This window comes from Methanosarcina sp. 2.H.T.1A.6, from assembly GCF_000979455.1.
GTDB lineage: Archaea > Halobacteriota > Methanosarcinia > Methanosarcinales > Methanosarcinaceae > Methanosarcina.
Map to the genome: position 1 here is coordinate 57,672 of NZ_JJOY01000044.1, position 103,412 is coordinate 161,083.

The following is a 103,412-nucleotide window of genomic DNA, read 5'->3' on the forward strand; positions in this document are numbered from 1 at the left end:
CATGAAATATTTCAATGACAGTTCTAGGAAATTAGCATGCTACCAGAATTTTTAATTTTTTCAAAAAACTCACCTCTGCATGAATAGCTCAGAAGCCCGTCTAAAGTCCACAGAGAGCTGTTCTTTTTCCTTCGGCTTATCCCGGTTTATGGTCTGATTTCTTAAAGGTCATCTGGAGAGCTCCAGAAAAACCGCTTAAGGAAACGGTAATGTATGAGACCTACAGCGAAAATAGGTAGTGAAACTAAAAAAAGGAAATATATCGTACTGTAGATTGTATTGAATAGAGGTGTAAATTTGGGAAACAGATATCAGATAACAGATTTTGAAACATAGAAAAGAAAAGAGTATTGTCAAATATACAGGAGTGTGGTGCAGCTCCAATATTGTGTGAGTTTTGAACTTGATGTGACAAATTTTAAAAAGCATGTTAAATAAAATAACTGGCCATTTACGATGGCGTTTATATTTGCTGTTACAAAATGTGCAAATGAAATCAAGGAGTCTCGATATCGTTTTCTTGATGGTGAAGTTGTGTTATATGAATCCATTGACACGTCATTTACATATCTGGATAAAGAAACAAAATTATTTAAGGTAGTAAATGTACTCATGTAGGATACGATTGAGAAGTTTGTACAACTGGCAATCGTAACGGCAGAAAATCAAAAAGAACCTTTTACAGAGCCTGTAGAAAACGATGTATATCAATTCTCTGCCTTGCCGTGGATAACATTTACGCATATTTCGCACACGGATTTCGGAAACAGGGAAAAAGCGCAGCCCATATTTGATTGGGGAAAATATCATGAAAGAGAAGACAAATTAATGATGCCATTTGCAGTCCAGGTTCATCATGCATTTGTTGGCGGTATTCATATTGGCAAACTTGCGGATAAGCTTCAGAGATACCTGGATGAAGTGTAGATAATACGCATGATGGAAGGATCAGTAGTTCACTAATCATTCTTTTTCTTAAAGTTGTGTCTTCAGAATACATAGGTTTTACCTTAAAACCTGTGTATTCTTACTCCATAAAAATTAATTCTCCGAACCCACAAAGGAAATTTAAAAAAATTCTTATTTTCATGCCAACCAGATAATGTCGTACGAAAAATTTCAATCAAAACTTACATTTTTGAGTTTTGTATAGAAAGTCGGAATGATTAATAAGAGTGCAAGTTATGGGATATTATATAGAGAATTTTTCTATTAAATATTTTAAATGTTGTTGAGAAATTAATTGCTGAACAATATTCAAAAACGAGATATTTAGGGGTTGCAAACATGCCTGGACTTGAGTCCGGGGTATAGTGAATACAAACTTATAGTGAATACAAATTAGAAGTGGTATTCTTGAAAGAAGTTAAGAAAATAATTAGGAATATTTCACTAATTATATTGGCATTTTTAATTTGTTCAACTTTTATGCTAATTGCTCTAACTTATCCGAATTACCACGAGACGATGACGGAAGCACAAAAGCAATTGCTTGCGAACAGTAATATTTTAAAAACAGAATATGGGGATATTGAGTATTCTGTAGAGGGAGAAGGGACGCCTGTATTATTGCTACATGGCGCGGGAGGCGGCTATGATCAGGGACTCTGGGCGGGCAAAGTATTTTTCGGGGACGGGTATAAATTCGTCTCGGTTTCACGATATGGTTATCTTCGATCATCCATTCCGGATAATGCTTCAATTGAATCGCAAGCTGCTGCGTATGAAGCTCTTCTGGATAATTTAAGCATAGATAAAATAACTGTTGTTGGCGTATCCGCTGGAGGTCCGTCAGCCACTCAGTTTGCAAACGACTATCCTGACAGATGCTCAGCATTGATATTGATTTCTGCTGTAAGTATGGGCCCGGCACCAGGTGACCAGGATCCTTTTTATGTTAGTATTATTCACACTATCCAGCAATCTGATTATGCATACTGGCTCGTCACAAGATTTTTTCAATCTACAATTCTGGACCTTATGGGAATTCCAACACAGGTGTACGAAGCATTTAATCCGGAACAGAAAGAACTGGCACAGGAAATGCTTGATATAATGCATCCGATGTCTCAAAGGTATAAAGGCACCATAAACGATGAAAAAATGATTGAATTTTATACCGTACCTGCAAGCAATCTTCGTGCACCAACATTAATTATCCACGCTAAAGATGATGCGCTGGTAAGTTACAAACATGCGGAAAATGCTCACAGTAAGATAAACCAGTCGCAACTGGTCTTATATGATACCGGAGGTCATGGAATGTTATCTCAAATGAACGGGACGAGAGTGCTTATGAAAGAATTTCTAAATGAATCCACCTATTAAACCGTGTGGAATTGAACATTCAACTAACCTATTTCCAAAGGCTGTTGGGGCTTGACAGGCTGAGATATGGGAGGATCTCCTTAAGTTGCACTATGGGATTATCTCAGAAAGCCAGATGTAAACAAATATAGCTAAAGATTTTAATTTTGATGTGAAAGTGGAGTAATTTATATTATCAGTCATTGCAGAGACGGATTTATTTTGGAAGGGAGGAGAAAACGACAATGGACATTTCTATCAGATTAGAAGAAGAAAAGGACTTCAAAAGTGTAGAATACATGACAAGAGAAGCATTCTGGGATTTATACAAACCAGGATGTGATGAACATCTTGTACTGCATAAAATAAGAAAAGTACCTGCCTTTGTAAAAGAATTGGGTTTTGTTGCATGTGATAAGGATACGATCGTCGGCAATATTATCTATTCAAGAGCTAAGGTCCTGAATGAGGAAAATAAAGAATTCGAAGTTTTATGTATGGGCCCATTAACAGTATTACCATCATATCAAAAGCAGGGGATCGGTTCTTTATTAATGAATCATTCTATCGAAAAGGCAAGGCAGCTGGGATATAAGGGTATAATTATTTTTGGAAATCCCGACTATTATCATCGTTTTGGTTTTGTCAATGCTAAAGAATATAATATCCGGACATCCTGGGGCGATAATTTAGATCCATTTATGGCATTAGAACTCTACGATGGCAGCTTGAGGGGCATTTCAGGAAAATTTTATGAGGATGAGGTTTTTAAAATAGAAAATGAGGAGCTGGAGGATTTTGAAAAGCAATTTCCCTACAAAGAGAAGCATGTTACAGACACTCAATTAAAACTATAAATAAAGAAGGAACGCCATGAATTAATTTTATGAGAAACTTATGGCAGGCCCGGAGCAGGCCCAGCGGCAAAAAAGTAGAGAAAATTCTTTGCTAAATATTATGGAGTAAAAATCAAATGATCAAAAAGGTTGCAAATTTTATAATATCATTTGTTATTACAACTATTATTTTATTAGTATATTTTTATCTTGCACATGGTTTGCCTGTCGCTCAAGAACTGGAAAAAACGAATATCGTATCTGTGCAAATTGTGCAAGGAAACGAAACCATTAATCTTACTGGCGATGAAGATCTTGAGAAAGCTGTCAATGTTGTAAAAGTATTAAATTTTCGATTTGGAGAAGCTAATGGCGGACCTGCAGATACGACATGTACATTTTATCAGAGAGATGGTTCCAAAATAGAAATCGGAGCAAACAATGATACCATTTTTAAGAATGGCAAGCAGTATGTTGGTGTGAATGATTCATGTCGATTTTTTGGGAACTTAATTCAAGGTTTTTTTTTCTCGGAAACACTGCAGGATGGAAAACTGTATAATTAACGAATAAGCTTATCCCAAAACTTGATTTAACCGCATTACTTTTGGAGTGGGTTCATTATAACGAAAATCCCCATGCCATCAACCGTTTTTTAATTTCCCTTAATTCATCATCCTGAAAGGTGAGGCCCTGATAATGACGCAGAGAATTAAGGAAAACGGAATGAATTTTGAATGGAAAGTACCTACTGCCATTTTGTACGGTTCGGACGATAATCTATCTGAATGGGAAGAAATTTCAGCATTTGCAGCAAGATATCAAGCAACAGTTAAAGTTCTCGAGCATGGAGAGCATTACTTCCATACGGAAGAACAATTGCAGATGTTTGATATATGGACGGATGAAAATCTGCTGTGAAGTACGTAGAAAATGAGCAAATCCTCCATTAAGGAGATAGTAGAAGGAAACAAGACTTCCGGACCTACAATTATTATATGAAAAAACCTATGCTATTTCTATGTCAAGGAAGCTACAAGATTCTGCTTTTCGCTTATTGAAGAAAGCATCCGACGAAATCGATAAAGAACGATATAAAAAAGCCTTTGAAAACCTTGATGAGGTCGAAAAGATTGCAGAAGAGGTAAAGGACCCTGAGATTTCATACCATCTCCTGTTTTTTAAAGGTTTTGCAAAATACAAAATTGACGAACTCGAAGAGTCGCTTGCACTTTTCGGAAAGGCGCTGGAAATTAGCTGGGAGTTCTTTTCAAAAGAACCGGAAAAAGAAGATTACCAGTCCTTTATAGGAGACACGATTGGAAGTATTGGAGATATACTTTCGAAGTTTGAAGATCCCGAAAAAGCAAAAGAATACATCTATCAGATGAAAGGAATATTTGAAAAAGCGGTCCTGGGCTTTGAGAAATTATTGAAATCAGATCCCGAAAATCCAGATTACCTGGAAGAGTTCCTGAAAACGATCGAAAACATAGGGCTCTGTTTTGAAGCCGGAGAATTAATCGAAGACTCAGTCCCACTTTTCGATAAAAGATATGATGTCATTGAGAAATTGCTCAAAAGTGAAACGGAAATGTCCGAACACCTCAGCAGCCTTGATGATTCGCTTATGAACTTTGGAAGGATCTGCGATGAAGAGGGATATTTAAAAGAGGCAAAGCACGTTTATGACCGGGCAATAGAGATTTACGGAAAAGTCCTCGATAAAGACCCTGAAAATTCCGAAACCAAAGTTTACCTGAGCTACACATACCGTTACCTTGCCGCTCTGTATTCGGACCTGGAAAATCTCGAAAAGGCAGAGGAATGCTATAAAGAAGCATTGTGCCTGCTGGAAAGTGAGATAGAAGAGGAGCCTGAAATCATTGAAATTTCTGAAAATATTCCAGTTTCCAAAAATATTCCGTTTTCTATGGCCCTTGCAGATATGTACAAAGACACAGGTTTAATATTTTCAGATACGGAAGATGCCACAAAAGCCAGGGACTACTATACGAAAGCAAGGGAAACTTTCCGGGGGCTGATGGATAAATACCCGGACCTGCTTGGAGACGATGAAAACCTTGCCAGGGCTTTAGATGAACTTGCAGAGCTGTTTTCGGAGATCGGAGACCTCGAAAATGCAGAAACCTGCTATAAGGATGAACTGCAGGTCTATGAAAACCTGCTGCAAAAAGAACCTGAAAACTCTGAATACTCCCTGAAGCTTTCCGATGTATACAGGGAACTTGGAGACATTTTTGCGGAAGAGGACGGGATTGAAAAGGCAAGAGCTTATTATGAGAAGGAAATCGAAATATACGAAACCCTTCACCCCACGGACGCCGATAAGCTCATGTTAGAAGCTAATAAGGCTGATACCTGGAATCAGATCGGGAATCTCTATGCAGAAGAGGAGCCTGAAATTGCAATGCATTACCACGAAAGGGCTCTCCCCGTATTTGAAGAAGCCTTCGAATCCGATCCCGAGAACGAGTTTTTCCATGAGGGGCTTCTTGAAACCCTGACCGGTCTGGGACTGCTGTTCAAAAACAGTCGAGAATTCGGAAAAGCAATCCTTGAGTATGAAAGGGTCCTGGAAGTCCAGAAACAGCTCCTTGAACTGATGCCTTCGGAAAGCTGCCATATGGGCCATGAACATGAACATGAACATGAACATGAACATGAACATGAACATGAACATGACCTGGATATGGAAACTACATACTTTGAACTTGGAGTTCTGCATTCCGAAATTGGAGACGAGGAAAAAGCCAGCGGCTACCACAGGCAGGCTCTTGAAAGATTTGATCAGATAATTGCCGAACAGTTTGAGGACCCGGAACTCATAATCCTTACATCAAGTAAGGCATTCTTTTTAGGAATGACCCTCCTTGAAAAACTGGAGTCCGAAAATAAAGACTCAAGCATTGCCAGAAAATACTATGAACTTGCCCTCAGAACCATTGAAAAATTATATGAAGCCTACCCGATGAACCTGAAGCTTCAGGAAATGCTTGCCAGTTTTGCCGAACAAATCGGGGACATATACAGGGATGCCGATAAACTGGAAGAAACAATCCCGGAATATGAATATGCATACAGAAGCCTCGAAATCCTGTCAGAAAAAGACCCTGAAAACCCCCTGCACCTCCATCATATGCTTGGAGCTCTGAATAATATCGGGATCGGATATTCGGTTACGGATCAGCAGGAAAAAGGAAAAGAGTGCTTTGAAAAAGCCCTTGCCCTTAACGAAAGCCTGGCAAAATCCGACCCTGAAGACCTTGATCCCCTGAAAAGAAATATTATGCTTTTCAGCAACTACGCAAATCTCCTTGAAGAACTGGGGGATTCCGAAACTGCAAAAGAATACCATAAAAAAGCTGAAGAGATCGACGCAAACCTGGCTGAAGAAGACCCGGAATGGGTTTCCCCACTTGAAGACATCTGATGTCGAAACCAGAGAAATCTGCGGGCACTCGCTGCCCCATCCTATTTTTTTGATCAACCTCTGAAAAGAGCCGGGCTGTGCTGCAGGCGGTAAAGGACGGGCTTATTCCTGATGAATGGCTGGAAAGCTGTCACAGGTTAACCGAAGAGCTCGTATTCCATTCCAAAAAATCAAAAATAGGACTGAAACGGCTTGAAAAGGAGAGATACAGGGAAATAGCGGTAACCATTAAGAAATACAGGAAATTTACGGGAAAGCCGTAAGATGAAGCGCATTTTGAACTGTATTTTTATGCAGGCAAGGTTCATCAGGAATTCATCAGTTATTCTAAGGAACGATCACAAAATAATGTAGGCATATTATTTGCAAAGTAAAATCTTAGTTGATGACAATGATCTTGAAAATCAATACATTCAATCGAAACTATACATCGGTTGTAGGTCTGTGACAGCTCCCAAGTCTTATTTATTGACGGTCAAGTCTACCTTCGTGCACTCCACATTCACTCATTTTGATTCTTAAGTTTCAAGAAAGATCCGAGTCTTTCAGTCCCCTTTTATTATTCATCTGAATGTCTCCCTCTGAACGAAATAATACGAAGCGTATATATACTTCTTAATTTTATTGAAAGATAATTATTACTTCTCCTTCTTGTGTGCAACTCAATACACTCAGAGTTGCTTTGAAATATATATTGAAGTCAAAAATATTTTATGACAGTGAAGGGTTCTTATGGAAACTGGGTGGTTTGTAACTGCTAATGACATTAAACAATGGACTGAAACAAATAAACGTCAAGCTGAAGGATTATTGCCTGAATTGGTTCGCAGATTGATTCTAGCAAGTTGCAAACCAGATCATTTGCATTTTCCATCAGGAGACAGTATAGCTATTGGAGGATGGGATGGCACTCTAGAAGTTGATGAGGGGAATGAATTTGTTCCTTCTGGCTTTTCTGTTTGGGAATTTGGAACTAATGGAAGTATTAATAACAAATTTGAGAGTGATTATCAGAAACGATCTGATGATCCAGGCGACATAAGCCTTTCTGAAACCGCTTTTGTTTTTGTTACATCCAGAATTTGGAAAGATAAAGACAAAAAATGTTCAGAAAAAAATAAAGAAAACGTTTGGGAACAAGTTAGGGGAATTAATGCTGACGATCTGGAAAACTGGCTTCAGCAGTGTCCAAGTGTTCATCGATGGTTTGCCAGCCTTATTGGAAAACGAACAGGTGCCATATGGGATATTGAACAGGCATGGGAATCATGGGCCTGTGGTACTTCTATTAAAGCAACTTTTGAGCTTGTATTAAATGGACGTTCAGAACAATCAGAACATTTATTAAATAAATTAACGGGCTCCTCATTATTGATTTCTGTTAAGGCGGATTCGGAAAACGAGGCTTATGCATTCACACTTGCAACTATAGTAAAGAATGAAGATTTAGCTCCTAGGGCGCTAATTGTTAAAGATCGGATTTCATGGAATTTTTTGTTAGAAACTCAAAATTCCTTGATATTTGTTCCTCAGGGATTCACTCCAGAAAATATTGGGTACGCAAAGCAAAAAGGACACTTCGTTGTTATTCCAGTTGATTCAAGTTCACCACGAATGACTTCTAATGAAATCAACTTGGGGAAAATGTTACGAGATGATAGGATTATAGCTTTGCAGTCAATGGGAATTAGTAAAGACCAAGCAGAAAAAATATACTCTGATACTCGGGGCTTTATGGGACCAATTCGCCGACATGGAATACTCGGTCCTCATGAATGTATGATTCCAAAATGGGTTGATCACTTTGATCCAAAAGTACTGGTTGCCATTTTGATGATGACTAAATGGGATACTCGGAAATCAAAAGATAAGGAAGCCATTTCAATATTGGCCGATACTCCTTATGATCAACTTGAAAGTAAATTATACGAACTTACTTCCTTTGAAGATACTCCTGTACGCCTTATTGGAAGTTATTGGCAGGTTATTTCAAAAAACGATCTCTGGTCACTAATTGCTCGTAAAATCAATCGTCAAAGCATTGATCGGCTAGAAAACGTCGTTTTTGATGTTTTAGGTGAATCAGATCCTTCTTTTGATTTGCCGCCTGAAGATAGATGGCTGGGAAGTATAAAAAATGCAGTTCCAGAATATTCGGAAGAGTTAAAGTTCGGACTTGCTGATACTTTGGCATTGTTTTCAGCATTTGGAGACGATGAATGTCAGAATATGGGTGAAATTAAACTTACTGATCAAGTGACTTACTGGGTAAGAGAATTGTTGACTAAGGACATCTCTGCTCGAGGCTGGTATTCTATTGGAAGAAATTTAGTTCCTTTAGCCGAAGCAGCCCCTGACAGTTTTTTAAAATCGCTAGAAAGTAGCATGGAAGGAAGTGATCCATCCATTGGTCCGTTATTCATAGAACAGGGAGTATTTTGTGGATGTCCTTATTCGAATCTTCAGTGGGCTCTTGAAACAATATCTTGGAATTTAAACTATTTGCCTCGAGTATCTCTATCTCTAGCAAGACTTTCAGAAATTTATCCTGGTGAGAGACATAGTAATGGTCCATTAAATTCTCTAAAAGAAATTTATTTAGGGTGGATAAATAATACCTCTGCAACACATGAAAACCGCCTGCAGATCATTGATACCGTTTTGATCAAATATTATCCAGAAGTGACATGGAAACTTCTGATTTCTCTTTTACCAGAGGACCATGGAGGTTTTTCTTCTTCTATTAATAAACCAAATTATCATAATTGGGCAGAGACTCTTAAAAAAGGAGTGATCAACAAAGATTATTATCAATATGTCAATTGTGTAGCAGATAAACTCATTGATTTAGTGGATCATGATCCAAAAACAAGATGGCTTGAGTTAGTTAAAAATGTAACTAGATTGCCGAAAAAATCTTTTTACACATTCATTGATAAACTGTTGACAGTCAAAAGTAATGAGTTGGACGATAACGTAAAACTGGAGATCGCAAACGAACTCAGATCTATCATTTCTAGGCATAAAGAATTTAAGGGCAGAGAATGGGCTCTCCCTGAGGAGGCCACTTGTAAGCTTGAAGAGGCTTTTGATTACATTGTTCCAGATGATTTAATACTAAAAAACAAGTATCTTTTCGATGAGTATACTCCAGAATTCATTAATCCGATAATTAGACTAAAAACCAATCATCAAGATCATGAAGAAATAATAGAAAATTATCGGAAGGATGCATTGCTGAAAATATATCAAATGAAAGAAATAGATGGAATAAAGAAATTAACTAGAGAATGTAATTTTCCTACAATAGTAGGTACTGTCATAGCCAAATCCGAGTTCAAAAGTAAGATTGAATCGGAATTGTTGAATTGGTTAGAAAGCGATGAAGAAAACTTAATAATTGCTTCACAATCTTTTATTTTTTGGTGTGCCATCGTTGATGAAAGTTGGGTAAATTTGGTATCCAATCAGTGCAGTTATAGGAACAAAGATTGGATAGTTAACTTTCTGTTAGGTTTACCCTTTGGCAAAAATACTTTTGAAATATTAAATCGGATGGACAAAGAAATTACAGAAGCTTATTGGAAAAAAGTTAATCGTTACTATTTAAGAGAGAACGATATGGAAATGATCAATTGGGTAGCAGACCAGTTGCTAATAAACGAAAGACCTTTAAATGCACTTGATGCTACGCATGTTTTTTACGGTTCAAGTCATGATGTGTCTTTAGATTGTAGTTTGCTAGTCAGTATTCTTAAAAAAACAGCATTTACTAGTTATTCAAATAGTGAGAAATCAACCATAAAAACTGAACTAATATCAGCTGTTCAAACTCAAGATTATAATATCCTTAGTGCTATTGAATATATACAAGAACAAGGACAACTGTCAAGAGAAGAGGTAGCTCTCATTGAGTGGATTTACCTACCACTTTTAAAATACAATAGCCTGAAGTCAGTTAAACCATTATATCTAGAAAAAGAAATCTTGAGCAATCCAGAATTTTTTGTACAGACTCTTTCTCTAGTTTTTAAGCCTAATAATGAGGGAGATCTCACAGCTACCTCTAAAAAGATTAGGGCAGAAAATGCTTGGCTATTATTGAGTATGATTTCAGAAATACCAGGTCAACAAGAAAATTCAATTAGTGCTGAAAAACTCAGAGAATGGATATATAAAGCTAGAAATAAACTAGAAAAGCTAGATATTCTAAAAATTGGAGATAGTCAGATCGGTACAATTCTATCAAATTCGCCGGTCGGCACTGACGGAATTTGGCCTCATGAAGTTGTAAGAGATCTTATTGAAGAGTTAAGAAATCCTGCGTTAGAGCATGCGTTAGAGATTGGAAAGTGGAATTCGAGAGGTGCAACAACACGATTACCCTTTGATGGTGGTAAACAAGAACGAGATCTTGCCAAAGAGTATCATGACTATGCAGAAAAGCTTGCTCTACAATGGCCTAGAACATCAGAAGTTCTGCGGAGTTTGGAAAGATCATATGGACGTCATGCTGATAAAGAAGACTGGGATGTTGAATTGCTAGAATAATCATCAAATAACTTTGTGAATTGAAATATTGGATGGGGCAGCATTTGTCTACTTTCCCGGACAGCGTAACACCTAAAAATGAGAAAGACTTTCTTGACTGCATAGAACGGGTAAGAGTAATAATTCGATTCTTTTTCATACGGAGGGATTTGAACGGCAAGCAAAGTCTATTTTGCAGACCTGAGGGCACAAAACCCCCGGGATAACAAAATAAGTAAGATACAGAGGCTTTTTGACGCTGCAGGTTTTGTAGAACTTTTAGGGGTAGACGACCTGACAGCAATCAAGATCCATTTTGGGGAATACGGAAACGACGGGTATATCAACCCGGTCTTTGTCCGGCAGGTGGTTGAAAAGATCCGGGCAGCCGGGGCAAAACCTTTTGTTACGGACACAAATACCCTTTATTCCGGGAGCCGGCATAATGCAGTCGACCACCTGACGACAGCCATTGAGCACGGTTTTGATTATTCGGTCATCCGGGCTCCTCTCATAATCTCGGACGGGCTCAGGAGCCAGAACGTCGCAGAGGTCGAGATAAGGCAGAAGCACTTCAAGACCGTGAAAATCGGATCTGACATCGTTGCAGCCGACTCTATGATCGTGATGTCTCACTTCAAGGGGCACATCGTAGCAGGGTTCGGGGGTGCGATCAAGAACCTGGCAATGGGCTGTGCACCTGCAGCAGGCAAAAAGGACCAGCACTACCCCACAAGCCCCCACGTTGTTGAAGCAAAGTGTATCGGCTGCGGGAAATGCGTGGAAATCTGCCCTGTGGGAGCTGCATCCCTTGAAGGGGATGTCTCCAGGATCGAACCCGGCATATGCATCAGCTGCGGGCAGTGCATGGAAGTCTGCCCCGAAAGCGCCATCGACCTTAATTGGGAGCAGGACATCCCCGAATTCCTGGAGTGCCTGACCGAATACGCATACGGCGCCGTAAAAGGAAAAGAGGGCAGGGTAGGCTATATCAATTTTCTGCTCAAAATCACCCCGGACTGCGACTGTGTGCCCTGGAGCGACGCCCCAATCGTGCCTGACATTGGAATCCTTGCATCAACCGATCCCGTGGCCCTGGACCAGGCAAGCTACGACCTTGTGAACAGGCAGAAAGGGCTTGTAGGCTCTTCTTTGCACTGCAACCATGAAGCTGGGGCTGACAAGTTCAAAGGGGCCTGGCCTAAAGTCGACGGCATCCACCAGCTTGAATATGCTGAAAAAATAGGATTTGGGAGCAGGGATTACGAGCTTGTTGAGATATGAGTTAAACAATTTTTGAGTAACTCTTTCTCATTATTTTTTTAATTTTTTGTCTTATTTAATTTTTTGTCTTATTTAATTTTTTTGTCTTTTTTAATTTTTGTGCTTTAAGGGAAGCATTTAGGGAATCATAACTCAACAGGTCACGTGAAACATTGCAATTACCCTGCCTTTGTCTTTGTTCCAGAGTTTGATTGCTTTCGGCGTGGGAAGGAGTTTTACCTTGCAGTCTTTTTTCCTGAAATAGTTCTTTGCTTTTTTCGAAAGCTCTACATAGCCGGTCTGTCCAGTCCCCATGATGAGCTTCTCTGCCCCCTTTTCGTAAATATATTTCGCTTCGGCAAGCGAGATTTTATGGGATGTCCCGTAGAGTTTTTTTGAGAGCTTTTTCCTGCGCTTTTCGACCTGTCCGTCCAGGCGAATTAGGATGTCGTGCCCGAAGGTCTTTCTTTTGACCGTAATCGAACCGAACATTGTGGAATTTATCTCTGGTTTCATGATAATCCTCTTTCAAAACAAAAAGATCTGCTCCGGACACCGAAACAAGGGCCTCTGCAGGAAGAGAAGACGGCAGGTAATATTGTGTATGAGACCACAGGCTTATTACCCTGCAGGAAACAAATGCACAGCACAAACAGGACACAATATTGTTACATCCATTTTGTTACGCCCATTTTCATAATCCCATAGTCTGGAACAGGGGGTTCCGTATAATGATTCAAGAAGCCATGTTTTACGAAAAGCTTGCCGAAAACAAAGTCCGCTGCAGCCTCTGTGCCCACCGCTGCAAAATCAACCCCGGAAAGCGGGGGATCTGCGGAGTAAGGGAAAACTGTGAGGGAACGCTCTTTTCCCTAGTTTACGGAGCAGTTGCAAGCGATTCAGTTGCACACATCGAACAAAAGCCTCTTTACCACTATTACCCCGGCTCCGTCGCCTATTCCATCGGGACCATAGGCTGCAACTTCAGGTGCAGGCACTGCCAGAACTGGACGCTTTCCCGGGCTTCTCCGGAAGATGCTGACCTGGGGACTCTCAGCCCCTCCCAGCTTATTAACCAGGCTAAAATGGCGGGTTGCCAGTCAGTCTCCTGGACCTATAACGAGCCCACCGTCTGGTATGAGTATACTTACGACGGGGCAAAACTTGCAAGGGAAGCAGGTATCGGGACAAGCTATGTGACAAACGGATACATTACCCCCGAAGCCCTTGAGCAGATCGCCCCTTACCTTGACGCCTTCAGCGTGGACATCAAGGCTTTTTCCGAAGAGTTCTACCATGACGTTGCCAGTGCAAAACTGACTCCTGTACTCGAAGCTACCCTACTTGCAAAGAAACTCGGAATCCATGTGGAGGTCGTAAACCTGGTCATCCCCAACCACAACGATTCTCCTGAAGAAATCAGGGAACTTTCCCGCTGGGTTTACGAAAATCTAGGGAGGAATACCCCTCTTCACTTCAACCGCTTCCACCCTTACTACGAGATGAAGGACCTGCCTCCAACGCCAGTGGAAACGCTGGACAGGGCACGCTCGATTGCAATTGAGGAAGGGATGCGTTTTGTGTATGTGGGCAATGTACCCGGACACCCCCATGAGAATACTTACTGTCCCGAATGCGGGACCTTGCTGATTACAAGGGGGTTTTTTGAGGTACAGGAATACAACCTCACCTCAGAGAAGGCCTGCCCGAAATGTGGGGAGAAGATTCCTATTGTGGGTGAGTATGCCGGAAACAGGAACCATATTCCGGATGTAGAAAAGGAACCATATTCAGAATATAGAAAATAGGAACCATATTCCGGATACAGAAAACAGGTGAGTTAAGAATATCTTTTTAAGATCAAGTTTAGTTGACTTATCCTCAAATCTATTTTTTAAAAAGATACATATAGAAGATTCCTCCAGTTAATATATGATATAATATTACCCAATTTTACTGGAGATGAATGTGAGTGACCATCTGGGAATACGATGTTAAAGAGATTAGGTTCAGTGAGTGGTCAAAGACAAAAGAAGACCTTAACCACTTTGGGGTTGAAGGCTGGGAACTGATCAAGTTTTCAAACGAGATCGATGAAAATGGCATGATTACAGCTGTTTTCAAAAGACCGGTTGATTACGTTGATGCAGCCTTCTAAAACTCTTTTTTTCTTCTCATCAAAAATTCTGAAGATTTACTCTTTTACTCTTAGGACTTACGCACTTGAAAAACAAAATCAAGCACATAATACGTTGTGATTAGAGGTGTGTTTTATACAGTTGAAGGTTTAATGCTATTGATTCTCAATTTAACCGCGTAAGTCCTAACTCTTTTACTCTTTCGTACCCATTTCCGGTTTTCCGTAAAAGCTTCAATTACCTTCTGACTCAGGTAATTGTAGTATGTTAAAAAGAATTTGATTTTCAGCATTCAGTTATTTATTTTCAGTTCTTATTTTGAGAAAACGAGAGTAAGAAAAGATATTTTTCAGGTGAGGGCCATCTTTCAATCAAACTTACTCTTATTTTACTTCTTATTCAATTTTCATCTATTATTCTTTTTTCTTCCATCTCACCGTTTTCAGCTACTTTCACGTTTCTTCACGTTAGGCTTAAAGTTCTTCAATTACTATTTCTTCCTCAAGGCTTGCATTTTCTAGCAGGTCCTCGAGTTCGGCCATATCAGAGTCAAGTTCCTGTATCTCAGCCTGGGAAAGTCCCATTTCCGATTCTTCTGACATCCCATTCCCTGCCTCGGCAACATTCGGGGCTGTTTCCTCCACTACAGTTGCATCGTTTCCGACGCAACCGGATCCTGCAAGCCAGACAATTAAAGCTGACAGTACAAGCAGGTGAGCGAATTTGACCATTTTCTGCCTCCTTAATTCTCCAATCTATCCTCAGAGAAGTTTTAGGTTCTGTTCCCTGAGCCAATGTCTATTCTCCTTTCGGAGAGGCTTTGTCCCGTTTACAGGAGTGCCATTTATACAGATAAATTATTATTAGTATTGTTTATACTTGTGGTATTATTAAGTTTGGTTTCGGTGCTATTTTCGACTCCAATATTGTTAACTTCTTCAAAGTTATGTTCTTTCAGTTCGTCGAAAATTACTCTGAGTATCTGATTTGCCTTATTGACATTATTAAGAGATTCACGCAGATAGTTGTTTGCCACTTCCAGTTTTTCCCGGGTAGCGTTCTCATCTTCATAAATAGAATCTGCAGCTTCTTTTTTATCCTGAGCAGCTTTTAGATATAAATTATAACTGGTAAGCCTTGTCTCAAGATCCGCTGTTTTAACACCAGTCTCGTTCAGGCTCTCAATTTCAGTCCCGAGTTTTTTTGAGAGATTCCCGGATTTGTCAAGGAATTCCCCTATTTTATGGCTAACCGTTTGTCCTGCGCCTGCCAGGCTGGTCTTCTGCGCATTATTCCATATTCCACGCACGGACCTGACCGTAACTACAAATTCTTGCTGGCTGGAAGCAGTTGCAACTTCGGCCTTTTCAGCCTCAAGCAGTTTTATAGTTTCATCTATGGCAACGATTCGTTCTTCAATTCCATTGCCATTTGAGTGCTGCATGTTGGTTTTTACGTTTTCCAGGTGGGCTATCATATAACTAATACTTGAGTTAAGGTAGAGTCCTGTGGCATTTACAGCTTCTTCAGAATTGGGATCAAGTTTTCCTGCTCGAATTTGATTTCTTACCTTAAGGAAGTCCCCTTTTGCTTCCCGGTATTCGTTCTTCTGTAGCTGGAGCTCTTCATGTATCTGTTTTCTTTCAAGTTTATACGCAGAAATCTTATCTTGGTTCTGTGTTCTGACTCTGTCTTGATCCTGCATATTTTCAGGATCGGAATTCTCGGCGCCGTTAGCATCCTCTATACTATCTTTTTCGTTATTTTCTGAACCTTTATTGCCATTGGCATCCACTATACTATCTTTTTCGTTATTTTCTGAACCTGTATTGCCGTTAGCATCCTCTATACTATCTTTTTCGTTATTTTCTGGACCTGTATTGCCATTGGCGTCCTCTACACTGTCTTTTTCGTTATTTTCTGAACCTGTATTGCCATTGGCATCCTCTACACTATATTTATCTCTATTTCCTGAATCCGTTTCTGAACCTGTAGTACTCTCGCCTGTATACTGGATCCCACTTCCATGCTCTGACAAATCCTTGGTAGCAAGTGATCCTCCAGGCAGTACACAGAATAATATTAATATAAATGTAATATAAGCCAGATATCGAACAATTCTTGATTTTTTCATCTGACTGCCTCCTTTGGCAAGTTAAGATACTGTCATATTAGGATAGGGAGATATAAGCATACTTTTCGGAATAAGACTGATTAATAACCATATATAGGCTTCCAAGCTTGATAGGATCTTTATTTTCTTGATAAAACTTTAATTTGCCTTCAGTACGTTTTAACTTCTTACAAGGAAAAGTAAAAGATTTATGCTAAAAACCCATTTAAAGCTTCGTGAATTTTAGAAAGCTCTGCAAAATCGCTTGCGTATTCATTTTCCTAATGTGTTTTCAGGGGAACGCACTTGCGGCGACTATTCACGGGACCGTGTATGAGTGGTACAGCTTCAAACCCCTCGAAAACTCAATAGTTGAGATCAACTCTACTCCGGAGCAGTCCTTTGTTGCAACGGATGCTGAATACTCTTTTAACCTTACTCCAGGAACCTACTTGATAACAGCCAATTATTTTGAAGAGGATACTATAGTTTATACAACTGAAGAAGAAGTTATAGTTTCCGACGAAGGGGAATTCGTTCATGATCTTCTACTTTTCCCTACTTATCAGGAAGATCTTCTTGACCAGGGGGACTTCGAAAATGTTGACCTGGATTTTGAGGAGGCAGAGCCCCAATCTCCGGCAAGTTCGCAAAATAAGGTTAGCTCACAAAATATGGTTTTAACTTTTGCTTTACTTGCAATCTGTATCCTGCTATTGGCTGGTTATTTCGTGAAAAAGGAAAAAAGAAACCCTCCTGAAAAGACAGCAGGCTCCCTGGGGAAAATGGGACATCTAAATGCATCAGGACTAAATGCATCAGAACTAAATGCATCAGAACTAAATGCATCAGAACTAAATGCATCAGAACCTGAAAATTTAACAATAAAGGTAGAGACCTCGGAACATGCAAAACCCAATAAAACAGGTTCTATTGAAGTTTCAGAAACCGACCATGAGCTTCCCGCATCTCTTAAAGTTGAAGAATGGACTGGAAACATATCTGAGACAGAGATGCCTGTGCAGCAAACTGTAAAGCTGGCAGAAGATTCAAAGGTATCTATTAATCCCTCGGAAGAGGAATTTGATTCATTTAGTCCCGGTGTGGAAATCCCTGAAGCAACTCTCCCTGATGATCTGAAAGAGATTATGAGTCTGATTCGAGCTAATGGAAACCGAATTACTCAGAGAGAACTTCGTAAAAAGTCTCCGTATTCGGAATCCAAAGTAAGCCTTATGCTTTCGGATCTTGAAGAACGCGGATTGGTTGAAAAGTTCAAAAGGGGTAGAGGAAACATTATCCGAATTCCTGATGGAGAGATTATCAAGCAGGGATCCCAGAGCAAGAAGGAGTCAGGAGGAAACGGTACTTTATAAGTAAATGACTCTTTTCGTCACATCTTTTGAAAAACCATCAATAGCAAACCCCGTAAATAGCAAACTATATAACTGAATTCATCTACTAAGCAGCAGGAAATATTAATAAAAGTTTGAAAGATCTGGCACATGATATTCCTTGATACCCTTTTTGCTTATTTATACATGATTACCTTCTACATTCAATGGAATGCCATTGAATGTAAACTGTATTATCATGGTAAAAATCAGGGCAAATATCTCTCAAAGATAAGGCTGACGGAAATTTAGTGTCAGGATAAATATCTTAAGGATCAGAATGCAGAATTACGGAATGTCAGAATAAAGAATTACAGAATAGAAGTAACGAATTATAAAATCATAACACATGAATTAAATTCATAATATAGGATTCACCAGCAGACAGGTTAGTAACAAGTTATGAAATCAGCTTTAAACAGTATAAATTGAGCCGATGTCCATATGCTGATATATTAGTATAACCTTGACAGTGAGCTGACTGAATTAGATTACTGGATATTAAATTTAATACATTTATTAAATTGATATATTTATTTATTTGATATATTATTACTTAGACTTCATATCTAATTATTATAAATTGCATGAGGGACAGTATGCGAGTTTCCATGGACATTGAATTAAAAGATGTGCCCGGGCAGATGCTTTTAGCCCTCCAGCCTCTTTCGGAATTTAAGGCTAACCTGATAACTGTTTTACACCACCACCAGAAGCGGACCCCCAGAAAAACAGTTCCTGTACAGCTTGTACTTGAGATAAAGCCTGAGAACATCGGAGCAATAAAAGCAAAGCTTGAGGAAAACGGGATAAAAGTCGTAAGGGTTGGAGAACACCGTTTCAGAGAGAGCATAAATGTGGTCCTTATAGGGCACGTGGTCCATACAGGGATCCAGGATACGATTGATGAGATTGACAAGACAGGGTTTGCGGAGGTAGTTGACATCTCGCTATCCATGCCGGGTATTAATCTGCTTTCTTCAGCTCTGATCAGAATCGATGCTGTGGGTAAAGAGGATCTGCAAAAGGCGCTTGATATCCTTAAAAAAGTCTCGGTAAAAAAAGACCTGCTTATGGTTCTTCCAATAGACATCCATGCCTGAAAAAACATAGGAGATTTGAAAACATGAAAACAGTGCGCTGCTCTATTCTGGGATTTGGTGCAATTGGACAGGGTGTAGCCGAGGTACTCCTTATGAAAAAAGAGTATCTGGAAAGTATCGGGCTGGAAGTTCTGGTGGTTGCGGTTGTGGATTCTAAAGGGGCTACTGTTAACCCCGAAGGAGTGGATCTGGCCGACTGCCTTGCCCGCAAGAGGACAGGGGGCACGGTTGCCATAGATAAGCTCACAGGTGTTGAGGTTATAAGGTCCGTAGACCATGAGCTGGTAATCGAAACCACTCCTACAAATATTGTCACTGGAGGAGCAGGTCTTCAGAACATGATTGCAGCTTTCGAGACCGGCAAAGATGTTATTACCTCCAATAAAGGACCTCTTACCCTGAAGTACAGAGAACTGATGGAAGCTGCGAAAGCAGCCGGATCAAACTTCAGGTTCGAAGCTACAGTCGGCGGCTCCATGCCCATTATTAACCTGGCAAATGAAGTCCTTGCTGGAAATAAACTCCGAAGCATCAAAGGAATTCTTAACGGGACCTGTAACTATATCCTCACCAGAATGCTCGAGGAAAGGGCAAGTTATAAAGATATTCTTGCCGAGTCCATGGAACTCGGAATTGCCGAAACCGATCCGACATATGACGTTGAAGGAATTGATACGGCCTGCAAACTGGTAATTCTTGCCAATTCAATTTTCGGGCTTGATGCGACATACAGGGACGTTGAAGTTACAGGAATCACGAAGATCACGCCTGAGGCCCTGGAAATGGCTTATGAAAGAGGGCATGTGATAAAGCTTATAGGAGAGGTCAGCAGGGAAAGAATACATGTTGCTCCCAGGCTTGTGCCTATCAACCATCCACTCGCTGTAAAAGGCACCCTTAATGTGGCTTCTATAGACACTGAGCTTGCAGGAGAAATTACGGTTACAGGCAAAGGCGCAGGTCCGATCGAAACAGCAAGCGCAGTTCTCAGTGACCTGGTTGCAATTTACGGAAATCGATAAGTACTGGAAATATCGGCCTTCAGAGACCAGAATCTGAAAAAACATAAAACGAAAAAGCTGCGTGGACCATGACAAGCTTCAGGGAATTTGCAGAAACCTGCCAGACGATTGAAAAAATATCGAGCACTATAGAAACTACAAATAAGGTTGCTGACCTTCTCAAAAAGGTTGACGTCGAAGAGTTGCCTCTTGCAACTCACTTTATTATGAGTGAGGTTTTTCCTGCCTGGAGTGGGGAGCAGCTCGGGATTGGCACAAGCCTGCTTTATGTTTCCCTTTCCAAAGCCTCAGGCATGTCTGTACAAAGTATAGAATCTCTTATCCGGACCACTGGAGACATCGGGGATACCGCACTTCTCATCCTTAAAGAAAAACGAAAGAATCAGGTTACATTTTCTTCGTTTCTTGAAGAGCAGCCAGAGCTTTCAATAACTGAGGTTTACCAGCGTTTCAAAACCGCATCAGAAGCTTCCGGCAAAGGTTCACAGGACGTTAAGGTCAGAAACCTTCAGTTTCTATTTACTTCATCAACCCCGAGGGAAGCAAAATACATCTCCAGGCTTGCACTTGAGGAACTCCGCATAGGAGTAGGGGAAGGAGTTGTAAGGGATGCCATTGCAAAAGCCTTTTCCGTCCCTGCAGATGTAGCAGAACATGCCTTTATGGTCACAAACGACCTCGGGATAGTGGCTGCAACTGCCAAGAAAGGTGGGATAGAAGCCCTCGAAAGTCTCGGGATTGAGATTAACCGTCCCATAAAGATGATGCTTTCGCAGATCAGCCCTGATATAGATGCAGATATCAGGGATATGAAGGAAGCTGCAATTGAGTGGAAATTCGACGGGGCAAGAGTCCAGATCCACAAGAGTGGTAATTCGGTTACTCTTTTTTCCCGAAAGCTTGAAAACGTCACAAATTCCCTCCCTGACCTTGTCGAAATAGTCCGGAAACATGTAAAGGCTGAATCCGCAATCCTTGATGGGGAAGCCGTTGCGGTAGACGAAAATGGGAGGCCTAAAGCCTTTCAGGAGATCCTTAAGCGTTTCCGACGCAAGTACGATGTTGAAGAAAAAATGCTCGGAATTCCTATCCAGCTCAACCTCTTTGACATCATGTACCTGAACGGCAGAACCCTGATTGATCTCCCTCTTGTTGAGCGGCGAAAAGCGCTTGAATCCTGCGTGGAGAGCTCCGTTGAGGACTCAAAATCCATCTGCGTGGACGAGCAGGTGATAACCGGAGACCTCGAGGTTGTGGAAAAGATCTACAGGGAAGCCTTAAGAGCCGGGCACGAAGGCGTCATGGTCAAAAATCCGAACTCATTATATTCCCCCGGCAAGCGCGGTAAAAACTGGCTGAAGAAAAAACCCCTTATGGAAACCCTTGACCTTGTGATCGTGGGGGCAGAATGGGGTTTTGGGCGCAGGGCAAACCTGATAGGCTCGTATTCAGTTGCCTGCTACGATCCCGAGACTTTACGCTTCCTGCAGGTCGGCAAGGTGGGTACGGGTCTTACCGATGAGCAGCTCAAAGAACTTACAGAGATGCTCTCAGGGCTAATGGAAAGCGGAGAAGCCGGAGGGGTATTTGCCATAAGGCCAAAGGTTGTTCTGGAAATCGCCTTTGAGGAAATCCAGAAAAGCCCCAACTACGACTCGGGCTTTGCACTTCGTTTTCCCCGCTTCATCCGTATCCGGGATGATAAAGACCCCGAAGAAGCAGATACAATCCAGCGGATCGGGCGCGTCTACAGCCAGCAGCTGAAAAGGCTCTGAAAGGCTTATCTCCACTATATTTTGAAAGATTAGTTAGAGTAAGCAAAATAATTGAGTAAAAACAGAACGGGTAAAACAGAACTGTTTAAAATATACTGTTAAAAATAATGTGGCCTGTTTAAGGATGGATCAAACATACTTGAACAGGTCGTCCCTTTTCATTTCGTGCAGCCTATCCCGGAGAAGTCCCTTTAAGGCTTTCAAATCTCCTTTTTTAGCACTTATAGGAGCGATGATATGCTTCCAGTTCTGCCATGGAGGCTCAAGTCCGAGACGAATTGAAACCTCGTCAAGGAGATAGTCATATTCGTCTGCTTTTACTTTGTCCATCTTGTTTGTAGCAACGATTGTGTCAATCCCGATTTCCCTCATGAAATCAAACATTTCAACGTCGATAGGAATCTGGTTCCTTGAATCCCAGCGGTCGACTACTTCCGGGAAAGCCGGGCCGTCTATTACAAGGACCCCGAGTTTGATCCTTTCAGCATTCTTTTCGATATAGCGTACTGTCTGGTCTTTTACAATATCCTGTTTCCGGTCTTTCACTCCGCTCATGAAGCCGAAGCCCGGCATATCCGTGATAAGAAGGTCTGATGCCTGGGCGTGTATGGGACGCAGGGTAACGCCTGGACGTCTCCCAACCCTTACTTTTGCTCCGAAGATCTCCCTGAGAAGGGAGGACTTGCCCACATTTGAGCGCCCTACAAAGATAATCTCAATATTTACGCCGTTTTCAGCTGCAGTCTTGCTGGTTTCCATTTTATTTTACCTCATTTGCTTCCCCGAGTCTGGCATCGAAAGCCCGGAGGAAAACCTCCAGCGAATCTTCGGGGATGCGCGCTCCTGCTGCAACAGGGTGCCCGCCGCCGCTTCCTCCAAACTTAGGTGCAACCGAGCGAAGGATACGATTTACATCCACATTTCCGCGGGAACGTATGCTAAGATCATACACACCTTTTCTCTCACGGTACTCGGCTGCAATTCCCACTTCTCTCTGGCCATAGGAGGCTGCATAGATCGCTGCCTTTGAAATAGAGTTATTCGTATTTACAATATACGCACTGTTTTTCAGGACTTCCACGTTTTCTTTAACAAAAAGCCGGGTTTTCTCTTCATTAATTGCAGCTTCCCTGGCAAGCTCGAGCAGGTCAGGTATATTTGAAGGAATTACGTCCCTTGATAGGGGTTCAAGCAGGGTTCTTTTAAACTCGTATTCTTTTCCTTTCTGGAGTATTGCCTGGATCAGGGCTCCAGCCTGGAAATAGAGGCTTCTTTTGTCCCAGTCTCTTACCCAGTTCTTTATGCAGGGCGTGTTGTCACAGAAATCTCCTATAGCCCCGTAGATTGCTACTCTCCGCATTTCCGGGCTCAGGAGTTCTTCAAAGACCCGGTAGGTAAGCTCTGAGGCACATACTCCCGTATCGTGATAAAACCAGTCTTCTTTTCTGCACTTTTCCGGAAGGGGATGGTGATCTATGTAGTACAGGTTACATTCTTCCGCAAGTTTCTCAAGTGTTGAGAGGAGTTTAGAGCAGTGTCTTTCCTCGATTGCAATATCGCAGATTATGAGATTCTCAACGTCCTCAATGAGATCTAACGTATCGAGAAGGCTGACCGGACTTGTAAAGTAGACATATGAGTCAGGGTAGGCACTTTTTGCAATTGCCCCCGAACATATCCCGTCAGAGTCTCCGTGGGTCAGGATCAGGGTTTTTGCTTTAGGCTGGTTCTGGAGTTCTTTCATGTTTTGATTCCGTTTTCTTCTTTTAGAAGGTATATTTTTGTTTTGATCTCTTTGTAAGGCATCTGATTTTTGAATTTCATTCTATGGTTTTATGAAAGTTCTACGTTCTAATTGTTAATTTTATCTTTTTATTCTAATGAGGTGGGAGTCCTGATCGACTGGTTGATCTATTTCGTAATCCCTGAGGAAATCTTTCAGTTCTCTCCCCCTGTGCCGCACCGGATCTGGACCAGCCTGCCAGCCAGATAAAAAGTGCCCGACAAAACAACACCGCAATTAAGAGAAACAATACATTGGAGAAATGCCCCGGGGACTGAGAGAATACTTCCCTTAATCCCGGAAACTGATTTTCAATTCACAGATAAATACAAGCGCCTCCGCCAGCTTGTCTGGCGGCCCTGTAAAAAAAGGCAGAAAAAACAGAAAAAGAGACTTAAAAAAGTATTTTTCAGGTAGAATTTGAGTTGTTCTTTTTTGTTGGGTCTACGGTTTCCTCGATATTACGTTTTCCTTGATATTTTTTGCTTGCTGACTTTTATTTTCGATCTTCTTTTCGGGCTTTTTTGCTGGAAAGAACGCTCTTCTGCGTCGAGCGTAACAAGAAAGACATAATAAAGCAAATGACGTAGTATGGATCAGAGATATTTTAACTTGTTCCTCTTGAGTGGAGCCCAGTAGTATAACCCATAGATTAGAACAGCAGCAATATGGCTACAAAGGAAAATGTGTATGGATTGGTTCACAGGGCATATAGTGGGCCATGTGGAGAATTTGAAAGACAAGTAAAAAGGATGCCATGCAAAAAAATTAATGACTGAGGATGCTGGTTTTAGCAGTCAGATAAGTGTAGTGGGCAGGGCGGAAAAGGATGCTCCGGAAAACCCGGAAGCATCCGGAATAATATTTGACTTTTTTAGTCATTCAGTTGCTTCTCTTTCTCAGGAGCCCTGTTCCCGCCAGAAGCCCTGTTACAGCAAGTATGGAGCCGAAGCCAGGAGTATCTCCATAATCTTCTTCTGTCCCGCCGGTTTGTGTCTGGCTTGCAGGTTCATTTTTCTCCTGGTTGGATCCTGTTGTCCCTTCCGGCTGTGAGCTGCTTCCTTCAAGGGCCATTGGCGTTCCGACATAAACAACAGGAGTTTCTGAGCTGACTTCTCCAGAATATTTGTCGAGATCGAGGAAAGTTGCTTTGCAGGCAGGAAGCTGGACTTCTCCTTCTTTGTGCATCTGCAGGATGTAAGTGATTGTCTTTGAACTGCCACTTCCAAGTACCTGCTTGAAACTCGTTTCTCCGCTTATTAATTTGGCCTCGGAGGGTACGATGTCGGTTACTGTTACACTTGCATCAACATTTCCAGTGTTCTTTGTAGTGACCGTTACGGTCAGTTCGTCTCCGGGGTTTAGCTGCTGTTTGTCAACCTTTTTCGTAATTTCAATATAGGGCCCGTAAATGTTTATCGTATCCGATTTCTCGGAATCCACTTTTCCGCTCAGTCCGTTTGCAAGGGTAAAAGTAGCTGCGGCTTTCGGAACGGCAAAGCTCCCTGGTCTTTCCGGAATGAGAGTATACTCAAAAACCTTTTCAGCCACTTCTCCGGCTTTCAGGGAAAGTGTCTTTTCAAGGGATACACTTTCTTTAAGGTGCATTCCGGAAACAATCTGATCTTTGAGGTCGATATTGTTTATGTCGCATATACCTGCATTCCGAACAGTGACTGAAACATATACCTGTTCTTCCATATGGCGTTCTTGTGTAGCACTCTTCGAAACGATGAGGTCCCATTTTTTTTCGACTTTTATATTTTTGGAACCTTCGCGTTCATACTTATTGCCCTTAATGTCCTCGCCTGTGGTTTTTGCAGTTATTTTGAAATCTGTGTCTTCCCAGGGAGTGGGCGTTTTCAGTGTGAGAGTAATGGGCTCAACAGTCTCACCTTTAAGTACCTTTGTGTATGTGTATTTTGTTTTTCCATTAAGTACTTCCAGCTCGCCTGTATCAACAGTCAGCACAACGTTTTTAGCCTTTGCTTCCCCGTTATTTTTAACTGTTATGGTTACCTCGATTCTGTCATCCCCTGCAGATTTAGAATCGTATGTATTTTTGTCAGTTTCAATCTTTATGTCAAAACCTGGTTTTCCTCTTACAAGAACATCCAGTTCAGCATATGGATTCCAATTTCCGGTTTTGAATTCCTTTCCATCTTTGGTAAGTATTTCATAATTCGGATTTACACTCTGGGCATAAACCTTTATCTCATCATTATATTCAAATTCCAGACCTGCCGTGAGAGGACATGTCTTTAATTTTTCCCCATCCTTTGAAATCGAAACGAAAACCATCTTGTCTTCGTTGAAATCCTCTGCTTTTATTTCATAGCCGTCTACGGTTATTGTACTTCCCCAAGAAAGTTTTGCCGCATTCTGTTTCTCCACCCACTCCACTTCATCTGCCGCAAAAGCGGCCATTGAGAGGCCGGAGAAGATAAAAACGGCAAGTAATACGATCAGTGCAATCCTTTTAGCCATGGTTACCTTCCTTAATTTTTATGCTGTTTATAGTGGGTCAGGGCAACGGAAACGTACATTTCGCGTTTCAGTGAAATTTGCGGCTTGGTCAATATAGTATAAATACATTTATTTTTATTTTTTAGGTGATATGATACAACAGCCGTATTATATTTATGCGCAGCATAGTCTTCGCCCCCAGCCCACTCCCCCTTAAATAATTAGTTTTAGATCCATATTTTCAATAATAATTAGTTTTAGATCCCTATTTTCAATAATATATTATAAATATGGCTTTTATAAGTTTGTCCATCTCTTCAAAATATCTTAATTAAATCTCTATAAAATATCTTCATATATTCTATTTTAATTTTTGCTAATGATTTAGCAAATTTTGATTGAAAGGGGATCCCCTTTAGAATGAAATCTTTGTTCTGTTGATGAGCCTTTAGTTTATGAATGAAGTTTTAACTCAGGGCTGGGATTAAATGTCATAAACACTTAATCTGAATTCTGGCAATTAGAATTCTGACTGGCGAAAACCAGTACTTTTAATTTTTCCGATTTCCTGAGGTTTTTTTCCATGAAACTTACTGAAATTGTGCATACCCTTGAAGAGATAGCTCCACCTGAGCTTGCTGATGACTTTGATACAGGTAGAATTGGTTTGATCCTTGGTCTTGAGGATGATGTGAACAGGATAGCAGTTGCTCTGGATGCAAACTCCTACGTTCTTAAAAAAGCGGCAGAAATGAGAGCAGACATGCTGATTACTCATCATACCCTTATCTTTCATCCGGTAAATATAATTTCAAAGCCTCTGGCAGCTTCCCTCAGGATTGCTCTTGAAAACGGGATTTCCCTTTACAGCATGCACACTAATTACGACAGAGCTGAAGGAGGAATTAATGATGTTCTTGCAGCCCGCCTGGGGCTCAAAAACATAAGGATTTCAGGAGTCGGCAGGATAGGGGAAATCGAACCGTGTTCCTCAGCTGAACTGGCAGCCCGTGTTTCGGATTGCCTGCAGACCCCCGTAATGTACGCCGGAGAAAAGGATGAAATCAGTAAGGTGATGGTTATAGGGGGCAGCGGCTTTCGGAACGAATATCTTGAACTCGCCAGGGAAAACGGAGTTGATGCCTTTATCTCATCCGAACTTAAGCATGACATCCTCCGGACGTACGAAGATCTCTGCCTGATTGACGCAACCCATTATGCTACGGAGAACCCGGGTATGGAAGCCCTATGTTCCAGGCTGCGCAGGCTTCCTGGAATTGAGGTGGAATTCATTGACCAGCCTTCCGGGATCAGGGCGGTTAACTGCAGGCTTGACAAAAATAAGGTTGCACTCGATATGAACGAAGGAAAGGAGGCCTGTAAACAGGAAGAACCCGGGAAGGAATCTCTTGAATTCATGCTTGAAGAACAGTCAAGAAACCAGATACGTTCAGATTACCGACGCAGCCTTGGAAATGAATATCGCAGAAGATACCTTGAATAAGCTACTTCAATCAATGCTACTTCAATCAATGCTACTTCAATCAATGCTACTTCAACCAATATATCCTGTATATGTTTCAATCATAAATTTCAATGAGGTACCGTATATGGTATCTCAAATACCCCGGGCAATTTATTTCAAACAGATTTTTTTAGGAGCTCATCTGTTTAATACTTAATTTCCGATTTTATGTTTTACTGTTGCCGTATCGGGTTTCTGATTCTATTGCATTCAAATAGTTTTCAAAATGCTTTCTCAAAGTGCCCGTTTCTTTTGTTTCAGGAAGTGAGGACATGATTGCCTCCAGATATCCGTACTCTTTAAGAATGGAAAAAGTTGCAGGAAAATTGATGTCAAAAATCCAGCTAAGGCGAAGAAGTTTTACATCGTTTCTGTTTTTCATATCCCCAATTTTTGCCATTCTGTTATTCAGGATCTCTGATACTATGGGTTCCGAATACCCCTGAGCATCTGGCAGATATAGTTCAAGCGCCGGGTTCCTGCATCCCTCTTCTGCATATTCTTCACTGGCAAGCCTCAGGATGTCAATCTTGTCTGCATCCCTTATCAGCCTGGAGAAAAAATAAAGTTTACTGCAGGTCTCTACATTTTCTGGAATTTCCATCAGGTTGTGATATTCTATAGCTTTCAGGATGAGGTTTTCTTCTTCTCCGGAAAGGCGGGAGAGAACTCTTTCTTTATTCAGAATTTTTACGCCCAGAACCGCATGATTTTCCGATTCTGAATCTCTGAACGTTTTGTATTTAATGAACTGCTCAAACCGACCCAGGTCATGAAACAGGGCTATTGCTTCGGCAAGCATGCATTCCTTTTCGCCGATTTTCGTCGATTTTGCAAGTAAAAGGATATTTTCACAAACTCTTCCAGTGTGTTCGATCTTTAGCTCAAGATTTTCCTGGATGAAAGAGTCGGGAGAAAATAATCTGTTCACATAATCGAGAAACCATCTCCGAAAATAAACCAGGTCTTCTTTCTGCATGCTTCTGCAATAAGAAATGTTGAGGTATATACTTTATGCATATCTTGCAGATTTTGTACTGAAAAGGTTTTTGATTAAATAATAATATTAATTACTCCGGACAATTATGAGATAATTATAGTTTCCTTCAAGATAATAACTTTGCAATTTACCGGAACCCAACCATTACCTGTAAACACCATGACTATGTGCTATAAATTCAACGTTTTCCTGTGAATTGAACAGTTATCTGCAAACCAACCACCCAAAAAAATACGATAATGATATGAGATTTAGCAGTCTTATAAATTAGTAAAAACTGATAATTCTCATATTAAACCGGTAGTCCCCTTTTTAAACTGCATTAATTATATATGGAAGGAGCTCTTCAAATTAAATGAGTATCTACTGGAAAGTTATAGGAAGAAATCCGGTTCCAACTAGGTAAATTTTCTTCGGGGGGAACAAAAGGAATTAATACAGTGACTTTTATCTCTGGATGTTCTCGTTTACATCATTTAGGAAACTACATATCAGAGTGATCTTAGATGATACTGATAGACTGCTTATGAAAATTTTCCACAGGAACTCATTAGAATGAATCGGGGTATTTAATGAGCTCAATTAAAAAAACTTCTTTGATCGTTTGTTCTTTCATTCTTCTGGCCTTTGTTTCATTTTTTACCTCAGGTTTTTTACCTGCAGCGGAAGCAGCTGAAAGCCAGACAAATATTGTAGGAGATAACTTACCTGCTGCTATTCCTACTCTTGAAGAGGTACTTGCGCAGCGTCCGGCTTCTGTAGAAGGCCTGTTAAGTAAAGGCGATGAACTTTATTCTCTCAATAAATATGAGCTTTCCATAGGATGCTTTGAAGATGCACTTGAAATGGACTCTAACTCGTCAATGGCATGGTATGGAAAAGGATGTGCTCTGACTGCGTTGGAGAGATACGAAGAATCAATTGACTGCTACGACAGGGCTATTGAAACCTTCCCGGTTTCTTCCGGGGTCTGGTATGAAAAAGGTAATGATAACCTTCTGACACAAAATTATATCGAAGCTGTCAACTGTTACGAGAAAAGTCTCGCTACGGATAATTATCTTTCCAGAGTCTGGTTCCAGAAAGCCCTTGCTTCTGAGAAACTCAGCCTTGGCCAGGAGGCTTTAGCCTCTTATGAGAGTTCAATTGAACGTGGCTCCAACTCTTCCGAAACTCTGAAAATGCAGGGAAAGGCTTATGCCGGGCTTGAAAAATACGACGAAGCAATGAGCTGTTTTGAAAGAGCTCTTAATATTACTCCTGACGATTTTGACCTCTGGACTCAGAAAGGAATAATGTATGATATGTCCGGGGATTATGAAGCTGCAATACAGTGTTACGATCAGGCTATCTCCCTTAATCCTGACCTTGTGGAGGCCTGGTATAATAAAGGCGTAAACCTTGAGAGGATGGAGATGTATCAGGATGCCCTGACCTGCTATGAATTTGTCCTCCTTTCAGAGCCTGAAAACTTTAGTGCCCTGCAAAAGAAAGGTCTCTGTCTCGAACAGCTTGGTAGAAATGAAGAGGCTCTGCAGTGTTATGACCAGATACTCATTTACAGTCCTGATAACTCTGAAGCCTGGCATAACAAAGGCTCTATACTTGATAAAATGGGAAAGTACGATGATGCAATAGTCTGCTATGATAGAGCTCTTAACCCCAATGCAGGAATTGCGATAGAAGAGGCTGGAGATGCTGTACTCGGAAAGCTTAATGCCTACGACTCTTCACTTGCCAGTTATTCTGAAGTTCCCGAGTTTAAATCTCCTGCAGTTAAAATCTGGTACGATAAAGGGCTGGCTTTTGACAATCTTGAGAACTACGAGTCTGCTCTTGAGTGCTATACTCGGATTCTTGAGGGCGAATCAGGGCATGCAGCGGTCTGGTACCTAAAAGGCCAGGACCTTGACAGACTTAACAGGTATGAAGAAGCCGCTGAATGCTACGATAAAGCCCTTAAACTGGATTCAGGATATGCTAAAGTCTGGTATAGAAAAGGATATGATTCTTCAAAACTTGAACAATACAAAGATGCCGTAAAAAGTTATAATAAAGCCACTGATCTTGATGGAAATTACACACTTGCATGGTACGGCAAAGCTTTTGCCCTGGCAAAAACAGGAGAATATGAAGCTGCTCTTGTGTGCTATGATAAAGTTCTTGCCGTTGCCCCTGATAGTGCTGAAATCTGGTACAACAAAGGTCTTCTCCTTGATCAGCTCGAAAGATACCAGGAAGCTTCAGATTGCTACAGTCAGGCTCTCCAGATAAATTCAGGGTATTCTATTGCCCGTTTCAGATTGAACAAGGATATGGAAGTATTATCCGGAAACTCAACTTCCAGGTCAGTTGAAGGTAATAGTCCGGATGTCAGCCCGCAAAGGGCAATTTCAGGAGGCTTCTGGTCTTACCTTCTGGGCTACAAGTATGTAAGTCCAGAAGAGAGCTCGGACCTTTCAGGGAGCTTTAACACCCTGAGTCCGGAATTCAGTTACGATGCCGCATGGTATGGCAAAGCTTCAACATACAGCAAACTTGAGATGTACGAGGATGCACTTTATGCTTACGAAATGACTCTTAAGATTAATCCTGTACGCACCGAGGCCTGGTATGAGAAAGGCTCTGCCCTTGACAAACTCGGAAGAAGTGAGGAAGCTCTGGAGTGTTACAAAAAAGCCCTTGATATTGACCCTCAGTCGAGCAATGCCTGGTATGGAATAGCTTCTACATCGAGTACCCTTGGAAGATCCGAAGAAGCAGTTGCTTACTACGATCAGTTACTTGCTCTTAATTCCAGTGATCCTGAAGCCCTTCAGGGAAAATCTCTGGCCCTTGTAAGCCTTGGCAGGTACGAAGAAGCAGTTTCCTGTTTCAATCCTCTTCTTGAACTTGAGCCGGAAAATATAGAGGCTCTGGAGGGTCGAGCTTTTGCTTTAGCCAGATCCGGAAGGCAGGAAGCGGCTCTGGAGGATTACGACAGAATCATGCAACTTGACCCTGCCAATTCAAAGGTGCTGGCTGAGAAAGCCTCTTTGTATGAAGAACTTGGCAGGTATGAGGAAGCTGCTTCAACCTATGGGGAGATTCTCCGGATTACGCCCGAAAACAGAGAGATAATGTACCGGCAGGGCAAGGCTCTGGAAGCGATGGGAGATTTCGAAGCCGCAATCGCCTGTTATGATCAGATTCTTAAGCTGGACCCGACAAATGTTGATGCGATTAATAACAAGGGCTTTGTTTTCTCTAAAATGGAGAGATATCAGGAAGCAATTGCCAGCTATGACAAAACCCTTGAGTATGCTCCAGACAATGCTGCAGCCTGGTACTTCAAAGGATGCGCTTATTTCGCAATAAGCAGTAACAATGCTGCCCTTGAATGCTTTAATAAGGTGGTACAATTAAAACCAGACTGCATAACGGCATGGTACAACCAGGGGTATCTATACAATGTAATGGGAGACGTTAATGAGTCAGTCAATTCTTATGACGGTGCTCTTAAAATCAACCCCAATGCACCTTCTGCCCTTTATAACAAGCGTTTTGCCCACTACCGCATAAAGGAATACGAGGAGGCTTCGGTATATAAAGCAAGGCTTGATGCTGTTGACCCTGGCTTTGTGGCAGCCCTTCAGAATAGGGGAACCCGAATCTTCCTTCCCGAAACATACAGAGGCGACCTTAACTATCCGCTGCCTGCAAGATGGTATGGTGAAGAAGAAAATATTTCTGAAAACGTTAGTGTGAACATGACCGAAATTTATCAGCAGTTAAACAACACTTCCTCTGAACAAGGTGGGGAATATGATAACGCTGATGAAACTACTGAAGATTATGATGACACCGGGTACTGGTATATTCCTGAACCTGACGAAGATCAGAAAACTGATAATAGTGAAGACTGGTATGTTCCGGAACCCGATGAGGTTTAAAAGGTTTAAAATAAGGTGAAAAAGAAAGTTTGAAATAAGCTGAAAAGAAAACTTAAAATAAGGTAAAAAAATAATTATTCCGGTATGCATGTAAGGTTTCAGGCATACCGGTAAACTTTTTCTAAAGAAACCAGATCAAAATTATTCCTGTCAGCAGTTTTTTGGTACCTTTTTTGTGTAACTTTAATTCTTTTTGCTGAAGCTGATTTTTCTTCAATTAATGCAACTTGATGGTCTTTGTTGATCGGTTGATCTCATTCTCTAATCTGAGCTCCTCCCCAAAATAAAAGAGTATAATGACCCGTGTGGTCTCAGTATAGTATTCCTCACGGGCGGAGAACTCTTCCTATTTTTATGATGCGGTGGCAAGAGTGGGGTCAATTAAAGTTCTTTAAACAGATACTCCTCACAGATTAATATAGCAATTTTTTTAACAATTGAAGAAGTACTGTCAAACTAGTACACATACAGTAATTTTAAAAAAGGACAGAAGGCGCTTTTGAATTGTACAACCAATCCGAGTTTGGCAACCTCGAAAATTATCTGTTAGAAAAGAAATACAGTGAAAATACCAGCTGTGAACAAAACCCCGATGTTCATATATTTACTGGCACAGTTGAATATAAGAAACACAGGTTCAAGAGTGTTTCTCTTTTTTTAATAAACACTTTTGATGAAAAAATCCTTGAAATAATGAGCAAAATATTAGTATTTCTCTGTATAACCATAGCTCTGGTCACGACAATTAATTTCCTGGATAATGAAACTTTAGACTGGTTTTATATTCTGGGTATAATGGTATCCCTGGTTCCGCTTATTATCTCTTTATGTATACAAAATGTGCTGGAATATCATAAGGACACATTTTGTAGAAAATGTGGGAATAAGCTTGCCTGTGAGGAAATAGGCGAGCCAGTTATGAAGGAAAAAAGCAATTTCGAAGACTATACACTAACAGTTATGAGACACTGGAAGTGCAGGTACTGCGGAAATGTGGATTCAAGGGAAGGACCTGAAAATATCTTTGCCGAAAAAGGAGAAATGTTGCCCGTAATTTACCTGAAAGGTATTGAATGTAAAAAATGCAGTATGATAGGTACAGTTGAAGAATTCAAGAAACCCGATATAAAAGAGATTGGAAATAAGAGGATAATTAGAAGATATTATAAATGTACTCTGTGTGGCCATGAGGATATCAGCGAAATTGAAAAAACGATTAACCATAGCATTTATGCCCACGGTTCATGAAGAGTAAGTTTAAAAGCAGAAAAAGAACCATTTTTACGAGCCTGCCAGATTATATCTCTGTAAAAGCACCGTAATCAAAAATGTAAATAGGAATTGCTGTTTTGCTGCCGGTTGCCCTTTATTATTTAAAAAAGGATTGACATCAATCCTTTCCAACAATTTTCAGGTTGCAGGAAGGATATCAGGCTGTCATGAAAGAGATGCTATAATACTCATTCCCGACTTTTATTTCATAAGCCCCTTTTTCGTCAAGGAAATCAATTGTCCGTCTCCATTCCTCAGGATCCACACTAAAGTACTCTCCGGGGGATTCGACAGCTCTTTTCAATGCAGGATATTCATCCAGTTCCTCTTCTGTCACGATAACAAATTCATCAGGTGCAAATTCCAGTTTTTCGGCTCCCATAACTTTGGAATACTCATGGCTGAGAGCTCCGAGGGCAAAGAAAGCTACGGAGATCAGGAGAAGGGCTGTAAAAGAAACAGCAAATGCTTTCAGGATAAAAACCGAAGACCTTTCCTTTGAAACTAACAGCCCGCCTGCAAAGAGGCCCACATAAATCACGAACATAAGATAAATTGACGTGGGAGGATGAATTCCTCTCAGGGCATACCCACTCAGGAAAAAAGAAAATATCCCTATGAAAAAGAAAAGAAGATATTTAAAATTCATATTTTCCGAATTAGTCATAAATATCCCTATTAAGTAGAAATATGTAGAAGTATTTAATGTTACTTATCTTCTAAAAGCTATAATAATGAAAAAAGAATAAAATTGAAAAAAATTCAGGGTTTAAAATAATAACTAAAAAAATTAAGGCACTTTATTACAAACAAACTTAAGCACATACCTTAAATACAGATATTAAAGCACAGACCTTAAACAAAAACCTAAAGCACAGACCTTAAACAAAAACCTAAAGCACAGACCTTAAACAAAAACCTAAAGCACAGAACCTGAACACAGTTGAACCACAAAAATTAAAGTACATATCTCCAGCCGTCTTTTTTCAGGCTCTTCCTGTGTACTTCATAGCCAGGCATAAGTTCACCTACCAGTTTCCAGAACCGGGATGAGTGATTTTTTTCCTTTACATGGCAGAGTTCATGCACAACCACATACTCAAGCTGTTCGGGCGGAGCCATCATAAGCTGGAAATTAATCCTGAGGATATTGTCTGCAGAGCAGCTTCCCCAACGCCTCTTCTGGTGCTTTACCTTAAAAGTTGGGGGAGCTATTTTCAGTTTTCCCGAATAGTCCTTCAGGAGCCTGTCAACATCTGATTCGGCACAGCCTCGGTAAATATTCCAGACAGCCTTTTTTACGAGTACTGGCTTCAGTTCCTCAGGAACGGTTTCAGGAATAAGGACAGTAAGTTCAGACCCGCTGAAGGAAGCAAGGGATTTTTTGATTCCGTCCACAGGCAGGATTTTCAGAGGATACTCTCTGCCCAGATAGAGATACAGTTCACCGTCAGTATATCGCTTCTCCTGGTTGGGCAGCCTGTTTGCCTCAAACCAGTCAAGCTTTTCCCATACCCAGCCAGCCTTCTTCTCTACCATGTCCCTGATAGCCTCACGGCTTAACCCATTAGGAGCTCGGAACTCCACCTTTAGGTCCGGGCGGACTACGATCGCTGCTTTTCTCCTCTTTTTGCTGTAGACTATTTCGTAGTCGATTGTCCTGCCGCATGCTTTAATGCAATCATTTTTTCTCATAGCCGGTCTCGCACCCGAGTTCTGAATTTCATCCGTGTTTATATTTCACCCTGTTTAAACCTGTCTCTTTAATCAGAAATATTATGATCCGTATAACCATACTCTCTAGTTCCGCCTTTAGGATTTGAAAGAAAAAAGATGGCTGAAAAGTAGCCTCGAGAGGGTAACTGATTTCTTTAAATTTTATTTCAAGTTCCTTTAATTGATTTAATATCTCTGCAAGTATCATACTCGTCTCCTAAATTAGATTATAAGGACTTCAGAGGACTTATTTCAGCTTAAATTGGTTTTTAAGGTGTCTCCGAACAGATGCTTAAGTAGAGGTAAATATAACCAATTATATGTTTGGCATTGAATAAAAAAATACTAACTGAAAAGAAAGAAATTGACTATCATGAAATCCCTTAACCTTTTTTCAAAGCCGGAAAAGGCTTTTTTTCAAATAACTATTTGCCGATTTGTCCAGCATATTTCATTTGAAGCAATTTAATGTTTCAACTATTTTTCATTTTGAAAAAAATGGATGACATTTTTGTGGCTTTCTGTTAAAAGTGAGTGAGAAGATCCATAGGCACATTAAGTACATAGTAATATTTGAAATCATAAGAGTAAGAAAATGAGTAGAAAACCAGTCTCTATGAATCCCCATAAAATGTCAAATATTGATACGGATAGAAACAGATAATCGTACTGAAAACCTAATATTTATGAAAATATTGTCAAATTAAGTAAAATTTTGAGATTTAATTTGAGATCATGTTTGTATCAGGTTAATTTAGTAATACTTTTATATATTTATATGATACTCATATGTGTTGTTAATATCCTTATTCAGATAATCATGTGAGTTAGTAGGTAATTCACAAAAAAGGGTGTTCTGTAATGGAGAAAAAATTATTTGTATTATTTTCTGTTTTCCTGACAGTCCTTATATTAATTTCAGCGGGCTGTATTGGGAAGGACAATGCTCAGGCCGAGACATCGACTGAGAAGGCATTGGCTGAGGAGACACTAACTGAGGAGACGCTGACTGAGAATACTGCTGAAGGATCACAGCATGCGGATGTTGCTTATCTTAGTGGTGGAGATTATGGCTATCCTCAGCCATTTACGATATATCCAAGGGGTCCTGGCTCATCAAAGGTCGGAATGATCTTTGACAGTCTGTTAGAAAGAGATGAAGTCGGCATAATTCCCTGGCTGGCTGAAAGCTGGGATGTCAGTGCAGATGGAACAGAATATACATTTAATCTCCGCAAAGGTGTCACCTGGAGCGATGGGGAACCTTTCACGGCAAATGATGTCAAATTTACTTTCGATTATGAGCAGGAAAATGTACCTATCTCAGGTGGAATTGAGTCAGGGGTTATAGATAATGTCCAGGTTGTGGATCCCAATACCGTCAAATTCGTGCTGGTCCAGCCTGTTTCAACATTCCTTTACAAGCTCACAGGTTTTAATGTCATACCTGAGCATATCTACAAAAATGTCTCGGACCCTTCCAGTTTCCTTGATCCGCAGGCAGTCATCGGTACCGGCCCGTTCCTTCTTGATGAGTACAATAAAGAGCACGGATCATACAGATTTGTAACAAACGATAATTTCTGGGGACCGGAGACTGCTGTTAAGTCCGTAGAATTTATTCCGGTCAGTGATTCATTAATAGCTTTTGAACAGGGGCAACTAGATTTCACAAGTATATCCCCTGATACTCTTGATAGGTTTACATCAGACCCTAATGTAAGAGTAGTCCAGCAGCCGGCTTTCTGGGGTTACCAGTTTTATTTCAACATGAAAGAATGTCCGGAGCTTAATGACAGCAGAATAAGGCAGGCCTTTGCTTATGCCATTGACCGTGAGGAACTGGTGGAAAAGATCGCAAGAGGTGCAGGAAAATCCGGTGAAATGGGCATACTCCCGGAAGATCACATCTGGTATAATCCCAACCAGTCGGAATATAGCTATGATCCAGATACGGCCGGAGCATTGCTTGAAGAGGCCGGCTGGATTGATACGGATGGTGATGGAATACGTGATAAAAACGGGGAAAAACTGTCATATGTATTGTCCCTTGGTAGTGGCGAAGTTCGTATCGGGGAACTCATAAAAGAGAGGCTGAGTGAAGTGGGGGTTGACGTTCAGGTAAAAGCCCTTGAGAGCAAGTCCCGTGATACAAACCTGAAGAACGGAGACTTTGAACTCCTGATAAGCGGCTTTGGAGGCTGGGGACAGGATGCGGATTATCTTCGTACAAGGTACTGTGATACGGATTCACATTCATCAAACAGTGTGTCATCCGGTGCAGCAGTGTATGGTTATCACAATGACAGCCTGAATGCTCTTGGTGCTCAGGAACTGCAGGAACTTGACGATGAGAATCGGAAAGAAATAGTCTACGACATGCAGACCGTGCTTGCAAATGATGTGCCTGCAATCCCGCTCTATTATACTACATCGTATGATGTATGGCGCATTTCAAAATACGATGGCTGGATGAATATGTACGATCATCATGCAAGAACACACAGCATTCTTTCATATCTTGAGAGGGATGGAATTGCAGAAAAAAGATGATATTAATAGCCTGATCGAATGCTGGAAAAAAGCCACGGAAAACGGGCTGATCCATGATGAGGGCAGGATGGCAGATTTCTGGAACAAACGTTCCGATAACTATGCCAATAACATTGAAAAAGATAAAAGAAAGAAAAGAACCGATGAGATTCTCGAATTTCTTGAAGAAGCCGGTTTTAATCCGGAAGGTTCCAGAGTCCTGGATATCGGGTGCGGACCAGGTACCCTTTCTCTTCCTCTTTCAAGGCTCGGAGCAGAGGTGACTGCACTTGATATCTCGTCCGGAATGCTCAACAGGCTGAAAGATGCCGTAAAAAAGGAGTCTCTTCCGGTAGATATCATTGAATGCTCCTGGTGGACGGCAGACATAGATGAGCTTGGATTCCGAAGCGAATTCGACCTTGTGATTGCCTCCATGACCCCCGGGATAAAGGATGTTGAAAACTTTAATATGATGATGGCCTGCTCAAAAAATCTCTGTTATTACAGTAACTTCCTTAGAAGAGTTGAGGATAAGGCGTATCGTGATATCCGGAGTTCGATACTAAGGGAAAAATCCGAGAATAACATGAACGGCATAATTTACCCATTCATGTATCTTTACCTCTCAGGCTATAGTCCCTCACTCAGGATCAACCATTCCGAATGGAAGGAAGAAACAAACTGGAAAGAAGCGGCAGAGCAGGCAATAGAGTTCATTGGAAGAGGCCGGGATTTTGATGAAGAAACAAAGGAACAAATAATGGACTATTATCAGAATGCCTCTCCGGATGAAATCTACCGTTCCGAGTCGGATGTATATACCGGGATGATGGTCTGGGAAGTTAACGGCAGATGATCGGGTGTTAAAGGAGCAGATGATCGGATGGTAAAGGACAGGAATTCGTTTATTTTAAGGTTATTATCGACCCTTTTTGTAATTCTTGCCATAAATTTTTTCCTTCCGAGGATGATGCCCGGAGACCCGTTCTCAACCACTTCAGCAGATGAGGTAGGGGAAGAAATTATCGTAATGACAGAGGAGCAGCGGCTTTATTACCTGAACTATTACGGACTTGACAGGCCACTTCATGAACAGTTTTTAGGGTATATGAAAAATCTGATGAAGGGCGACCTTGGTAGGAGCATTTATTACAAAATGCCTGTCAGGGATGTAATAATGCTCCACCTCCCCTGGACTGTGTTGATTGTCGTTGGTGCAACAATAATCAGTACAATCTCGGGGGTGGTTCTCGGAACTCTTTCGGCAAAGAACCGGAAAAAAGGGAGTGACAGACTTATGATGATGGGTATGATCTCCTTTGCGGAAATTCCCTCATTTCTGCTTGGCCTGATACTCCTTCTGGTTTTTAGTGTGCATCTCAGGCTTTTCCCGCTCGCAGGTGCTGTTACTCCCTTCGCGGACTATAACGGCCCGGCAGAACAGGCATGGGATATCCTGTACCACGCCTCTCTTCCCATTGTGACCCTATCCCTTTCACAGCTTACCGGTGTGTACCTGCTCACCAGAAATACCCTGATTACAGTAACCACTAAGGATTATATCAGGACTGCCCGGGCCAAAGGTCTGGGGGAAAATACTGTATGGATCCGGCATGCTCTCCGAAATGCCCTGCTTCCTGTAGTGACAAGAACAGGTTTTATGATCGGCATAATGATGGGCGGGGTTGTGCTTGTTGAGAGCGTTTTTTCTTATCCCGGCATAGGGATGACACTCCGAAGTGCTGTAGTCGGCCGGGATTATCCTCTTATTCAGGGTATTCTCCTGGTAATTGCAGTCTCCATACTTATCTGCAATCTGCTGGTTGACAAAATATACGGGAAACTTGATCCGAGAGTCGTGATATGATAAAGGATATTGCTGCCTCTGGAAATGCCGGAATACTCTCTTTTATTCAGGCTTTGAATATTAACAGAATTGTCAGCAGTAAGGCCAAGACATTCTCCAGGTTTAGTACTATAGCTAAGCCATTCTCCAGGTTCAGTACTGAAGGTAAAATTGGTGTCCTTGGCATTCTCTGTATCATTTTAATGGCAGTTTTTGCTCCTGTGATAACAATTTGTCCCCCTCAGAAGATCACAGGGGATTCACTTGAGCCACCGGGTCCCGGACACATACTCGGAACCGATGAACTTGGTATGGATATCTGGTCACAGATATGTTACGGTGCAAGAATGAGCCTTACAATAGGGCTTGCAGTAGCCATTTTGTCAGGTTTTGGGGGAGGAGCTGTCGGAATACTTGCCGGGTATATGGGAGGGCACATTGACAAGGCACTGATGAGAATAATCGATGTAACAATGGCTCTCCCGAGTTTTCCTCTTCTGATTGTAATATCTGCTTTTCTCGGACCAAGTATTCTCAACGTAATTTTCATACTTGTTCTTTTCAGCTGGGCAAAACCCGCACGTATTGCACGTTCCCAGACGCTGTCATTAAAGAAGAACAACTATATTATTGCCGCCCGGAATTACGGCGCAAAGCCATTTTACCTGCTCTGGAGGCATATCTTTCCTGAAGTTATGCCTGTTCTGCTTGTGCTTGTCATTGGCATATCTTCACATGCGATCATAGCCGAAGCAGGGCTTGCCTTTCTGGGCCTCGGAGACCCCACTTCCAAGAGCTGGGGGATGATGCTTAATCATGCAACCGGTTTTCGTTCGATATATTTTACACCTTACTGGCAATGGTGGTTATTGCCTCCGTTGTTTATGCTCATTTTCCTCCTGCTCTGTCTTGCTTTCATAAGCAGGGATATGGAACGAATACTTGACCCTAAATTAAAGATAAAGAAAGGTTTCTGATCATGAGTCTGCTTAAAATCAATGATCTGAAATGCCACTATCTGACTGACATTGACACTGTTAAGGCTGTTGACGGCATTTCTTTTGAAATCGAAGATGGAGAAATTCTGGGCATTGTCGGAGAGTCCGGGAGTGGTAAGACCACCGTTGCCCTCGGGATTATGGGGCTTTTGCCGGAAAATACAGCTATTTCCGGTGAAATTCTTTACAGGGATGAGTTAATCTCTTCTTTGCCTGAATCCGGGATGGATCGATTCAGATGGAAGGATATTGCAATAGTTTTTCAGAACAGTCTGGAGGTGCTGAACCCTGTAATGAAAGTAGGCGTCCAGGTAACAGAACCAATGATAAAGCATCTTGACCTCAGCCCTTACAAAGCCCGGAGTAAATGTGCTGACCTGTTCCGGACGGTTGGCCTTGATCCTAAATGGGTGGATTCATATCCGCATCAGCTCTCAGGGGGCATGAGGCAGAGGGTTCTTCTGGCAATGGCTCTTTCATGCGATCCTAAATTACTGATTCTTGATGAAGTTACTTCTGCCCTTGACGCGTTTACCCGAAAGGAGATCAGGGACCTGCTGGTTGACCTTCAGAAAAAGAACGGTTATACGATGTTAATGATCTCTCATGATATCACTTTTGTGTCTTCTGTGGCGTCCAGGATTGCTGTTATGTATTCAGGAAGGGTTGTGGAAACCGGCCCTGTAAGGGATATTCTTGTATCTCCCCGTCACCCCTATACAAGGGGGCTTGTCCATTCGACCCCGGATATTTTCGTATATAAAGATTTATGGGGAATTCCCGGGGACGTGCCGGCAGGAAATGAGTTTAAGGGATGTCCTTTCAGCCCGAGATGTACGCAAAAAATCGATATTTGCAGTAAAGCTTCTCCGGTCCTGATGCCTGTAGGAGGCGGGAGGGAAATTGCGTGCCATAGAGGTGGCATAGCAGGCTTGCTGGAGGCAAAGAACCTGAATTTCAGCTATCGTCTTCCAGATGGAGAATATCTTCAGGCGGTTGATAACGTAAGTCTGGAAGTAAGAGAAGGAGAGGTTCTTGCAATTGTCGGTCAGACCGGTTCGGGCAAGTCAACCCTTGCACATATCCTTGCAAACGTAATAAGGCCCGAATCCGGAGAGGTATTGTTTATGGATGGGAATGTTAGTGGGGGAAACTATGGAAACAGGTTCAATGGCATTCAGATAGTATTCCAGGACCCGTTCAGTTCGACCAGCAACAGGTTTACCGTACTTGATGCAGTCAAAGAGCCTCTTTATATCAATAAGATCGGGTCCAATGGAGACAGGCTGCAAATGGTTAAAAATGCCCTGGAACTTGTTCGTCTTCCCAATACTGATAATTTCCTCCAAAAATATTGCGGTGAACTCAGCGGCGGGCAGAGGCAGAGAGTTGCACTTGCCAGAGCAATGGTTATGGAGCCAAAACTCCTGATTGCCGATGAGATTACTTCGGCCCTGGATGTTTCAACCTCTGCAAATGTATTGCGTCTTTTAAAGGGTCTTCAGAACAGGAGAGGGTTTGCAATGATATATATTTCACATGACCTCTCTCTGACCCTGAAGATTGCTGACAGAATAGCCGTTATGGATTCCGGAAAGATTGTAGAGACTGGCAATTCCCACGATGTGATGCTTTCGCCTTCCGATGAGTATACAAAAAGGCTTGTGGGTTCAAGAATAGGGCTGTGCTGTCATACTCATTAAGCACTACATACCTTATTTATTCAATTTCTAAACTTGCACTGTTTTTTGCTAATGAAAGTGAATTTCTGATAATTGTTCAAAAATCCAGGTTTGAAGGTTTTGTTTAATATGAGTGCAATAATTATTAAAGAGCTGACAAAAAAATTCGGGGAATTTACTGCCGTGGACAGTGTCTCATTTTCGGTTGAGCCTGGAGAGCTTTTCGGGCTTTTAGGCCCTAATGGTGCGGGAAAGACTACTATAATCAATATGCTGACTACTCTTCTTCTTCCTACGGCAGGTGATGCTGAAATCGCAGGATATGATCTTAGACAAGATCCCGGTGAAGTCAGGAATAATATAGGAATAATATTTCAGGACCCTTCACTTGATATAGGGCTTACCGGGAGGGAAAATCTTGAATTTCACGCCATGATGTACAACATCGGTTCAGATGAGCGGAAGAAAAGAATCCGGGAAGTGCTTGATGTTGTGGGCCTGGCTGATAAAGCTGATATTCTTGTTGAAAATTATTCGGGTGGGATGAAGAGGCGGCTTGAAATTGCAAGGGGGCTAATTCATTATCCAAAGGTCTTGTTTCTGGATGAGCCTACGCTCGGGCTTGATGCACAGACCAGGAGATCAATTTGGGACCATATCCGAAACCTTAACAGAAATTACGGGACATCTGTTATTCTGACTACTCATTATATGGAAGAGGCTGATTTCCTCTGTGATCGTATTGCGATAATTGATCATGGAAAGATAATTGCACTTGATACTCCCTCAGGTCTGAAGAACTGCCTTCGGGGTGATTGTGTCAGCCTGACTATTGAGGGGAGGGTTGATCTTATTGCTGCTGCACTTGGGGAGAAAGAATGGGTGAAGGAAATTGTTCCTAAAGGAAAAACGCTTGATGTAATTCTATCGGATTATGAGAAAAATATTCCTGATATTTTTCAGACTGCCAGCAATCTGGGTATTGAGATTAGCTCGATAAATTTCAGCAAGCCAAGTCTTGAAGATGTTTTTATCCGCCTGACAGGTTCAATAATACGAGAACAGGAAGGCAGCAGACAGTCAGTAAGGCGTGATCGGATGAGAAGGAGGATGCTCCGATGATTCAGAGAAAAGTTATATATATTCTCTGGCGGCGTGAGATGATAAAGTATTTCAGGGCAAGATCCAGGATGGCAGGTGCTATTGGCATGCCGGCTTTTATGCTGATCTTTCAGGGTATGGGCTTTAGAAGAGTGGAATTTCCGGGTCTGCCTGAATCGATAGGATATTTTCAGTATCTTGTGCCGGGTATTATTGGGATGACTCTTCTTTTTACGGCTGCTTATGCAGGTATGAGTGTCATAATGGACAAGCAGTTCGGATTTTTAAAAGAGGTTATGGTGACTCCTGCAAGCAGAGTTTCTATTGTTCTTGGGATGATCTCCGGCAGTGCAACCACATCACTCATTCAGGCCCTGATTATTATGATGATGTCTGTATTACTTGGTTTCAGGCTGCCTTTTCTTCCTGCGGTTCTGTCCTCTTTCATGATAATGGTCCTTATATCGATGATCTTTATAAATATAGGATTGATTTTGTCCTCCGTACTGAAGGATTTTCACGGGTTCAGCACGGTTATTAATTTTATTGCATTCCCTCTGTTTCTTTTATCCGGAGCTTTATTTCCTGTTTCAAATTTGCCTGCTTCGATAAGAATTCTGTCTTATTTTGATCCGCTGACATATGGTGTGGATGCTCTGCGGGGAGTATTGATTGGTCATTGTGAATTCTCAATTGTTCTGGACGTATGTATTCTTTTAACACTGTCCGTCCTGATGATCTGCACCAGCAGTTATTTTTTCCGGAGGGCAGAGACGATATAAATGTTAGGACTTAAGCAGTTGAGCAAAATGCAGAGCATGAAACACCAAACTATCTAAAGCATATTATTCATGGAAAGCTCTCAGATACCAGGTTGTACTTCTCAAGTACGTAACTAGAATAAGGAAAACCTGACTGAAAAGAAAAACACTGCCTATTATAAAAACTCCTGAATTAGATTTCTGAAACTTATTTCAAAGTAAGGAAAGACATTATTTTTTAACTAACTATTATATATTTAGGTATTATTTTATATTTAGCAAATAAATCTGATGAATATTTCATGAATATTTCATGAATATTTCATGAAATATTCATGAACCCATTCAAGAACAAAAATCAACAGGAGCTATTCAAATGCAGTACAGCATGGGTATTGACGCAGGCGGGACATACACCGATTCGATCATCATCCGGGATTCCGATGGCAAGGTGATGGACTCGAACAAAGCTCTAACGACCTATCCGGACCTTCTTGCAGGAATTAAAAATTCCATTGATGGGCTGGATGAAAAATACTTAAAAGATGTGAAAATGGTATCAGTCTCTACAACTCTTGCTACAAACACAATTCTTGAACAAAATGGCTATCCTGTAGGTTTAATCCTTGTAGGGGATTACGAGATCCCGGAAAATATGAATGCTGAGTTTTATACCGTGGTAAAAGGAGGGCACGACCACCACGGAGCTGAACTGTTTTCTCTTGATATGGAAGCAGTTGAGGCTTTTGTTGGAAAGGTAAAAGACCAGGTCTCGGCTTTTGCAGTTTCTTCATACTTTAGTATCCGGAACCCTGCACATGAGCTGGCAATCAAAACCCGCATTCAGGAACTTACGGGATTTCCTGTTGTGTGCGGGCACGAGCTTTCCCTTGACCTCGGAGCGTATGAAAGGGGGGTTACAGCTTACCTGAACGCCCAGCTGATCCCTATTGCAAGCCAGTTTATCCGTTCGATCCGGGGAGAGATCAAACGCAGGGGAATGAACTCCAGGCTGCTCATGCTCAAATGCGACGGTTCTGTAGTGGGCATCAATGAAGCCCTTGAAAAGCCCATAGAATCGATCTTTTCAGGTCCTGCCGCAAGCCTTGTAGGGGCAGCCCACCTTTCTGGGCTCGGGACCTGTGCAGTAATAGATGTGGGTGGGACGAGTACGGATGTTTCCATGCTTGAAAACGGGCTTCCCGAACTCTGCTCGGAAGGGGCTGTGGTTGGGGGCTGGCAGACCAAAGTCAAGGCTATCCGTATGGAGACCTCGGCAATGGGAGGGGACAGCCACGTCTGGGTAAAGAGTATGAAAATCAACATAGGTCCAAGGAGAGTAATTCCACTCTGCGTTGCGGCTGTCAAATACCCTGGCTTTCTTGAAGTCCTGAGAAAAGGAAGAATCCCCGGAAACATGCACCTTGAAGAGAATGTGCAACCCACAAAGTTTTTCATAAGGACAGGGGCAGAGGCTTCAAATCTTGGAAGTTTCGAGCAGGAACTATTTGACAGTATAGGAGATACCCCAACCTCCCTTAACGATATCTTCTGGGAGACCCGGAAAACTCTGTCCCCCGGACTGCTTGATTCCCTGATAAGAAAACGCCTTATCCAGGCAATTGGCTTTACCCCGACTGACGCCCTGCATGTGCTTGGAGAATACCGGGGCTGGGATGTGGAAGCCTCAATTGCCGGGGCAAAACTTCTCGAACGCTACACGCAAACAGACTATATTGAACTCTGCAAGCGCATAAAAAGGGATGTTGCAAAAAACATGGTATTAAACCTGATGTCTTTTGTCTTAAAAGACGTCTCCTCCCAGGAAATTGAAAAAATTATTCTTTCCGATAGGTTTGCACAGTTCAGGATGAAGATACCTGTCGTGCTTATAGGAGGGCCTGTAGTCGCCTATACCGAGGAACTAAAACAGATTCTTGATGCTGACATTATAGTCCCTCAGTACTCGGAAGTAGGAAACGCCGTCGGAGCTGTTGTCGGAAAGGGCATAAAAAGGATTGAAATCCTTATCCAGAGTACCTATTCAAAAGATCGAAAAAGACTTGTCCTCCTCTTTTCCCCTAAGGGCAGGGAAACCTTCGGGAGCTATCCGGAAGCCCTGGAATATGCAGAATCTCTCGGAAGAAAACTTGTAATAGAATACATGACCGAGGCTGGTCTTGACAAAGGGCAGGTCCAGATTGAGATGAGTAGAAAAGATATTTCCCTGAGTGAGGCAGGCTCAATGCCCGTAGAATCAAAACTTGTTTTTGTCGGAGTCGGGATGCCGAAAGTCTGAGTTCCGGACAGTCTCCGGAACATTTATATTTTCCCGCAATAATGCAGATATTGTGTCTTGGATTACAGTGATTCAAAAGTAAAGATAAAAAGACAGATGAATAGAAAACTTTGAGTTTGGAACTGTTCTTAATCTCAAGATTTGCTTTTGAGCTCGAAATTTATTCTTTAGCTACCCGTTTACTTCCGGATTCTGATTCTAAGAAATAGTTTCAGGAGGAAACTAACTGGAATTAAGGTATTTCCTTGATTTGAGCAGGAAGCTATGGAATGAAAAATAAATGACTTATGAATTACACAAAAATGACTTACGAATGACTCAGAGATTAAATCATATACGGGATCACAAAATGGCACCTTATGAGTGATCCGTAAATATTAAAAATGTGTAAAAGGAGTTAAAAAATGGCATACAGTCTAGGCATCGATGCAGGCGGGACATATACCGATTCCATATTACTCAGGAACTCGGATGGAAAGGTTGTCGACTCAAACAAGGCACTCACAACATATCCCGACCTTCTTGAAGGAATTACGAATTCTATTGATGGGCTTGACCAGGAAAAGCTGAAGCTTGTGACCATAGTTTCGGTTTCCACAACCCTTGCTACCAATACCATCCTTGAAAAGACAGGATATCCTGTAGGGCTTGTTCTTGTAGGAGATTATGAAATCCCTGCGGATTCTGAAATTGAAAACTGCATAATGGTGCAGGGAGGACACAACAGCTACGGAGATGAGGCCGCAGCCCTCGACATTTCCACAGTTGAAAGCTTTGTACTGAGGCTAAAGGGCAAGGTCTCGGCGTTTGCAGTCTCTTCATATTTCAGCGTCCGCAACCCTGAGCATGAACTGCGCATAAAAGCCCTGATCCAGGAACTTACAGGGCTTCCTGTTGTCTGCGGGCATGAACTTGCCCAGTCCCTGGGAGCCTATGAAAGAGGGGTTACAGCTTACCTGAATGCTCAGCTCCTGCCCGTAGCAGAGGGTTTCCTGAAGACCGTCGTAGGCGAGATAGAAAGGAGAGGGCTTGAATCCAGAATTGCAATGCTCCGCTGTGACGGGTCTGTCGTAAGCATGCACGAAGCCATGAAAAAGCCCATAGAATCGGTCTTTTCCGGGCCTGCTGCAAGTCTTCTTGGGTCTTCCTACCTCTCAGGGCATGAGACCTGTGCTGTTATCGATGTTGGAGGGACAAGCACGGATGTCTCCCTTATCCATAAAGGACTTCCTTACCTCAGTGAAACCGGAGCTATTGTAGGAGGCTGGCAGACAAAAGTAAGGGCACTCAGGATGGAGACCTCGGCAATGGGAGGGGACAGCCATATCTGGGTCCAGGGCAGCAGGACAAACATAGGACCTCGAAGAGTTATTCCGCTCTGCAGGGCTGCTGTCATCTACCCTTCGTTCATGAATACCCTGAAAAAGCGCTGGATTCCTGACAGGCTGAAAATGAATGAGCATATCCAGGCAACAAAATTCTTTGTAAGGACAAAACAAAAAGCTGTTGACCTGAGTCGGGAGGAAGAGGAGCTCCTTGCCCTTATAAGAAATGAACCGCTTTCCCTTAAAGACGTCTACTGGGACAGAAATATCCTTCCTTCTAAAAAAGTAATGGACTCCCTGATCCAGAAGCGGCTTGTCCAGGTTATCGGCTTTACCCCAACTGATGCTTTGCATGTCTTAGGGGAATATGCAGAATGGAATTCCGAAGCCTCGGAAATAGGGGCTACGCTGCTTGCAAATTTCACAGGAACCAGTAGGCAGGAGTTCTGTATAAACGTGAAGCAGCTTTTTGCCAGGAATATGGCAAGAGATCTTCTTTCCTTCCTTATGGAAGGAGTTGACAGGAATGAGATTGAGAAAATGCTCGAAGGCAAATTTTTCTCCCGCTTTAAGGTAGATATTCCTGTAGTACTTCTGGGAGGGCCGGTCAGAGCGTATGTGGATAACCTGAAAAACCTGGTTGATGCCGAAATAATTGTCCCGGAATACTCCGATGTAGGAAATGCGGTGGGAGCTCTTGTGGGAAAAGGGACAAAACGCGTTGAAATCACAGTCCGTACAACTTACAGTGAATCAAAGTATGACCTGAGGACAAAAGGGGTTTTTGTCTACACTCCTGTGGGAAGAAGGCATTTCGTCATAAGAAGTGAGGCTCTCGAGTTCGCTGAGGAGTTCGGAAGAAAGCTTGTTCTTGACTACATGGCTGAATCAGGGCTTTCTCCGGACCAGGTCACAATCACTGTAGAAAAGAAGGACATAAAGGTTCATACAGGCGATATTCCCCTTGAGACCAGGTTTATTTTCGAAGGAACCTCAAACTCAGATGTTTACGAGAAAGCGGTATCCGAGCATAAATAATTTTTTCAAAGTTTTGATGAACCTTAAGGATAGACATGATCTCAGGACTGCAACTCTGCAGAAGTGACTTCCATAGCTGATAATTGGACGTGAAAAGAGGGGAAAGTTCATAAATCTCCTGTACATTTGGAACATGAAATATTGGTTATACGCCTAATCCTGATAGTTCACCTGAAACTGCAGAAAAATTTTAAATCATTTATACATAATTTATTTGTGTATTGGTTGCCCAAACAATGGAAAAATCGCACAACAGATGTATGAAGTATAGATACTTAAAGGAGTTAACATGATCCCTAGAAAAGCATTTTTGACAAAAGGTACCGGGGTCCATAAGGACAGATTAGCATCCTTTGAACTCGCACTGAGGGCTGCAAAAATAGAAAAATACAACTTGGTGAGCGTATCAAGTATTCTGCCTCCCAACTGCAAACTTGTACCTAAAGAAGAAGGCGTCTCAGAATTGAGGCCCGGTGCCATTGTCCATTGTGTTCTTGCGAGGAACGATACTAACGAGCCGCACCGCCTGATGGCATCAGCCATAGGAACTGCTGTACCTGTGAATGAGGATAACTACGGCTATATTTCAGAACACCACTCGTTTGGAGAAGAAGAAGTAATTGCCGGGGAATATGCTGAAGACCTGGCCGCAACGATGCTGGCAACAACTCTCGGCATAGAGTTTGATGCGGAGATGGCCTGGCATGAGAGAGAACAGGTGTACAAGGCAAGCGGACACATTTTTGATACCTTCCATATGTGCCAGACCGCAAAAGGAGACAAGGACGGAAACTGGACTACAGTAGTGGCTGCTATGGTCTTTGTTACAAGTAAATGTTGAAAAACCCACAAGAAGATGAATATTAAAAAAGATGAATATTAAAAGAAATTTAAGAAAATTTAGAAGAAATTAAGGATATAGAGTTAAAAATACTCTGTAGAGTTAAAAATACTCTGTTTTTAAAAAAGGATAAGGGGAAGAAAATCAAAGCTTCCCCGGTCTAAAGGGCATGTAAGGCTGGAAGAATCTTGCCCACATGTCCCTGAAATATTTTTCTGAAGCTCCTGGCCGGATTGGAGTACTGTAACCAATAAGCGCAACACCTGTAAGGATGAAGAGGCACCCCCTCAATTGTGTCTGGCTGCACAGGTTCTCCAAGGAGTATGCAGCAGAAACATATACTGCTCATCGGTTCAAGCATCCGAGAATATAGCTTTAATATAGTGTTCCTTTGCCTCATCAAAACGCTCAAGCTTGAAGAGGAACAGGCTGTAGTTGTAGCGGGTGTTAATGTCTTCGGGATCCAGTTCCAGGGCTTCCCGGTACATGGCCTCAGCCTGCCGGAACATTCCTAGCCGTTTCAACAGGTTGGCGTAGTTGCAGAGCGTAGAGACGTGGCATGGGTCTATTTCAAGGGTCTTTTTGTACTGGATTTCAGCTTCATGATACCGTCCAAGCTCAAAAAGGAGCTGACCGTAATTAGCCCTGGTATCCGCATCCTCGGGTTTCAACTTGAGGATAAGCCTGTACTGCATTGTTGCCTCCTCAGTCCGGCCGGATTCCGAGAGCAGGTTGCCGTAGTTGCAGAGAGCACTTATGTGACCGGGGCTTACCTTCAAAACCTCTTTGTAATGAACTTCCGCTTCCTCAACCTTTCCTTCTTCCTTGAGAAAATTGGCATAATTATAGTTGGCTGACACGTGCTCCGGCACCTGTTCAATCACCTGTACGAACTGTTCTTCTGCCTCCTCTTTCCGCCCCAGTTCGGCAAGGAGGTTGGCATAGTTGCAGCGGGTGTTTGCATTTCCAGGGTCCAGTTCAAGCACTGTCCTGAACTCGCGTTCCGCTTCCTGCAGTTTCCCGAGCTCAAAAAAGAGGTTTCCATAGTTGCAGTGGGTGCTGACATGCCCCGGCTCAAGTTCAAGAGCCCGCTTGTACCGGCTCTCTGCTTCAAGTTTCCGTCCAAGCTCGGCAAGGATAATTCCCTGGTTGCAGAGCGAGTTGACGTGTCCGGGATCAAGCTTCAGGGCTTCATCGAATTCCTGAAGAGCGGTTTCCTTCCACCCTATGAAATAAGCAAGAACTCCCGAAAGGAAATAAGCCTCAACCCGCTGTCCCCCTTCTCCCAGGAGGGCGCAAGCTTTCATGAACACGTATTCTTCCCTGAACATCCCCTTTGAGTCGCATATTTTTGCGATGTTCAGGAGATAATCGGGAGAAATCCCGTTTTTCCTTGAAAACTGGACTGCAAACTCAACTCCTGCACCGGGTTCGTTCTCATTTTTCCTGACCGATTCCACAACATCAAAAACAAGTTTATTGATCATGTCCAGATCCATAAAAATCAATTCTCCCAAAAATAATTCCCAGAGAAAAAGCTTCAGCTTCCTCCTTATTTATCCACGGTTTTCAGCCGATAAATACTTTATTATATAATTCGGACTAAAGGAAAAAGTTTTCAAAAAAGTTGTCCTGAAATGCAGTATATTTTACCGAGAAATCAAAAGAAGAAGAGGGAGAAGACTAGAGAAGTAAAAAAGAAGAATGAGAATAAGTTAAAGAAGAAGTTAAAGAAGAAGTTAAAGAAGAAGTTAAAGAAGAAGTTAAAGAAGAAGTTAAAGAAGAAGTTAAAGAAGAAACTGTTTTTTTAAAAGGATAAGGGGAAGAAGATCAAAGCTTCCTCGGTCTAAGGGGTATTTAAGGCTGGAAGAACCTTGCCCACCTGTCCCTAAAATATTTTTCTGAAGCTCCTTGTCGGATTGGGGCACTGTAACCAATAAGTGCAGCACCTGCAAGGATGAAGAGGCAGCCCCCAATTGTGTTTGGTTGCACAGGCTCTCCAAGGAGCATGCAGCAGAAACAGATACTGCTCACAGGCTCAAGCAGGGAGAGCACAGCTGCAGTTTGTGCTTTTATATGTATCACACCTCTCAGGTACAGAAGGGATGCAAGAGCCGTAGCTATAAAACCTAGAGGTATTAGCAGCTTCAGGTTTACGAGCAGGATTGGCACCGATACAGAGACCCCGAAAGGCAGGAGCAGGATGAGGCTGACTGCTGTTGACCAGAACATCTGCTCGACAGCCGAATAGGTTTCCTTCAAGTAGTTCATGGTCATGATCGAACAGCCGTAAGAAAGCCCGGAAAGCAGCCCAAAAAGGATTCCTGTGATGTAGTTTCCATTTTCGGAACCTGTGCTCCCGTAAATGTTTAAAGGATTGACAGCAAGCAGTATACCCGAGATAGACAGGGTAAGTGCAAGCATATCCCGAAGAGTTATGTGCTCTTTAAGGAGTAAAGGAGAGAGCAGTGTAACATATATTGGTGCTGTGTACAGGAGAAGCACAGCTACAGGAATGCCAGTATGTTTGATTGAGGAGAAGTATGTAAACATCGTTACTGTGTTAAGAACTCCAAGCAAAAGCATATAGAATTTCTTCTGCTTCAGTTCTATTTTCTTTATCCCTCCGGACACTACAAGATACACCAGAATGACCGAAAATCCGAAAAATAGCCGGTAAAACAGGATAGAACCTGCGTTCATATCTCTGATCTCTTTTACAAATATGCCTATCATCCCAAAAAGGATACAGGACGTGATAACTGCTGCAAATGGTTTGTTATTTTCTTTAACTGTTATGGGCATAATTGCCGGAGAGATATTAGAGCCAGGATATATAACTATTTGAAAATAAATAATTATGACAAATTATGAAAAATAAAAGAGTTAAAAGGGGGTTAAAGCAAAAAGCTCAATGAAAACTTAAAAATAATAATATGTGTAAAAGGAATAAATATTCAACTAAAAAAGAAAAACTGTTTTAAACAGGGTTAATAAATTAATTATAATCTTCATTTACTCTACAAAATAAATCATTTCATTGGGGTTGCGGGTCAGTTCGTTGCTTTCTATCCCTGACTGAATAAGTTTCTCGATTCTGTCCCAGGTATTTTTGCGGGTTGTTTTAATCCCCAGTACCCTTGATGTCCGGATAATCAAATCTTCCATAGGGGTTGAGTACTGGTTGTTAAGGACAAAACGGACAGCCTCTTTTATTTCCTCATCGCAGATCCATTCAATCTTTGCATATGCATCAGCATCGCGCCTGCGCAGGAGATATTCAGGTTCCGAGAGCGGCCAGTAAAATTCCCCTTTTGCCAGGATTTTTCCAGAATTTTCAGCCGCTGACATGGAGTCAAGTACTCTCTGTTTGATTTTGCCGAGCATGCGTGAGAGTCCTGTATGGGATTTTATCCTCTGGAGTATTTCCTCTGAGTGAACAGGACCTTCGCATTCCACAATTCTTACAATTGCCTCTTCGATCTGCTCATCGGAAACTTCAGAAAAGTCTCCTGACTGCGGAAGTCTGGAGGAGAGGCAGGTTTTGTAGAGAGGCACAAGAGCCTCCAGAGAATTCCCTTTCCCTGACAGTTTTTCATCTCCGTCTTTCATATTCTCGGGAGCATGAGGTTCGATAATTCCGGGATAGTTAGTCTCAAGCCCTGATTTGATGTCGGTTTTTACCTTCGATTCGGTGTAAGATTCAGCTTTAGCTCCTGTTTCTGTTTCTGTTTCTGGTTCTGGTTCTGGTTCTGGTTCGGGTTCAGGTTCAGAACTCCATTCCGGGTCAGGATAATCATCTTCATCAGGATCTTCAGGTTCAAAGGATCCTCCGGAGCCGTAGATGTAAGCAAACTCATTAATTTTCCTGCCCTTTCGTTTCTTTTCCGGACCTGCACTGAAATCGATCTCCGGGTAAGCCTGAAAGAAGTTTATTCTTTCAGATTCAGGCTCAGGAATGGGATCTGATCCTCCGTCAATATCCGTTTCGAAATTAGAGCGTGGGTCAACACTGAATTTAAGAAGCTTTGATTTCTTTAACCTTCTGACAGGTTCCTTTCTGGAGTTTTCGTCAGCGAGAGTAGCCATGGACTCGGCTTTTAAAGTCATTTCAGGAAGGAAGTCCGGCCCTGAATAGGTTGAGAATCCTCCTTCAAGCGTGGGGAAAGCAACAGTAAAGGATTCTTCATCTTCTGCTTCGTCTTCATATTCCACCTCGTCTTCCAGTTCCTCTTCATCTGCTTCTTTTACTTCCTCTTCGTCTGCTTTTTCTTTTTCTTTTTCTTTTTCTTTTTCTTCTTCTACTTCTTCTTCTTCTTCATATGCCGCTTCAAAGGAAATCTGTTCAATAGATTTCTTATCAGGGGAATCTTCGACCAGGAACTCCATTTCAGATGAGTTTCCCGAACGGTTTTCTGAAAGGAACTCGACTTCAGGGGAAACTTTTGTCGGGGATGCCGTTTCAAAGGGTCTTATTTCAGTCTCGTTAAAGTTTTTTACAGGCTCTTTAAAGGCTTTGCTTTCTAAAGGTGAAAACAGGCTTGCGGCAGGACCGGCATTTACCTCATAAGTTCCGGCTATCTCATAAGTTGTGGCGATCCCATTAGTTTTGGCGGATTTTGCCCAGGCAGGAGGTTCGTTTATTATCACAACTTCGGGTTCAGGTTCGGATTTTGCCTGCAATTTTGCCTGTCTAACAGCTGCCTTTACGGTATCAAGCAGTTTTTCCCTGCAATCTTTCGGATGGAGGTACCAGTCCGTAGACCAGACCCTGTAGATTTTCCAGCCCAGCCCTCCGAGAACCTGCTGGCGCAGGCGGTCGCGATCCCTTGCAACAGGAGAAGAATGGTAGCTTGCCCCATCGCATTCGATCCCGAGCACGTACCTGCCCGGATGGCGGGGATCAGGGACTGCAAGGTCGAGCTTGTACCCGGCACATCCGATCTGCCTGTGCACCTCACACCCGTTTTCGGTCAGGAAATCGGAGACCGCTTCTTCGAAAGGAGATTCAAGCTCCTGCCTGCCGCATAATGGAGCCGGAAGCGTGCCGCTCTCGGCAAACTCAAGGAAGACTTTGAGAGCTTTGAGCCCGAAAGAGGAGTTTTCGTTAAGGGGCAGGTCTCTTGAAGTAAAGTTGGAAAAGACAACGCATTTTTCCCTTGCCCTTGTGATAAGCACATTCAGACGCCGTTCTCCCCCTTCCCGGTTAAGAGGTCCGAAATTAAGGGAAAGTTTCCTGTTATTATCAAAACCGAAACCCACACTCAGCAGAATGACATCCCTCTCGTCGCCCTGGATGGTTTCGAGGTTCTTTACGAAGAAGTGTTCGCCCCTATCATTCTCTGAGTTAAGGTCAACGCCCGGGTTTGCTTTCAGGAGAACTTCGATCTCTTCCTGGATAGCCTCCTGCTGTTTTACATTGAAGGTGCCGACCCCCAGGCTTTTTCCAGGATACTTCTGGAAATGCTCGAACACTGCCCTGGCAACAGCTCTTGCCTCGATCCTGTTGGCTCCACTCTTGCCCCTGTCATAAGCCGCCTCAGGGAGGTGAACGAACTTCAGCCCCAGGCTTTCATCTTTTTGCATGGGGGATGGGTAAACATAGAGGCGGTTGTCGTAAAACTCCTGGTTTGAAATCGCAATCAAGGACTCATGCCTGCTCCTGTAGTGCCAGCGCAGGGTCTTTACCGGGAAGCTGCGCTTGCAGACATTCAGGATGCTTTCCATGTCCCCTGTGGAAGCATAGTCATCAGGCTCGCTTTCAGGAGAATCGACAACAGTATCGAAAAAGTCGGTTGGAGGAAGCTGTTTTGAGTCTCCCATTACCACTGCCTGTTTTCCGCGCAGGAGTGCGCCGACAGCATCTTCCGGCCTGACCTGGCTTGCCTCGTCAAAGATAATCACATCAAACCTTGTACTCCTCGGGTCCAGGTACTGCGCAATGGAAAGCGGGCTCATCAGGAAGCAGGGCTTTATTTTCTGTACAAGGCTGCCCGCCTTTTTCATCAGGGTACGTATGGGCATGTGCCCGCGTTTGCGGTTGAATTCGTTGAGTAGAATTCCGGCTTCGGAAGCTCTTGATGCTCCAGAGATCAGCCTGGGTGCTTCCTCATAAGCAGAACAGACAATTCTCTTCCTGTTCTCAAGCAGGACTTTTTTGTCAAGCTCGGTGAACTTGCTTATCTTGCCTTCATGAAGTTCCCGGATAAAAGCAGAGAGTTCCGGCCTTTCCCTGAAAGCCCTGTGCAGCATGCTTTCGGCATAGTTTCCCTCAAAAGCCGGGATCATGTCCTCTGGCTCTATTTTCCCGGCTTCCAGCTCCTCCATCATAGGGGAAGCAAGCGTTTCAAGGCAAGCCTGCCTGTATCCAAGGTACTGGCTCCAGAACACGAGGGAAGAAGTCTCATCTTTCCATCTGGTTACACGGGACTTTAACTGGCTGAGCTTTACAGCTTCCATATCGTTTCCGAACATTTTCCCGAAATCTGCCCCTACAAGGGAGCCAAGTTTTTCCAGGGAGGAAAGAAAAGCCTGTTTTGCTGCCAGGACTTCATTTATAGCAGACTCAAGGACTGCTGCATCAACCCCGCCTTCTACCAGCCTGAATGACCTGTCAGTTAGAGTACCTTGCTTGATTTGCCTGCGGAAGGAGATCATCCACCTGCAATGTTCTTCCAGGGAGGTGGGGTCGCTTTCAAGGCCCTTCCAGTACTCCCAGAAGAACTTTTTGCCAGGTATCTCAGCGTCCTCAAGCTCCAGCCTGTGCGCCTTGCACTCGGAAACGCAGGCGAGGTCGAGAAGGATTTTGCTGTCTTTTGAAGGCGCCCCTGAGATATAGCACGCTGAAATCTCCTTTTTTAGTTTCCTGTACCTGGAGTTTAAAATACTGAACAGCTTGCCGGATACGTCCTTAAACTCGGAGGTGTCAAGGTCAAAAACCGACGGGTGGAAAGTCCTGTCCACAAAAGTTTTCAGTTCCCTATACTGCCTGATTTTTGAGACCAGGGCTTCAGCTTCGGATATTGAAGCTTCGGAGTCCCATTCAGGGTTCTGGAGTATTTTTTCAGGTAGGGGGTTTGATTTGCTTATAAGTTTTGCAGCTTCGGCTATGCCTATAATATCTTTAAGTGTTTGGGGTTTTGAGGTTGCAGAGAGGTCATTAAGGGTTTTTATTGTCTTCTCAAGGTTTTCAAAAACAGAAGCGCATTCATCTGCAATAGATCCGATTTCCCCCAGGTCAGAAGGCAGCACAAGCCCGGGTTCGCAGCCGTACCAGGGATTTTTCCTGACAGGGCCGAGAGCAGGAAGTACCTGCCCGATTTTTTCCAGAACAGATTCAGCTTCTACCCAGGCTCTGGTTTCCCAGGTATCAGGGTCCTTAAACTTAAAATTGGGTATTTTCAGGCCATTTGACTCAAAGTAAGTCCGGGTCTTTTCCTTTACCCCGTAAAGTGCATAGAGGCTGGGGTAGATATTTCCTGCAGGTTCCCGGAGTGTCTCTGCATACCCGTTGAGTTCCTGTTTAAGCTTTTCAAGTTCGTTAAGATCTCTCTCAGCACTGATAGCAGGAGGAGCAGCCCGGTTAAGGGCTTTTTCCAGTTCTTCAAGCACGGCTTTTTTTCTAGTCTGGTGGCTGTGGACCTCGAGGCAGAGCTCTCCCAAACCCGCATTATCAAGCCTGCTCTTTACAACCTGAAGGGCAGCCATCTTTTCGCTCACAAAGAGCACGCTTTTGCCCTGTGCGAGAAGTTCTGCAATTGTGTTTGCAATCGTCTGGGACTTGCCTGTGCCGGGAGGCCCTTCCACAACAAGGTCTTTTCCGGCTTTCACATCCTCAACGACTGCGATCTGCGAGGAGTCGGCATCCATTATATGGTAGGTATCTTTTGCCGAAAGCTTCAGGTCGACCTCCTCTTCCCGAAAGCCCTGGATCTCGCACTCAGGCTCTTCAGGGTTGAAGACCTTCCGGATCAGGGGGTGCTCTGCAGGAGACATGTCCTCAGGCCAGGTTGCAGGGTCCAGGTCTTTGTACATGACAAATTTCCTGAAGTTGAAAAGGTCAAGGCAGACTTCCGGAATGATCTTCCAGTTCGTTTTATCCCGGATTGCCCCGAGCACTTTCCTGAAGTATTCCTGTATCCCGGAAGCGTCCTCAGGCATTTCAAACTCAGGGACCTCGATCCCGAACTCTTTCATCTTTGCCTGAAGGGTAATGGAGGTAAAAATCTCGTCCCCGGTCCACTGGATGCTGAAGTTCCTGCCTTTTCCCATCCTTTTGAGTTCGACCGGGACCAGGACAAGGGGAGCCCTCGGGTTCTTTACCGAAGACTTGTTCTCACTCCACTGCAGAAAGCCCATTGCAAGATAGAGGACAGGATAGCCCTGCTCTTCAAAAATAGAATTTGCCTGGTTGTAGACGTAAAAAAGTTTCCGATCAAGAGTCTCGCTGTCATCGGGAGTTTCAAGAAAAGGTTCAAAACGAGAGTTATGGGGCTTATTCTTTTCTTCGGAAGTAAGGATTCTTCCTATTGTTTTCAGAAGCTTGCTTTCATTTTCTGCATCATCATCTTCCCCTTCCTCTCCATTTTCGGCCTTCCTGCCTTTTTTGGGCCTGGTTTTTGCTGCCCTGAATTTCATTGATTTTTCCTGGAGAACAAAAAGGTCATAGACCTCCTCCGGGGTTCTGCCCGTAATTGAGATTGTCCTTCTCAGGGAAGGACGGTAATTGAGAAGGTTATTACGAAGGGATAGATCAAGCAAGTTTTGCCTTAGTGTTTCCAGTTCCTTAACTATGTCTACCATAAAATACCACCCACTTTCCGTAGATGTCCGTACAATTTACACAAGTTTTCATGCTATCGTTTTTTGGAACACCCCTGGTTACTCAAACATGTATTTTTGAAATTTTCCTACATTTTCAACCTTTTGCCTTCATTGAAACTTCCGGCAGCCATTTCCCGAAGCTTAAGTTGAGATAAAACTGCAGATTTTTCGGACAATTCTCCAAAAACGATAACAAGAATTATGTTATTTTTTTGAAGACATCTGCGGAAGGTCGAATACCATGTCTGTTTCAAATAAATCAATAAAATATATTTATGATACAGATAAGAACACAGGATATTCTTTACTAAATTTTGTAATGTTTTGCCGGAAAACAAGACTTCAAAACGGGAAGAAATTCTACAAAATGGAAAAAGAATTTCTCTGAAAGTCTCTTCAGGCTCTGAAATAATTCAACTCCGTAAATGTATAACTATTTAATATTAGTTACGGAGTATAAAATGTTATTCTAAGAGGCTGTCTTAATATAAAATAATCCTTCTACCTTGATTATGAACCAGCGTATTTTTAATTCGTCCGCTTGAGCGAACGGAGCTCACTGCTAAAACCCATATATTAGCTCTCTTGAGCGCAGCGAAAAGGGCAGCGTATCTGCAGAGCCGCAACTCTGCTGAAACGGACCGCGTACTGTTGCGATTACATCGCAACTCCCAGTGAATCTTCGATTTACTGTGATCCCAAGACGCAATTCGGGAAATAAAGCCTGTTATTTTGTAGCTTAGTCCTCTTGAGCGGAGCGAAAAGGACTGCGTCCTCCCGAGGCGCAATTCGGGCGAGGCGCAATTCGGGCGAGGCGCAATTCAGGCGAGGCGAATTTTACCTTAGGCCTTGCTTTCTTTTTCCAGGCTCATAAGGAGAGAGCTTGAAAGAATAAGGACGCATCCGAGCAGTGTGGTCCTGGATACCGGGTCGTTTAAGATCAGATAGGCAAAAAAGATAGCACTTACGGGTTCAAGCAGGGAGATTATGCTCGCATTCTGGGCTTTTACATGCTCAAGCCCTGTGAAATAGAGAATGGAGCCAAGGGAGGTTATCATTACCCCGAGGAAGAGAAGGACAGGCAGGTTCTCAAGCAGGGCTGCGGGAGATATTTGCAGCATAAAGGGAAAAAGGATCACAAGGGTCACGCCTGTTGAGATAAAAAGCTGTTCCATGCCTGAATATTCGTCTCTGAGGTAGCGGGAGGTCAGAATAATGCAGGCATAGAAAAAACCTGAGAAAAGCCCCATCAGCACACCATAGAGATATCCTGATCCGGCTTCTGCCGTGCCGGAAACGAGACTCTCCGGACCCACAACCACCACCACACCTATAAGGGAGAGTGCAAGAGCAGCAAGGTTTTTTGTGCTGATTTTTTCTTTAAGGATGACAGGGGCAATCAGCAGGACATAAAGAGGAGCCGTATAAAGCAAAAGTACAGACATCGAGACGTTTGTAAAGTTTACAGCCGTGTAATAGGAAAGCATGACTCCGGCGTGCCAGGCCCCGAGCAACAAAAGGGCTTTTCTTTTTCCTCTCAGCTGTATCCCGGATAGCTGTCCCGTGGCTGCCAGATAAACTGCAAGGGCAAGAAAACCTAAAAGGAGCTGGTAAAAAACAACAGGACCTGCAGCCATGTTTTTTATGTACAGGAAAAATATTCCTGCAAACCCATAGATGACTGATGCGGCAACTACCTGGGCACTTGCTTTTATGTGCTTTGGCTCCATGACCTCTGCAAATAAGGGGGCTGCTTAAATAAGACTTTCCCGAGCAAACTGAAAATATTCCGGGGCATTTCGGATGATCTTCAGAACATGAAGGGAAGACGGCACATGAAGCGAGAAACAGGTACATCATTCCTTAATGCCTCACTATATTCTGGTGTGGTGTATCAGTCTTCCTGCAAGGGATTCGGGTGGAAAAAAACAAAAAAATAATTTTATAATCCATGTTAGATAATATTAAATAATGTCAAAACAAAAATATCAATAGATAGGCGAGTGCGGAAAAAGAATTGCTAGAGGCGTGTTTGGGTTCATTTATCACCATCATTACATTACCCCAAACACGCCCACACCCTTCAATCCGCACACCTCCGTTCAGTGCGCCTTTTTTCTTTTACATCCCTCTTAATTCCTATTTTTTCCTTCTTCCCTTTTCTCTCCTTCGTCCCTTTTCTCTTCTTCTTCCTTTTTCACATCTTCTTCTTTCCTTTTGCCCGATTCTTTCCCTAAAAAACTCGCTCAGCAAACTTTTTTAGCCTCAGGCAAGTAAGAAATTTCATGCTTTAAGAAAGTTCAGGTTGAGGTACCTTATTCTTCACGCCAAGTACCCTTACAACAACCATGCTGATCTCAAAAAAGATTATCATGGGCACTGCAACCATGACCTGACTGAGTACGTCTGGAGGGGTAATTACAGCTCCTATCACCAGGAAGACGATATAAATATGCTTGCGGTAGGTCACAAGGGTACTGTACTGTATAAAGCCGTTCCTTGTCAGGAAGGTGAGTACTATAGGAAGTTCGAATATCAGCCCGAAAAGAGCTGTGCCTGCAGCTGCAAACGAAATGAACTTGAAGATCGAGTAGGTAGCAGTTACCCCTGAACCTGCTGCGTTCAGGTAGAGATAGTCCAGAAAGAGGGGTAGCATGAAGAAATAAGCATACGAAGCCCCGAGGGCAAACATTACGAGAGCAGCCGCGCTCAGGAGTACAAACTGGTTTTTTCCGACCTGTATCGGATTTCTGATCGAAAAACGCCTCGATACAGCCCGGTAAGCATAGAATGCAATCACAGGAATGGCAAAGAGCAGCCCTACTATAAATGAGAGCTTGAGCTTCAGCATCATTACTTCAAGAGGGGATATGTACACCAGCTTTGCACCCTCAGGCAAGAGGTCCTCTTTCATCCTCTCAATCAGTGGACCTGTAAACTGGAAAGAAAGAGCAACGCCTGCAAAAAGGACTGCAGCAACTACAATCAATTTCTTTCGCAGGGTCAGCAGGATTACACTTAAGTTTTCAATTGCTTCAGACATATGGAGTACCTATCCGGCAAATAATATGAACTGGTTATCTTTCAGGAACTGATTATTTCGTTATATGTTTTGTTATGCTTGGGATGGCAAATACAAGATTCCAGATCAAAGCATAATATTTCAAGCTTTGTGTTTTTCGGTATTATATTGTAGCTATAAGGCTACTGTAACTGTAACTGTAACGGATAATGGGGATATCCGAATAAATACTGTAAATATTGATGACGGTAAATATATATCATGGATATATGATTTTAGAGTATCCCTACTTCAGAATATCCAGAGCATGCGGGATATCATCGAGGTCTGGGATATAAGTGTAATCAGATGTTCCGATATTAATATATTTATTAAAATGCAGTGTAAGACAGAGAAAACAGATCGCAAACTCAACAGAAAAACAGATAATAACAGATAAAAACCATGACCTCTCATAATACCGGAAACCAGCTCCCTGATACAGGAAACAAAACTAATGGAAACGCTTGTTCTTCCGGAGTTCCCGGGGATATAGAAGAACCCCTTATGGCTCACCTGTATGAGTTCAGGAACCGGCTTGCTGTAGTCTTTGTCTGGCTCTTTCTGGCTATGCTGGTCGCATACCCCTTCTCTGAAAAAGGGATGATGCTTGTCTGGAAAGAATTCATAAGCCCGGGACTGGATATGGCAGTATATTCGCCTCTTGAATGGATCTTTGCCCGCCTCAAGCTCTGCCTGGTCTTTGCACTTGCAGTATCAATTCCGCAATTATTCTATCAGCTCTACAGGTTTGCAGGGAAAGGGCTTTATCCGCATGAGAAACGCTTTTTCCTGAAAGTTGTCCCTGTATCTTTTCTCCTGTTTATCCTGGGAGCTGCCCTGGGCTATTTCATTGTCCTGCCTGTGATGTTCAGGTACGTTATCTTTTACTCAGGGGATGTGGCTTCAGCCCAGCTTTCCGTGCAAAACACTTTCTCAGCCGTGACAACAATACTTGCAGGCTTCGGAATTGTGTTCCAGGCTCCCCTTCTTGTAATATTTGCCGTGAAAATGGGGCTTGTAAAGTATCAAACCCTCAAGAAACAGCGGATACTGGTTTACAGCGCAATTTTAACGCTATCCCTATTCCTTTCGCCGGACCCGACTTTCATTGCCCAGATATTGGTCGCGCTTCTGCTTGTAGTCCTCTTTGAGTTCAGCCTGCTGCTGGTCAGGTTGTTTTAAGGCGAGTTTGGGAATTTAACGTAATCTGCCAGTCAAAAAAGCATAAATATAAAAAATAAACAGACAGTTGATTCCGCGTAAAACCTGCCTGCCCTGCTTGTTGCAAGAATTTTTATATTTGATCGTCGATAATAGCCGACAATGATAGGTTCCACTGAAGTGCTTGCAATCCTGATCGCTGCGCTTTTTCTCTTTGGGCCAAGGAAGCTCCCCGAACTTGCCCGGTCTCTTGGAAGTGCGGTAGGAGAGTTCAAGAAAGCACAGAGAGCCGCTGAACTGGAGCTCACGACCTTCGATTCATATACCAGGAAACCAGAATATGGGGCCGTTCCCGGGGTAAAAGAGGACGAAAAGGATATAAAAAATGAAGCCCCGAAAACTAAAATCGGGACAGACAAGAGCCTTAAAAATTCACTGGAAGCCAGATCTTCCATTCCAGATATAGAAAATCAAGAAGCTTCCGGTACCAATGGAAAAATCCCGGAATAATAAAGCTTATTGTATATGGGTTCAAAGCTTCAGTTACTGATTATAAACAAAAATAGCATAAGTTCTTAAGAGTTGACATAATAAACAAGTAAATATACAACTAAATAAATAACTAATTTAATAAATAAATACATAAGTAACTAAATAAATATATAAAAATACGACAGATAATAAATATAAAATAAAAGGTTTATATAGTAGAAGTAAATCCTCATTCTCTGCTAAACAGCAGTTTTTCAGAATAATTTTTGTTCTACTAAAAGTATTATAATCTACTTAATTTACTGATAAGCTTAAAAACACCAGAAAAAAGGTAAAGATTCGAGGTATAGATATGGTTGGCATGCCAGGTCCCACAGAACTGATACTTATATTAGCAGTAGTTATGCTCCTGTTTGGGGCAAGTAAACTCCCTGAACTTGCACGGTCCATGGGAAGTTCGGTGGGAGAATTCAAAAAAGCCCAGAAAGAATCCGAACAGAACCTGAAGGATTTTGAGAAATCCTTAAAGGAACCCATAGCTCCAAAGACCAAGGTACAGGAAACTGCTGAGAAGCTCGGGCTTGACATAAAAGGCAAGACTGACGACCAGCTGCTTGAAGAGATCCAGAGATCCGCAGAGAAGCCAAAAGAGGTCTCAGAACCCTGAAAGCGCTCGAAAAATAAAATATTCTTTTTTCATATCATTTCATTTTTTAATTTTATTTCTCGGAATTTCTTTTTATTGTCTTTCTAATTCTGCAGTATCCGTGTTAAAGATCAAAGTTAATCCGGAGGTCCCCTGTGACAGAGTTGATCAGTGAAGTTGACAGAAATGATAACTTTCTCGGACTGCGCCCGAGGGAGGACTTTTACTCGGGAAACCACATCCACAGGGCCTCCCATCTAATCCTGCTGAATACAGAAAACAAAATGCTTATCCAGAAAAGGGCATCTCAAAAGAAATGGTATCCGAACCGTTACACATACTCCGTAAGCGGCACTGTCGCAGACGAGTCCTACGAAGCCTGCATTGCGCGGGAGATGCTTGAGGAAATAGGAATCTCAGTCCCTTTCGGAAAATTGTTCAAAATCCCCTGCATCTTCGAAAACAAAGGAGCCTACCATACGGTATTTTCAGGCAGATGTTCGGAAGAAACAGCAAGCCTTATCCGGCATGACCCTGAGGAAGCCGTTTCCATTGAGTGGGTGGAACTTGAAGACCTGCACAGGGCTGTTAAAATCGAACCTGGCAAATATACGCCTTCCCTGAGGGCAGGGATAATAAAAGTCTTTGAAGAAGGGTACGGAAAATACCTTTTCTGACATTTAAGAGGACTAAAAAAGGACTAAAATTACAATATTTCTGATCCGTACAACCTTATTCGCTTTATCACGTCTTTTTTGTCCCGCTCGACGCAGGAGAGCGGTCTTTCCCAAAAAGACGAAAAGGAAGAAAAAAGGTATAATAAATGCGGTTGAGGGCTCTTTTGAGTTAGAACGAGAACCCGACAGCTCAAATCTGCATAAATTTCGGTCTAAGTTCTCTTTCAAATCTGTTTTTTCTTTCTTTTTTTGTAGAGCCGCCAGACAAGCTGGCGGGGGCGCTTATATTTACCTTGTAAATCGGAAATCGGTTTTTGGAAGTTAAGGAACGTATTCTCTCAGCCCGGGGAGCATTTCTTCAGCATATAGCCCCTCTTAATTGCGGTGCCTATTTTCTCGCTTTTTTCTTGTGAGCAGGCCAGCCATAACCCCCCGCGGAGCAGGGAGAGAAAACCGAAATATTTCATTCGGGATTCCGGAATAGATAAATCAGTTAATCAGGAACCGCTTTCAATATTCATCTTCATTTAATACCTGCTTTGAGCCTGAGTATTCTCCAACTATAGGGATATTCTCCCCGCACACGGGACAGGTCTTTTCAGGAGTGATTTCGTACTTTTCGATATCAAAAAAACCGCGAGAGATCAACACTTTACCGCAGTTCGGGCAGAAGGTATTGTTGTATTCCTGCCCCGGAACATTCCCTACATAAACATACTTCATTCCTTCTTCAGTTGCGATCTTATGGGCGGTCACGAGGGTCTCTACAGGTGTCGGATAGAGGTCCTGCATCTGGTACTGGGGGTGGAAGCGCGTGAAGTGGAGGGGAGTATCAGGCCCGAGGTTTTTGTAGATCCACTTAGAAAGTTCCCGGAGCTCTTCGAGAGAGTCATTGTGTTTCGGGATGATGAGGGTCGTGATTTCCACATGAATCCCGAGCTCCTTTGCAAGGATGGAGGACTCAAGCACTGGAGCCAGTTTTGCGCTGGCAACGTCATGATAGAACTTTTCAGTGAAAGCCTTGATGTCGATGTTGGCAGCATCCAGCCGGGGGGCAATGTGCCTGAGGGCTTCCGGGGTCATGTAGCCGTTGGTCACGTAGACGGTCGCAAGGCCCGCGTCCTTTGCCAGCTTTGCGCTTTCGTATGTATACTCGTGCCAGATCGTGGGCTCGTTATAGGTCCAGGCAACTGACCTCGAACCCGATATAAGCGCCCTTTCCACCAGCTCTTCCGGAAGTATATCTGTTGTGTAAGAGTCTTCTACACAGGTCTGGGAAATGGTCCAGTTCTGGCAGTGTTTGCAGCGGAAGTTGCACCCGACAGTCCCTACCGAGTATACATAGGAACCCGGATAGAAATGATAAAGCGGCTTTTTTTCGATAGGGTCCACAGCTTCGCTGGAAACCGTACCGTAAATAAGAGAATAAAGATTCCCTCCCCTGTTTTCCCGCACCCTGCAAAACCCTCTCTTTCCAGGGGCGATTTTGCACCTGTGGGCGCAGAGCCCGCAATGTACTTTATCAGCTTCGAGTTTCTCGTAGAACATGGCTTCTTTTATCACAACAATCCCCATAGAATGATTGTTTTTTTGGGTAATAACGTTGCCGTTAGAGATTTTATTCAGTCCGGTACGGGAAAAGAGGTAGGCTCTTTGATTTGTTCCAATCAGGATTTTTGAGTTATCCGTTTTTCCTGCCGGAAAATACGTGCTTCATGAAATTAGAAACAGGTTCATTAACAAGTATCCCTAACGGGATTACGGTGTCCATATCAAAAAAGTGTTTTCTTCAAGTTCCATGCTTAAACCGATATCGGCATTTTCAAGCCTGTAAGTAGCCCCCCAGCGGCGGAAAAAAATTGCAGGGGAATTACTGTGCTTACCCTGCAAAATTCAGTCTATTTTCCAGGCAAACACGATCCTTGATCCGTCCTTCATGTCAAGGGCACGGAAGACTTCAAGCCCGTAGCTGCCCAGCATTTCTATATATTCGGTAAAGGGGACGCTGTTTTCGAAACTGTATCCCGACCCTCCTTTTTTTACATCTTCAAAAGTCCAGAGGTTCCAGTCAAGGCTGAGAAGAGGGCTGGATTTCATTTTTTCATCCTGGACCTGCCTGGTCACAAAAACGCCTCCGGGGGTCAGGGCTTCGGAAATCTTAGGGATAAGGGAAGGCACTTTTCCTCCGGGATTAAAGGACGAAAAGATAACGTCGTATCCGCCTCCGATTTCATCATTAAAAAAGTCCCCGGGAATTATATCCACTCTTGAAGCTCCATACTTTTCTATGAAATCTTTTGTCTTTTGCGTAACAGGCGGAAGGTCGAAAACAAAAGCCTGAAGGTTTTCATTCAATTTTGCAAAAGCGATTGCATAGAGTCCGTGTCCTCCCCCGAGGTCAAGCAGCTTTTTGACATTTGTAAAATCCACATTTTCCTGGACAACCCGGACCGTTTCCTGAAGCAGCCCACATCGAGCGTTTTCAGCCATACATTGGACGACCTCCCCGAAAAAAGGCCCTTTCTCGACAATCTCAGGTCCACTCTTCATAATCTGCGGAAGGCGGACCCAGAGTTCAACATTCCTGAGCCTATCGGCGAGGTAATGCTGCTGAGAAAACGGAGAGTTTTCCAGAAGATACGTTGCACTGAGTTCCGAGACCAGGTACACCGCCCCACTATTTTGTTTTCCGGGATCAGGATTTTTGCCCTCAGACCCGTCTTCTGATTCGCCTTCGCTTTTTTCCTTCATCTGCGCATTTTCTTCTTCCTCATGTGCCCCTTCCTCAAACCTATCGAGGAAACCGAGACTGTGGAGGGACTCGCAAAAGTGGGGCATAAGCACAGGATCACAGCCAAGCTTTTTAGCCAGAACTCCTGCTGATAAGGGAACTTTAAGAGCTTCAAACACTCCAAGCTCAAAGGCCGCAGCAATGAGCTTGCACTCTCTCAGACCCTGAACAGAGGAATCAACAAGCTTGAAAAATCGGTCTGAATCTACCACAGGTTTTTGCATTAAGTCAACAGACGTTTCAGTTTGATTTTGAGCTTTACTTTCCATACCATTTCTCCTATTTTCTATACGATTTCTCTTATTCATTACTTCTTCTACACATCTTTCTGGTCCAACAGGACACAATTTACAGTGTATTATAAAGTCGGACAGTTTATAATAATATTTTATATATTATATTAATGTAAAATTAAGCTAAGTAAAATGAATTAAGTAAAAACAGGTAAATCGGGTACGGGGTTACAAATTCTTGCCCCGCACCACTACCTGAAACCGACAATTTTTCCTTCCTCCATGAAAGCGATTTCATCACTCATCCATTCCACTACCTGCATATCGTGGGAGATGAATAGAAAACTGATCCCGTACTCAGTTTGCAGTTTTTTGAGAAGGGAAAGGACCTGGGCCTGGACAAGCGGGTCGAGCATGGAAGTGGGCTCATCCGCAACTATGAATTCCGGTTTCATGCCCAGGACTCTGGCTATTGCAACCCTCTGGAGCTGCCCCCCGCTCAATTCTCCGGGATAGCGGAAAAGCAGTTCCTCACTCAGGGAAACAGCCTCGATAAGCTCCTGTATCCGTCCCCGTTCTTCGTCTCTTTCGCAGAGCCTGTGAAGCCTCAGAGGTTCTGCAATGGCATCATAGACCTTCATCCTCGGGTTCAGGCAGGATTCCGGGTTCTGGAAAATAATCTGCATTTTTGTCCCCAGGTTTTTCAGGGCACTGCCTTTGAAGCCTGAGATGTCCTGTCCATCAAAAAGGACTCTCCCAGCAGTGGGCTCCAACAGCCTCAAAACCGTTCTCCCAAGTGTGGATTTTCCGCAGCCGCTTTTCCCGACAAGTCCCAGGGTTTTCCCTCTCCCGATCTCAAAACTGATTCCATCAACCGCCCTGTGGATCTCTTTTTTGAACAGCCCTGAATAATAGTACTTTTTCAGGCCCTCTACCTTCAACAGTGCCATGTTTACTCCTCCTCACACTTGAGAGCAGACTGCGCATTAAGGAAAGGCTGTGCTGCAGTTTCATTTATCCTGCCCTTTTCAGAGAGAAAGCAACGGGTAAGGCGCTCACCCTCAAACCCCATAAGTGCCGGATGGACCTGTGAACAGGCCTCAAGCCGGAAACTGCAACGCGGATGGTACCTGCAGCCGGAAGGAGGGGAAACAAGGCTCGGAGGTTGCCCTGAAACGGTCCTGAACCCCTTTCCGGGAAGCGAGTGCAGCAGGTCAAGGGTGTAAGGATGTTTGGGGTTAGAAAGGATCTCAGCCACCTTTCCGATTTCAACAATTTCTCCGGCGTACATGACTGCAATTCTGTCCGCGAGCCTGCCGGCAATCTCCAGGTCGTGCGTGATCAGAAGCATGGAAGAATTTTCCTTGCGGACAAGCCCGGCAATCAGTTCCGAAATCTGCAATTTCGTGTCCGTGTCAAGCCCTCTTGTAGGCTCATCTGCGATCAGAAGTCCGGGCCTTAGGGCAAGCCCTATTGCGACCATGACCCTTTGCAGCATCCCGCCGCTAAACTGGTGGGGGTATTCGCACCCCCGGGAAGAGCTTATCCCCACAAGCTCAAGCATCTTTCCAGCTTTCTTTTCGGCTTCCTTTTTTCCCATGCCCTCGTGGTAACGGTAGATTTCTGCAATCTGGCTTCCTGCAGAAAGGACAGGGTTGAGACAGGCTGAAGGGTTCTGGAGCATTATTCCTATTTCCTTTCCCCGAAAGCGCCTCATTTCCTTCTCGGGAAGAGTAAGGAGATCCGTACCTCTGTACACTATTTTTCCTTCCAGGGTTGCTTTACCTGAGAGCAGCCTCAAAATGGCTTTTCCAAGGGTGGTTTTTCCACAGCCTGTTTCCCCGATGAGCCCCAGAATTTCTTCCTCCCTGACTTCAAGGGAGATACCCTGATTGGCTTTTACAATACCTTTTGAGGTTTTGAAAGAGATGTTCAGGTCTTCTATTGAGAGAAGGGGAGAACTCACCTTGCCAGCACCTCCTGATCTGCAGGCTGCCCAAGGCTATCCCTCAAACCGTCTCCTGCAAAATTGAACGCAAAAACTGTGAATATGATCATCAGGCCCGGGAAAAAGGTGAGATGGGAAACTGTACGGAGGAATGGGATCCCGGCTTTGAGCATAGAGCCCCATTCAGGGTCAGGGGCCTGGATCCCGAGCCCGAGAAAACTCAGGGCTGAAGCAAAGATTATAACGTGTGCAATCTCGAGAGTTCCAAGCACGATTACAGGTTCCATGCAGTTCGGGAGGATATGTTTTCGCATAATGTAGAAGCTTGAGGGCCTCAGAGCCCTTGCAGCCTCCACAAAAGCCCTTTTCCTTAGAGACAGCACCTGTCCGCGTACAAGCCTGGCATAAGCAGGCCACTGGGTAAAGGCAAGGGCAAGGACAACACTTGAAAAGCCCGGGCCCAGCAGCCCTGCAATCACAAGGGCAAGGATGATGTTGGGAAAAGCCATTACGATGTCTACTACTCTCATTATTACTTCATCGAGCAAGCCTCCCCTGTACCCGGAAAGCAGTCCCAGAGATGTGCCTGCAACAGACGTTGCTGCAACTACAAGAAGTCCGATTCCGAGAGAAATTCGCGTTCCGTAGATGACCCTTGAAAAAATGCAGCGTCCAAGCTCATCAGTCCCGAAAGGATATTCAGTAGAAGGAAAAAGAAGCCCGCTGTCAAGCCTCTGGGCAAGGGGGTCATGAGGGGCTATCCGGGGGGCAAACAGTGCCAGAATGCAAAGGAAAGCAATAAGCAGGAGGCCTGAGACTGCAAGCCTGTTCTTGCCGAACTCCCCGAAATTCAGCCTTTTTTCAGCCAGGTATGCCTTTTCTGTAATCTCAGTTTTTTCAATAACTTCTGTCATCTTTTAATCACGCCTGTCATATCTTATCCTCGGGTCAAGCACTGCATACAGGATATCGACGGCAAGGCTGGAGAGGGAAAAAAGCACTGCAATAAAAAGAACACAGCCCTGGACCATGGAAAAGTCCATCGCAAAAATCGAGTCAACAAGAAGTTTTCCAATGCCGGGCCAGGAAAAGATGGTTTCTACAACCACGGCTCCTCCAAGAAGGTAGCCGAACTGCATTCCTGCAAATGTGACAACCGGGAGGAAAGCATTTTTCAGAGCGTGCCGGAAAAGGATGGTACGTTCGTCAAAACCTCTGGCGCGTGCAGCCACAATATATTCTTGCCCCAGCACTTCCAGAAGGCTTGCGCGGGTAAGCCTTGCAGTAACCGCAGACATAGATGTGCCAAGGGTAAGGGCAGGAAGAACAATGTGTTTCAGGCTTCCGTAACCGTAACTGGGGAACATGTGGAGGGTCAGGGCAAAAAACCAGATCAGGAGAAGCCCAAGCCAGAAGTTTGGAATAGAAACACCTACCAGAGAAACAAACATGCAACTTTTGTCAAGCAGGGTATTTTTCCGGAGTGCGCCCAGGATCCCCGCAGGCAGGGCGATTAGAAGGGAAATAAGCAGGCTGGCAATTGCAAGTTCTGCAGTTGCAGGCAGTTTCTGGCGGATTTCGGTAAGGACATCTTCTGAGGTCACGAGAGATTTCCCAAGGTCCAGCTGGAGCAGGTGGCCAAGCCATATCATATACTGCACATGCACAGGAGCATCAAACCCTTCCGCCACCCTCAGGGTTTCAACCTGGCTGGCGCTCAGGTCTTCCCCGTACCTTGCCAGGGCGATAACCTCTGCAGGGTCGCCGGGAGCAAGGTACATCGCAGAAAAAGCTACAAGCGTGACTCCCGCGATTACGATGGAAATCATTGCCAGGCGCTTTGCTATGTACTTCCACATGATTCTCTTCCGGGCTTTACGCTTCACTTCCTTTCCGGCTTCACTTCCTTTCCAGGTAGACCCCTGAAAGGTTCAGCCAGGGGTCTTCAGAGCTTATGGTATAGCCTTTTACCGAAGGGCCGGTTGCAACGACCTTTTCCTCATGCATAAGGTAAAAAGCCGGAACTTCTTCTATCACAAATGCCTGCAGGGAATGGTAGATTTCTTCCTGTTTCTGTGTATCAACAGTCATATCGGCTGTATCGACAAGCTGGTCATAGGTCTCATTGTGGTAATGAGAATAAGGGCTTCCGGAACGGTGCACGAAGAAGTGCTTCGGGTAGGGGCCCCAGACGAAATAACCGCTTCTGAGGATCATACCAAAGTCCCCTGTGCTTTCTAGTTTGCTTATGGCTCCCTCGTCAAGTACCTTGATTTCTACATCCATTCCAACTTCCCGAAGGGTCCCCTGCACAACCTGAGCCATAGGGTTATGCCTGGCTGCCCAGACTCCTTTACTCACTATCAGGGACGTATGGAGGGGTTTTCCGTCTTTTTCTGCAATCCCGTCCCCGTTAGAATCTTTCCACCCGGCTTCCTCAAGGAGAGCCCTCGCCTTATCAAGGTCCTGCGTATATGTCTTAAGGTCAGGGTCAGAATACATCATTACAGAGGAATAGGGCCTTCCGCCTGCCGGTTCCCCGATGCCTTCAAGCACTTCGTTTACGAGAGTTTCAGTATCGACTGCATAAGCAACACTCTGGCGTACTCTCGTGTCATTGAAGAGAGATTTGTCGCAGTTGAACTGCAGGAAATCCGTAAAGGTCGTAAGTTTTCTGTGGACCTGGATGCCCTCTTCGGCTTCAAGCCTTTCGACATCGTATTCCGGGACCTTGATGACCATGTCTACCTCACCGGTTTCAAGGGCAATTACCCTGGTAGCCGCCTCCGGGATTACCTTGAAAGTAACCTCATCAAGCAGCGGTTTTTCTCCCCAGTAGGCTTCATTTCTTGTGAGCACGATTTCCTGGTCCTTTGCCTGCGTTTCAAACTTAAACGATCCTGTACCTACCGGTTTGATGAAATTTCCTGCGGCGTCAAGACAGCCCGGTCCCATTACAGGCCAGGCTACATGGGTCAGGTAGAAAGGCAGAGGCATGGGTTTTTTCAGGACGAATTTGACAGTGTGAGTATCGAGAGCTTCCACGCTCTGAACAGGTTTTAAGACTGCCTGCCTTACATAGGACTGGTTGGAATAAGAGAAAACAACCGAATCCGCATCAAAGGGAGTCCCGTCATGGAAAGTCACATTTTCGCGCAGGTGGAATATCCAGGTCTTTCCGTCATCAGGGGTTTCCCAGGATTCCGCAAGCCCGGGGATAACGTTCAGGTCCGAATCAAGCCTCACAAGGGTTTCATAGACCTGAGACCAGACAAAACGTGCATCACCCGCTGCAAACATGTCAAGGTACCAGTTGTTGACATCCGTACCTATACCCACGACAAGCTCCCGGGAGTTTTCTCCGGAACCTGCGCCTTTTGCAGTTCCGTCTTTTTCTTCACCTATGCAGGCACTTGCTCCGATTACGGCAAACAGCATACAAATGATCAAAATTAACTTGAAATTTCGATTCATAGATAATCCTCAATAACTCCGATTCATAGATAATCCTCAATTTTTGATGGGAGAAAATTTAACGAACTGGTGTTTGATGGAATTTAGGTCGATGGAATGGCAGTTTAGTAGGAAATAGTTAAATGGGAGACAGTTTGAAGGAGATGTTTTTAACTGCACAGATTATCTGGAACCTGCCGTCAGTTCATCCATTTTAAAGGAATTAATGCAGGAGATCAAAAACCGGAGAATTTCAAGTCTTTAAAAGGATTCCAGATGCTCCTGTTAAGTGTGTTCAAACCAAACCTGGTGGATCTTTTTTCCAAAACTACAACTCCAGATGCATTTGCAGTTATAATTATTATTTTTCAGAAATATTGTAACATTTTATATGATAAAAGAGTTTTCTTATATTCATACACGTAAACACTGTTAACTAAAGGTGTTACCTTAGGGAAGGCATGCCTTAGAAGGAAATTGAACCGGCAATAAAAAACTAAAATCTGAAAAATGACCTGAAAATAAGAACTGAAAATAAGAACTGAAAATAAGAACTGAAAATCGTCTTTTCAAGGATTAATATCATTGATCCAGTTTCTTTCCATCGGTTTCTTTCCTTCAACTTCACTCTTTAGCTTCGTTTATCCAGTTTTTCTTTGTAAGTTTCATCCGGTTTCACTCATCTTTTGCTCGATCTTTTTGCTTATATCATTGACCATCTTCACATAATTTCCACAGTGTTTCTGATGTAACCTGCCCGACAACTGTATAATTTATATTATAAAAATGAGGGCCGAGCTTATACCGCATGAATATCCAATGTAGTGCCTGATGCCGTAAATTTATGTCGCAAACGAAAGAAAAAAAGACAAAACGGGCAATCTTAATTAAATTCTTTACATATAACCCATGAGAAAATTTGATTTTAGTATAAAAATATTATATCTATTTTTTATAAATAAGAAGATATAAAGGGTATTAAAGCATTATTAAGCAAATATAGAACTTATAAAGCTTTAGATATTACAATTGCCAATTAATGACCTCTTTTACGAAAAGTATACTTATATAATCCCCCCTCTTAATTATGTAACAATTGAATAATTTAAATGGAGGAAGTCATATGGACAAATTTGGGAAAGTAATACGCTATGCTTCTTGCTTAACTGTCATACTTATCGTCTTTAGTATCCTTTCAACAGCGGCTCTTGCCGGGAATGGAGCTGGAGCAAGTAATGATGCTAAGAATAGAGAAGGGGCAAGTAATGATGCTAAGAATGAAAAGACGCTTGAAACTCTCCAGAAACAGGAATTGACCAGGGAAAAAATTCCGGCCAGAAATCAAACCGAGAATAGGACTCTGGAACGAAAACAACTGCGAGAAGAAGCTCAGGAAAGAACACAGTTGAAAGAAAGGCTTAAGGTCCATAAAAATGACTATCAAAGCTCAAAGAAAAATTTCCTTGCGATCCGAAAACAGCTCCGTTCGGGAAATTACGGTGATGAAGAACTGGAAATCACAAGGGAATATCTGAACTCGAGTATAGATTATATGATAGCTCATCTTGAAAAAGTTCAGTACAACCTTGAGCAGTCAAACGGCGATGGTACGAAAGCCAGAACTGCTGTTATAGAAGACAGGATAATCCAGCTGCAGGAAGAAAAGAAGGCTATTGGAAAAGCCGAAGATCTTGAAGACTTTGCAAATGCAACAGAATCGGTACGCGGCGTCTGGAACAATGTTAGAAATCGGACCACAGTGGAGACCGGGCAGACTGCCTGCGAGAGTCTGGATAAATTCGTAAACAAATCCGAAGCAGTTTCTCTAAAACTTGAAAATGAAATCGAAAGCCTGAACAAAACCGGTGTTAATACAACTGAACTTGAGGCAAAGCTTGCCAATTACAATGCCCTGATGGACTCAGCCAGGGAAAATAATGAGGCAGCAAAAAAGATCTACAATAAAGAAAACGCCACTCAGGAAGAACTGCAAAAAGCAGACAACTATCAGCAAAGTGCTCTCAAGGAGATAAAAGAAGCAAACCAGATCCTGAAAGAAATCTTCGGTGAGCTGGAGCAGTGTAGAATTGAAGAGAGAAACAGAATCAGAACCCGAAATTCCGTGGGAACTGAATTTACTGATACAGAGACCTCTGGAGAAACCAATAGTAGCTCAGGGAACGAATCCGAAAATTCCTCTGAGGACGGATTGGAGAATTAAGGGGGCAAAAAAATGGTAAAATTCACACATGTGCTTGTGATGTCAATTTTAATTTTCTGGCTTGCAGGGTCCGGTTGCATCGGAAACAATGCCTCTAAAGCGGAAGAGGCTGGTATAGCCCCAAATATTTCCGGAGCAGAAGAAAATACTTCAGCTGAACAGGAACTTACCGAAGCAGAAATTCAGGAATTTGAAGAAAACATTACAGAACTTGAGAATCTGCTCGAAAATTCAAGCCTTGAGGACGAAATAGATATTGAAGAGCTGTAAGAATAAAGAGCTGTAAGAATAAAGAGCTGTAAGAATAATTCCTCCTGCAAAACAGAACCAGCAAGATAAAGCAGGAAAAAATACAGCCAATATTAACCAGAAAAAGATGCTCTCATTTGAAGAACATCTTTTCTTTATTTTTCATTTTCTGGACTTCGTCCTCCAGAATCTCTAACCTTGATTCTAGCTCACGCATATCTTTTTTGGTAAAGAAATCTGCCTTTGAGGTAGCATCCTGAATCTTGTCAGAGATTTTCTTTTCGAGGTCAACCCTCTGTTTCCTGCTTTCTTCAACCAGGTCCTGAACAACTTTTTTGCCTTCTTCCTTGCTGATATCTCCTGTGTCGACCAGGTCTTTTACAAGCTCATTTACTTTTTCTTCGGTCATTGCCCACAGGCCAGCCCCTATGAGGCCAAGTTTTCTAACAGATTCTTTCATGTATAACACTCACCCTGGATTATTAAGCTGAAAATAATTAATTTGAAATGATGTATGATGTATTAAAAACTGATAATATATTAAAGGTGATGATATGTTAAAGATATTATTGTAAAAAGAGTGCCCTTATGTAAAAAGGGAAAAACCTTAACCCGGCGCTTTAGAACTTACCCTGCAAACTTATAATAAACTTCCAAAACTCTTCCAACCTGCCCTTTTCCTCCCGTAGCCTCAAGCAGCGTTACGCTGACGGGGCCGAAGCGGCAGACTTCCCCATCACTTACTTCGGCATCGATTTTCCCGGAGAGGAAAAAGAAGTAGAGGAAAAGAAAAACTGTTGTGGTTTTGGATTTAAAAACCTTCTTTTTCTCCCTTTCGGGAAAAGCTGTCGGTTTCGCTTTGAGGCCGGTGAGAGCCCGGTACCCGAAAAACAAAACAACCTTGAGGTTGCTTTGTTGATCTGAAAACAGTACTAAATATAATTCGGGAAACAAACCAACATAATTACTCTAGTTTCACAGACCCACCATATACGGAACAAGCGAAAAAAGCGCCTGAGCCCTCCGAGACTCGGATTTAATCCCGGTTGCCATCTCAAGGGCTTTTTCAAAAATTTCTTTTTTCCTTGATTCATCCAGATACAGAATAATAAATGAAAGGGCCTGAGGCCTCATGTCTTTATCTTTAAGGTTGGAAGCCAATTCAAGAGCTTCTTCTATGATTTCTTCTTTTCTTTGCCCTTTCAGGTGGGGGATCAGCAAAGAAAAAGACTGAACTCTCAGAAAATCGGATTGAATCCCTGATGCCATTTCAAGGGCTTTTTCCAGGATTACTTCATTTATTGACTCTTCGAGATGCGGGACAAGCGAAGAAAGGATCTGGAATTTTGCATCCCCATATTGAATGTGGGGAGAGAAGTCAAGGATATCTTCAATAATTTCTTCTTTTCCCTGCCTTTTCAGGTGAGGGACAAGCGAAGAGAGGACCCTGGCTCTTTCGTCTTCATCCTGAATATTGGAAGTAGAGTAAAGGGTTTTTTCAATGAGTTTTACCTTTTCGGGCCCCTTCAGATACGGAACAATCAGGGAAAGAGCCTGGGACCTTAAATCTCCATATTGAATCTTAGAAGCAAAGTCAAGGGCTTTTTCCATAGTTTCTTCTTTTCCGGACTCAGCTTCTAACTGCTCTAAATCATGGGCAGTACTGACAGTATTGTTTTTTGCTGTGAATTCTTCAAGCAGTTTATTAAATTCTTCAAGCACTCTGGTTTTCTCACTTGAATCTTGTTTTATAAGCTTGACTGAACCATCTTCAGTTCTCATCCTCTGTTCGACAATCATTCTCTGTATTAGCTCATCTTCCATAAAAGAAGAAATTTCTTTAGCTAAATCCGGGTCCTTTTCAAACGAGTTTATAATTGCCCGGATTAAAACCTGCTTTACCTCCGGGTCGGAGGGTGCAATAACCAGATCTCCTGCGGCTTCCTTCAACTCCGGCCTGTCTCTCGAAAACAGTTTTTCCCACAGTTTTTTCTTAAGCTCCCAGACAGCAGGCCCTACTTTATTGACAGCCTCTTCAGCCGCTCTTTTAGAGCCAATGACCATATATGGAACTACTGGTTCGATAAAATCTGTTACTTTCTGTGCCAGTTGCCTCATTATTGCATCCTGTTGCCGCATTGTTTCATCCTTCATTTATGAAATGTTATATTCTTCTCTGTAAGGTTAGTTCCAGAATAAAGTGATATCAGTAAATGTAATGCCTGTACTGGAATAAATATAATAACAGATAAATACTTCGTTGGAAGCTTTAGAAAACTCAGTATGATCTATCTATAACATAATAATAATTAACCACAAGCTAATAATAATTAACCACAAGCACGCATTGCCCGTGTACTTGCCGGTACATTAAGCGGTTGTTGAAAATCCAGGTACTCTGAAAGCAATCAAAAAGGTTGAAAAAAAGGCTGATTCTATTTTTGGAACATACATCTTACTTTATTCAGGGAGAACAGGTATTTCCCAGTTAATATATAAATAAATTTTAGTACAGTGTCCCCAAATATTATAATACATGGCCAGAAGGAAAATTAATGTTCTTGTATTTACTCTAACATTGCTGTGCACAGGCTGCATTGAAGATACGGCTGTAATTCCGGGAAATACGATAAATGCGGACTCAGTAAAAGATTATGATATTGCAGCTGCAAACAATGCTTTTGCTTTTGACATGTATTCACAGCTGGCACAACTGGAACCGGAAGAGAAAAAGAACGTCCTCTTTTCGCCGCACAGCATATCTGCTGCCATGGCAATCTGTTATGAGGGAGCTGAAAACACTACGAAGGAGCAAATATCGAACGTATTTTATTTTCCCTCCAATAAAACAGTTTTGAAAGTTCGTTTGGAGAGAACAAACGACAAGATAAATTCCGTAAATAACGATTATGAGCTTCAAACTGCAAATGCGCTCTGGGTACAGGAAAGATATCCCATAAAAGAAGCGTATATTTCCAACGTGAAAAAATACTATGACGGAGAAGTGACAAATCTCGATTTTGTAAGAAAATCGGATGACTCCAGAGATACCATCAATGAATGGGTCGAAGCCAGGACCAAGAACAAAATAAAAGACCTGGTTCCTGAAGATTCAATAACGGCTAATACACGGGTAATTATCACGAATGCTATTTACTTCAATGGGAAATGGGTGTATGAATTTGATAAGGAACTGACGGACAAAAAAACTTTTTATCCGGCAAATGGGGAAGAAATCTCTGTGGACATGATGTACATGTATAGCGCTTTAAATTATGGTGAAAACTCAAAGGCGAAAATCATAGAATTACCATATAAAGGCAACGACTTATCCATGTACATTGTGCTTCCGAAAGACAACGACATTGAAGAATTTGAAACAGATTTCACGATAAACGACTATGCCAAACTTAAAAACGACATGGACTCCGGGGAAGACGTAGAGACTTCGATTCCGAAATTCAAGTTTGAGACTAAAACCGAACTTTCCGATTCCCTTGTTGAAATGGGCGTTGTGGATGCATTCAACCTCAACAGGGCGAATTTTTCAGGAATTAGCGACAGTCCATTAGCAATATCCAGAGTGATTCATCAAGCTTTCATAGATGTGCAAGAAGAAGGCACGGAAGCTGCCGCAGCAACAATGGTTGAGATGGATATGGGTATGCGCATCTCCTGGGATTCCAAACCAAGAGAATTCAAAGCCGACCATCCATTCATGTTCTTCATAGAGGATAAACGGACAGGTTGCATCCTTTTCATGGGAAAAGTTGAATACCCTGAGTATGAGGAAACTAAAGAGTTTTAAAGTGGCAACTAAAAAGGAAACGTCGGGGGTTTTATTTGCTTGTGACCGCTCCCCGAACTCCCGAGGTATTGGACTCGTACCCCTGAGCCAATCGACATATCACCGGTCTCAAATTGCCTAAAGCAACAGTATGGAGCAAAAACAAACTTGAAACTAAATAAGAAAGAGCTGAAAGAAACTAAGAATAGAAGCTAAAAATAGTTACTGCCAGGACATCTTATCGAGTATCCTGATTAAGTTACTTGCCTCATCAAAGGATAATTCAGGCCAGCTTTTTTTGTATTCATCGCAATACTGACTAATTTTTTTATGTCTTTCCATATACCGAAGAGACTTTATTACTATATTTTTTTGCCTAAAAGTTATCGCTGAATCCGTAAACTCCATAAAATACTCCTTATATCATGCCTTCATTTTTCAATATGCTGTACTGCAATCAATCAAAAATCCGGAAATATTAGAAAAGTTATACTCTTTGATTGCCATTTATATATATAGCTCACACTATATATACATACCTCACGAAGATATATTTATTAGACATAAATGTCAAAATATCATATATAGTCCTTTATATTTATATGAAATAAACCTGCAAAACTCAAATATAGCAAATCGGAAGGGATTAAAGCAGCAGTTGGTGGGAATTCTTGAGTGACCAGCCCGGTATACATGATAAGACTTTTAGTCAGGTTTCGGATGAGAGGATAAAGACTGCAAGACAGCTGGGAGCCCTTTTTGAGGTTTTTCCTGAGCGGAAGCAGGCATTTGAAGACCTTTTAAGGCTTTGTTCTGACAGGGACAATAAGGTAAGGGAAGAGGCTGTAAATTCCCTTCAGACGGTTTTTCCTAATGTACCTGATAGGGAGCTTGTCTGGGAGAGGTTTGTAAACCTTACGGCTTATCCGTCAGAGATGGTAATGAGAAGGGCAGTAAATGCTCTGATTGCTGTTTTTCCACTTATGCCTGATAAAGACCGGGCATGGAAAGATCTGGCTGAGCTGGTAAATTCAAAATCAAGTATGGAAGACGTTAGCAGGGGAATTGTCCGCCTGCTTCCTGACGTGGTCCGTGAGATCCCGAATAAGGGGCAGGCCTGGGAAGACCTGCTTGAGATGACTTTTTCAGATGACTCTTATGTGCGAGAAAAAGCGGCTTCTATATTAAATATTGTTTTTCATGAAATGCCGGGTGGAAGGAAAAATGACGCCTGGGAAGAATTACTGAAACTGGCAGGCGAATCCGGAGATTCAAAGGTAAGGAAATTGGCTGCAAGGTCTATTGGGGAGGTTTTTCCATCTTTGCCTGATGAAAAGAAAGATGAAGCCTGGGAAGAGATGCTGGAACTGGCAGGAAAATCCGTAGATCAGGCAGTGCAAAAGGAAATTCTGCTTGCTCTGCCTTCTGTCTTTTCTTCTGTACCTGAGAAAAAAAGGGTATGGGAAAACATTTTCAGGCTTACGGAAAATGAGAGCGGACCTGTAAGAAAGCAGGCAGCAGATGCCCTTGTGGCTATATTCCCTGATATGCCCGACAGAACCAGGGTATGGGCTGATTTCCTGAGGCTCACCAGGGCAAGGGACGGGTACGTAAGGGATACTGCTGCAGATGCGCTTTCAGCTGTATTCCCGGGTCTGGACGACAAAGACCCCGTATGGAAGAAACTTATTGAACTCACAGGGGATGAGGACGAATATGTCCGGAGAACCGCAGCTGATACCCTCGGCAAGGTTTTTCCACACGTGTCAGACAAAAATCAGGCATACTCGGACCTTGTTAGTCTGGCTGAAAAGAAGGATAGTTATGTGCTCAGGAGAGTCGTAAATACTCTTGCTTCTGTCTGCCCTCAATTCTGTAATGGGTATGAGATAAATGAAGTGGAAACGGAAACAGGAAAAAATAAAGAGAAAGAAGAATGGGGAGAAAAGAGGGAAAAATGGGTAAAAATGGCAGGAGAGTGGGAGGGAGAGGAAAAAAGTAAACCTGCAGGTTTTTACGAGCTGGCATCAGAAAAAGAAAATAGAAAACCTGCTTTTGACCTCCTGAAGCTGACTGGTGACAGGGACAGCTATGTACGAAAAGACGCAGCTGATTCCTTTGCCAGGGCATACCCTCACCTGCCGGATAAGAAAGAAGTCATAGGAGAGCTGCTAAGCCTGATACAGGACCCGGACCCGCAGATGCGGAGAGGCGCAATCGAGTCTCTACTCACTCTTTATTCTCGAAAGGAAGGCAAGACGCAGGATCTCTGGAGGGAACTTCTAAAAATGTCAGGGGATGGAGACACAGGAGTCAGAAAGGGCACTGCAGGGCTGCTTTCCCATGTATTCCCAGCGGTTGAGGAAAAATCCGGAGTTTTTTATGACCTTGTCAAACTCACTGAAAGCCAGGATGCCCAGCTCCGGAAAAGAGCCGCAGAGCTTCTTGCCGTTGCATATACATATTCCGATAATAAACAGAGGGCATGGAACGATCTGTTGAGGCTTACATCCGTTGAGGATAGGGAAGTCAGGAAAGGGGCGGTACTTGCTCTTGCATCCGGATATACAGATATTCAGGATAAAGGAAAAGCCTGGAGTGACCTTATCAGGCTTTCAACTCATAGCGACAGTTTTGTGCAGCGGGCTGCAACACGAGCTCTTGGCCCTGCCTTTTTCTATGTGCCTGATAAAACACGGGCATGGAGAGACCTGCAGGTTCTTATCGATAATCCTTATATTTATGTCCGCAGGTACGCACTCCGCTCCCTTGGAAGAGCTTCCCTCTGGAGGGCACTCAAGGCGGAAAATGAAGCTGCTTATCTTTTTGGGCTCAAGGAAGCGGTCAAATACTTAAAAGAAGCATTTGAAACTTCTATTGACACTGTCATCCCTGAGTTCTACTCTCCATTTTACGAGACTTTCCTGCAAATACTTTTCAGCGACAGTCCGGAGAGGGCTGCAAGGCTCGGAAGTGAGAGATACCTCTCAAAGCTAGCCCATGAGATCAGGGATCTGGAAGAAAATCAGAGGCTTCTGGAAATTCTGGGAGAGTTCACAGGGCTTCTTAGAGCAACAGGAACTCTGACTCCCGGAGATCTGCCTGCCCAGAAGAAACTGCTTGAGACCTGTGTTGCAGCTTTTGATAGGGTTTCAGGCCTTCTGGAGGCCATGGAAGAAGACGTTATTCTTGCACAGAAAACTGTGAAAAAAGAGTATCCCAGGATTGGAAAGGTAGTTCTGGAACAGAAGTTAAAAGAGACACTTTCCGGAATCCGGTACAGAGCAAGGACAGCCTGCCTGAAGGCAAAGGGTACTCCCACGGAAAAAATCGTGTGCACTGTAAGCCAGAAGGTCAGGGAGTGGATTTTCCAGGACCTTGAAAAAGACAAAAAAGAACTGGACAGGCAACTTGATTCTCTGCTCAATTTTCTCAGAGCCCAGATCCCCAATGTTCCTGAAAACCAGTATATTTTTGAAAAACTCGAAGATATCAGGCAGGAACAGGACATGCTGGAGCGCTACAGGCGCGTTGGCAGGTTTATAGGCCTGATCCCCGGAATCAGGATGCCAAAAGTTACAGGCAAATAAGGGTCCTTTACCCTGGAATTTAAAAGAAAGATCTTTCTCCCTGGAATTTATATCCAATCCTGCCAATCCTTATATTATGTACGAAGCAGGCATTGAAATGACAGACGAGGACTTTGAATTTGCAAAGTCTCCTCTATCAAAAAAATTCATTTGCCTCGTATTTGAGAAGTATCAGCTGGACTACATCGCTTATTTCGGGGAAAATATGTTCTATGTCTCAGGGCAGAACTCCCAGCCCCTTACTCCATTATATCCCGATACCGGATACCCTGAAGATATTGAAATGGTTTTGGATTTCATGGCGCGTGAGAGAATCCGCAGGATAAAATATGAGGACGGAATACTTTATCGGTCTTCAGTTCCGGAACTATCCGATTCGGGCAAAAATAGCTAGATATAAATGTGAAAAATATTTATCAGGATAAAAAGGATCAGATATAGGCTGCATTAAAAACAAAAACTCAATTGTTTTTTTTCTTTTGTTCTGGTTATTTATAGTTTTATTGCAATAATTTACATCACAAAGTTTCTCTTTATCGTTAGGAGGGGGTATTGAATGATACATCTATGGGAATATGATTCTCGCAGAGTTCATGGTGTGCATATGCCACAATTGATGAGCGACCTTGAAAAAATTGGAAATGAGGGCTGGGAACTGATTTTAATTAAGGAAGATATTGATGATGAAGGAACAGTAACTGCCATTTTCAAACGGAAGAAGGCAGAAACCATATCTCTGTAACCAAATATTCTCAAACATTCTAGAAATATTTTTTAGATATTTGTTTTTTATTTTTCTATTTTTATTTTATTTTATTTCATTTTATTTCATTTTATTTCATTTCAACACTTTTATCCTACCGAATTATAAACGAATTTGGGCCTCTCAAATACATTTTATCCTCTCAAACATTAATACATTAATGCTTTCAAGAAAACGAATTCAATGCTTTCACAGAGAGGAGTTTATTTATATTGATAGTAAGTTATTTAACTACTTTCTCAGTATTTAATAATATGAAAAATTATGATCCTATTAAGGCTATCTATGCAGTGATAATCACACTGGTTTCTTTATATGCCTTATATATAACATCCGCTTTTTTTTATGTTATTGTTCTCAGCGCTCTTTTTGCTTACGTTATTCATCCAGTGTACTTTTTTTGCCTCCGATTCATAAAGCGTAAGCATACTTGCGCCCTGATCCCGATTGGCGCAATCTTTCTTATTACAATATCCTCCAGTGTTATGATAGTGAAGGCTTTAATGAATGAAATTTCAAAAATTTTAGAAATTCCCAATACCCTTAACGGGTTTGCAAATATGGATCTCAGGCGGATAGTCGGACTTTTTGAGCCTTTTATCCAGACTCATCCCGGGAAACTGACTGAAAGCATCGGTGCATACTTTAACTCCCTGGTCACGGATTATGTCCCCGAAATCCAGAATAATATATTTCAGATTTCAACCGGCCTTTCGATCCTGATTGTAGAGCTGATAGTAATTGTTGTCCTGACCTATTACCTTCTCGTAGAAAGCGAAACTATCGCAGCCGAACTTCCGAATCTCTTTCCGGACAGGAAAGTGGGAGTTGTATTCCTCGGGGAGCTCAATTACATTTACCAGAGCCTCTTCATAGTCTACTTCCTGACATGTCTCGTGACCGGTGTAATCGGGGGAATCCTTTACTGGGTACTTGGAGTACCTTATCCTCTTATCTGGGGAATTATAACCTTCATAATGGCTCTCCTGCCGGTTGTCGGAGCAGGCACGGTCTACGGCCTCCTTGCCCTTTACTATGTCCTCATACAGGACTTTTTTACAGCAGGAGCCCTGATTTTCCTGGGAATCGTCTTCCTGAGCATTATCCCTGATTTCTTAATAAGACCAAGGCTTGCCAGAAACCGGGCTGCAATCCATCCGGCAATTACTCTTATAGCCTTTGCAGCTCCGGTCTTCGTTCTTGGCCCGATCGGAATAATTATAGGTCCACTCACATACGGGTTTTTGCTTGCAGCCATCAGAACAAAGAAAATACTTGGAATTACCCCTGTCCAGACAGGAAGTTCAACTGCAAGCTCAATTGAAAATTCGGTTGAAAGAACGATAAAAAAAGCAGTTGAATTCCCGGTTGAAAAATCAGTTGAAAAATCAGTTGAGACTTCCAGTGATCACATTTTCAGTCAGGAAATTAACCCCTGGAATGATAGAGAAAAAACGGTATGAATCTAACTTATGAAATAGATAAATTTTCATATAGTTACATGCTTTACAGATATATTTATATAATATATCTGTCTCGTACATACGTTAAAAATAAAGATACGTATAATCTGTTATTAAAAACTCATTTTTGTTTTTAATCAAAGAGCTCTATACAATCTTATTTTTAAACTATTGACTATCCGCTATAAGCGGAGGTGAAACGAAAATGGCTTTTAATGACAGAAATTTCAGGGGAAATTCCGGAGGTTTCCGCGGAAACAGCGGTCCCAGGGAAATGCACACAGCAGTTTGTTCTGATTGCGGCGTTGAAACTGAAGTGCCTTTCAAACCTGACCCAGAAAGACCGGTCTACTGCAGGGACTGCCTTCCTAACCACAGGACTCCCAGAGAGAACCGCTATTAAGTGTTATCCGTGTAACTGAGTTACATTAACACTTCATTTACAGTTTATTACTTTCCTTTTTTTTATATATGTGTCACACCCAAATTGTGACTCGCTCGAATTGCACCTCGCCCGAATTGCACCTCGCCCGAATTGCGCTTTGGGATCACAGGAAATTGGAGATTTTCTGGGAGTTGCGATGTAATCGCAACAGTACGCAGTCCTTTTCGCTGCGCTCAAGAGGACTAACTTATGGGCATTAATAATCGTTTTGTCAGGTAGACTTCTACTTTATTGTTTTTGATGAGCGCCAGTGGAATTTGGGGCAAGAAGTGTCCTGTGCAGGAATGGCCTGAGCCTTCAAGGGTTATCCATTATCGCTTTAGAGTTCGTACGAAAAGTTTGCCAGGCAATTAATGTACGGCGAGTTTTTGAAGGTAAGCGAAGGCTTCCAGTAAATCATTTAATCTTGAACTTGATCTTCATGCTTTTTTGTTGATTTCCAAACCCGAGTTTAAATAAAAATCTTTGTTGAGAAATCTAAAAATTTATATAGAGTTTGGACTAATTATACTATGCTTCGATCAGATAAATAAAAAGGAGATTTCAGAAACTTAGATTATGAATAAATACGCCGCGCTATTTGCGGAAAAGGGTGATTTAAATGGGGAGTACAGGTAAAACACTTGTTGTCATAGGGATTTTTTCCTTTATATTACCTTTATTCGGATACCAGTTTATTATCGTCGATATCTTTGGCGATTCATGGCCTCTCGCGTCTCTTGGACTTATTTTACTGGGCGGATTTATGATAACCCGGAGTTCGTCCCGGAAGAAAAAGGCAATAAACAATTTAATCGCTTCGCAACCGAAAAGCTCTGCTGAATGGGTAGATAAGGGCAATGTGCTCTGTGAAATCGGGGAAAAAGATGAAGCAATAAAAGCCTACGAGCAGGCAATAAAGTTAAAGCCGGACTATGCCGAAGCCTGGTATAAAAAAAGTGCCGCTCTTGCTTCTATTGGCAGAGCCGATGATTCTATTGAAGCCAGGAAGAGAGCACTGGAATTGAATCCGGAACTGAAAAATATTATGGATTGCAAAAACTGAGGATATTTTGTTGCCAGTAACTACCCCCTCATTGAAATGAGGGGGTAGTTATCGGTTTTACGAACATATTCTAAATTCTGAAAACAGGTTGGTTTATCAGATGCCTTATCCTGCATGATTGGCCATAAACTTGCAAAGACTAAGATTTTTAGAACCGATCTTCTTTTTTAAGAAAAGTGTTTTGTTACAGAGCTGTAAGGGTATTATCAAAAAGTCCGGAATAATCATTTTAGAATTTGAAGAAAAGATTGCGTTCCCACCTGAATTCTGGAAGTTCCGAATACTTATAAGAGATGCTTTTGTTTTGGGAAGAGGTTTGAGGTACTTGACTCATAGGCTGTGAGTTTTGGTATTATCTCTTTATTTATGGGGTAGTTTTTCGGAGTGGATGTTGAAGTAGGTTTGGAATAGGTGTTTGCTAATTTGGCGTAGAGAGATGAGAACGCAAAATATACTAGGCGCTCACTGTATATAATATTTTTAATGAATAATATTAGTGAACCTTTGTATCCGAGAGTTCATCAATATAACTTTCCATTATAGATATAATCATATATCGACAGATAAAACGTGTGCGGCATCCCACTCAAAGGAAAGCATCAGTAGAAATATATTTATTTGAATTTTTAAAAAACACTATATAGTACTTGATCCAATTCTTCTTTAATATATTGGTGTCAAATGATTCTTTTATTTTTAATATCGTTCCAAAACTTGAGGAGGAAGAGGTATAAAAAAATTTAATTTCATTTTGATTCTGATTATTGGGGTACTGATCACAGCAAATGCAGCTGATGCCAGGCCAGCAGGTACTATAATAAAGGAAGGTGTACTGACGTATCCTGCAGGACCTTATCTTTCAGAAGACCCTCTTCTATTAGGCCTCGAAAATCACGGAGATGATAAAGAGATACAAACATCAGACGACTCTGTTAAAAAATCTGATTCGGAAAAAGAGTGCCTGGATTTTTATAACAACTGCGAGAATCTAATTTCCGAGAACCCAGCTGCTGGAAACATCCTGATCTGTTCTTCTGATCTTCATTCTATTTATTATGACCGCAATAAGGAAATACTGCAACTGGTTTGGCTTTTCTTTGTTGTTCTACTTCTCCCTCTTTCAACCTGATACCATTTTCTACCCAATTAAATGCTACTTCTCGTTAACCTCTACAACTCATGTCTATAAAACCGGATAGAATTCAAATTACACTCAGTTTTATTCAAAAAATTATATTCAAAATCAGTTGTCAATTTCAACAGGTCAACTAGATAAGATTTAGACAAATTTAGAAAAACAGCTTTTCAGCCCTGAAATAAACAAAAATTATACGCGCCAGAAACGGGCAAAACAAAAACCGGCTTTTGTAATGGGTTATATTAAATTGAATTCGTCTGACTCATTGTACTAATTGGACTAATCAAGTTCCTTGCTGAAAAAGAAGATGAAAAAAATCTTAAAAATCGATTTCTTTTTTGAAGAAAAGATTGCGTTCCCACCGGAAAATATCTGGAAGTTCCTAAAGGGTACTAAGATATTTTATTGTTTGGGAAGAGGTTTGAGGTATTTGATTTGTGGGGGTGAGAGTTTTATTTAGTCTCTTTGTTGTGGAGTAGGTGTTTGTTTGCTAGTGGGGTATTAGATGAGAACGCAAATTATACTATGCGGTTCTCATATATAATATTTTTAACACGTAATGTTGCATTATTGCTATATTTAGTAGTTGATCTCATTAATATTAGTTAATTAGTTTAACATTACATCATTAAACTAATGTAGTTACATATTTCACTTGATGTCTCTACATACACAGGATCTCGTACTTTGGATAAATCACATCTCTGAGCTTATTGTATTCTTTGGCTGTATTCATAATCATACTTCCTGGATTTGCAGGCTGTCTTCGGGTTATATATATCAATTAACCTATTCAGGATACTGTCATTTCATCCGTGTATCATTTCATCCGTGTATTATATGTGTGGTGCAGGGTATACAGCAGGTATATCAGGAAAGCGAGGGCAAGGAAATATTTCGTATAAAAGACTTTTGTCAGGATTTTTTTCTTTGTGCCGGTTGAAGCGTCCTCCAATATACTTGAGTAGACGTCTCCTTTAGTGTAGATTTTCCCTCCGTTTTCAAGTATAGCTGTCCTGAAAAGAGTATTTTCGCCGACATATGTATATTCGTCCGGGCGGTTTACGGCAGCAGGCCTCCAGGATACGTTTTTAGTCCCCGAAGCTTCAGACATTAATTCCTCGGTCAGGTTTGCGTCAACAGGGGTTTCGGAAATTTTGTGGAGCCCGAAGGTGTCGGCTGTAACGTATGATTCGTACATGTTGTTCCCGATGGAGGTGATTTCCATTGGCTTTTTGTCAAAATAAAGCTCAGGAGCACCGTCTTTTCCAGTTGTTATCAGGATTCTGCCTGGCTGGTTCATTTTAAGGTCAGGTATCTTTAGCTGGATCTCTTCGGACATTTCGGGATCTGCAACTACCCAGTTCAGGGTCCTTGTAATTATCAGGCTGTCATTTCCCGAGTACAGAGACGTAGCCCAGGGAATTCCATTTCCGTTCCCATTGTCGGTTGTAATCGCTGCAACACGCCCGAGCCCCAGCCTCCAGGTCGTTATTACCGGTTTGCCAAGCCTTGTTATAACCAGGCGGTTTGCTTCAGGTTTTGGGGTAACCTCATTGTACCCAAAAATATCCTGGTTTATGTCGGAAATGTTCCGGGTAATGAAATGCTTCGGATCGTAAACTATGATTGATCCGCTTGAATATTCGTCATCCCTGTCTTCGGACTCTTTGGGGTTATCGGAGAAGCTTATTTTTACCCTCTTTCCAGGCTCTATCCTGTGGTAGTTTTTGGACAGACCTATTTTATTCATGAAAAGCTCGGCATAATACTGACCTTTAGAGGTAACCTTGAGCTCGTCAATTTTCGGAGTGTATATATGGACAAAATGGATGTTAATGCCACTGCTTTCGTGAAGGTTTTCCGCACACTGGATTGCTCTCTCAAACCTTAAATCCCCTTCAGCTACGTTACCTATTCCGCCGTCAGACACGATTATAATTTCAGCGTCGGCACTATTGTTCTGTGCTTTAAGTAGATTATTTGCAGTAAAAAGTCCCCGCTCAAGGGACGTGACCTGCGCTGTTGACGGCGTTATTTTACGGATTTCAGCATCAAGCCAGAGCCTGTTTGACTCTTTTGACATATCTATAAACCCGTCTGTAATGTCCTGCCCCACGCTTCCGAAGGTGATCACGTCGACTCTTGCATCTTTAAGGAGGTCGCTTTCGAGAAGGACTATGGCATTTGAGAGAATATCGTCAAGCACCCTTCCCCCAACACCGTTTTTCTGCAGGGTACTGGGCGAAACATCAAGCATCAGAACAATGTTTCTGCCTCCCCTCCAGTTCGAAGGCTCTGAGGTGACAGGAAGGAGTTCCTCAAACCCGGTGTTCTGGTATGTTTTTTCTGCCGGGTAATCAAAAGAAGAGTCTCCCCCAACAACTACCAGGCCCCCGCCGTTAGTGACGTAATTCCTGAGGGTTCTGGTTTCTGAATCCGAGATCGTTGATGCAGCCTGGTTGTCAATTATAACGGCGTCCGTGCCGTTAAGAGAGCTGAATGATCCGGCTACTCTTACGTCGTAGATCTCCTTCATCGTATTTGCAAGAGGAGAGTCAGGCTCATTTGTAACAAGCAAGACCTTTGGCTTGGGGGTTACATATACACTTTTCATATACTGGTTATTGTTCTCAAAATAATCCAGGTTTTTAACACTTATGCTTGCCGGGTGCAGAGTTGCCTTTACAGTATGAGGCCCAAGCGTCTCAAAAGTGTGGTTGAACTCTATACTTTTTATTCTCCCTGTCTGGGTAATTTCCTGCTCAAGGACCCTCTGATGGTCGACGGTAATCCTTACCTGGTAGCTCATTTTTTCTTCAGTTGCCTTTCGGATGTTAACTTTATAAAACGCGTCATTATCGATTACAGCCTCATTATCGCCTTCAATCTCCACGCTGAGATCCTCTTTTTCAGTCCGGGGGATAAGGGCTGCTACAGGAAAATTATTTTTGTAACAATAAGAAAGGGCTTCCTCAACCGGGGTTCCTGAATTGCTCTGCCCGTCCGAGACCACAAGCACATAGTTTTCCGGGGAAGCCTGCTGAATAATAGCATCGCCAAGAGAGGTATGTATCCCTGAAACCGTTGTGACTGTAACAGGAACTCTGGTCCCGAGTTTTTCTGAAATTTCCTCGGAGACTCCTTTCTGCAGCAGTTCCATGCTGGTGCTTTCATCGGAGATTATGGTTATCCTTGTCTGGTTGGTTTTTGGAGAGCTCATTTCTGCAGAATAGGGGGCAGCGAGAGCCAGGATCAGGAGGAAGACCACAAGGGCATGGAAGAACATATGTTTTTTATCGACCTTTTTCCAGCGCCCTAAAAGCACAAGGAGTGCCAGAGGAACCAGTAGCAGCAATTCGCTGCTGTGTAAAAAATCAAAACTATAAGGATTGAAGGTCATATGATCCTCCTCCTGAACATAACTGCGTTTTCAATTATGATAAGCAGCAGTAAGGCGTAAATAAGGTACTTTCGGAGTTTGTCAGGGGACTTTGTACGGAGTTCCAGCTTCTTGATTTCTCTATTTTCACCTGTAAGGTTCAGTCTTTTTTCCGTAAAGGTATTCGATTCCATGGCATCGTAGAGGTTAGCAGCAACGTTCTTCTGGTTCAGGCTGTACAGCCCGCATTCGTCATAATAAACGAAACTACTGCTGAGGGTTTCTGTCGGAGTTTTTATCAGAATATTCTGGTCAAATGCCTGGTAACGGCCCGTGTTCACGTTTGTTTCACTGATGTCTCCGACTCCCCACATGTACCTGAGCAGTTTTACCCAGAACACAGGGTAGGTAGGGGTAGTGGCAAAATTGTTCCATGCATCTTTTCCGGTAGCATCACTGAATCCTACATAGGTCACGGTCCCGTTTTTTATATTCCGCATACTGACCAGAGGCCCTGTTCCCTTTACCTCTGCAAGGACTGAAGCCCCTTCTTTCGGGGTAGTGACCAGGAACCTGCGCAGGTATACCTCGCTGAACGTAACGTCTTCAAAAATATTTTTTCCGCTCCCCACGGTCTCGATGGTATGGCTGCCTTCGTCTTCTACTGAAATTATGTCTACAGGCAGGATAGAATAAAGCCCGCGCATCTGTAATGAATCGTACAGGCACTCGTTTCCTATGACTATCAGGTCTCTTCCGCTTTTTGCATAAGCCACGATTTCCAGGACGTCGAGAGCCGGGAGAGATTTTTGCTTGGAGTTTACGATAATGGTGTCATATTCCGTAATATCATCAGGAAGGTCCTTCCGTACATCAAGGTGAATGTCGGGCAGCAGGGATATAGCTGTTATCAGGGGAGACTTCCCGGCAGCCTCCTCAGGGTCTGTCAAGACCAGGATTTTTTTGGGTTTGACTTCAGGAATTGAAATATAAGCAATGTTGTCGCAGGGTATTGCGTCCTCATTGAGTATTTCCACAGTTGATGTGCCCTGAGGGATATTTGAATATTTTATTTGCTGCGCTCCGAACCCTGCAAGCTGTACCGGGCTACTCACTTTTGCGCCGGAGGAGGATTCAGCCTTACTCTCCAGTTGAATGTCAAGATCTGCACTGATATCGTTAAAGTTTTTGACAGTGCATGTATATTCATACGTCCCGTCATTGCTGTCTTTCAAATATCCGTCCACAATTGCGTAATTGGCAGTTTTATTGCCAACCTGTCTGAACTCAAGCTCCATATTTCTCGTGTTTGCAATCCGGATGTATGTTTCAGGTGCCCTCCCAGCCCAGTTTTCAAAATCGGATATGACTACGATTTTTCCGTTCTCGTTTTCTTTCTCGTTTATAGCGGTCAAAATCGCTCTGGGCATATCTCCGGGAGTGTTCCTCATCTTCAGGCTTTTAATTACCCCTTTTGCATCATCTGCATCCAGCGCTTTTGCAAGCACCAGAGGAATACTTTCTGCGGTGATAATCGTGTTTTCTTCAGCCAGGCTGTCTATTGCTATTGCCCTGGCACCATCAACCCTATCAGGCGCGGTCATGCTTGCAGACGAGTCTATAATAAGTACCACTTTTTCAGAATCTGCTTTTACTTCTTCTAAGAGGGGCCCTGCAATTGCTACCGATATAAGAATAAGGGCCAGCAGCTGTATGAAGAAAAGAGGGTCTGTTATTTTTTTACTGATGGTGCGTCTTGAATCAAGCACATTCTGGCTTATCCTCCGAACGAACATAAGAGAAGGCAGAATAATGTTTTTAGGGCGAGGCTTAAGCAGGTATACTATTATAAGGGGAATTATGCCTGCAAGCGCAGCCAGGCCCTGAGAAAATTCAAAGTCCATGGGCAGGATCACCCTTCACCTATAATTCTAAGAACAGTATCAAACGGCTGGTTTTTTGTGCTGACGCGGAAGTAAGGGATTTTAAAATCGTAGGCAATTTTTTCCAGTTCAGCCACATGCTTTGCGTATTCGGAAGCATATTCTTTTTTAAAGTTGGGGCCCACCGTAAAACTGATTTCTTCGTTAGTCTCGCTGTCAATGAATTTTACTGCTCCGTCCACGGTTTCAGGCAGGTTCATTTCAGTCTCGTCATAAATGTGTACAAGCACAAGCTCATTTCTAGACAGTTTGTTAACTGCATTACGGACCGAATCTATGCTGTCCAGGAAGTCTGAAATTATAAGCACCATTGATTTCGTTTTAATTCTCGGGTATATGGAGTCGGCGCAGTCTGCAAGTTTTGTGTTTCCATTGACCGGAATCCGGGTCAGGGAATCTACTGTCCGCAGGAAATCGTCCCTTCCTTTGTGTGCCTTTGTGTAATCCACATCATCTGCAAACGTTGAAATGGTGTACACGTCATTGTGTTTCATTACGATGTAAGAAACTCCTGCGGCTATTGTTGACGCATATTCAAACTTGTTCGGCGTACCGTCGGGAAAGAGCATGCTGCTGCTGGCGTCAAGCAGTATGACCATGTTAAGGTTTTTGTCTTCTTCGAACCTGCGGATATAGAGTTTTTCCGTACGTGCATAGAGGTTCCAGTCGATTTTTTTTAATGAATCTCCCGGATTGTATTTTCTATGGTCAATGAGGTCAAGCCCTGCCCCTGTCCTGGTTGACTGGTGACTGCCCGTGTGAATTGCTGAAACTCTCCTGCTGAGAGGGATCGCATACCTGTCGAGTTGTGTCAGGAATGATGTATCGATTGTGTGTTTTACGCCAGCCATGTATGATCATTGCCTCTGCTATTTTTTTCCGCTGGCCGGATCAGATAATTTTTTTTCCGCCTTCCAGGATTTTTTCTATGATTTTATCGCTGGTGATGTTATTCCTTGCAGCATCAAAAGATAGGATTAGCCTGTGCCTGAGAACCGGAAGGGCCATGGTGTCAATATCCTCTTTATCAACATACCCCCTGCCATCGAGAAACGCGTTTGCCTTTGCACAGAGGATCAGTGCAATTGAAGCACGCGGGGATGCACCTGCTTCTATCATTTCAGGCATATTTCTGGTCTGGTTTACAATATCGATTGCATATTTTTTGAGCTTGTTTGATATAGGAATTCTGCGAGTTATCTGCTGCAGTTCAAGAAACGTATTTTTGTCCATGCATCTCCTTACAGCTGGCCTGAAAGCCTCAGCATAACGGTTTACAATCTCAAACTCTTCTTCTGAATCCGGGTAACCGAGACGGATTTTCATTAAAAACCTGTCAAGCTGAGCTTCGGGAAGTGTATAGGTCCCTTCCATTTCGATCGGGTTCTGTGTCGCAAGGATAAAAAAAGGCCTGTCCAGTTGATATGTCGTACTTGCCACTGTCACCTGCTTTTCCTGCATGGCTTCGAGCAGGGCGGACTGGGTTTTTGGGGAAGCACGGTTGATTTCATCCGCAAGCACGATGTTTGCAAAGACGGGACCCTGCTTAAACTTGAAGTGTTTTGAACCTCTCTCGTCTTCTTCGATAATGTCAGTCCCTGTGATATCTGCAGGCATAAGGTCAGGTGTACACTGTATCCTGCTAAACTTCATACTCATGATCTGAGAAATAGTGGATATAGTAAGTGTCTTGCCGAGCCCGGGATTGCTTTCGACGAGGACGTGCCCTTCACACAGCATGCCTATGAGGATCTGCCGGACCATTTCTTTCTGGCCGACGATAGCATTGCCAATTTCTTTAAAGATAACCTCAAAAATCTGGGGGGCTTTTTCATATGTGGGTTTTAAGTTAAGTTCAGAATCTTCAAGCTGGATTTCCTGTAACTCTCTCATATTGAAACTCCGTTATTTTTACATAAATCAGGCATTTGCTGTAAATTCGGGCACTTCTGCTGCTTTAAGGGCTTTTTGCTTAATCCGACCTTCTTTATTCCATAACTTCGTCATAGAGAATGATTCATAAAGGGGAAAGATTCAGGATGAAAGTGCTTCAAAATATTGTTTAATCAAAGGCTCATATTCTTCGGGCAGGTTTTCCGAATAGGTTTGACTCTGCTTGAATTCCTCATTAAAGCTGTCCGAGCTCTCGTTGAAATTTTTTTCAGTATCCGCATCTATCTGGCTTGTGAACCCGAGTCCCAGACTCGGGTTGATTTTCATTTCAACCTGATCTCCATTTTTTATAATGACAGCTTTTATCTTATACCTGGAATCCGGTACAACGTCCTCATTTTTCTCATAAGCCGCTCTGGCATTCATGTTTGAAATATTATCCCGGAGGTCATCGATTAGCTGGCCGGGAGAGATATCAAAACTGAAGCCCTCATGTATGCAGAAGGTGACCGCTCCTGCAGCCAGCAGAAATATTATAAACGATCTGAAAATCTGGTTTTTCGGAACTATTTTTTTTATTTTGATGCCGGTAAGTTGGCTGTGCACGTCCTCAAGCAGTTTCTTTGTAACTATGTTGATGTTCTGACTGTTATCATATGCTGTACTCAGCCTTGTTTTTAGTTCCGGAAAACTGGTTTCAAGGAGATTTATCAGATTAAATTTAGTTCTCCTGTTAAATAACCTGGAAATTAAACCGGTAAGGAAAATCAGCACCATTGCCCCTGCAGCCATTAACCCGAGGTTAAACCAGTAAGTGCCCAGGTATACCTGGAACTTACTCAGTTTATCCACTCCGGGAACATAATAAGCCAGTTCATACAGGTTAAATAGAATCATCAATAAAAACAAAAAGGAATATTTTCCGGCTATTTGTAAAAACCCAAGGGTACGATAGGACCACATCAGGTATTTTTTATATTTATTCAGAAGAGGTACTACAAGCATACAATCTCAGACCACAGTTGTAATTTCTAGTAATTATATTGAGGATGTTACTAAAAAAACTTTTCTAATATTTTAATTTTTAGTTAGGCAAATTATCCAGTAATAAAGCGACAACTACCCGGCTAATACAATGTTAAATATTCCAGGTAACGCGCCAGCAAATCCCCTTTTAATCTCCTGTTATATCCTGTAGAATTGAAAAACTATATAATTCTATGAGAAGCATATTTTTCATGCTGTTTTTTGGATAACATATTCAGGAAATAAGATATGACACCTACTCAGGAAAATGAGATATGATTTCTGCGCCGTAAAGTCTGAGAAATACTTCCCTTGACCCTGCAAACCGCTTTTAAATTCAGATATTAAAGTACCCCCGTCAGCTTGTCTGGCGGCCCGTCGAAAAAAAAGAAGCAGAAAGAAAAAGTCTGAAAAAGAGGCAGAAAGAAAAAGTCTGAAAAAGAGGCAGAAATAAGTAAAAATAGATGCGGAAAAAAGTATTTTTCAGGTATAATTTAATTATGTTTTGTTTGCACCCTTTCAGGTTTTCTGGTTGCTTTTACTTGTTTGGTTGTTTTTACTTGTTTGGTTGTTTTTACTTGTTTGGTTGTTTTTACTTGTTTGTCTCTCAACGGCTCCCAATTTTCTCTTACTTTCTGGCTTTTTTCTCTTTTTTTGCAAGACCGCTCTCCTGCGTCGAGCGTGACAGGAACGATCCGGTACAGTGAATAAGGTTGCACGGGTCAGAGAAATCGTAATTTACTCCGCTTGAACGAGCGAAACTCACTATTATAACCTATAAATTAGCCTTCTTGGACGAAATTCACTGCTAAAACCCCTAAATTATTCCTCTTGAGCGTAGCGAAAAGGACGCCGTCCTCCCGAGACGGGACTCGGGCAGCAAAGAGGATTATAGGCTTGTGGGCAAGCGCCCGAATAACAGAAACCAGCTGTTGCTGACCCCCTTTCATTTTGGAGAGAAAATGCTTCAACCCCAACGGCAGTCAGCATCGCAGAGGTAATGGCATTTAACTCTGGTCTCCAGGCATAGGAAAGATTCCTAACTGCTGCATCAGACCTAAAAGGTTAGCCTCAGCCCATAGCTCAGTAATCTTACCGTCCTTAATTCGAAAGATCTCTATGCCAGTCATGGTTATCGGTTTGCTTGTAGCCGGTAAACCCATGAAATTGCCTTTATGTATTCCGTGAGCTGTAAAGCGAGCAACTACTTTATCACCCTCGGCAACCATGTATTCAATTGTAACATTGAGATGCTCAAAGGCTGCCCTGCACGTGGTAATTGTTTCATTCATCCCTTCGATTCCCGGAGATGCAGGAAGAGGTGCATGCATAAAGAAATTAGCTGATAGTAACTCATCAGCAGCACTCAAATTTCCCTTAGATGGTCCTTCTTCAAAGAATCGGCTAACTATTGCTTTGTTTTCTTCTGTAAACATTTTTTCCTCACTTTTTTAAATACAAGGGTAATATCGACTCAGTTTCAATATCCAATGATAATTCCAAAAAATACTGATTGTACACTATACACTATTTATTGCTCTAACATCCCGTCCTTTAACCTGATCACCCTGTCAGTATATGCAGCGTGCCAGTCTTCATGTGTGACCATTACGATCGTTTGCCCCAATTCTGTGTTAAATTTCTTGAAAAGGTCCAGAACTTCCTTTGAGGTCTGAGAGTCCAGGTTGGCGCAGGGTTCGTCTGCAAAAAGGACTCTAGGGGAATGGGCAAGGGCGCGGGCAATAGAGACCCGCTGCTGCTGGCCGCCGCTCATTTTGGAGGGGAGCTGGGAAAGGCGATCGCCGAGGCCTACGGCCGTCAGGATTTCGGCGGCTGAGGATTCGTATTCTGCTTTACTTTTTCCCTGCATCATTAGGGAGATGTAAACGTTTTCAGAGGCGGTAAGTTCGGGCAGGAGGGCATAGTCCTGAAAGACGTAACCCAGGTTGTAGAGGCGGAATTTACCTTTTTCCCTGTCAGAAAGGGTAGAGGTATCGATGCTGTCAATGATGACCTTGCCGGAGGTGGGAGTGTCCAGGATTCCAAGCTGGTTTAAGAGCGTAGTCTTCCCCGAGCCGCTCGGCCCCATGATGGCAACAAATTCCCCGCGGCGGATGCTGACGGTTACTCCCCTGAGGGCCCGGACTTCCACCTCCCCCATTTTGAAGGTGCGGAAGATGTTGATGCCTTCTACAATGGCATCGAATTTTGTTCCGGAGATCCCGGCTCCGGATTCAGTTTCCCTTCCGATTTCGATTCTTTCTTCGCTCTGGGTTTCCATTTTTTCAGTTCCTCCTTATTTCTCCCAGATCAATTCCAGGAGGCCTTTGTTTGCCAGTTTGTATGCGGGGATCACGGAGCCTATCACCGAAGCCATGAAGAGGAGGACAGCGCGATTTACGGCTTCCAGGTCGTCCAGCTCCAGGCTGATGGCTCCAACAGGGACCTGTACGGGGTTGGCGACGGTGTAGGGGACGATTCCGTAGTGCATAAGGATGTAACCGAGGATCACACCTGCACCTGCGTAGAGCATGGCCTGAAGGACGAAGGAGGCTATGATAACGTTTTGTTCGATCCCTATGGCTTTCTGGACGCCGATCTGACGTTTTTTGTTTACGATGTTTACGTAAATGACCACGAAGATGATCACAAAAGCAATCAGCAATCCGATTGCATTCATGATGTTCCTCACCATGCCAAGCGTGCCTTCGATCAAACTCAGGAGGCCTGCAAACTCCCTCCAGGTACGGACATTTTCCCTGACTCCGAGGGAGATTAGCTTTTCCCGGGTTACTGCTTCGTCCGTGCCTTCGGTGGTCCTGACGGCTATCTCCTGGGCAAGGTCCCTATCCTGTACGCCGAGCATCTCTTCCATATCGGCCCTGCTGATATAGGCGGCCGAATCTATCATGAAATAGAGGGTGCTGTAGATCCCCTTAACCCGGAACTCCTTTGTTCTGCCCTGAATTGTGACTTCTACGGTGTCTCCGACTTCCACGCCGCCCAGGGAACGGGAGTCCATCAGAGCTCCAAAGCCGCCCGAGATTTCCCTGCCCAGGATAATCTCACCCCTATCGGGTTTGCTTAAAAATTCCCCGCTTAACATGGTGCTCTCAAGCCCCGTAACAAAACTTTCGTCCGTCGGGTCCACCCCGTATACCGTGGCACCCATCTCTTTTTCCTTGTAGCGGAAGGCGCCGGAGGCTTTCAGGCGGGCGGAAGTGCCGGTGACTTCAGATAGGCTCTCAATCTTCTTCTGGAGGGCTGACGCAGCTTCAATATACCTTTCCTCTTCCTTTGGCTCTATGACTACGTTTCCGGTCTGAAAGTCCACCAGCAATTTGTTGAACTGGACCGTAACTCCTGCTAACATGCTCGAAAAAAGCACAAGCTGTACAAAGATCAGGGTCAGCACGAAGATCGTAAAGATCGTGATCCCCTTATTGCCCCTTCTTATGGAGCGGCCGGCAAGGAAGAAGGAGACTTTCGCTTTTTCAAGCATAATCAGGCGTCCTACTTGGGTTATTTTGCTTCTGGATTTATTTATAGATGTGATCTTTAGAGCTTGCCTTTCTTTTTCATGTAGAAAACTGCGGCTGCAAGAATAAGGGCTGCTCCCAGCACAAGGGGGATAATGCTCCCCTCCTGTCTGTCCACACTGAAGGTCAGGTCCTCACTTAGCTGATGTTTTCCAAAGTCATCTTCGTATTCCACAAGCAGAGTCACTTCCTGGTCTCCTGCTTTTTCCGGAATGAAAGTAAAGACTGCCGGGGCGTCATCGTCCTTTTTCAGGCGTCCCAGGAAAGCTTCTGTGCTTCCCGAGCCTTCAAGCCCATCAAGACTGGCTTTCACGAAGCGGGCTTCCCCTTCCCCAACGTTTTCAAGCTTGAGGATCATGGAAACCTTCTGTCCCTTCACCGGCATTTGGGGATCGAATTTCAGGCTCGCAATGTTAATTTTCGCCTGGTTCAGCACGTTGACCCCTATTTCCTGGGCCTTGTTGATCTGGAAATCCCCGGCTTCATTTGAAGCTGTTATCCGGAGGGGGATTTTGTAGGGCTGCACCTCTGCGTTGCTGCCTAAAAGGAGTTTGAAAGACAGGTTCTCAGAACTTCCGGCTTTCAGGGACTCAAAGAACTGGACATTGTCTTCCAGGGGGATAATGGGGGAAGATCCGTTGAAGTCCAGGATAACCCTTACGTTTTTTGCATTTCCATTCCCTGAGTTCTTAACCGTCGTCCGGAGGTAGAATGCCTGTCCCGGGATCAGGGCGTCAACAGAAGCATTCCCTCCGTTTGCCGGAGTGATTACAGTCCCCATGAGTACAATATCGGGGTTTCCTTCCACCCTGATCGGAATCCTTTTCGAAAAGCTCACCCCGTCCCCATCTGCTATGGTGAACTCAAGCTGGCGGACTCCCGACGTTGCCCTTTCGTCCACCCTGAAGTGGAAGTTAAGCTCGACTTTTGCTCGCTGCCTTATCTGTTCAATTTGAAAGATGCGCTCGGTGTTCGTCCCGGAACCGTAAACCTCTGAGGTGCTGTACTTAAAAATAAAGGGGTCCAGTTCCTCAATTCCTATTTTCACGTTTTCGGCAGGGTCGTTTCCGGTATTTTCGATGTTGATTTTTATGAGCAGGTCTTCTCCGGGCCTGGCAGGGTTAGGAGTTATTTCCGATACATACACCTCAAGATGGGTATTTCCGGAAACTACACCCGCAGAAGCTGTGGGAGTCAGGAGAGCGGTAATTATCAATATGGCCGCAATAAAATGGAAGGCGGCTGCAGGGGAGGTAGCTGTTTTAATACATCTCTTTTTCACAGCCCTGGAATTTGTTTCTTGATGGGTGGACTTCATGGGTAACAATCCTTTTCTGGACAGGTGATTTTTATGTAATAATCCGCAGGAAGGGCTTATAACCGTTACACTTTATTTGCAACCTTCATCAGGTTGTATTCTTCCCTGCCCCGTCCGAACTTCAGGTCTCATGTTCAGGCGGCGTGATATCGGTTTTCAGCTCTCGGGTCCTCAACTCAGGGCTTCAAAATACTTCCTGGTCTCGGCTACAACGACCTTTCTCAACGCAAGGAGGGCTATCAGGTTCGGGATAGCCATCAGCCCGTTTACGATGTCTGCCAAGACCCAGATGATGTCAAGGGTCAGGAAGGCTCCTGAGGCAACAATGAGGATGTAAAGAATCTTGTATGGAAGAATCCCCCTGACCCCGAAGAGGAATTCCGTGCAGCGTTCCCCGTAATAGTTCCATCCTATAATGGTTGTGAAGGCAAAGAAGATCAGGCCCAGAGTCACGATGTAGCTTCCGAGGTCTGAAAGCACGGTTGAAAAAGCGTAGCTGGTCATGTAGGCTCCAGCAAGGTCCCCTGTCCAGGAATCCGTCATGATCAGCACAGTTCCGGTCATGAGGCAGACGACGATCGTATCGAAAAAGGTCCCTGTCATGGAGATTAAGCCCTGTTTTGCCGGTTCTTTGACCCTGGCGGCTGCAGCTGCAATGGGCGTACTCCCGAGTCCCGCTTCGTTTGAAAAGATCCCACGGGCAATTCCCATCCGGATTGCAAGCATCACACCGGCTCCAAGGAAGCCGCCCCTGGCTGCGGTTTCTGTAAAGGCGGAATTGAGGATCAGAGAAAAGGTTGCAGGGATTTTGTCAAGGTTCAGCCCGATAATAATCAGACAGCCCAGCACATACGCAATTGCCATGAAAGGCACCATTAACTGGGCTACGGCTGCAATCCTCCTGATCCCGCCAAGCGTCACAAAAGCTACAAGCAGGCTCAGCACGGCTGCACTCAGGACTTCGGGGATATCAAAGGCGATCCGGGCCGAGTCCACGATGGCATTTACCTGAGGAAAGGTCCCTATCCCGAAAAGGGCCACATTTACCCCGAAGATGGCAAAAAGAGGAGCAAGAATTTTGCTGTACTTTTTATGACCCAGCCCGTTTTTAATATAGTACATCGGCCCTCCTGACATCTGCCCGTTTGCGTCAACTGTCCTGTATTTGACTGCCAGGAGGGCTTCGGAATACATGGTAGCCATCCCGAAAAAAGCCGCAAGAAACATCCAGAAAAGAGCTCCGGGCCCCCCGGTCTTGATTGCAGTTGCAACCCCCACGATGTTTCCGGTCCCGATCGTTGCCGAAAGTGCAGTACTGAGCGCAGCAAAGCTTGAGACGTCCCCCAGAACTCCCGCCTCAAATTTTCTTGAATTCAGGACATATTTGAGAGCAAGCGGCAGTTTGAAGACCTGGATCAACCCCAGGCCCATGGTCAGGAAAATCCCCGTCCCCACCAGCAAAATCAGAAGGGGTGGCCCCCAGACAAATCCGTCGATCCCCGTCAAAACTTTAAGTATATCGATACCCAGCAGTTCCATTCAAGCCAGCCCCGGTTAGAAATAAAGCTTAAAAGATAAAGATCAAAAGATAAAGAAACGGATTTAACTAAGTATTTGTTCGCGGTTGGTCTTAAATATTGATGTTGGCGCTTCCTGAGATAAGAATAATAATTCCTGGAGCCTGGAGTGCTAAATGGAACAGAAATCCAGACCAGGACCATAGTCTGAGGTAAAATGTCTTAATAGAAAAGACAAAAGAGGAATCCTGTATGAAGCAAAATAAACTCACTTTAAGTGTCCTTGAAGGCAGGTTTGGAATCTGCAAGCTGGAAACAGGCTCTGAAATTCCTGAATGGGTGTATGGAAGCAGTTTCTTATCGATTACGCAAACCCCTGAAGAGCTCTCGGTCGTCTGCCAGGAAAGAAGTATCCCTGAAAATATTCCTGCAGGTGCCCTGGTTGAAAAGGGATGGAGCTGCCTGAAAGTTGAAGGGCCTCTGGACTTCGGACTGACAGGAATCCTTGCAGGAATCAGCGGGGTTCTGGCTGAGCAGGACATCAGTATATTTGCAGTCTCAACATATGATACTGATTACATCCTGGTAAGGGAAACATACATGGAAAATGCAACAAGAGCCCTTGAGGAAGTCGGTTATGACATCCTGAAGTCAACTACCCCTGAGCTAAAGACTCAGGGGCTTGTCTAACAAGCCCTGGTTGACCAGATCACCGATTAGGAGCAACGGAAAATCGGTAAACGATAGGAA

Annotated in this window: 79 protein-coding genes and 1 pseudogene; 44 read left to right on the plus strand and 36 right to left on the minus strand. The window is 43.0% G+C overall.

From position 1 onward, the window contains the following. Positions 1-453 precede the first annotated feature (453 nt). The 9 genes and pseudogenes from EO98_RS19660 to EO98_RS12980 all read left to right on the plus strand — a co-directional run. Positions 454-927, plus strand: a pseudogene (locus EO98_RS19660) (CatA-like O-acetyltransferase); the annotation flags it as partial. A gap of 420 nt (positions 928-1,347) precedes the next feature. After that, the gene (locus EO98_RS12945; RefSeq protein ID WP_235284793.1) at positions 1,348-2,328 is read left to right on the plus strand and encodes an alpha/beta fold hydrolase; all 981 of its coding nucleotides are present in this window, start codon (positions 1,348-1,350) and stop codon (positions 2,326-2,328) included. Between the two features lie 224 nt (positions 2,329-2,552). Further along, complete coding sequence (locus EO98_RS12950; protein ID WP_048138909.1) at positions 2,553-3,164, plus strand: GNAT family N-acetyltransferase; 612 nt, start codon at positions 2,553-2,555, stop codon at positions 3,162-3,164. Positions 3,165-3,280: 116 nt separating this feature from the next. Continuing rightward, the gene (locus tag EO98_RS12955; protein ID WP_048138907.1) at positions 3,281-3,709 is read left to right on the plus strand and encodes a hypothetical protein; all 429 of its coding nucleotides are present in this window, start codon (positions 3,281-3,283) and stop codon (positions 3,707-3,709) included. Between the two features lie 133 nt (positions 3,710-3,842). Continuing rightward, the gene (locus EO98_RS12960) at positions 3,843-4,064 is read left to right on the plus strand and encodes an alpha/beta hydrolase (RefSeq protein WP_048138905.1); all 222 of its coding nucleotides are present in this window, start codon (positions 3,843-3,845) and stop codon (positions 4,062-4,064) included. 136 nt (positions 4,065-4,200) lie between these two features. Next, the gene (locus EO98_RS12965; protein ID WP_048138903.1) at positions 4,201-6,597 is read left to right on the plus strand and encodes a tetratricopeptide repeat protein; all 2,397 of its coding nucleotides are present in this window, start codon (positions 4,201-4,203) and stop codon (positions 6,595-6,597) included. A gap of 77 nt (positions 6,598-6,674) precedes the next feature. Further along, on the plus strand, positions 6,675-6,860 hold the full coding sequence (locus EO98_RS12970) for a hypothetical protein (RefSeq protein WP_048138901.1): 186 nt from the start codon (positions 6,675-6,677) through the stop codon (positions 6,858-6,860). 469 nt (positions 6,861-7,329) lie between these two features. After that, positions 7,330-11,148 carry a hypothetical protein gene (locus EO98_RS12975; protein ID WP_048138899.1) on the plus strand — a complete coding sequence of 1,273 codons (3,819 nt, stop codon included), beginning with the start codon at positions 7,330-7,332 and terminating at the stop codon, positions 11,146-11,148. 210 nt (positions 11,149-11,358) lie between these two features. Next, a complete protein-coding gene (locus EO98_RS12980; protein WP_255350279.1) occupies positions 11,359-12,411 on the plus strand; it encodes a DUF362 domain-containing protein in 1,053 nt (350 codons plus the stop codon). 132 nt (positions 12,412-12,543) lie between these two features. Here the strand turns inward: EO98_RS12980 and EO98_RS12985 are convergent, their stop codons facing one another. Continuing rightward, positions 12,544-12,906: an Mth938-like domain-containing protein gene (locus tag EO98_RS12985; protein WP_048138895.1), complete on the minus strand. Its 363-nt coding sequence runs from the start codon at positions 12,904-12,906 to the stop codon at positions 12,544-12,546. Between the two features lie 215 nt (positions 12,907-13,121). Here EO98_RS12985 and amrS (EO98_RS12990) point away from each other — a divergent pair, with 215 nt between their 5' ends. Further along, positions 13,122-14,198, plus strand: a complete 1,077-nt coding sequence (amrS, locus tag EO98_RS12990) for an AmmeMemoRadiSam system radical SAM enzyme (protein WP_048138893.1) — start codon at positions 13,122-13,124, stop codon at positions 14,196-14,198. Between the two features lie 164 nt (positions 14,199-14,362). Next, positions 14,363-14,548: a hypothetical protein gene (locus EO98_RS12995; protein ID WP_048131752.1), complete on the plus strand. Its 186-nt coding sequence runs from the start codon at positions 14,363-14,365 to the stop codon at positions 14,546-14,548. Positions 14,549-15,001: 453 nt separating this feature from the next. On the opposite strand, the gene EO98_RS13000 is transcribed toward EO98_RS12995, so the two are convergent. Continuing rightward, entirely contained in the window at positions 15,002-15,259 is a 258-nt protein-coding gene (locus EO98_RS13000) for a hypothetical protein (protein ID WP_048138891.1), read from the minus strand. A 113-nt stretch (positions 15,260-15,372) separates the two neighbouring features. Beyond that, the gene (locus EO98_RS13005; RefSeq protein ID WP_052735086.1) at positions 15,373-16,662 is read right to left on the minus strand and encodes a hypothetical protein; all 1,290 of its coding nucleotides are present in this window, start codon (positions 16,660-16,662) and stop codon (positions 15,373-15,375) included. Positions 16,663-16,925: 263 nt separating this feature from the next. On the opposite strand from EO98_RS13005, the gene EO98_RS13010 reads away from it, so the two are divergent. The 4 genes from EO98_RS13010 to EO98_RS13025 all read left to right on the plus strand — a co-directional run bounded on the left by EO98_RS13010 (position 16,926) and on the right by EO98_RS13025 (position 21,935). After that, on the plus strand, positions 16,926-18,017 hold the full coding sequence (locus EO98_RS13010) for a winged helix-turn-helix transcriptional regulator (protein WP_235283512.1): 1,092 nt from the start codon (positions 16,926-16,928) through the stop codon (positions 18,015-18,017). 617 nt (positions 18,018-18,634) lie between these two features. Further along, positions 18,635-19,138, plus strand: a complete 504-nt coding sequence (locus EO98_RS13015; RefSeq protein ID WP_048138887.1) for an amino acid-binding protein — start codon at positions 18,635-18,637, stop codon at positions 19,136-19,138. After that, positions 19,135-20,160, plus strand: coding sequence for a homoserine dehydrogenase (locus EO98_RS13020; RefSeq protein ID WP_255350280.1), 1,026 nt, complete (start codon positions 19,135-19,137; stop codon positions 20,158-20,160). Before EO98_RS13015 ends, EO98_RS13020 begins: the two co-directional genes overlap by 4 nt. Before the next feature lie 68 nt (positions 20,161-20,228). Beyond that, entirely contained in the window at positions 20,229-21,935 is a 1,707-nt protein-coding gene (locus EO98_RS13025; protein ID WP_048138883.1) for an ATP-dependent DNA ligase, read from the plus strand. 129 nt (positions 21,936-22,064) lie between these two features. Here EO98_RS13025 and engB read toward each other — a convergent pair whose 3' ends face one another. The 3 genes from engB to EO98_RS13040 all read right to left on the minus strand — a co-directional run bounded on the left by engB (position 22,065) and on the right by EO98_RS13040 (position 26,205). Then, positions 22,065-22,694 (minus strand): GTP-binding protein EngB, encoded by a 630-nt coding sequence (engB, locus tag EO98_RS13030; RefSeq protein ID WP_048138882.1) that lies wholly within the window; start codon positions 22,692-22,694, stop codon positions 22,065-22,067. A 1-nt stretch (position 22,695) separates the two neighbouring features. Then, positions 22,696-23,679: a DHHA1 domain-containing protein gene (locus EO98_RS13035; protein WP_048138881.1), complete on the minus strand. Its 984-nt coding sequence runs from the start codon at positions 23,677-23,679 to the stop codon at positions 22,696-22,698. 921 nt (positions 23,680-24,600) lie between these two features. Next, the gene (locus tag EO98_RS13040; RefSeq protein ID WP_048138879.1) at positions 24,601-26,205 is read right to left on the minus strand and encodes a BatD family protein; all 1,605 of its coding nucleotides are present in this window, start codon (positions 26,203-26,205) and stop codon (positions 24,601-24,603) included. Positions 26,206-26,767: 562 nt separating this feature from the next. On the opposite strand from EO98_RS13040, the gene EO98_RS13045 reads away from it, so the two are divergent. Beyond that, positions 26,768-27,688: a Nif3-like dinuclear metal center hexameric protein gene (locus tag EO98_RS13045; RefSeq protein WP_048138877.1), complete on the plus strand. Its 921-nt coding sequence runs from the start codon at positions 26,768-26,770 to the stop codon at positions 27,686-27,688. A 187-nt stretch (positions 27,689-27,875) separates the two neighbouring features. Here the strand turns inward: EO98_RS13045 and EO98_RS13050 are convergent, their stop codons facing one another. Continuing rightward, entirely contained in the window at positions 27,876-28,688 is an 813-nt protein-coding gene (locus EO98_RS13050; RefSeq protein WP_048138873.1) for an HD domain-containing protein, read from the minus strand. A 593-nt stretch (positions 28,689-29,281) separates the two neighbouring features. On the opposite strand from EO98_RS13050, the gene EO98_RS13055 reads away from it, so the two are divergent. Next, positions 29,282-32,641: a tetratricopeptide repeat protein gene (locus tag EO98_RS13055; protein ID WP_048138871.1), complete on the plus strand. Its 3,360-nt coding sequence runs from the start codon at positions 29,282-29,284 to the stop codon at positions 32,639-32,641. A gap of 504 nt (positions 32,642-33,145) precedes the next feature. Continuing rightward, the gene (locus EO98_RS13060) at positions 33,146-33,889 is read left to right on the plus strand and encodes a hypothetical protein (protein ID WP_048138869.1); all 744 of its coding nucleotides are present in this window, start codon (positions 33,146-33,148) and stop codon (positions 33,887-33,889) included. Positions 33,890-34,070: 181 nt separating this feature from the next. Here the strand turns inward: EO98_RS13060 and EO98_RS13065 are convergent, their stop codons facing one another. From EO98_RS13065 to EO98_RS13075, 3 genes are all read right to left on the minus strand, one after another. Further along, a complete protein-coding gene (locus tag EO98_RS13065) occupies positions 34,071-34,580 on the minus strand; it encodes a hypothetical protein (protein ID WP_048138867.1) in 510 nt (169 codons plus the stop codon). Positions 34,581-34,870: 290 nt separating this feature from the next. Next, the gene (locus EO98_RS13070) at positions 34,871-35,608 is read right to left on the minus strand and encodes a M48 family metallopeptidase (protein WP_048138866.1); all 738 of its coding nucleotides are present in this window, start codon (positions 35,606-35,608) and stop codon (positions 34,871-34,873) included. A 28-nt stretch (positions 35,609-35,636) separates the two neighbouring features. Further along, the gene (locus EO98_RS13075; protein ID WP_048138864.1) at positions 35,637-35,837 is read right to left on the minus strand and encodes a hypothetical protein; all 201 of its coding nucleotides are present in this window, start codon (positions 35,835-35,837) and stop codon (positions 35,637-35,639) included. Between the two features lie 653 nt (positions 35,838-36,490). Between EO98_RS13075 and EO98_RS13080 the strand changes: the two genes are divergently transcribed. The 10 genes from EO98_RS13080 (at position 36,491) to EO98_RS13125 (ending at position 50,055) form a co-directional block, all read left to right on the plus strand. Next, positions 36,491-38,182 (plus strand): ABC transporter substrate-binding protein, encoded by a 1,692-nt coding sequence (locus EO98_RS13080; RefSeq protein ID WP_048138862.1) that lies wholly within the window; start codon positions 36,491-36,493, stop codon positions 38,180-38,182. Then, on the plus strand, positions 38,160-39,020 hold the full coding sequence (locus EO98_RS13085; protein WP_048138859.1) for a class I SAM-dependent methyltransferase: 861 nt from the start codon (positions 38,160-38,162) through the stop codon (positions 39,018-39,020). Before EO98_RS13080 ends, EO98_RS13085 begins: the two co-directional genes overlap by 23 nt. A gap of 27 nt (positions 39,021-39,047) precedes the next feature. After that, positions 39,048-40,031, plus strand: a complete 984-nt coding sequence (locus EO98_RS13090; protein ID WP_048138857.1) for an ABC transporter permease — start codon at positions 39,048-39,050, stop codon at positions 40,029-40,031. After that, the gene (locus EO98_RS13095; protein ID WP_048138855.1) at positions 40,028-40,987 is read left to right on the plus strand and encodes an ABC transporter permease; all 960 of its coding nucleotides are present in this window, start codon (positions 40,028-40,030) and stop codon (positions 40,985-40,987) included. Before EO98_RS13090 ends, EO98_RS13095 begins: the two co-directional genes overlap by 4 nt. Before the next feature lie 2 nt (positions 40,988-40,989). After that, entirely contained in the window at positions 40,990-42,711 is a 1,722-nt protein-coding gene (locus EO98_RS13100) for an ABC transporter ATP-binding protein (RefSeq protein ID WP_048138853.1), read from the plus strand. A 108-nt stretch (positions 42,712-42,819) separates the two neighbouring features. Further along, positions 42,820-43,812, plus strand: coding sequence for an ATP-binding cassette domain-containing protein (locus tag EO98_RS13105; RefSeq protein ID WP_048138851.1), 993 nt, complete (start codon positions 42,820-42,822; stop codon positions 43,810-43,812). Next, positions 43,809-44,573: an ABC transporter permease gene (locus EO98_RS13110; protein WP_048138848.1), complete on the plus strand. Its 765-nt coding sequence runs from the start codon at positions 43,809-43,811 to the stop codon at positions 44,571-44,573. Before EO98_RS13105 ends, EO98_RS13110 begins: the two co-directional genes overlap by 4 nt. A gap of 355 nt (positions 44,574-44,928) precedes the next feature. Next, positions 44,929-46,851: a hydantoinase/oxoprolinase N-terminal domain-containing protein gene (locus EO98_RS13115; RefSeq protein ID WP_048138846.1), complete on the plus strand. Its 1,923-nt coding sequence runs from the start codon at positions 44,929-44,931 to the stop codon at positions 46,849-46,851. Between the two features lie 404 nt (positions 46,852-47,255). After that, positions 47,256-49,214 carry a hydantoinase/oxoprolinase N-terminal domain-containing protein gene (locus EO98_RS13120; protein WP_048138844.1) on the plus strand — a complete coding sequence of 653 codons (1,959 nt, stop codon included), beginning with the start codon at positions 47,256-47,258 and terminating at the stop codon, positions 49,212-49,214. A gap of 289 nt (positions 49,215-49,503) precedes the next feature. Next, entirely contained in the window at positions 49,504-50,055 is a 552-nt protein-coding gene (locus EO98_RS13125; protein ID WP_048134946.1) for a pyruvoyl-dependent arginine decarboxylase, read from the plus strand. 144 nt (positions 50,056-50,199) lie between these two features. On the opposite strand, the gene EO98_RS18530 is transcribed toward EO98_RS13125, so the two are convergent. Beyond that, on the minus strand, positions 50,200-50,373 hold the full coding sequence (locus EO98_RS18530) for a hypothetical protein (RefSeq protein ID WP_235283510.1): 174 nt from the start codon (positions 50,371-50,373) through the stop codon (positions 50,200-50,202). A gap of 35 nt (positions 50,374-50,408) precedes the next feature. Continuing rightward, the gene (locus tag EO98_RS13130; RefSeq protein WP_048139042.1) at positions 50,409-51,554 is read right to left on the minus strand and encodes a tetratricopeptide repeat protein; all 1,146 of its coding nucleotides are present in this window, start codon (positions 51,552-51,554) and stop codon (positions 50,409-50,411) included. 138 nt (positions 51,555-51,692) lie between these two features. On the opposite strand from EO98_RS13130, the gene EO98_RS18775 reads away from it, so the two are divergent. Beyond that, entirely contained in the window at positions 51,693-51,866 is a 174-nt protein-coding gene (locus EO98_RS18775; protein WP_162198122.1) for a hypothetical protein, read from the plus strand. 46 nt (positions 51,867-51,912) lie between these two features. On the opposite strand, the gene EO98_RS13135 is transcribed toward EO98_RS18775, so the two are convergent. From EO98_RS13135 to tatC (EO98_RS13150), 4 genes are all read right to left on the minus strand, one after another. Beyond that, positions 51,913-52,860, minus strand: a complete 948-nt coding sequence (locus EO98_RS13135; RefSeq protein WP_052734463.1) for a DMT family transporter — start codon at positions 52,858-52,860, stop codon at positions 51,913-51,915. 210 nt (positions 52,861-53,070) lie between these two features. Continuing rightward, on the minus strand, positions 53,071-58,857 hold the full coding sequence (locus tag EO98_RS13140; RefSeq protein WP_048138842.1) for a DUF3320 domain-containing protein: 5,787 nt from the start codon (positions 58,855-58,857) through the stop codon (positions 53,071-53,073). 863 nt (positions 58,858-59,720) lie between these two features. Then, positions 59,721-60,608 (minus strand): DMT family transporter, encoded by an 888-nt coding sequence (locus EO98_RS17960; protein WP_082098610.1) that lies wholly within the window; start codon positions 60,606-60,608, stop codon positions 59,721-59,723. 560 nt (positions 60,609-61,168) lie between these two features. After that, entirely contained in the window at positions 61,169-61,921 is a 753-nt protein-coding gene (gene tatC, locus EO98_RS13150) for a Sec-independent protein translocase TatC (protein WP_048138840.1), read from the minus strand. Positions 61,922-62,344: 423 nt separating this feature from the next. Here tatC (EO98_RS13150) and tatC (EO98_RS13160) point away from each other — a divergent pair, with 423 nt between their 5' ends. The 4 genes from tatC (EO98_RS13160) (at position 62,345) to EO98_RS13175 (ending at position 64,918) form a co-directional block, all read left to right on the plus strand. Next, a complete protein-coding gene (gene tatC, locus EO98_RS13160; RefSeq protein WP_048138835.1) occupies positions 62,345-63,124 on the plus strand; it encodes a twin-arginine translocase subunit TatC in 780 nt (259 codons plus the stop codon). Positions 63,125-63,265: 141 nt separating this feature from the next. Then, on the plus strand, positions 63,266-63,613 hold the full coding sequence (locus tag EO98_RS13165; RefSeq protein WP_048138833.1) for a twin-arginine translocase TatA/TatE family subunit: 348 nt from the start codon (positions 63,266-63,268) through the stop codon (positions 63,611-63,613). A gap of 334 nt (positions 63,614-63,947) precedes the next feature. Then, a complete protein-coding gene (locus tag EO98_RS13170) occupies positions 63,948-64,262 on the plus strand; it encodes a twin-arginine translocase TatA/TatE family subunit (RefSeq protein WP_235283509.1) in 315 nt (104 codons plus the stop codon). 134 nt (positions 64,263-64,396) lie between these two features. Continuing rightward, positions 64,397-64,918 (plus strand): Nudix hydrolase, encoded by a 522-nt coding sequence (locus EO98_RS13175; protein WP_235283508.1) that lies wholly within the window; start codon positions 64,397-64,399, stop codon positions 64,916-64,918. A gap of 510 nt (positions 64,919-65,428) precedes the next feature. Here EO98_RS13175 and amrS (EO98_RS13180) read toward each other — a convergent pair. From amrS (EO98_RS13180) to EO98_RS13210, 7 genes are all read right to left on the minus strand, one after another. Next, positions 65,429-66,481 carry an AmmeMemoRadiSam system radical SAM enzyme gene (gene amrS, locus EO98_RS13180; RefSeq protein ID WP_235284794.1) on the minus strand — a complete coding sequence of 351 codons (1,053 nt, stop codon included), beginning with the start codon at positions 66,479-66,481 and terminating at the stop codon, positions 65,429-65,431. Between the two features lie 330 nt (positions 66,482-66,811). Further along, on the minus strand, positions 66,812-67,978 hold the full coding sequence (locus tag EO98_RS13185; protein ID WP_048138829.1) for a methyltransferase: 1,167 nt from the start codon (positions 67,976-67,978) through the stop codon (positions 66,812-66,814). 215 nt (positions 67,979-68,193) lie between these two features. Beyond that, positions 68,194-68,892 carry an ATP-binding cassette domain-containing protein gene (locus tag EO98_RS13190; protein WP_048138827.1) on the minus strand — a complete coding sequence of 233 codons (699 nt, stop codon included), beginning with the start codon at positions 68,890-68,892 and terminating at the stop codon, positions 68,194-68,196. A 2-nt stretch (positions 68,893-68,894) separates the two neighbouring features. Further along, positions 68,895-69,908 (minus strand): ABC transporter ATP-binding protein, encoded by a 1,014-nt coding sequence (locus EO98_RS13195; RefSeq protein WP_048138825.1) that lies wholly within the window; start codon positions 69,906-69,908, stop codon positions 68,895-68,897. Further along, positions 69,905-70,804, minus strand: a complete 900-nt coding sequence (gene nikC / locus EO98_RS13200) for a nickel ABC transporter permease subunit NikC (RefSeq protein WP_048138823.1) — start codon at positions 70,802-70,804, stop codon at positions 69,905-69,907. Before nikC ends, EO98_RS13195 begins: the two co-directional genes overlap by 4 nt. A 3-nt stretch (positions 70,805-70,807) precedes the next feature. Continuing rightward, positions 70,808-71,749, minus strand: a complete 942-nt coding sequence (gene nikB / locus EO98_RS13205) for a nickel ABC transporter permease (RefSeq protein WP_048138821.1) — start codon at positions 71,747-71,749, stop codon at positions 70,808-70,810. Positions 71,750-71,789: 40 nt separating this feature from the next. After that, positions 71,790-73,364, minus strand: a complete 1,575-nt coding sequence (locus tag EO98_RS13210; RefSeq protein WP_048138819.1) for an ABC transporter substrate-binding protein — start codon at positions 73,362-73,364, stop codon at positions 71,790-71,792. A gap of 1,102 nt (positions 73,365-74,466) precedes the next feature. On the opposite strand from EO98_RS13210, the gene EO98_RS13215 reads away from it, so the two are divergent. Further along, positions 74,467-75,564 (plus strand): hypothetical protein, encoded by a 1,098-nt coding sequence (locus EO98_RS13215; RefSeq protein ID WP_235283507.1) that lies wholly within the window; start codon positions 74,467-74,469, stop codon positions 75,562-75,564. 12 nt (positions 75,565-75,576) lie between these two features. After that, positions 75,577-75,834: a hypothetical protein gene (locus EO98_RS13220; protein WP_048138811.1), complete on the plus strand. Its 258-nt coding sequence runs from the start codon at positions 75,577-75,579 to the stop codon at positions 75,832-75,834. A gap of 112 nt (positions 75,835-75,946) precedes the next feature. Here the strand turns inward: EO98_RS13220 and EO98_RS13225 are convergent, their stop codons facing one another. The 3 genes from EO98_RS13225 to EO98_RS13235 form a co-directional block, all read right to left on the minus strand. Beyond that, a complete protein-coding gene (locus EO98_RS13225; protein ID WP_048138809.1) occupies positions 75,947-76,273 on the minus strand; it encodes a phasin family protein in 327 nt (108 codons plus the stop codon). Between the two features lie 167 nt (positions 76,274-76,440). Further along, complete coding sequence (locus tag EO98_RS13230; RefSeq protein ID WP_048138808.1) at positions 76,441-76,707, minus strand: hypothetical protein; 267 nt, start codon at positions 76,705-76,707, stop codon at positions 76,441-76,443. Positions 76,708-76,788: 81 nt separating this feature from the next. Beyond that, positions 76,789-77,952: a hypothetical protein gene (locus tag EO98_RS13235; protein ID WP_048139029.1), complete on the minus strand. Its 1,164-nt coding sequence runs from the start codon at positions 77,950-77,952 to the stop codon at positions 76,789-76,791. Between the two features lie 397 nt (positions 77,953-78,349). Between EO98_RS13235 and EO98_RS13240 the strand changes: the two genes are divergently transcribed. The 8 genes from EO98_RS13240 to EO98_RS13285 all read left to right on the plus strand — a co-directional run bounded on the left by EO98_RS13240 (position 78,350) and on the right by EO98_RS13285 (position 88,035). Then, positions 78,350-79,621 carry a serpin family protein gene (locus EO98_RS13240; protein ID WP_048138806.1) on the plus strand — a complete coding sequence of 424 codons (1,272 nt, stop codon included), beginning with the start codon at positions 78,350-78,352 and terminating at the stop codon, positions 79,619-79,621. A 650-nt stretch (positions 79,622-80,271) separates the two neighbouring features. Further along, complete coding sequence (locus tag EO98_RS13250) at positions 80,272-83,190, plus strand: HEAT repeat domain-containing protein (protein WP_048138804.1); 2,919 nt, start codon at positions 80,272-80,274, stop codon at positions 83,188-83,190. A 76-nt stretch (positions 83,191-83,266) separates the two neighbouring features. Continuing rightward, positions 83,267-83,584, plus strand: coding sequence for a hypothetical protein (locus tag EO98_RS13255; protein ID WP_048138802.1), 318 nt, complete (start codon positions 83,267-83,269; stop codon positions 83,582-83,584). Positions 83,585-83,746: 162 nt separating this feature from the next. After that, positions 83,747-83,932, plus strand: coding sequence for a hypothetical protein (locus tag EO98_RS13260; RefSeq protein ID WP_048138800.1), 186 nt, complete (start codon positions 83,747-83,749; stop codon positions 83,930-83,932). A gap of 275 nt (positions 83,933-84,207) precedes the next feature. Further along, on the plus strand, positions 84,208-85,416 hold the full coding sequence (locus EO98_RS13265; RefSeq protein WP_048138798.1) for an AI-2E family transporter: 1,209 nt from the start codon (positions 84,208-84,210) through the stop codon (positions 85,414-85,416). A gap of 205 nt (positions 85,417-85,621) precedes the next feature. Continuing rightward, entirely contained in the window at positions 85,622-85,819 is a 198-nt protein-coding gene (locus EO98_RS13270) for a CxxC-x17-CxxC domain-containing protein (protein WP_048138796.1), read from the plus strand. Between the two features lie 643 nt (positions 85,820-86,462). Next, positions 86,463-86,906, plus strand: a complete 444-nt coding sequence (locus EO98_RS13275) for a tetratricopeptide repeat protein (RefSeq protein WP_048138794.1) — start codon at positions 86,463-86,465, stop codon at positions 86,904-86,906. Positions 86,907-87,657: 751 nt separating this feature from the next. Beyond that, complete coding sequence (locus tag EO98_RS13285) at positions 87,658-88,035, plus strand: hypothetical protein (protein WP_048138791.1); 378 nt, start codon at positions 87,658-87,660, stop codon at positions 88,033-88,035. An 829-nt stretch (positions 88,036-88,864) separates the two neighbouring features. Here the strand turns inward: EO98_RS13285 and EO98_RS13290 are convergent. The 10 genes from EO98_RS13290 to EO98_RS13335 all read right to left on the minus strand — a co-directional run bounded on the left by EO98_RS13290 (position 88,865) and on the right by EO98_RS13335 (position 102,684). Further along, positions 88,865-91,447: a vWA domain-containing protein gene (locus EO98_RS13290; protein ID WP_048138789.1), complete on the minus strand. Its 2,583-nt coding sequence runs from the start codon at positions 91,445-91,447 to the stop codon at positions 88,865-88,867. Next, positions 91,444-93,330 carry a VWA domain-containing protein gene (locus tag EO98_RS13295; RefSeq protein WP_048139027.1) on the minus strand — a complete coding sequence of 629 codons (1,887 nt, stop codon included), beginning with the start codon at positions 93,328-93,330 and terminating at the stop codon, positions 91,444-91,446. Before EO98_RS13295 ends, EO98_RS13290 begins: the two co-directional genes overlap by 4 nt. Positions 93,331-93,338: 8 nt before the next feature. Next, complete coding sequence (locus tag EO98_RS13300) at positions 93,339-94,220, minus strand: DUF58 domain-containing protein (protein WP_048138787.1); 882 nt, start codon at positions 94,218-94,220, stop codon at positions 93,339-93,341. 40 nt (positions 94,221-94,260) lie between these two features. Next, positions 94,261-95,262 carry a MoxR family ATPase gene (locus EO98_RS13305; RefSeq protein WP_048138785.1) on the minus strand — a complete coding sequence of 334 codons (1,002 nt, stop codon included), beginning with the start codon at positions 95,260-95,262 and terminating at the stop codon, positions 94,261-94,263. Positions 95,263-95,403: 141 nt separating this feature from the next. Next, complete coding sequence (locus EO98_RS13310; protein WP_235283505.1) at positions 95,404-96,159, minus strand: hypothetical protein; 756 nt, start codon at positions 96,157-96,159, stop codon at positions 95,404-95,406. Positions 96,160-97,295: 1,136 nt separating this feature from the next. Next, the gene (locus tag EO98_RS13315; protein WP_048138781.1) at positions 97,296-97,724 is read right to left on the minus strand and encodes an ester cyclase; all 429 of its coding nucleotides are present in this window, start codon (positions 97,722-97,724) and stop codon (positions 97,296-97,298) included. Positions 97,725-97,819: 95 nt separating this feature from the next. Further along, on the minus strand, positions 97,820-98,569 hold the full coding sequence (locus tag EO98_RS13320) for an ABC transporter ATP-binding protein (RefSeq protein ID WP_082098612.1): 750 nt from the start codon (positions 98,567-98,569) through the stop codon (positions 97,820-97,822). Positions 98,570-98,584: 15 nt separating this feature from the next. Next, positions 98,585-99,790 (minus strand): ABC transporter permease, encoded by a 1,206-nt coding sequence (locus EO98_RS13325; protein ID WP_048138780.1) that lies wholly within the window; start codon positions 99,788-99,790, stop codon positions 98,585-98,587. A gap of 56 nt (positions 99,791-99,846) precedes the next feature. After that, positions 99,847-101,145 carry a COG1361 S-layer family protein gene (locus tag EO98_RS13330; protein ID WP_235283504.1) on the minus strand — a complete coding sequence of 433 codons (1,299 nt, stop codon included), beginning with the start codon at positions 101,143-101,145 and terminating at the stop codon, positions 99,847-99,849. A 171-nt stretch (positions 101,146-101,316) separates the two neighbouring features. Continuing rightward, positions 101,317-102,684, minus strand: a complete 1,368-nt coding sequence (locus tag EO98_RS13335; RefSeq protein ID WP_052734461.1) for a sodium:alanine symporter family protein — start codon at positions 102,682-102,684, stop codon at positions 101,317-101,319. Positions 102,685-102,914: 230 nt separating this feature from the next. Here EO98_RS13335 and EO98_RS13340 point away from each other — a divergent pair, with 230 nt between their 5' ends. Then, complete coding sequence (locus EO98_RS13340) at positions 102,915-103,352, plus strand: ACT domain-containing protein (protein WP_048138779.1); 438 nt, start codon at positions 102,915-102,917, stop codon at positions 103,350-103,352. Positions 103,353-103,412 lie beyond the last annotated feature (60 nt).

Coding starts and splice junctions, on each gene's coding strand:
- EO98_RS13040 (WP_048138879.1), bottom strand. CDS start 26,205: ATGGCTAAAAGGATTGCACTGATCGTATTACTTGCCGTTTTTATCTTC.
- EO98_RS13080 (WP_048138862.1), top strand. CDS start 36,491: ATGGAGAAAAAATTATTTGTATTATTTTCTGTTTTCCTGACAGTCCTT.
- engB (WP_048138882.1), bottom strand. CDS start 22,694: ATGGAAACCAGCAAGACTGCAGCTGAAAACGGCGTAAATATTGAGATT.
- EO98_RS13010 (WP_235283512.1), top strand. CDS start 16,926: ATGTGTTTTCAGGGGAACGCACTTGCGGCGACTATTCACGGGACCGTG.
- EO98_RS13300 (WP_048138787.1), bottom strand. CDS start 94,220: ATGGCTGGCGTAAAACACACAATCGATACATCATTCCTGACACAACTC.
- EO98_RS13100 (WP_048138853.1), top strand. CDS start 40,990: ATGAGTCTGCTTAAAATCAATGATCTGAAATGCCACTATCTGACTGAC.
- amrS (WP_048138893.1), top strand. CDS start 13,122: ATGATTCAAGAAGCCATGTTTTACGAAAAGCTTGCCGAAAACAAAGTC.
- EO98_RS13320 (WP_082098612.1), bottom strand. CDS start 98,569: ATGGAAACCCAGAGCGAAGAAAGAATCGAAATCGGAAGGGAAACTGAA.
- EO98_RS13050 (WP_048138873.1), bottom strand. CDS start 28,688: ATGCAGAAAGAAGACCTGGTTTATTTTCGGAGATGGTTTCTCGATTAT.
- EO98_RS13190 (WP_048138827.1), bottom strand. CDS start 68,892: ATGGCACTGTTGAAGGTAGAGGGCCTGAAAAAGTACTATTATTCAGGG.
- EO98_RS13255 (WP_048138802.1), top strand. CDS start 83,267: ATGTACGAAGCAGGCATTGAAATGACAGACGAGGACTTTGAATTTGCA.
- EO98_RS13055 (WP_048138871.1), top strand. CDS start 29,282: ATGAGCTCAATTAAAAAAACTTCTTTGATCGTTTGTTCTTTCATTCTT.
- EO98_RS13000 (WP_048138891.1), bottom strand. CDS start 15,259: ATGGTCAAATTCGCTCACCTGCTTGTACTGTCAGCTTTAATTGTCTGG.
- EO98_RS13270 (WP_048138796.1), top strand. CDS start 85,622: ATGGCTTTTAATGACAGAAATTTCAGGGGAAATTCCGGAGGTTTCCGC.
- EO98_RS13305 (WP_048138785.1), bottom strand. CDS start 95,262: ATGAGAGAGTTACAGGAAATCCAGCTTGAAGATTCTGAACTTAACTTA.
- EO98_RS12955 (WP_048138907.1), top strand. CDS start 3,281: ATGATCAAAAAGGTTGCAAATTTTATAATATCATTTGTTATTACAACT.
- EO98_RS13165 (WP_048138833.1), top strand. CDS start 63,266: ATGATAGGTTCCACTGAAGTGCTTGCAATCCTGATCGCTGCGCTTTTT.
- EO98_RS13295 (WP_048139027.1), bottom strand. CDS start 93,330: ATGGACTTTGAATTTTCTCAGGGCCTGGCTGCGCTTGCAGGCATAATT.
- EO98_RS13095 (WP_048138855.1), top strand. CDS start 40,028: ATGATAAAGGATATTGCTGCCTCTGGAAATGCCGGAATACTCTCTTTT.
- EO98_RS13035 (WP_048138881.1), bottom strand. CDS start 23,679: ATGAAAGAACTCCAGAACCAGCCTAAAGCAAAAACCCTGATCCTGACC.
- EO98_RS13170 (WP_235283509.1), top strand. CDS start 63,948: ATGGTTGGCATGCCAGGTCCCACAGAACTGATACTTATATTAGCAGTA.
- EO98_RS13105 (WP_048138851.1), top strand. CDS start 42,820: ATGAGTGCAATAATTATTAAAGAGCTGACAAAAAAATTCGGGGAATTT.
- EO98_RS13130 (WP_048139042.1), bottom strand. CDS start 51,554: ATGGATCTGGACATGATCAATAAACTTGTTTTTGATGTTGTGGAATCG.
- EO98_RS13115 (WP_048138846.1), top strand. CDS start 44,929: ATGCAGTACAGCATGGGTATTGACGCAGGCGGGACATACACCGATTCG.
- nikB (WP_048138821.1), bottom strand. CDS start 71,749: ATGTGGAAGTACATAGCAAAGCGCCTGGCAATGATTTCCATCGTAATC.
- EO98_RS12975 (WP_048138899.1), top strand. CDS start 7,330: ATGGAAACTGGGTGGTTTGTAACTGCTAATGACATTAAACAATGGACT.
- EO98_RS13045 (WP_048138877.1), top strand. CDS start 26,768: ATGAAACTTACTGAAATTGTGCATACCCTTGAAGAGATAGCTCCACCT.
- EO98_RS13005 (WP_052735086.1), bottom strand. CDS start 16,662: ATGAAAAAATCAAGAATTGTTCGATATCTGGCTTATATTACATTTATA.
- EO98_RS13025 (WP_048138883.1), top strand. CDS start 20,229: ATGACAAGCTTCAGGGAATTTGCAGAAACCTGCCAGACGATTGAAAAA.
- EO98_RS13070 (WP_048138866.1), bottom strand. CDS start 35,608: ATGAGAAAAAATGATTGCATTAAAGCATGCGGCAGGACAATCGACTAC.
- EO98_RS13065 (WP_048138867.1), bottom strand. CDS start 34,580: ATGACTAATTCGGAAAATATGAATTTTAAATATCTTCTTTTCTTTTTC.
- EO98_RS12985 (WP_048138895.1), bottom strand. CDS start 12,906: ATGAAACCAGAGATAAATTCCACAATGTTCGGTTCGATTACGGTCAAA.
- EO98_RS13085 (WP_048138859.1), top strand. CDS start 38,160: ATGGAATTGCAGAAAAAAGATGATATTAATAGCCTGATCGAATGCTGG.
- EO98_RS17960 (WP_082098610.1), bottom strand. CDS start 60,608: ATGGAGCCAAAGCACATAAAAGCAAGTGCCCAGGTAGTTGCCGCATCA.
- tatC (WP_048138835.1), top strand. CDS start 62,345: ATGACCTCTCATAATACCGGAAACCAGCTCCCTGATACAGGAAACAAA.
- EO98_RS13275 (WP_048138794.1), top strand. CDS start 86,463: ATGGGGAGTACAGGTAAAACACTTGTTGTCATAGGGATTTTTTCCTTT.
- EO98_RS13120 (WP_048138844.1), top strand. CDS start 47,256: ATGGCATACAGTCTAGGCATCGATGCAGGCGGGACATATACCGATTCC.
- EO98_RS13220 (WP_048138811.1), top strand. CDS start 75,577: ATGGTAAAATTCACACATGTGCTTGTGATGTCAATTTTAATTTTCTGG.
- EO98_RS13310 (WP_235283505.1), bottom strand. CDS start 96,159: ATGATTCTATTTAACCTGTATGAACTGGCTTATTATGTTCCCGGAGTG.
- EO98_RS13210 (WP_048138819.1), bottom strand. CDS start 73,364: ATGAATCGAAATTTCAAGTTAATTTTGATCATTTGTATGCTGTTTGCC.
- EO98_RS13330 (WP_235283504.1), bottom strand. CDS start 101,145: ATGAAGTCCACCCATCAAGAAACAAATTCCAGGGCTGTGAAAAAGAGA.
- EO98_RS13135 (WP_052734463.1), bottom strand. CDS start 52,860: ATGCCCATAACAGTTAAAGAAAATAACAAACCATTTGCAGCAGTTATC.
- EO98_RS13075 (WP_048138864.1), bottom strand. CDS start 35,837: ATGATACTTGCAGAGATATTAAATCAATTAAAGGAACTTGAAATAAAA.
- tatC (WP_048138840.1), bottom strand. CDS start 61,921: ATGTCTGAAGCAATTGAAAACTTAAGTGTAATCCTGCTGACCCTGCGA.
- EO98_RS13225 (WP_048138809.1), bottom strand. CDS start 76,273: ATGAAAGAATCTGTTAGAAAACTTGGCCTCATAGGGGCTGGCCTGTGG.
- EO98_RS13340 (WP_048138779.1), top strand. CDS start 102,915: ATGAAGCAAAATAAACTCACTTTAAGTGTCCTTGAAGGCAGGTTTGGA.
- EO98_RS13015 (WP_048138887.1), top strand. CDS start 18,635: ATGCGAGTTTCCATGGACATTGAATTAAAAGATGTGCCCGGGCAGATG.
- EO98_RS13335 (WP_052734461.1), bottom strand. CDS start 102,684: ATGGAACTGCTGGGTATCGATATACTTAAAGTTTTGACGGGGATCGAC.
- EO98_RS12950 (WP_048138909.1), top strand. CDS start 2,553: ATGGACATTTCTATCAGATTAGAAGAAGAAAAGGACTTCAAAAGTGTA.
- EO98_RS13090 (WP_048138857.1), top strand. CDS start 39,048: ATGGTAAAGGACAGGAATTCGTTTATTTTAAGGTTATTATCGACCCTT.
- EO98_RS13110 (WP_048138848.1), top strand. CDS start 43,809: ATGATTCAGAGAAAAGTTATATATATTCTCTGGCGGCGTGAGATGATA.
- EO98_RS13260 (WP_048138800.1), top strand. CDS start 83,747: ATGATACATCTATGGGAATATGATTCTCGCAGAGTTCATGGTGTGCAT.
- EO98_RS13315 (WP_048138781.1), bottom strand. CDS start 97,724: ATGTTTACAGAAGAAAACAAAGCAATAGTTAGCCGATTCTTTGAAGAA.
- EO98_RS13325 (WP_048138780.1), bottom strand. CDS start 99,790: ATGCTTGAAAAAGCGAAAGTCTCCTTCTTCCTTGCCGGCCGCTCCATA.
- EO98_RS13185 (WP_048138829.1), bottom strand. CDS start 67,978: ATGGAAAGTAAAGCTCAAAATCAAACTGAAACGTCTGTTGACTTAATG.
- nikC (WP_048138823.1), bottom strand. CDS start 70,804: ATGACAGAAGTTATTGAAAAAACTGAGATTACAGAAAAGGCATACCTG.
- EO98_RS13215 (WP_235283507.1), top strand. CDS start 74,467: ATGGACAAATTTGGGAAAGTAATACGCTATGCTTCTTGCTTAACTGTC.
- EO98_RS13235 (WP_048139029.1), bottom strand. CDS start 77,952: ATGCGGCAACAGGATGCAATAATGAGGCAACTGGCACAGAAAGTAACA.
- EO98_RS18775 (WP_162198122.1), top strand. CDS start 51,693: ATGCAGTATATTTTACCGAGAAATCAAAAGAAGAAGAGGGAGAAGACT.
- EO98_RS13240 (WP_048138806.1), top strand. CDS start 78,350: ATGGCCAGAAGGAAAATTAATGTTCTTGTATTTACTCTAACATTGCTG.
- EO98_RS13140 (WP_048138842.1), bottom strand. CDS start 58,857: ATGGTAGACATAGTTAAGGAACTGGAAACACTAAGGCAAAACTTGCTT.
- EO98_RS12960 (WP_048138905.1), top strand. CDS start 3,843: ATGACGCAGAGAATTAAGGAAAACGGAATGAATTTTGAATGGAAAGTA.
- EO98_RS13265 (WP_048138798.1), top strand. CDS start 84,208: ATGAAAAATTATGATCCTATTAAGGCTATCTATGCAGTGATAATCACA.
- EO98_RS13125 (WP_048134946.1), top strand. CDS start 49,504: ATGATCCCTAGAAAAGCATTTTTGACAAAAGGTACCGGGGTCCATAAG.
- EO98_RS13290 (WP_048138789.1), bottom strand. CDS start 91,447: ATGACCTTCAATCCTTATAGTTTTGATTTTTTACACAGCAGCGAATTG.